The 115,343-nt window shown below is 35.2% G+C and carries 98 protein-coding genes and 1 pseudogene (1 of these 99 running past the window's edge); 13 read left to right on the top strand and 86 right to left on the bottom strand.

The window, feature by feature from the left end; all coding sequences use genetic code 11:
• The 7 genes and pseudogenes from ACLTBU_RS09575 to ACLTBU_RS09545 all read right to left on the bottom strand — a co-directional run.
• Nucleotides 1-978: pseudogene (locus ACLTBU_RS09575) on the bottom strand (diguanylate cyclase domain-containing protein) (its annotated part extends 39 nt beyond the left edge of the window); the annotation flags it as partial.
• A gap of 2,113 nt (nt 979-3,091) precedes the next feature.
• A complete protein-coding gene (locus tag ACLTBU_RS09570) occupies nt 3,092-3,463 on the bottom strand; it encodes a hypothetical protein (RefSeq protein WP_412218691.1) in 372 nt (123 codons plus the stop codon).
• Nucleotides 3,464-4,047: 584 nt separating this feature from the next.
• On the bottom strand, nt 4,048-4,590 hold the full coding sequence (locus ACLTBU_RS09565) for a hypothetical protein (protein WP_412218690.1): 543 nt from the start codon (nt 4,588-4,590) through the stop codon (nt 4,048-4,050).
• A 78-nt stretch (nt 4,591-4,668) separates the two neighbouring features.
• Nucleotides 4,669-5,403 carry a tyrosine-type recombinase/integrase gene (locus ACLTBU_RS09560; RefSeq protein ID WP_412218689.1) on the bottom strand — a complete coding sequence of 245 codons (735 nt, stop codon included), beginning with the start codon at nt 5,401-5,403 and terminating at the stop codon, nt 4,669-4,671.
• Between the two features lie 300 nt (nt 5,404-5,703).
• A complete protein-coding gene (locus tag ACLTBU_RS09555) occupies nt 5,704-8,727 on the bottom strand; it encodes a type I restriction endonuclease subunit R (protein ID WP_412218687.1) in 3,024 nt (1,007 codons plus the stop codon).
• Nucleotides 8,728-8,737: 10 nt separating this feature from the next.
• On the bottom strand, nt 8,738-9,973 hold the full coding sequence (locus ACLTBU_RS09550; protein WP_412218685.1) for a restriction endonuclease subunit S: 1,236 nt from the start codon (nt 9,971-9,973) through the stop codon (nt 8,738-8,740).
• Nucleotides 9,963-11,456 (bottom strand): type I restriction-modification system subunit M, encoded by a 1,494-nt coding sequence (locus ACLTBU_RS09545; protein WP_412218684.1) that lies wholly within the window; start codon nt 11,454-11,456, stop codon nt 9,963-9,965. Before ACLTBU_RS09545 ends, ACLTBU_RS09550 begins: the two co-directional genes overlap by 11 nt.
• A gap of 141 nt (nt 11,457-11,597) precedes the next feature.
• Here ACLTBU_RS09545 and ACLTBU_RS09540 point away from each other — a divergent pair, with 141 nt between their 5' ends.
• Nucleotides 11,598-12,578 (top strand): Abi family protein, encoded by a 981-nt coding sequence (locus tag ACLTBU_RS09540; RefSeq protein WP_412218683.1) that lies wholly within the window; start codon nt 11,598-11,600, stop codon nt 12,576-12,578.
• Between the two features lie 520 nt (nt 12,579-13,098).
• Here the strand turns inward: ACLTBU_RS09540 and ACLTBU_RS09535 are convergent.
• The 11 genes from ACLTBU_RS09535 to ACLTBU_RS09485 all read right to left on the bottom strand — a co-directional run bounded on the left by ACLTBU_RS09535 (nt 13,099) and on the right by ACLTBU_RS09485 (nt 25,007).
• Entirely contained in the window at nt 13,099-13,767 is a 669-nt protein-coding gene (locus ACLTBU_RS09535; protein ID WP_412218681.1) for a M14 family metallopeptidase, read from the bottom strand.
• 20 nt (nt 13,768-13,787) lie between these two features.
• Nucleotides 13,788-13,847, bottom strand: coding sequence for a hypothetical protein (locus ACLTBU_RS09530; RefSeq protein ID WP_249332243.1), 60 nt, complete (start codon nt 13,845-13,847; stop codon nt 13,788-13,790).
• A 169-nt stretch (nt 13,848-14,016) separates the two neighbouring features.
• Nucleotides 14,017-14,490, bottom strand: coding sequence for a hypothetical protein (locus ACLTBU_RS09525; RefSeq protein ID WP_249332143.1), 474 nt, complete (start codon nt 14,488-14,490; stop codon nt 14,017-14,019).
• An 815-nt stretch (nt 14,491-15,305) separates the two neighbouring features.
• Complete coding sequence (locus tag ACLTBU_RS09520) at nt 15,306-16,199, bottom strand: carbohydrate ABC transporter permease (RefSeq protein ID WP_249332144.1); 894 nt, start codon at nt 16,197-16,199, stop codon at nt 15,306-15,308.
• A gap of 11 nt (nt 16,200-16,210) precedes the next feature.
• Nucleotides 16,211-17,176, bottom strand: coding sequence for an ABC transporter permease (locus tag ACLTBU_RS09515; protein ID WP_249332145.1), 966 nt, complete (start codon nt 17,174-17,176; stop codon nt 16,211-16,213).
• A 156-nt stretch (nt 17,177-17,332) separates the two neighbouring features.
• Nucleotides 17,333-19,054 carry a hypothetical protein gene (locus ACLTBU_RS09510; RefSeq protein ID WP_249332146.1) on the bottom strand — a complete coding sequence of 574 codons (1,722 nt, stop codon included), beginning with the start codon at nt 19,052-19,054 and terminating at the stop codon, nt 17,333-17,335.
• A 377-nt stretch (nt 19,055-19,431) separates the two neighbouring features.
• The gene (locus ACLTBU_RS09505) at nt 19,432-21,390 is read right to left on the bottom strand and encodes a heparinase II/III family protein (RefSeq protein ID WP_412218680.1); all 1,959 of its coding nucleotides are present in this window, start codon (nt 21,388-21,390) and stop codon (nt 19,432-19,434) included.
• A gap of 11 nt (nt 21,391-21,401) precedes the next feature.
• Nucleotides 21,402-23,159 carry a KHG/KDPG aldolase/sugar kinase fusion protein gene (locus ACLTBU_RS09500; protein ID WP_412218678.1) on the bottom strand — a complete coding sequence of 586 codons (1,758 nt, stop codon included), beginning with the start codon at nt 23,157-23,159 and terminating at the stop codon, nt 21,402-21,404.
• A 13-nt stretch (nt 23,160-23,172) separates the two neighbouring features.
• On the bottom strand, nt 23,173-24,339 hold the full coding sequence (locus ACLTBU_RS09495; protein WP_412218677.1) for a glycoside hydrolase family 88 protein: 1,167 nt from the start codon (nt 24,337-24,339) through the stop codon (nt 23,173-23,175).
• 199 nt (nt 24,340-24,538) lie between these two features.
• A complete protein-coding gene (locus ACLTBU_RS09490) occupies nt 24,539-24,808 on the bottom strand; it encodes a spore coat protein (RefSeq protein WP_177669077.1) in 270 nt (89 codons plus the stop codon).
• Nucleotides 24,809-24,821: 13 nt separating this feature from the next.
• Nucleotides 24,822-25,007, bottom strand: a complete 186-nt coding sequence (locus tag ACLTBU_RS09485; RefSeq protein ID WP_177669075.1) for a hypothetical protein — start codon at nt 25,005-25,007, stop codon at nt 24,822-24,824.
• Between the two features lie 241 nt (nt 25,008-25,248).
• On the opposite strand from ACLTBU_RS09485, the gene ACLTBU_RS09480 reads away from it, so the two are divergent.
• Nucleotides 25,249-26,742, top strand: a complete 1,494-nt coding sequence (locus ACLTBU_RS09480) for a sulfatase-like hydrolase/transferase (protein ID WP_412218676.1) — start codon at nt 25,249-25,251, stop codon at nt 26,740-26,742.
• A gap of 109 nt (nt 26,743-26,851) precedes the next feature.
• On the opposite strand, the gene ACLTBU_RS09475 is transcribed toward ACLTBU_RS09480, so the two are convergent.
• Together ACLTBU_RS09475 and ACLTBU_RS09470 are read right to left on the bottom strand one after the other, a co-directional pair.
• A complete protein-coding gene (locus tag ACLTBU_RS09475; protein ID WP_412218674.1) occupies nt 26,852-27,808 on the bottom strand; it encodes a hypothetical protein in 957 nt (318 codons plus the stop codon).
• Nucleotides 27,809-27,833: 25 nt separating this feature from the next.
• Nucleotides 27,834-28,157 (bottom strand): hypothetical protein, encoded by a 324-nt coding sequence (locus tag ACLTBU_RS09470; RefSeq protein WP_177669069.1) that lies wholly within the window; start codon nt 28,155-28,157, stop codon nt 27,834-27,836.
• Between the two features lie 327 nt (nt 28,158-28,484).
• Between ACLTBU_RS09470 and ACLTBU_RS09465 the strand changes: the two genes are divergently transcribed.
• Nucleotides 28,485-28,955 carry a hypothetical protein gene (locus ACLTBU_RS09465; RefSeq protein ID WP_320650631.1) on the top strand — a complete coding sequence of 157 codons (471 nt, stop codon included), beginning with the start codon at nt 28,485-28,487 and terminating at the stop codon, nt 28,953-28,955.
• A gap of 55 nt (nt 28,956-29,010) precedes the next feature.
• Here ACLTBU_RS09465 and ACLTBU_RS09460 read toward each other — a convergent pair whose 3' ends face one another.
• The 4 genes from ACLTBU_RS09460 to ACLTBU_RS09445 all read right to left on the bottom strand — a co-directional run bounded on the left by ACLTBU_RS09460 (nt 29,011) and on the right by ACLTBU_RS09445 (nt 30,295).
• Nucleotides 29,011-29,160, bottom strand: coding sequence for a YvrJ family protein (locus ACLTBU_RS09460; RefSeq protein WP_177669065.1), 150 nt, complete (start codon nt 29,158-29,160; stop codon nt 29,011-29,013).
• A 68-nt stretch (nt 29,161-29,228) separates the two neighbouring features.
• Nucleotides 29,229-29,459 carry a DUF2922 domain-containing protein gene (locus tag ACLTBU_RS09455; RefSeq protein ID WP_177669063.1) on the bottom strand — a complete coding sequence of 77 codons (231 nt, stop codon included), beginning with the start codon at nt 29,457-29,459 and terminating at the stop codon, nt 29,229-29,231.
• A gap of 13 nt (nt 29,460-29,472) precedes the next feature.
• Complete coding sequence (locus tag ACLTBU_RS09450) at nt 29,473-29,670, bottom strand: hypothetical protein (protein ID WP_177669061.1); 198 nt, start codon at nt 29,668-29,670, stop codon at nt 29,473-29,475.
• Nucleotides 29,671-29,755: 85 nt separating this feature from the next.
• Nucleotides 29,756-30,295, bottom strand: a complete 540-nt coding sequence (locus tag ACLTBU_RS09445) for a sigma-70 family RNA polymerase sigma factor (RefSeq protein WP_412218673.1) — start codon at nt 30,293-30,295, stop codon at nt 29,756-29,758.
• 269 nt (nt 30,296-30,564) lie between these two features.
• Here ACLTBU_RS09445 and ACLTBU_RS09440 point away from each other — a divergent pair, with 269 nt between their 5' ends.
• The 3 genes from ACLTBU_RS09440 (at nt 30,565) to ACLTBU_RS09430 (ending at nt 32,998) form a co-directional block, all read left to right on the top strand.
• On the top strand, nt 30,565-31,476 hold the full coding sequence (locus tag ACLTBU_RS09440; protein ID WP_177669057.1) for a hypothetical protein: 912 nt from the start codon (nt 30,565-30,567) through the stop codon (nt 31,474-31,476).
• Between the two features lie 562 nt (nt 31,477-32,038).
• On the top strand, nt 32,039-32,533 hold the full coding sequence (locus tag ACLTBU_RS09435) for an N-acetylmuramoyl-L-alanine amidase family protein (protein WP_412218672.1): 495 nt from the start codon (nt 32,039-32,041) through the stop codon (nt 32,531-32,533).
• A 138-nt stretch (nt 32,534-32,671) separates the two neighbouring features.
• A complete protein-coding gene (locus ACLTBU_RS09430; RefSeq protein WP_249332156.1) occupies nt 32,672-32,998 on the top strand; it encodes a hypothetical protein in 327 nt (108 codons plus the stop codon).
• 1,292 nt (nt 32,999-34,290) lie between these two features.
• On the opposite strand, the gene ACLTBU_RS09425 is transcribed toward ACLTBU_RS09430, so the two are convergent.
• From ACLTBU_RS09425 to ACLTBU_RS09350, 16 genes are all read right to left on the bottom strand, one after another.
• Entirely contained in the window at nt 34,291-34,641 is a 351-nt protein-coding gene (locus ACLTBU_RS09425) for an SHOCT domain-containing protein (protein ID WP_412218671.1), read from the bottom strand.
• A gap of 341 nt (nt 34,642-34,982) precedes the next feature.
• Entirely contained in the window at nt 34,983-35,159 is a 177-nt protein-coding gene (locus ACLTBU_RS09420; protein ID WP_412218670.1) for a hypothetical protein, read from the bottom strand.
• Nucleotides 35,160-35,344: 185 nt separating this feature from the next.
• Nucleotides 35,345-35,791 (bottom strand): GNAT family N-acetyltransferase, encoded by a 447-nt coding sequence (locus ACLTBU_RS09415; protein ID WP_177669048.1) that lies wholly within the window; start codon nt 35,789-35,791, stop codon nt 35,345-35,347.
• Nucleotides 35,792-35,831: 40 nt separating this feature from the next.
• Entirely contained in the window at nt 35,832-36,362 is a 531-nt protein-coding gene (locus ACLTBU_RS09410; RefSeq protein ID WP_412181883.1) for a hypothetical protein, read from the bottom strand.
• Nucleotides 36,359-37,180: a hypothetical protein gene (locus ACLTBU_RS09405; protein ID WP_249332162.1), complete on the bottom strand. Its 822-nt coding sequence runs from the start codon at nt 37,178-37,180 to the stop codon at nt 36,359-36,361. The genes ACLTBU_RS09410 and ACLTBU_RS09405 overlap by 4 nt, the downstream gene beginning before the upstream one ends.
• A gap of 92 nt (nt 37,181-37,272) precedes the next feature.
• On the bottom strand, nt 37,273-37,842 hold the full coding sequence (locus ACLTBU_RS09400) for a hypothetical protein (protein ID WP_412218669.1): 570 nt from the start codon (nt 37,840-37,842) through the stop codon (nt 37,273-37,275).
• Nucleotides 37,843-37,989: 147 nt separating this feature from the next.
• Nucleotides 37,990-38,328: a stalk domain-containing protein gene (locus ACLTBU_RS09395; protein ID WP_412218668.1), complete on the bottom strand. Its 339-nt coding sequence runs from the start codon at nt 38,326-38,328 to the stop codon at nt 37,990-37,992.
• Nucleotides 38,329-38,487: 159 nt separating this feature from the next.
• Nucleotides 38,488-40,116 (bottom strand): oligosaccharide flippase family protein, encoded by a 1,629-nt coding sequence (locus ACLTBU_RS09390; protein WP_412218667.1) that lies wholly within the window; start codon nt 40,114-40,116, stop codon nt 38,488-38,490.
• 378 nt (nt 40,117-40,494) lie between these two features.
• Nucleotides 40,495-41,379, bottom strand: coding sequence for a carbohydrate ABC transporter permease (locus ACLTBU_RS09385; protein ID WP_177669038.1), 885 nt, complete (start codon nt 41,377-41,379; stop codon nt 40,495-40,497).
• 12 nt (nt 41,380-41,391) lie between these two features.
• The gene (locus ACLTBU_RS09380) at nt 41,392-42,357 is read right to left on the bottom strand and encodes an ABC transporter permease (protein ID WP_177669036.1); all 966 of its coding nucleotides are present in this window, start codon (nt 42,355-42,357) and stop codon (nt 41,392-41,394) included.
• Nucleotides 42,358-42,414: 57 nt separating this feature from the next.
• Nucleotides 42,415-44,004 carry an extracellular solute-binding protein gene (locus ACLTBU_RS09375; protein ID WP_249332165.1) on the bottom strand — a complete coding sequence of 530 codons (1,590 nt, stop codon included), beginning with the start codon at nt 44,002-44,004 and terminating at the stop codon, nt 42,415-42,417.
• A gap of 265 nt (nt 44,005-44,269) precedes the next feature.
• Complete coding sequence (locus ACLTBU_RS09370; protein ID WP_412218665.1) at nt 44,270-46,519, bottom strand: helix-turn-helix domain-containing protein; 2,250 nt, start codon at nt 46,517-46,519, stop codon at nt 44,270-44,272.
• A 234-nt stretch (nt 46,520-46,753) separates the two neighbouring features.
• Nucleotides 46,754-47,218 (bottom strand): hypothetical protein, encoded by a 465-nt coding sequence (locus ACLTBU_RS09365; RefSeq protein ID WP_412218664.1) that lies wholly within the window; start codon nt 47,216-47,218, stop codon nt 46,754-46,756.
• A gap of 319 nt (nt 47,219-47,537) precedes the next feature.
• Nucleotides 47,538-47,816, bottom strand: a complete 279-nt coding sequence (locus tag ACLTBU_RS09360) for a hypothetical protein (protein WP_412218663.1) — start codon at nt 47,814-47,816, stop codon at nt 47,538-47,540.
• Nucleotides 47,813-48,325, bottom strand: coding sequence for a GNAT family N-acetyltransferase (locus ACLTBU_RS09355; protein WP_412218662.1), 513 nt, complete (start codon nt 48,323-48,325; stop codon nt 47,813-47,815). Before ACLTBU_RS09355 ends, ACLTBU_RS09360 begins: the two co-directional genes overlap by 4 nt.
• Nucleotides 48,326-48,430: 105 nt before the next feature.
• Complete coding sequence (locus ACLTBU_RS09350; RefSeq protein WP_412218661.1) at nt 48,431-48,688, bottom strand: stalk domain-containing protein; 258 nt, start codon at nt 48,686-48,688, stop codon at nt 48,431-48,433.
• A 225-nt stretch (nt 48,689-48,913) separates the two neighbouring features.
• Here ACLTBU_RS09350 and ACLTBU_RS09345 point away from each other — a divergent pair, with 225 nt between their 5' ends.
• Nucleotides 48,914-49,516 (top strand): N-acetylmuramoyl-L-alanine amidase family protein, encoded by a 603-nt coding sequence (locus tag ACLTBU_RS09345; protein WP_412218660.1) that lies wholly within the window; start codon nt 48,914-48,916, stop codon nt 49,514-49,516.
• 56 nt (nt 49,517-49,572) lie between these two features.
• Here ACLTBU_RS09345 and ACLTBU_RS09340 read toward each other — a convergent pair whose 3' ends face one another.
• From ACLTBU_RS09340 to ACLTBU_RS09235, 22 genes are all read right to left on the bottom strand, one after another.
• The gene (locus tag ACLTBU_RS09340; RefSeq protein ID WP_177671384.1) at nt 49,573-49,839 is read right to left on the bottom strand and encodes a hypothetical protein; all 267 of its coding nucleotides are present in this window, start codon (nt 49,837-49,839) and stop codon (nt 49,573-49,575) included.
• A gap of 222 nt (nt 49,840-50,061) precedes the next feature.
• Entirely contained in the window at nt 50,062-50,400 is a 339-nt protein-coding gene (locus ACLTBU_RS09335) for a hypothetical protein (protein ID WP_412218659.1), read from the bottom strand.
• Between the two features lie 221 nt (nt 50,401-50,621).
• Nucleotides 50,622-51,164 (bottom strand): hypothetical protein, encoded by a 543-nt coding sequence (locus ACLTBU_RS09330; RefSeq protein WP_412218658.1) that lies wholly within the window; start codon nt 51,162-51,164, stop codon nt 50,622-50,624.
• Between the two features lie 413 nt (nt 51,165-51,577).
• Entirely contained in the window at nt 51,578-51,904 is a 327-nt protein-coding gene (locus tag ACLTBU_RS09325; protein WP_177671381.1) for a DUF1540 domain-containing protein, read from the bottom strand.
• 76 nt (nt 51,905-51,980) lie between these two features.
• Nucleotides 51,981-52,487 carry a hypothetical protein gene (locus ACLTBU_RS09320; RefSeq protein WP_177671380.1) on the bottom strand — a complete coding sequence of 169 codons (507 nt, stop codon included), beginning with the start codon at nt 52,485-52,487 and terminating at the stop codon, nt 51,981-51,983.
• A 78-nt stretch (nt 52,488-52,565) separates the two neighbouring features.
• Complete coding sequence (locus tag ACLTBU_RS09315) at nt 52,566-56,189, bottom strand: multicopper oxidase domain-containing protein (protein WP_412218657.1); 3,624 nt, start codon at nt 56,187-56,189, stop codon at nt 52,566-52,568.
• 26 nt (nt 56,190-56,215) lie between these two features.
• Nucleotides 56,216-56,452 carry a hypothetical protein gene (locus tag ACLTBU_RS09310; RefSeq protein WP_412218656.1) on the bottom strand — a complete coding sequence of 79 codons (237 nt, stop codon included), beginning with the start codon at nt 56,450-56,452 and terminating at the stop codon, nt 56,216-56,218.
• A gap of 12 nt (nt 56,453-56,464) precedes the next feature.
• Nucleotides 56,465-56,815, bottom strand: a complete 351-nt coding sequence (locus ACLTBU_RS09305) for a hypothetical protein (protein WP_177671377.1) — start codon at nt 56,813-56,815, stop codon at nt 56,465-56,467.
• 141 nt (nt 56,816-56,956) lie between these two features.
• Nucleotides 56,957-58,231 (bottom strand): AAA family ATPase, encoded by a 1,275-nt coding sequence (locus ACLTBU_RS09300; protein WP_412218654.1) that lies wholly within the window; start codon nt 58,229-58,231, stop codon nt 56,957-56,959.
• Nucleotides 58,232-58,467: 236 nt separating this feature from the next.
• Nucleotides 58,468-59,172: an L-ribulose-5-phosphate 4-epimerase gene (locus tag ACLTBU_RS09295; RefSeq protein WP_412218653.1), complete on the bottom strand. Its 705-nt coding sequence runs from the start codon at nt 59,170-59,172 to the stop codon at nt 58,468-58,470.
• Complete coding sequence (locus tag ACLTBU_RS09290; RefSeq protein ID WP_412218652.1) at nt 59,166-60,812, bottom strand: ribulokinase; 1,647 nt, start codon at nt 60,810-60,812, stop codon at nt 59,166-59,168. Before ACLTBU_RS09290 ends, ACLTBU_RS09295 begins: the two co-directional genes overlap by 7 nt.
• Before the next feature lie 11 nt (nt 60,813-60,823).
• Nucleotides 60,824-62,314 carry an L-arabinose isomerase gene (araA, locus tag ACLTBU_RS09285; RefSeq protein WP_412218650.1) on the bottom strand — a complete coding sequence of 497 codons (1,491 nt, stop codon included), beginning with the start codon at nt 62,312-62,314 and terminating at the stop codon, nt 60,824-60,826.
• 51 nt (nt 62,315-62,365) lie between these two features.
• Nucleotides 62,366-63,388 carry an ABC transporter permease subunit gene (locus tag ACLTBU_RS09280; RefSeq protein WP_412218649.1) on the bottom strand — a complete coding sequence of 341 codons (1,023 nt, stop codon included), beginning with the start codon at nt 63,386-63,388 and terminating at the stop codon, nt 62,366-62,368.
• Nucleotides 63,385-64,440, bottom strand: a complete 1,056-nt coding sequence (locus ACLTBU_RS09275; protein WP_412218648.1) for an ABC transporter permease — start codon at nt 64,438-64,440, stop codon at nt 63,385-63,387. Before ACLTBU_RS09275 ends, ACLTBU_RS09280 begins: the two co-directional genes overlap by 4 nt.
• Nucleotides 64,433-65,956: a sugar ABC transporter ATP-binding protein gene (locus ACLTBU_RS09270; protein ID WP_412218647.1), complete on the bottom strand. Its 1,524-nt coding sequence runs from the start codon at nt 65,954-65,956 to the stop codon at nt 64,433-64,435. The genes ACLTBU_RS09275 and ACLTBU_RS09270 overlap by 8 nt, the downstream gene beginning before the upstream one ends.
• Before the next feature lie 190 nt (nt 65,957-66,146).
• Nucleotides 66,147-67,220: an ABC transporter substrate-binding protein gene (locus tag ACLTBU_RS09265; RefSeq protein ID WP_412218645.1), complete on the bottom strand. Its 1,074-nt coding sequence runs from the start codon at nt 67,218-67,220 to the stop codon at nt 66,147-66,149.
• A gap of 190 nt (nt 67,221-67,410) precedes the next feature.
• On the bottom strand, nt 67,411-68,847 hold the full coding sequence (locus tag ACLTBU_RS09260) for a sensor histidine kinase (protein ID WP_412218644.1): 1,437 nt from the start codon (nt 68,845-68,847) through the stop codon (nt 67,411-67,413).
• A gap of 14 nt (nt 68,848-68,861) precedes the next feature.
• Nucleotides 68,862-70,481, bottom strand: a complete 1,620-nt coding sequence (locus tag ACLTBU_RS09255; RefSeq protein ID WP_249332184.1) for a response regulator — start codon at nt 70,479-70,481, stop codon at nt 68,862-68,864.
• Nucleotides 70,482-70,797: 316 nt separating this feature from the next.
• The gene (locus tag ACLTBU_RS09250; RefSeq protein ID WP_412218643.1) at nt 70,798-72,150 is read right to left on the bottom strand and encodes a sulfatase; all 1,353 of its coding nucleotides are present in this window, start codon (nt 72,148-72,150) and stop codon (nt 70,798-70,800) included.
• A gap of 24 nt (nt 72,151-72,174) precedes the next feature.
• Entirely contained in the window at nt 72,175-73,830 is a 1,656-nt protein-coding gene (locus tag ACLTBU_RS09245) for an extracellular solute-binding protein (RefSeq protein WP_249332186.1), read from the bottom strand.
• A gap of 37 nt (nt 73,831-73,867) precedes the next feature.
• Nucleotides 73,868-74,788: a carbohydrate ABC transporter permease gene (locus ACLTBU_RS09240; protein ID WP_249332187.1), complete on the bottom strand. Its 921-nt coding sequence runs from the start codon at nt 74,786-74,788 to the stop codon at nt 73,868-73,870.
• Between the two features lie 15 nt (nt 74,789-74,803).
• Nucleotides 74,804-75,772: an ABC transporter permease gene (locus ACLTBU_RS09235; protein ID WP_249332188.1), complete on the bottom strand. Its 969-nt coding sequence runs from the start codon at nt 75,770-75,772 to the stop codon at nt 74,804-74,806.
• 207 nt (nt 75,773-75,979) lie between these two features.
• Between ACLTBU_RS09235 and ACLTBU_RS09230 the strand changes: the two genes are divergently transcribed.
• On the top strand, nt 75,980-78,166 hold the full coding sequence (locus ACLTBU_RS09230; RefSeq protein ID WP_249332189.1) for a helix-turn-helix transcriptional regulator: 2,187 nt from the start codon (nt 75,980-75,982) through the stop codon (nt 78,164-78,166).
• Here ACLTBU_RS09230 and ACLTBU_RS09225 read toward each other — a convergent pair.
• The 3 genes from ACLTBU_RS09225 to ahpC form a co-directional block, all read right to left on the bottom strand.
• Nucleotides 78,163-78,798 carry a GNAT family N-acetyltransferase gene (locus ACLTBU_RS09225; RefSeq protein WP_249332190.1) on the bottom strand — a complete coding sequence of 212 codons (636 nt, stop codon included), beginning with the start codon at nt 78,796-78,798 and terminating at the stop codon, nt 78,163-78,165. The genes ACLTBU_RS09230 and ACLTBU_RS09225 overlap by 4 nt on opposite strands.
• An 83-nt stretch (nt 78,799-78,881) precedes the next feature.
• Nucleotides 78,882-79,478 carry an NAD(P)H-dependent oxidoreductase gene (locus tag ACLTBU_RS09220; protein ID WP_249332191.1) on the bottom strand — a complete coding sequence of 199 codons (597 nt, stop codon included), beginning with the start codon at nt 79,476-79,478 and terminating at the stop codon, nt 78,882-78,884.
• 254 nt (nt 79,479-79,732) lie between these two features.
• Nucleotides 79,733-80,296, bottom strand: coding sequence for an alkyl hydroperoxide reductase subunit C (gene ahpC, locus ACLTBU_RS09215; protein ID WP_249332192.1), 564 nt, complete (start codon nt 80,294-80,296; stop codon nt 79,733-79,735).
• Between the two features lie 168 nt (nt 80,297-80,464).
• Between ahpC and ACLTBU_RS09210 the strand changes: the two genes are divergently transcribed.
• Nucleotides 80,465-81,265: an SDR family oxidoreductase gene (locus tag ACLTBU_RS09210; RefSeq protein WP_177671360.1), complete on the top strand. Its 801-nt coding sequence runs from the start codon at nt 80,465-80,467 to the stop codon at nt 81,263-81,265.
• Nucleotides 81,266-81,421: 156 nt separating this feature from the next.
• Complete coding sequence (locus ACLTBU_RS09205; protein WP_412218640.1) at nt 81,422-82,822, top strand: MATE family efflux transporter; 1,401 nt, start codon at nt 81,422-81,424, stop codon at nt 82,820-82,822.
• A 47-nt stretch (nt 82,823-82,869) separates the two neighbouring features.
• On the opposite strand, the gene ACLTBU_RS09200 is transcribed toward ACLTBU_RS09205, so the two are convergent.
• The 6 genes from ACLTBU_RS09200 to ACLTBU_RS09175 form a co-directional block, all read right to left on the bottom strand.
• Nucleotides 82,870-83,100: a glutaredoxin domain-containing protein gene (locus ACLTBU_RS09200; protein WP_177671358.1), complete on the bottom strand. Its 231-nt coding sequence runs from the start codon at nt 83,098-83,100 to the stop codon at nt 82,870-82,872.
• Entirely contained in the window at nt 83,097-84,041 is a 945-nt protein-coding gene (locus tag ACLTBU_RS09195) for an NAD(P)/FAD-dependent oxidoreductase (protein ID WP_412218639.1), read from the bottom strand. Before ACLTBU_RS09195 ends, ACLTBU_RS09200 begins: the two co-directional genes overlap by 4 nt.
• 185 nt (nt 84,042-84,226) lie before the next feature.
• Nucleotides 84,227-85,723 carry a sulfatase-like hydrolase/transferase gene (locus ACLTBU_RS09190; protein WP_412218637.1) on the bottom strand — a complete coding sequence of 499 codons (1,497 nt, stop codon included), beginning with the start codon at nt 85,721-85,723 and terminating at the stop codon, nt 84,227-84,229.
• A gap of 100 nt (nt 85,724-85,823) precedes the next feature.
• The gene (locus ACLTBU_RS09185) at nt 85,824-89,021 is read right to left on the bottom strand and encodes an endo-alpha-N-acetylgalactosaminidase family protein (RefSeq protein WP_412218636.1); all 3,198 of its coding nucleotides are present in this window, start codon (nt 89,019-89,021) and stop codon (nt 85,824-85,826) included.
• A gap of 358 nt (nt 89,022-89,379) precedes the next feature.
• Entirely contained in the window at nt 89,380-89,559 is a 180-nt protein-coding gene (locus tag ACLTBU_RS09180; RefSeq protein WP_177671354.1) for a (2Fe-2S)-binding protein, read from the bottom strand.
• A 91-nt stretch (nt 89,560-89,650) separates the two neighbouring features.
• Nucleotides 89,651-90,268, bottom strand: a complete 618-nt coding sequence (locus ACLTBU_RS09175; RefSeq protein ID WP_177671353.1) for a PH domain-containing protein — start codon at nt 90,266-90,268, stop codon at nt 89,651-89,653.
• 399 nt (nt 90,269-90,667) lie between these two features.
• Between ACLTBU_RS09175 and ACLTBU_RS09170 the strand changes: the two genes are divergently transcribed.
• On the top strand, nt 90,668-91,660 hold the full coding sequence (locus ACLTBU_RS09170; protein WP_249332199.1) for a M42 family metallopeptidase: 993 nt from the start codon (nt 90,668-90,670) through the stop codon (nt 91,658-91,660).
• A gap of 135 nt (nt 91,661-91,795) precedes the next feature.
• Here ACLTBU_RS09170 and ACLTBU_RS09165 read toward each other — a convergent pair whose 3' ends face one another.
• The 4 genes from ACLTBU_RS09165 to ACLTBU_RS09150 form a co-directional block, all read right to left on the bottom strand.
• The gene (locus ACLTBU_RS09165) at nt 91,796-93,505 is read right to left on the bottom strand and encodes a DUF2264 domain-containing protein (protein WP_412218635.1); all 1,710 of its coding nucleotides are present in this window, start codon (nt 93,503-93,505) and stop codon (nt 91,796-91,798) included.
• A gap of 79 nt (nt 93,506-93,584) precedes the next feature.
• A complete protein-coding gene (locus ACLTBU_RS09160; protein ID WP_412218634.1) occupies nt 93,585-94,709 on the bottom strand; it encodes a glycoside hydrolase family 88 protein in 1,125 nt (374 codons plus the stop codon).
• Nucleotides 94,710-94,929: 220 nt separating this feature from the next.
• Nucleotides 94,930-96,948 (bottom strand): hypothetical protein, encoded by a 2,019-nt coding sequence (locus ACLTBU_RS09155; protein ID WP_412218633.1) that lies wholly within the window; start codon nt 96,946-96,948, stop codon nt 94,930-94,932.
• 29 nt (nt 96,949-96,977) lie between these two features.
• On the bottom strand, nt 96,978-98,351 hold the full coding sequence (locus tag ACLTBU_RS09150; RefSeq protein WP_412218632.1) for an alpha-L-fucosidase: 1,374 nt from the start codon (nt 98,349-98,351) through the stop codon (nt 96,978-96,980).
• 146 nt (nt 98,352-98,497) lie between these two features.
• On the opposite strand from ACLTBU_RS09150, the gene ACLTBU_RS09145 reads away from it, so the two are divergent.
• Nucleotides 98,498-99,319, top strand: a complete 822-nt coding sequence (locus ACLTBU_RS09145) for an AraC family transcriptional regulator (protein WP_412218630.1) — start codon at nt 98,498-98,500, stop codon at nt 99,317-99,319.
• Between the two features lie 74 nt (nt 99,320-99,393).
• Here ACLTBU_RS09145 and ACLTBU_RS09140 read toward each other — a convergent pair whose 3' ends face one another.
• The 6 genes from ACLTBU_RS09140 to ACLTBU_RS09115 all read right to left on the bottom strand — a co-directional run bounded on the left by ACLTBU_RS09140 (nt 99,394) and on the right by ACLTBU_RS09115 (nt 107,885).
• Nucleotides 99,394-100,284: a carbohydrate ABC transporter permease gene (locus ACLTBU_RS09140; RefSeq protein ID WP_249332205.1), complete on the bottom strand. Its 891-nt coding sequence runs from the start codon at nt 100,282-100,284 to the stop codon at nt 99,394-99,396.
• A 23-nt stretch (nt 100,285-100,307) separates the two neighbouring features.
• Nucleotides 100,308-101,213: an ABC transporter permease gene (locus tag ACLTBU_RS09135; protein ID WP_249332206.1), complete on the bottom strand. Its 906-nt coding sequence runs from the start codon at nt 101,211-101,213 to the stop codon at nt 100,308-100,310.
• A 71-nt stretch (nt 101,214-101,284) separates the two neighbouring features.
• Nucleotides 101,285-103,009, bottom strand: a complete 1,725-nt coding sequence (locus ACLTBU_RS09130; RefSeq protein ID WP_412218629.1) for a hypothetical protein — start codon at nt 103,007-103,009, stop codon at nt 101,285-101,287.
• A gap of 166 nt (nt 103,010-103,175) precedes the next feature.
• Nucleotides 103,176-104,552, bottom strand: a complete 1,377-nt coding sequence (locus ACLTBU_RS09125; RefSeq protein WP_249332208.1) for a response regulator — start codon at nt 104,550-104,552, stop codon at nt 103,176-103,178.
• Nucleotides 104,524-106,227: a histidine kinase gene (locus ACLTBU_RS09120; RefSeq protein WP_412218628.1), complete on the bottom strand. Its 1,704-nt coding sequence runs from the start codon at nt 106,225-106,227 to the stop codon at nt 104,524-104,526. Before ACLTBU_RS09120 ends, ACLTBU_RS09125 begins: the two co-directional genes overlap by 29 nt.
• A gap of 278 nt (nt 106,228-106,505) precedes the next feature.
• Nucleotides 106,506-107,885 (bottom strand): GntP family permease, encoded by a 1,380-nt coding sequence (locus tag ACLTBU_RS09115; protein ID WP_412218627.1) that lies wholly within the window; start codon nt 107,883-107,885, stop codon nt 106,506-106,508.
• A 151-nt stretch (nt 107,886-108,036) separates the two neighbouring features.
• Between ACLTBU_RS09115 and ACLTBU_RS09110 the strand changes: the two genes are divergently transcribed.
• Nucleotides 108,037-109,554, top strand: coding sequence for a hypothetical protein (locus ACLTBU_RS09110; RefSeq protein WP_412218625.1), 1,518 nt, complete (start codon nt 108,037-108,039; stop codon nt 109,552-109,554).
• Nucleotides 109,555-109,652: 98 nt separating this feature from the next.
• Here the strand turns inward: ACLTBU_RS09110 and ACLTBU_RS09105 are convergent, their stop codons facing one another.
• From ACLTBU_RS09105 to ACLTBU_RS09085, 5 genes are all read right to left on the bottom strand, one after another.
• A complete protein-coding gene (locus tag ACLTBU_RS09105; RefSeq protein WP_412218623.1) occupies nt 109,653-111,116 on the bottom strand; it encodes a cytochrome c biogenesis protein in 1,464 nt (487 codons plus the stop codon).
• 89 nt (nt 111,117-111,205) lie between these two features.
• Nucleotides 111,206-112,870 carry an extracellular solute-binding protein gene (locus tag ACLTBU_RS09100; protein ID WP_412218622.1) on the bottom strand — a complete coding sequence of 555 codons (1,665 nt, stop codon included), beginning with the start codon at nt 112,868-112,870 and terminating at the stop codon, nt 111,206-111,208.
• A 38-nt stretch (nt 112,871-112,908) separates the two neighbouring features.
• A complete protein-coding gene (locus tag ACLTBU_RS09095; RefSeq protein ID WP_412218621.1) occupies nt 112,909-113,814 on the bottom strand; it encodes a carbohydrate ABC transporter permease in 906 nt (301 codons plus the stop codon).
• Between the two features lie 12 nt (nt 113,815-113,826).
• The gene (locus ACLTBU_RS09090) at nt 113,827-114,810 is read right to left on the bottom strand and encodes an ABC transporter permease (protein ID WP_412218619.1); all 984 of its coding nucleotides are present in this window, start codon (nt 114,808-114,810) and stop codon (nt 113,827-113,829) included.
• A gap of 81 nt (nt 114,811-114,891) precedes the next feature.
• On the bottom strand, nt 114,892-115,343 hold a 452-nt coding region (locus tag ACLTBU_RS09085; RefSeq protein WP_412218618.1), incomplete at its 5' end, for an alpha-L-fucosidase.

Genomic DNA, 115,343 nt, shown 5'->3' with positions numbered 1-115,343 from the left:
CATTTTCATATTACATTTTTCAATTTGCTTTCTCTTTTCTAATATATGAGTTGAATCAGCTTGTTCATTTTCAAGCAATTCTACAACGACTCGAGTAAAATATATTCCATATTTATCTATAAGCTCATTGAGATCTTCCTCACACAGTACATAGTTAGGCAAAGAATTAATAAATATCTTTGTATCTCCCAACGCTTCCTTTTGACCTTCTACTGCTTCAAATCCTTTAAACCATGTCAGTCTTTCCATTTCATATAACTTTGATTCCGAAGCTGCAATAGCTAATATTTGATACAGACTTCTCAAACTCTCTAGCTTAGAACGCATAAGCATTTCATAAGCATATACTTCTCCATTATGTGCATCTACTATCGGATGAAATACATAATAGATAAGTTCTTCTTCTATCAGCTTATTTAGATCTTCTTTCTTGTTAATTAAAAAGGCTTTGTCATCATATTCTTTTTTATCAAATTCCGCTATACTTCCTTTTATGGTATGCTTTATTTTATACATAGCAAAATCTGCATATTTCACTAAATCATCATACTGATCTGTGTCATCAGGGTACCATGCAATACCTGCAGATGCTCTTATTTTAATCTGATTATAAGAGTAAGGTAAATCAAAAATGGTATTCTTCATCGTATTCTGTATTTCTCTTACCCTATCTATTATTTCAGATTTACTATTATAGTCATACATGAACACTAAAAATTCATCTCCTGATATTCTTGCAACGACTGCATTGGATCCCTCTAGTTTTTTAAGTATACTAGCAGCTTGGCTAATATACTTATCTCCATATTCATGGCCATAGGTGTCATTTACAAATTTAAGGTTATCTAAATCCCACATAATCGCTGCAGCAAGGCCAATATCCTTAGACTTAAGCTTCTCTGTGACTATTCTTCTAAATGCCCTTCTATTTAAAAGTTGGGTAAGACTATCATGGTCCCTATCGTATTCTATTTTCATCTTTTCTAAAATATCTTGAGTTACATCTGTAATAACACCCAATGTGCCAATCTCTTCTTCTTGAATGGTTAACTTAATCCATCTATCTTCCTGATTTTCTTTCTTAATGATATATACATCTTCTTCTTTCTCGTATTTATTTTTCATAACTTCTGCAAGGATTACTTGAAAACTTTCTAGGTCTATATACTCCGCTTTTTCATGTACTCCTCCTATTCCTAATATATGAAAAAATCTACTCGTGCAATATACTTCTTTTTCATTTTTCTTATGCTTAAATGCACCAATAGGCATGTTTAAAGTATTTATAATTTTATCTAACTTTGAGGATTCATAGGCTACATTTTCACTTAAACTTGTAATGGCTAAAGATAAATCATCTATCTCGGATATATTTATTTTTTCTAGTTTCAAGGGTTCCCTTGGATTACTTTGTTTAACTTTTTCTGCTAAACATCTTATTGGCTTTGTTACATTTCTTGCTATGATATAAGCTATTCCTATAGATACTAAACTCGAAATGAATGTAATGAGCAGAAAGCAATTTTTATTTCTATATAGATGCAAGAATAGCTCATCCTCTCCTATTGAGGATACTACATACCATTTTTCATCTGAAACTCTATTATGTCCCTTATAAAGATTAAGTTCTTTTTTAAAAATATAAACTTCCTTCTTTTTTTCTATCTCATTTGTTAACTTATAAATATTATCAGAAACTTTCGTTGCTTTCGTTTCTATATTTTTATATTTATCGAATATTCCTTTATCTCTATTCGTATTGCTTTCATATAATCCACTCTTTTCCACCACTATACTATACGTATTAGGTTGATTATTTTCATCATCCTCAAAAATATTATTAATATAATGGGAGTCAATCCCTATACCTAATACACCATATGGATCTCCTTTATGGTTTAGGAGGGGAATAGAATATGTGATAACTTTATTATTCTCATGAGTGATTATAGAGGGCTTACCCCAGTATCCTAAATCTTCACTTTCTATACCGTTCCCTTTTCTCGCTTCATTCATTGGCTTATAGAAAAAATCATTATTAGAATCCTCTTCAGTAAACTTGTATTGGCTTTCCCACTGGCTATTCGTCTTTATTCCTAAAGTATTAACAATGTTTATGGGGCCTCTTTCTAAATATAAGTCTGAATTGTTTTCTGATTTAACTGTTGGATCAGTATCCTTAATATAAATGCCTTCTTTCTTGGCAAACGTTGAATTTTCTTGCCCTTCTTCTTTTGTATCGAATACGATAAAAGTATCCGTTGTGTAACTTTCTGTGGCTAAATTTAAGATATGTTTTGAAATATATGTTAATATTTCGTTTGATAAATCAACGTTACGATTTAATTCACTTGTGGATAATCCTTTCTCCTCAAGTTTATTTAATATACGCCTATTAATATTTTTTGTTTCCCTATTTATACTACTCCAATTTTGTAACATTTGATCTTGAATATACCTATGTTTATCATTCCCACTCTCTCTAAAACTGTTAATTCGATTCTCCTTCATGGCTGGTATCATTCCTGTACCTAAAATCATTACTATAAACAAAATTACCTGTAGCAAAAGAGGGATTGTTACTGCCACTACTACTTTTTTTATTATTGAATTTTTATTCATATTCTTGCTCCTTCATTAGCTTATATACCTCCGATGAATCAATCTATGTTTTCTTATTCTTCTTTATAATAAAATCAATCTAATAGTGAATATAACCCTTACTGTCACTACATTATATGCTGGTTGAACCCTATCTGCAAACCATTAGCTCCATTGATATCAAATCTTATCTTTATAGGCTTTATTAATTATAGCGTAGGACAATTAGATGTTACAAGTTATCCTCTAATTATTTCTCTTTTCTCAATTCTCGGGCTGTAAATGCTTCAATTTATTTTCAAAATAGCCCATATAGTCATACCAAGAGATCTTGAAAGAAATCCTATTCTCATTCTTTCCTCTCGTTTCAGGTGATGAGCAAGATTTACTTCCCTCCTCTCACTAACGCTCTGTTTCTATCAATGGATATAGCCTTTTTGCTTTTCTTAATTTTTATTCTGAAATCATCCTTCCACCTTTAATAGAGTGCTTATGATTGATCTCTTTGAGCGATTTCTTTTTCGATCAGTGCCTTAGAAATATACATTACACTTATGATTGGTGAAAATCGCTTAAACTGAGTCGTTCCCTCATCATACTTACTCTGAGCTTTTTCCGTTTTATTAATAATTGAAATGACAGGTGGCAATGCCTTTTCTAGCTCATCTTTGGTATATACCTGCATGCTTTCATCCTTTTCTATTAGACATTTAGAAATTTTCAACGCTTTAATTCTATTTCTCAAAAGGGAAAACTGCGATGTACCTTCTTTAAATTTTGGCTGTATCTTTTCACATCTACTGATGGTTGAAGATACAACTTTTAATGCATTTTGTAATTCTTCTTGTGAATAATTTTTCATATAAAACTCCTTCTCAAATCCTAATTTATCTTACAATAGAATTATATAACATGAATGCAGGTTGGATACATAGCAAATTGCCGAAGACGTGCTCCATAAATATCTTTCGTTACAACTAATCATAATGTTTTTCTAGATTTTAATAAATAATTTTCTAATAATACTTCTATCCTATCCTGAAATTTTCTAAAAACCTTAGACACTACTAATAGAGTTCTGCTCCATTGATTCTCTACATTTATTTAGGTGGCCCTTTTGACATTGTAGAGACAACGACTAATAAAAACTCTCTTCATAATTCATCGCAAAACAAAAAGCGTTACAACCCTTGAAAACCAAGTAATTGTAACGCTTTATTCATTGCAACTGATAGGGTTCGAACCTTCGGTGCACTGTTTAGGAAATCTGCTGAATTGTCATATAGATTTTATTTAGCGAAGGCTCTACCCCTGATTATCAATAGCTATAGCTTCTTGATTTTTGACTAAGTAGCTTTATTTTTGGATTTTGACGATAATTTAACGTCGTAGTCGTAGAAACTAATTAAAACTATCTATAACTAACTAAAACACTCTTCTCATGTATTATCTTATTTGCCAAAGAATTAAATCAACCTTTTTTACGTCTGTAATATTAGCGTTAGGGTATTTATCATTGAATAGACTTAGAATTTCTTTTGCTTCTTGTGTATGTAAGAATTCTTCATACCACTTACTAATTTCATCATATAGAATAATTATTTTCTCCATCCTTCTTTTATCATTTGTATAAGGTGCTTTTAAGCCTAAATTTTGTAGTACAAACGAGTCCCAAACTGGTTTATGAGGTGCTACTGTTGCAAATAATTTACTACTAAAAGATGCCTCAAATCTCCCTGTCTCATTATATATCTTTTCAAGAATTTCTCCAAATGAGCAACTTTTACCTTTTGACTCTTCTAATATTAAATAGTATGCTTGATAAAACTCTTGCTTTCTCTGTCTTATGCGATAGAATCCATTAAATAGTTTTTGAAACTCTTGATCTTTAGAGACGTCCGTTGAATTTAACTGTTCCATTATAACTTTATACTTATGTAATCCTGGTTCTAATTTTATTAGTGCTTCATTTACTTGTTGTATATCCATAATTCCCCCTAAACTATTTATATGATTATTTCTTATTATATCATCATCTAGGATTTTAAAAAGCTCTTAACATAAGCATCATCCGATACCTATATCAAGAGCTTCAAAAATACCTTTATCCAATTTGTCAGCAGCTTCTTTTTCAACCTTCTCTGTAACATGTGAGTAAATGTCCATCGTAGTCGAAATAGATGCATGACCTAGCCTTTGTTGAGCTACTTTGATGTATACGCCATATTCAAGCATCAACGTCGCATTGGTATGATGCAAATCATGTAATCTGATCTGCTTTAACCCTATTCTTTCAATCAACCTTCTAAACTTTTGGCTTAATGTATCTGGATTGATACATTTTCCATCATCCCAACATACTACTAAGCCATTATCTTCAAACTGCTCACCCATCTTTAACTTATTAGTAAGATAACGTTTTCTTTCCACTTGTAATAGCTTTAGTAAGGTAAATGGCAATTTAACCTCTCTGTTACTTGTATCTGTTTTTGGGTCTTTAAAGATGATTTCCTTACCTACCTTAACCATGTTCCTTCTAATGCATACTTTACCTTTTTCTAGGTCAACATCTTGCCATCTGAGTACAAGTACTTCACCTCTTCTTAGCCCTAGTCCTACTAATAATGCAATAGGTACTTCCATATCAGTATCAATCACATTTTCAAGTAATATTTGTACTTCTTCTGGTGTGTAAACCTCTGCTTGATACTTCTTTGTCTTTGGCACTTCTACATGCTTTACTGGATTCTTTTTAATCAAGTCCATCTTTACTGCTTGCCCCAATGCCCCTAGTAAGTTCATATGTATATTCTTTATGCTTTTTGCTGATAATAGTTTATCTGATATTTGAAAATAGTTTCTTCTTTGCTTTTCTCAGCCTTTTTACCTACTGGTTATTTATCTCCATTTTTGCTAGTATTTGCCCTAGCCTTCGATTTACATTCATCTTGAATTGTATCTTCACTCCTTTTCCTATTTTTAAGCATAAAAATAATGACTACTTACTGGTAAGTGATGATTATTTCTCACTCTTAGTAAGTAGCCATTTTATTATCCAAAGTTATTATATATACTTAGTTTCCTTTTTATTTCATTTTCAGGTTACCTATGATTCGTACACTGAAGCTTCGCCTGTTCCAGCACATCTTCAATTGCTTTATCACTTTTATTTGGTGGGTAGTCGTATTTTTTAAGAAGTCGTTTAATCTCTCTTCTCATCTTAGCTTGTGCTTGTGCTTTCTCGTACCAAGCATGAGTCATGTTCTCTTTGATAGTCTTTGTAAGTTCCTTAGCTATCTTAATAAGTATTTCACTATCCATCTGTTTAATCACATCTGGGTCTGCTGTCAGTACATCAAAGAATGCTTTTTCTTCATAACTTAACTCCATTTGTGTTCCTTCTTGGATAGCATCCATTAAGGCTTCTTTGAATTTAAGAAGTTCTTCAAGCACTTTGAATACATCTTCTTCATCATTTCTATTATTGTATTTATCAATGATTTTTTGAAGCTTCTCTGAGAATTCCCTACTCTTTACAAGGTTAACCTTTTTAATGGCATTAACCTTGTCTTTCATCACTCGCATAAGGATATTAGCTGCAATATTCTTTTGTGGTAATGCATGGAGCTTACGGATATTTTCCTCTGTCAATAAGTCAAAGCTTTCTTTACTTCCTGCTTCTGTGAGTACAAGTACCTCATCTTCCAAGATAGCTTCCTCTAACATCTTAGAAATACGACTATTTACCTCTTTAAGGTCAGGAACTCCTTGCTTAGTTGTCTTCATGATAAACGACCTGACTGCAACAAAGAATGATACTTCATCTTTTTCCATCTTAGTCAGCAAACTTGCACAAATCTTGAATATATCCTTAAGCTTCTTGGTTTGAGTCATAAATGTATTTTTACGTCCTTCTGTTGCTTGAATATACTCAGCTCCATTACGGATAAGGTCATAACGTTTTTTATCACTATCACCAAAGAAATCTGTATAGTCAAAATAGTAAAATACATCTCTAAGTGTTTCCATCAAGTTAAGAGCAATGTTCTTAGCTTCCTCATTTTCCTGTACCTTATCTTGGTCACGATTGGTATAGGTTTTAAGTGCATCAAAAAGCTCTTTCTTAATACCTATGTAGTCTACAACAAGTCCACCTGTTTTGCCTGGATAAACTCTATTAACTCTTGCTATAGCTTGCATTAAGTTATGTGCTTTCATTGGTTTATCAATGTACATGGTATCTAGTGATGGTACATCAAACCCTGTAAGCCACATATCTACAACAATAACAATTTTGAACTCACTATGGATATCCCTAAACTCTTGCTCGTACTGCTTTTGAGTAGCTTTATTACCAATGAGCTTTGCCATTTCTTCTGGGTCACTATTGTTAGATGTCATAACCATCTTAACTTTATTCATCCATTCTGGTCTTTGAGCAATCATTTCTTGATACATAGCATAAGCTGCTTTTCTTGAATATGCCACCACCATTGCTTTACCTGCTACAAGATTTTCTCTTTCCTCATAGTGTTCAATCATATCTGCAACTACTGCGTGGATTCGGTCATGGTCACAGATGATTTGCTCCATGCGACTGAGTTGCTTTTGACTCTCATTAACCACATAGTCTTCTACACCTTCATGAACCTGCATATGCCAGTATTCTTTATCTATTTCTTCAAGCTTATGTTCATCAAGCTTCACACGAGCAAGTCTTGATTCATAATAAATCTTAACCGTAGCACCATCTTCTACTGCTTGGGTCATGTCGTACACATCTATTAAGTCACCAAACACACCATAGGTTGATTTATCTGTTGTTTCAATAGGTGTTCCTGTAAAGGCAATATAGGTGGCATTTGGTAATGATTCTCTTAGATACTTAGCATAGCCATACTTCATTTCTCCACTTTCAAGGTCAAACTTACCTTCAATACCATATTGGGTTCTATGAGCTTCATCTACAAGGACGATGATATTTTGTCTGTCTGAAAGAAGCCCTGTTTCTTCTACAAACTTTTGGATAGTAGAAAAGACAACTCCACCTGTCTTTCTACCTCCTAAAAACTCTTTCACCTCTGAACGTGATTCCATCTGTACAGGTTCTTGTCTTAGGAAATCTTGTGCACTACAAAACGTAGCAAAGAGCTGACCATCTAGGTCATTTCTATCTGTAATGACCAAAATAGTTGGATTATTAAGTGCTTTACTTTTTACAAGGTTCCCTGCAAGGAAAGTCATAGAAAAACTCTTACCACTACCTTGCGTATGCCATACTACCCCTGCTCGTCCATCATTTTTAACAGCATGAATACAACTTGCTATCGCTTTAGTCATTCCGTAGTATTGATGGTACTGAGCCATAATTTTAGCTTTATTGGTAAATAGAATAAAGTCTTTGATGATGCTTAAGAACCTTTCTTTATCAAACATACCATACATGAGTGTATCAAGATTCATGGTGTCTACATTAGACACTTCATCTTCTGCCTCAATTTTCTTCCAACTCATAAATCTATCGTAAGAAGCTGTAATGGTACCTGCTTTTGTACTTACGCCATCACTAATGACTAAAAAGGCATTGTAATAAAATAATGATGGAATATGAACTTCTTTGTAGTTCATGAGCTGATTGTAAGCATCTTCAATGGTGACTTCTTCACGAGATGTGCTTTTAAGTTCCATCACAACAAGAGGTATACCATTCACATAAACAAACACATCTGGTCGCTTCTTGGTCCCATCTTCTGTCACTTCTAATTGATTGACTACAAGCCAATCATTGTTACTAGGGCTATCAAAGTCTATTAACTTAATGGTATGGTATACTACTTCACTATCTACAAAATCACTTACTTCTACGCCTTCTACTAAGTACTTATGAAAAAGTTTATTGTTCGTAAAAACATCGTTAGTCTCAAAATGACGTATCTTACGAATAGCTTCTTTGATAGCTGATAATTGGACACTTGGGTTAATACACATAAGCGAATCTTCTAGTCTATCAAATAGTAAAACTTCTTTGTCTTCTTTTGTAAGCTGACTTCCATGAATGTAGGTATAGTCTAGTTCTTGTAAGTATTCCATGACTACATTTTCAAAATTCCCCTCTGTAAAAGCCATAACTCCCTCCTTAGTTTTGTAAATCTGTTACTCTTATTTCTCCTGACATAAGTTTAGGTAATAAAATATCTCTCATTTCCTTTAATTTTTCATTCTCTATAGCATTACTCCTATATTGATTAAATACACTAGTCAATAAATCATTAAATTTTTCTATAATTATTGCCTGTGCAATGACAATGTTTACAGACTTAAGATTAGCTTGATTAATTTTGGGTTGTACTGCCCCTGTAACGATAGATCGCATGTTGGTGTTTTTTACAAGGATATATATATGTTCTTCACTATATCCATTTTTCCCTTTTACAATATGTGCATGATTATTTACCCAAAACTTATCCCATACATACTGTACTAACGGATATCCATCGGCATCAACAACATTTGCTCCATCTTCACTAATAAGTACATAAATCCCATCAAAAAGGTAATTTTCTACATAATCCACTAAAGATGCTGCTCCGTAATAAGGATAGTTTTTAGCCATATTAGCTCGTTGTCTAGATGATAAGGGTTTTCTTTTTGCATCATAAATTTCAATTATGTCATCTAGGTATCCAACTTTCCATCCTTTAGGTATCATCCCTAACTCACTATCAACCATTTCTCCACCACTTGATTTGTAAGGTTCTCCATCTTCATTAGGAAATTCAAAATCTACAAACCATCTTTTAAATAAAGCCTGTGCCATTTCTTCTAAGGTCTTATTCATTTGATTATTAAGCTCTATTTTTTCATCTAGGGATGAAAGTATATTAACCAAAAAGTCTTGTTGCTCTCTTGGTGGCAAATTAATCTTCATACTAGCATAGGTCTTGGCATTAATGTTCCCCCTAGTACTTCCAGTAGAGAATGAATTTACCCAGTGATTATACTCTTCAGACAATGTATAGTATCTCATATAACGGGGATTTACTTTTTCGCTATTTAAGCTAAACTTAATCAGGAATCCAGCATATACTAGTTCTCCATCTTTTCCATCATAAAAATAGCTTTTACCTGTACTATTTCCTGTTCTCGCAAATACAATATCATTAGACTTTAATAAATATTTTTCTGCTTCACTATCATCAACTGACTTTAGTCCCTCTCTATTTAAAGTACCATCATCATTAATATCAGTAATTCTCAAATACGTATATAGTTCCTTAGAGTATTCTACAGCCGATGCACCTATTCCATAACTACCTTTACCATCTATAGATATATCCTTTAGTTCTACTTCTATCCATTCACTAGAACTCATATCCAATGCCTCCAAGTTGCTTTCTTATTTCATCTTCAAGCTCTTTGGACTTTTGGAACTGCTTAGCGAGTTCTGTAGTCAGCCTATCCATCTTTTCTTCGAATGGTTCTCCATCATCTTCTACTTCTTCTATGCCTACATAGCGCCCTGGTGTAAGGATATAATCATGTTCCTTGATTTCATCTAGTGTTGCTGCTTTACAGAAGCCTTGTACATCTTCATAACCTGTACCATGTTTATAGTTGATGTAAGTATCAGCTATCTTTCTAATATCTTCATCACTTAGCTCACGAAGTCTACGTGTTACCATCTCCCCTTGCTTACGTGCATCAATGAAGAGTGTTTGTCCTTTATGTTTCTTATCTCTATTGAGGAACCAAATACATACTGGAATACCTGTTGTGTAGAATAACTTATCTGGTAAAGCTACGATACAGTCTACTAAGTCTGCATTAATAAAGTTTTTACGAATTTCTCCTTCATTAGATGTATTACTTGAAAGTGAACCATTAGCTAAAACCACTGCTGCAATACCTGTTTGACTTAATTTATCAACCATGTGTGAAAGCCATGCATAGTTGGCATTACCTGTTGGTGGTACACCCCATTTCCATCTAGGGTCATCTTGAAGTGATGCTCCACCCCAGTCACTATCATTAAATGGTGGGTTTGCGAGCACGAAGTCTGCTTTAAGTGTTTTGTGTAAATCATCATGGAATGTATCTGCATTCTTACTTCCTAAGTTATTTTCAATTCCTCTGATAGCAAGGTTCATCTTAGCAAGTTTCCATGTTGTTGGGTTAGACTCTTGTCCATATACTGAGATATCAAAGGTATTCCCACTATGTTCTTGTAAGAACTTCTGAGATTGTACAAACATGCCACCACTACCACAAGCAGGGTCATACACATAGCCCTTGTATGGCTCCACCATTTCTACCATAAGTTTAACGATACATTTTGGTGTGTAGAATTCTCCACCACCTTTACCTTCATTAGCTGCAAATTTACCTAAGAAGTATTCGTATACTCGTCCTAATACATCTTTTTCTCTGGCTTCTTCGCCACCTACATTAATATTAGTAAAGAGGTCAATGATTTCTCCAAGTATTCTCTTATCAAGTTCTGGTCTTGAATAGTTCTTAGGAAGTACACCTCTTAAACTATCATTTTCCTTTTCAATCGCATCAAGAGCCGTATCTACTACTTGTCCAATTTCTGCTTGCTTTGAATGTTCAGCAATATAATTCCAACGTGCATTTTCTGGAACCCAGAATACACCTTCTGCTAAGTATTCATCCCTATCCTCTGCAAAATCTGGGTCTTCTTTAAGTAATTGGTCATATTTTTCTTTGAAAGTATCTGATACATATTTAAGGAATATAAGTCCCAATATAACATGTTTATATTCTGCTGCATCCATATTATTACGAAGCTTATCAGCAGCTTCCCATAGTTTTTCTTCGAATCCAATAGTTGCCATTTGTTTCTCTCCTTACTTTCTCTTATGATTGCTTTTATTTTACCCCTATTATGCTATCCTGTCCATTTAACACTGTAAAATCTATACACAAACATACATTGATGGTATAATATTTTTATTATTTTTAAAGGTAGGTTAAAGATGGGAAGAAAAGTTAAAAGTATAGATGGATTAATGAAGCATCTACGAGATACACATCACATTAATATAAATGGCAGTTCTCAAAAACAAAAATTAAGAAACATTGGTTATTATCATGGCTACAAGGGATACCGTTATTTTAAATCGCCACAAAACAAATTAGCCTATACAGATTTCAATCAAATCCTAGCAGTAAATGAATTTGATATGTCTCTTAAAGCGATGTTCTATCCTAAAATCATGTTAATTGAAACAGCTCTAAAGAACTATACTTTAGAGGTTATACTTTCTGAAGTAAAAACAGACTCTTTTAATGATGTATTTACAAAAGTTCTTACCCACTATAAATCATTTCCACATGGTTCTGATAAATATAAGAATGCACTGAAGAAGCGATTAGACCTTCGTAATAAAATTTATAGTACCTTATCTCGTGACTATAAAAATAAACTTGTTATTCAACATTTCTATCATCAAGATAAAAATGTTCCTATATGGGCTATATTCGAAGTACTTACCCTTGGGGAATTTGGTAATTTTATTTCATGCCTTGAACAGCCTACCAGAAAACTAATTTCCCAATCACTAGGTATCAACCAAAGCTTCGATACAAACTCTACTTTACCTGGTAGTATCATCTATACCCTCAAAGACCTGCGCAATGCTGTAGCACATAATGACGTTATATTTGATACAAGATTTAATACAAGTAGCATCAATTCTACCCTATGTTCTGCATTATCTAATGACGGTCAAATTAGTGCTATAAATTTTAAAACGATAACTGATTACGTTATTTTAATATGCTTTATTCTCAAACAATTAAATATATCAAAAAAAGATATTATTAGTATGATAAATATGTTTATTGATATTACGGAAACTTTACGTAACAAAGTGCCATTTAGTATGTACTCTAAAATCATTTATACAGATACTTCAACTAAGTTATCTTTATTAAAAAACTACATCAAAGCATAAATTGTTTGCATATTGAACATACTAGATGTATAATATAATTAGTGAATAGCGGTGGATGTCTGCGGACTACACCTAAGGGAGATGGATGCGTCCATCTCCCTTTTTAATTTACCCTTTTCACCTTCTCAACTTCATCTATTATTAATCAACTGAATTATCCTATTCTTATTGAACTACAAAGGATTTTAACTTTACCATGTGACGTCCCTACGTCGCCGTAGAGACGACGACTAACTGAAAAAAGACGACATTATTAACTACTAATTGAAACTTCCCTGATAATTCACCCTAAAACAAAAATCCCTACAACCCTTTAAAAATCAAGTAATTGTAAGGCTTTATTTATTGCACCTGATAGGATTTGCCCCTTCGCCGAACAGTTTAGGAAACCGTAAAAAATATTTTTTATAAGATATGGAAAAGTACTTGTTTTTCTATAAACTTATTATTTACAAGAACCTAATCCACTTTTTTAGATTTCGATTATTTATATTAGCTTTATCTTTTTCTTATCCTCTGATCAGTACGCACCATAAGCAATTAATGGGTCTCCTTTTTTTATTCCAAGTGCTGTCGTATGATATAAAACTTCACCACCAATTTCTAATAAAAGTGCTGGAATACCTTTTTGAGTGGCATAACTATAAAGTCCATTTTTGGCTGTAGAACTTACACGATAAGTCACCGGCAAATAACTTGCTGCCCCCCGTGATATTTCATTTACAAGACTTTTTGCTGCTACTGGAAAGAATACTAAGGGTTCCATTGCTTCATTACAATCTCCACCATGTAAATCAATAAGAAAATCAGCATGAGGATAAATCTCTTTTTCAATGACATAGGCGATTCTCTGTGTCAGCGTTCCATCTGATTTCCCTGGAAATACACGATTCAAATTCTCTCCATCTTCTGGCACAATTTGTTTAGCACCTTCATAAAAACCATACTGATTCACTAGTGGCAATAGGATAACTTGCCCCTTCATTTCCCTAGGGTTAAGGCTTTTCCATAGCTTACGAGCGGTTTGCACGCCTACATATTCACATCCATGGACTCCCGCAGTAATCACTAAAGTTTTCCCTTCCTCCTCTCCACATATCCCATATATCGGTATACTATAATGATCTGTAACCTTTAACTCTCCTTGCCATTTTTGACCTTTTTCTATTAAGGTATTGCCTAATTTCATACTCATATTTCTCCTTTACTTTAAAAATCAATAAGCATAGTTCTAGAAACAATGGCTCTTGCTATGCAGACTCTTTGCATCTGCCCACCTGAAAGTTCATGGGGATGCATTCCATTAAAGAGTCCTCTAATCCAACCTTAATTAATAAATCTTCTATTTCTGCTTTCATATCTAAAGTTTTTCATATTGTCTACTCCAATCTATTGGATAGCCTTTTGACCTATATTCCTTCCTAATAAACTGTATGTATTATATAACAACTGGAATACCACTAGGGTAATCCCCCAGCCATGAACATGGAAAGTATCCTCTCTTGTAAATACTTAATAGCCTAGTAAAAAAGCCCTCTTTATTTAATATCACTTCAATACATGCCCATGCTATATCCCTCTTGACAAAGTCCATAATCTCATTTTCCAATCCACATTCTTCTTTTAAATTATATTTTTCTATAAATATACTGTATCTATCCCAAAGTTTATCCCCAATAGCTCTTGAAATATTTAAAAAAATTTCATCTATTTGTGCATCCCCTAACACTTCTTGAGCTTCTTTTTCCAAAAGACAGACTTGGGGCTCCCATGTCTTAAACATTTGTTGGCTCCAACCATCATAAGCCTCAAAGATAGAATATATCACATGATACTCTTCAGTCGGTGTTCCACTCTTTTCAAACCAATTGATTCGAGAAAGCTGATTTAAAAAATTACTAATATCACTCATATTTATCTCCTGTATCTCCATAAATCCAAATTTATCTGCTTCCTATACTATCTATTTTATCATAATCCTCTATAAACTCTTATGTTTATATCTAATATTTTCCTTAAATCAAACCCTATTTTCCCTGTGTAGTACAGTCCATAGCTCTTTAATATCCTATCCTCATTCTTTTCATAAATAACCTATACATCCTTAAATTTCTTCCAATTCGTCCATCTTCAACAGTTATAAATACATCATCCTCAATTAATCCATCTAAAATGTTAGCTATCCTTATATCCATTTTGCATTAAGATAAATGTAATTGTGCTTACTAGCCCCTTATTTGTTACTCCTTTTCGAGTTTTCGAGTTTTTGAGTATAAAAAGAGTTCATACCTAATGATATGAACTCTTTTTTGTATAGTTACTTGTATTCCATTATTAATTTCCATAATTTTAGACCTGAAAATAGCCAGTGCCTTAAGGCTAAATATAATGGACAGATTCTATCCCCCAAAGACGGACACTGACTAGGAACAATAATATTACTTTATTTGAACAATTTATAGGTCTTGTCGAGTGGAAATTCCTTCAGAAATGTACTATTAAACAGAGTACAGATTTAAACCCTAAGTACTTAACAAATAGGATTTACTTCCCTGCATGTGAACATAATAGCTTAAGGCACCTAAATCAAAGTATTTATCCCAGTCATAGAAAACTTATTAAAACAGTTATTGAAAAGCTTACAAAGGATGAGTACCTTGCAAAGCTTGATACAACATGACATAAGTCTATCCAATCCTATTGGAATGAAACACTAATGATCAAATATTATTCTTTTACTGCACCAATCGTAATTCCTGAAATAAAATATTTCTGGAAAAATGGATAAACAATAAGAATAGGCACCGTAACAGCCATAGTCGTTGCTGCTTTTAGATTCTCCCCTGATATTGCTCTTGCAGCTGCTTCTGCTTGACTTACATTTTGAATTCTTGAAAATGCCTCTGCCTCTAACAATATTCTTCTTAAGTAAACCTGTAAAGTATCCCATGCACCTGATGGATTATAAATCAAAACATCAAACCATGAGTTCCAGTGTCCTACTGCTAAATATACTGCAATAGCGGCAAATACTGGCTTACAGATAGGAAGTACAAGCCTTACATAAATCCCTAGTTCATGACACCCATCAATTCTTGCAGCTTCAAATAAAGACGCTGGGATATTTTGTATGTAAGAAGCAATCAGTAACATATAATAGGCACTACATAATCCTGGTAAGATATAAATCCAAAATGTATTATTTAATTTTAAAGAAATCATTAATAAATAAAATGGAATAAGTCCACCACTAAAATACATAGTGAAAATGTATACACGCCTTAAGAATGTTCTCCCTTTAAATTGCTTAATTGTGGTCACATAGGCAAGTAACCCGGTACAAAATAGTGTAGAAGCTGTTCCTACTACTACTCTTAGTACAGATACACCCAGTCCTCTTAACATCTTTGTATCTGAAAATAACTCTTTATAGGCATCCAGTGTTACTTTTTCTGGCCATAAAAATGCACTTCCAATGGTTTGATAGCTTGTATCTGTTATAGAGATTACAAATTGATCCCACAATGGATACAACATCATAATTGTAAAAGTAATCAAGAAAATATGGTTAACTACATCAAATAACTTTGTGTATTTGGTCTCTTTCCAATATTTTTCCATTCTATGCCTCCCTACATTACGGATATATCCATCTTTTTCTTAGCTAAATGGTTGACTCCAAATACAAGTACAACTGATATAAGTCCCTTCATTAATCCTACAGCTGTTCCATATGCATAACGTCCTTGTTGGATACCATACTTATATGCATATGTATCAATAACCTCATAGTACTCACGTGTTTGTGCTGTACCAATAAGAAGTTGTTGCTCAAATCCTGCATTTAGGATGCCACCTATGCCTAAAATCCATAACAGAATAATTGTTGGCGCAATACATGGTATGGTAATATAACGTATCATACCAAATCTTCCAAGTCCATCAACTGCACCCGCTTCATATAATTCCTTATCTATTCCAGAAATAGCTGATAAGTAAATAATAGAAGACCACCCTATACTCTTCCAAATATTAGCTGATGTCAATATAGCCCAGAAATACTTTCCTTCATTTAAATAATTAATCGGCTCATCTAATAGCCCTAAGCCTACTAATATATTGTTCAACAACCCTTCTGTCCCCAAAATAGAGAAAAGTATACTCGCTACTACCACCCATGAAATAAAGTGTGGAACATAGGAAATTGTTTGGTAGAATTTCTGCGCATGTTTGTTCCTTACTTCATTTAAAAGTATGGCAAGGATAATAGGGGCTGGAAATCCTATTACAATATTTAATCCACTAATTACAAGTGTGTTTCTCATAATCATTCCAAAATCAGGAGATGAAAAAAAGTCTATAAAATTCTTAAACCCTGCCCAATCTACATCCACAAACATAGATTTACCTGGCATATAGTTTTGAAATGAGATAATTAACCCATACATTGGGAAATATGCAAAAATAGCAACCCATATTAATAATATTGCCGTTATAATCCATAACTGCTTTTGTGATTTAAACTCTCTTTTAATCGCTTTTAAATTCCATTTTTGTTTTTGTTGTAAAAAGTCAGCTTGTTCATATTCTTGATTCATCTCATCTCTCCTTTTATAAAATCCCTAACTTCAGATTAATGTACACAGCTCATTTAAATAGAATTTTTTCTATGCTCAAAACTCTTGTTGTGTATATATAACCTAGTGATTATACCTAAATAAATGTAGGTATAATCACTAGGTCTAGCTAGCTTTTTAATTTTCCCACTGCTCTAAGTTCTTCTTATACTCTTGTGAATAGTAAGCTTCAACCTCTTGCATTCCTGCTTTATTTGCTTTTTCTCTTGTCTCCATATAAATAGCTTCACATTCTTCTTCTGTCTTTGCAAAAATTGCTCTAGACCATCCACTGCTTACAATATCAATACATCTTTGTCTTGTATCCGTTAGTGGATCAAAAGGATCAAATACAACTGCGCTAATAGCTGTAGCATCATACATTGTATCTTTTAATCTCTCATCCTTTAATTCTTTCCAAGGGTCTTTATTAGATTGGTTAAACCAACAATTTGTACCATCTGCTAACTTATCACTACCAAATGAAATTTGTAGTGCACACTCTCCTCCTAACTTCATGTACGGTTCGAAATCAAATGTTGGTGTTGCTGATGTAATTTGTTCTACCTTATCCGCTCTAAATGTCGCTTCTCCAGTTTCTTCGTTGAAATCCCAAATAGAATCTGGTTGATTTGGAACCCCATATCCTAAAAGCTTTGTTCCTAAATCACTATTTTCAAAATCGAACCAACGCATATAATCCTCTGGATTCTCACACTTATCTGTTAAAATAACCCGTCCCCATCCTAATGTAGAGTATCCATTATAAGTTGCTTGTTCAATGTCTGGATCCTTTACCAAGTAGTGTACATAACGCATATCTTCTGGATAAGAACCTGGTTTTTCTGCTTCCATTTTCTTCATCCAATTATCTGAAATATAATACCCTGGCTGCCACCATGGTCCAACATAGGCTGCATATCTTTCATCTGTACCTTTTTGTCCCCACTCTTCTACTGTCTGTGTAAGTGAATCTGGGTCAAGCAAACCTGCTCTTGCAAACTGGTTAATATACTTAACCACTTCTAAGCCAATATCACTATTTACCCAATGTTTAAAATCACCATTCTCAGAAATCTCGAATCCATTCTTTAAACCAAATGCTCCCCCAACATTTGTATTTAACATTTGTGAAAGTGCGGGCGCAGTCTTATAAGTTGCAAGACCATATACTTTGTGACCACTAGGTGTCTCTGGATGCTTTTCTACAATCTTCTTAATTGCATCAAAGTAACCCTGTGGTGTAGAAATATCAGGTGAGCCAATTTCCTTATACCAATCTTCTCTAATCATAGGTGCATAGTCTGCACAAGGAATAATATTATTTTGATCAATTCCGTAATATCCAGTAGATAGATTCCATAAGCGACCTTCTTCATCCTCAAATCTAGGTATGTAAGGACCAAACTTTTGCATTAAATTAGGCTGATCTTGAACGAGATCTGTTAGTTCAAGAACTTTTCCTAACTCTTTCCATTGTTCAACAGTCTGTTGACTTAGCCCCATAATAGCTTCTGGATAATCATTTGATGCCAACATTAGGTTAAGACGCTCTGATTGATCTGTATCATAAACAAATTTATTGACGACAACATTAAATTCTTCTTTTAAGTACGCATTTAATGCCTCTGTATCCTCCTTCATACTATCTGGGCTACCTTGTCCAGCATACACATTGATTACTAAAGTCTCATCTGGAACCTCCCATCCATAGGCATTGATTACAGGTTCTTTGCTACTGCTTGTATCTTTTGATGAATTAGATGCTGTCTCTTTTTCCCCTCCTTGATCGCTAGTACACCCAACCATACTCGATGCTACCATTAATGCTACTAACGTACCTGATACTATCTTTTTCATATTGTTGGCCCCCTTTAACTAAATGTACATACTTTTTTAAAATTTTCATTATTATTATATCATTTATGTGCACTTTGTAAAGTAATATTTAAAATATTTTTAATTCATAAATAAAATTAAACATATTTTAAATTATTATAGATATCTTATTGTTACATTTTTTATTCTACTATTCTTATCTCATTTTTCTTTTTAGATTATATCTTAGAAACAGTAAACCCTCTCTATATTTACATTAACGGTTAAAATATTCGTATCCCTATAGACATGATCACCTCATAATTTTTTCAACAAATGCTATACGATATCCTTCTAATAAAAAAATCTTAGTTACCCTCTTCAGAGCAACTAAGATTTCACATTTCTAAACTTTTTATTTAATAAACTATAGGATAAACCTTCTTCTCTCCATCCTTTTCATGGATAAGTGCTACTTTAGCAAAGACATCTTCGCCTTCTACTACCATGAGTCTTCTTAAGGATTCGTCATGTCTCATGACTACGGTGTAAGTCTCCTCTGGCAAAGTAATGTTGAAAGCACTGATACTTTCATTGCTTTCTAATGTCTGTCCTTGTGTACAAATAGGAACACATCTTAGGGTATGTGGCATAGGATTGTTTTGGTCTTCAAGGACGAGTACTGTTATAAGTGTAGTATTGCCTGTATTTTCTTTTTCGGTGGTTAATACGTCTAACTTTTCTAGATGATTGTAGGTTTCAGAGGAAAGCATAGAAGTCTTAGCCATATGTACCTCTGATAAGCTGTATAAAGTAGCTTTTGCCTGTTTGCCTGTAAAGAGAGCCTGTGACTTTTTAACCGTAAGTTCTCCTTTGCCAAAGTGGAAATACTGATTATAAGTATGATTTCCTTTAGCCTTAAAGGTATCTGCTATAACGACAATTTGTGGTTTAATAAAAAGCACTTTACGGCTTACATAGACACTATCCTCTAGATCCATATAGCCAAGGTGTGCCCCTTCTACATAGTCATAAAGTGGATGTGTGATGAAACTGCCTTGTACAGTTTGAGCCACCTTATCATAGCCCCATGTATCAATAAGCTGTGTGAAGGGCTTGCCATCCACCATGGTTGTATTATGGGCATGAGCCTTTTTAAGCTCATAACGCTCTTTCGTATCTGTATAAGTGTAACGGCCTGAGTCCTTTAAAATGTCCTCTCCTAAGTAGGCCACATCTACATGCAGCATATCTAAGTGTCCATGACCGCCGCCTAAAGACCCACATTTAAAATGCACATAAGTACTTGCTTCTTCCCAACCATCACGCATGCAGTAGTTCCCACTAGCTGCTAAAGCATGTGAAGGCTTATTGGGTACCTGAGCTTCTAACTGGTCATAAACCCTTACGCCTTTCATACCTATATCCCATATACTTTCAAAGTCTACCTTTTCGTAAGCTAAAGCTTTAAAGGCTGGTTCCTCATAAAGGTAAGCCCCCCTTACAAGTAAGTCTCTTACATCTATATGATCGCTATCTCCATTAGCCAGCTGGATATGATTCGGCTTTGTCATATAAAGATGTGCATACACCATCTTCTTCACGATTTCATGATAAACGTCCTCTAATACAATACCATTATTCTTTGCTGCAATGGCTACATCTAAAAGAGCACGCAGTACTTCATTATGATAAAGGCTAGACTGCTCCCAGTGGAGACCGTCTTCTAGCACCTGTAATTTAACCGCCTTTGTTAAACGCTCCTTTGCTACATGGATGTAGGTATCCTTTTCTAAGTAAAGCCCTGCTACAAAAAGTCCGTGATTCTCAATAATTCCCCAGTTACTTAATCTTCTAAAATCATCATTATGTCCTATAATATAGTGAGCATGATCCTCCATACTCTGTCTAAACAGCGCTTCTACTTCCTCATCCCAATAAGGGCTTCTATAGACAAGCTCACGTGCCTTAAGCCAGTTTTCACATCTTAAGCCCGCCTCAATGGTACGCCAAGTACTCCCATAATACTTAGGCTCACATGGATTATGGGTAATCCAGTGCTTAATAAGTCTTATGAATGTTTTCACATACTCCTCTTTTCCAGTGAGTACATAGGCCTGGGCTAAAGTAAGGAAATAACGGTTTCGATTCATAGCGTAAGTCCACTCAGGGTCATTAAAAGGTATATAGTCCCACTCTATTTCCCCTTTATTAAAGGTAACAGGCTTGTATGTTCTTTCCATTTCCCATTTACTTTGAAATAAAAAAGTATGCTCCACCACAAAATCCGCCATACAGCATGCTTCCTCTATATCGAGTTCATTATAACACTTGCAATAATCTACAATTTGATCTAAATCATCTATATATTCTCTCATATTATTTTCCCCTATCGCTGAACTAATCCTTTCCCATTTCCATTCATAAGCGCACAAACTTCTGCTACACTTACTTCATTAAAATCGCCTTCTATCGTATGTTTTAAGCACTCTGACGCTAAGGCAAAGGCAACACTTTCTTGCGGATCATACCCTTTTACTGTGGCATAAATAAGTCCTGCCGCAAAGGCATCTCCCCCACCTACTCTATCCACAATCTGCACGTCATAAAAAGGTGCAAAATAACTCTTTCCTTCTGTATATAAAAGTGCTGATAGACTGTTTAAGCTAGCTGATACAGAATGTCTAATCGTAAGTGCCACTTGTTTAAAGCCATATTTACGTGTCATGGCATAAGCTATGGCACTTAGCCTTGTCTTTTCATCTGCTATTTGGTCTATACGGCCTACTTCCGCCTGACCTTCTACTTCTTCTACTACTAAGTCTAAATCCAGCATGCTTATAGCATGGTGCTCATTCGTCAGGCAGCAATCCACATACTGCATCATTTCTTGTAAAGTACGACTTGCCTCTTCTTTGGTCCAAAGCTTTTCTCTATAATTAAGGTCACACCAAACGGTAATGCCTTTTTCTTGGCATTTTTTACACACTTTAAGCGCTACTCTTGCCACTTCCTCTCCCAGAGCAGGTGTAATACCTGTTATGAAGAAGTGTTTAACACCTTCTAGTGCCTTATCCCAATCCAATTCCTCACTCCTTATGGCACTCATGGCAGAATGGGCTCTATCATAGACGACTTTAGAAGCTCTTTGGGAAGCACCCTTTTCTAAGAAGTAAAGCCCCATACGCTCCCCACCTCTTAAAATAAAGTGAGTATCCACACCATATTTTCTAAGTTCATTCACAGCACTTTGTCCTAAATCATTTTCAGGAAGTTTGGTCATAAAACGGGTATTGAGTCCAAACTGAGCAAGAGATACAACCACATTCGCTTCTGCACCACCGTAGTGCATCTTTAATTGGTGCGCCTGACTAAGCCTTAAATGGTCAGGTGCAGATAAACGAAGGAGCATTTCTCCAAAACCAGCTACAACACCTTCTCCTAAGCCTTCTAGAGTAAGCTGACTTGCCGCACATTCCTCTTTTGTTAAGTGCTGCTGAGCCTCCTGCCCTTGCTTCCCTTTTTGAATGCGTTTAACAGCTTCGGCTGTAAGTTTCGTAATGGCTTTAAAGTCTTTTTGTCGGATTAAATCCTCTTTAACCATCCAGCTCCCACCACATGCAACAATACGTTCATAGCCTAAGTATTCCATCATGGTATCAGGTGTAATACCCCCCGTAGGCATAAAGCTTATTTGCCCATAAGGCGCTGCAAGAGCTTTAATGGTGGCAAGACCTCCTAGCTCTTTAGCTGGGAAGAATTTTACCACCTTTAACCCATGTTCAATGGCCCTTTCAATATCTGAAGCATGAGAACAACCTGGGAAAATAGGTACACCCTTTTGCATGCAATAATTTACAACTTTTTCATTAAACCCTGGGGCAACAATAAAAGCTGCACCACTTGCTAGCGCCTCATCTACTTGTTGTGTATTTAGCACAGTACCTGCGCCTATAAGCATTTGCGGGCATGCCTCTTTCATTCTTCTAATGGCTTCTTCTGCACATACAGTACGGAAAGTCACCTCTGCTAGGTAGAGTCCCCCCTCACATAAAGCTTTCGCAACGGGCACTGCATCTTCTATATGCTCGATTTTAACAACAGGCACCAATTTCGCTTCCTTAATTCTTTCTATTACCTTATGCATGACTCTATCCCCCTTACCAGTAAAGTTCCCAATCTTTAAGACATCTTACGATGGCTTCAAGGTAGTAATAATCACCCCATACTGTACATTCATCTACCCCATTATCACGAACTGTGTTATAAGGTGACTTTTTCGCATAAGTGCCATGTAAAAGCTGCCCATTCGAAGCATCCTCTTCCTTCACTGCATAATGATCGACTAAAGCTTTTAAAATCTTTTTAGCTACACTTGTATAATACGTAGCTTCTTCTTCCCCTAAATATTTACTCATTTCGAGCATACCGCATACAGCAATAGCTGCCGCTGAAGAGTCTTTAGGTTCACTGCTACCATCTGTAAAGTCAAAGTCCCAATAAGGCACTAAATCCTCTGGAAGATGATTAATGAAGAAATCTGTGACATCTTTAAAAAGCCCAATGTAACTTTCCTCTTTTGTATACTTATAACTTAAAGCTAAACCATAAATTCCCCACGCTTGCCCTCTTGCCCAAGCTGAATCATTACGATAGCCCTGTGCTGTTACGCCCTTTACAGGAAGCCCTGTCTCTGGATCAAAGTAATAAGTATGGTAAGTGGAATGATCCTCTCTTACAATATATTTTAAGCAAGTATGAATATGCTTCTTAGCAATGGTCTCATACTTGTGATCACCTGTTACCTCACTTGCCCAGTACAGAAGTGGCAAATTAAGAAGGCAATCTATAATAAGCCTATAATTTTCTTTTGCGCCAAATGGTCCCCATGCCTGAATAAACTCACCCTTTTCTTGGAATCTCCCAATCAGGTTATCTGCTGCCATAAGCGCTGCCTCATACCCTTCCTTAGAACCGACTAATTTGTAAGCGGCTACGCAGGATAAAGAGTAAAGAAAGCCCATATCGTGATGGTCCACTGCTATACGTTTTTCAATACGTTCATGAAAACTATGTACATGCTTAAGTGCAAGCTCTTTAAAACTTTCCTCTCCTGTCATTTCATACATAAGCCAAAGCTCACCTGTATAAAAACCTTCTGTCCAGTCACACTGGCCTGTGCCATGGTACATACCTTTCTGACTTACACAGCTTTTAAACTGCTCGCCTAAGCTCCTTACTGCTTTATATGTTTGATTTTTCCCTCTTACAAGAGCTTCTTGAAGTTCTTTCGTTGTAATCTCTTTATAACACGCTAATCTATTCACTATTTTCCCCTCTTATCTTCATTATGATTAAAATATAAAATAATCCTTCTTTTTTTAAGTCTAGCATACTATAATCTCAATTTCTTGGTATTTACGATTAGAAACATGGCAAATTTTGAACTCTTTTCTGCTCTCTCAATGCCTATACAAAAAAACTGCAAAACCTAAGCTTTGCAGTTTTTTATTCATCTTATTTATTCTAGATATTTTTTACACACTGAGCAAATTTTTGTTTTGCATCATCAATTTTTTGTTGTTCAGCTGTTGGAGTTGGATAAAGACCACGTGCATGCATCATATTGAACACATCTACTTGAATGCTATGTTCTTGTTCAAGACAATGTAAAATAGCATTTCTTACGTTATCATGAACACATTCATTGGCAAAAGTATTATAGTTACCTGTTGCTGCTTTTTCTGCTGAAAGTGCATCTGTTAATATTTCTTTATCAGTATATATTTCTTGCATAATCGAACCTCCATTAATTTAATTGTGCGTATAATGAGTTAAAATGACCTTGATGTTTAGCTGCGATTTCAGTAAATTGTTGTTTAATTTCTGGATCTTGAGTATGCTCTGCTAACATCTGGAACTTTTTAATGAGAAGTTCTTCCTCAGTTAATAAATCTTGAAGTGCTGATAATTCTTTTGCAGATATATGTTCCATAATGAACCTCCTTATCTAAATATCATAATGAGTTTAGTATGTACCTCAACTTAGATAAGATGTATGACTTTGTCTTTTTACAAAAAATGTATTTTTAAAATATATATAATCTTAATATTTCATATATAATATTTTTATACTAAATTATATATATTTTAATTTACTTTCATTAAATTTATACTATAATATTACTAAAAGCATCACTCTTTTTACCTTAATATACATTAAAGGAGATACTTTTATGCCTAAACAATTTATTATGATTATGACAGACACCCAACGCACAGATATGCTAGGCTGCTACGGCAACTCTGGTATGGTAAGCCCTTGTATTGATAGTTTATGTGAAAATGGTATTCGTTTTGATAAAGCTTATACCGCTCAACCTGTATGTGGTCCTGCACGTTCCACACTGTTTACAGGTCTTTATCCTCACAGTAATGGAAGTTGGTCTAACTGTGTAGCACTTGAGTCTACTGTTAAAACCATAGGTCAGCGTCTCACACATGAAAATATTGCTACAGGTTATATTGGTAAATGGCATTTAGATGGCGGAGATTACTTTGGCACAGGTAGATGTCCAGAAGGTTGGAACCCTAAGTACTGGTATGATATGCGTAACTTCTTAGATGAGCTTTCTACCGAAGACCGCATGCGTTCAAGAGATGCAGGAACGATTTGGGAAGGCGATGGCTATGAAGCAGAATTTACTTTTGCGCATAAGTGCTCAAATCGTGCCATTGAATTTATTAAAGAACATCAAGATAAAGACTTCTTCCTTGTTGTTTCTTATGATGAACCACATGGGCCTTTTATCGCTCCTAAAAAATACCCTGAAATGTATAAAGACTATGAATTCCCTGTAAGTGAAAATATCCATGATACACTTGAAAACAAACCTGAACATCATAAAGTATGGGCTGGTGACCGTATCCATCATGACCGCAGTAACCACAAAGTCAAATATCCACTCCTCTTTGGTGCTAACAGCTTTGTTGACTCTGAGATAGGTCGTGTATTAGAGGCTTATAGAACTTATACAAAGGATGCACTTATCCTTTATACCTCTGACCATGGTGATCATTTAGATGCTCACCGCATAGATAGTAAAGGGGCTAGTATGTACGAAGAAATTATACATATTCCTTTTATTTTAAGTGGCACACCTGTTAAAGGAAACAAGGTCGTCAATGAACATGTTGTATCGCATGCTGATGTAGTCCCAACTATTTTAGACTACTTTAATGCAACACCTTATAGTATGTTACAAGGTCATTCTCTCATTAAAGTACTTGATGAACCTACAGCTAAAATTAATGATGCCATTTTCAGTGAATTTGGTCGCTACGAAATCGCTCATGACTCTTTTGGAGGCTTCCAACCTATTCGCTGCATTCGTACAGACCGTTATAAACTCGTGCTTAATCTCCTTTGCACAGATGAGCTTTATGACCTCAAAAAAGACCCTCATGAAATGCACAACTTAATTGACGAACCAGCTACTTCTAAAATCCGTGATGCCCTTCATGACCAGCTCCTTAACTGGATGAATGAAACACGTGACCCCTTTAGAGGTTATTACTGGTCAAGACGTCCTTGGAGAACCGATGCACCACCTGCTACTTGGTACGATTCTTGTATGACAAGACAAAAAGAGCCTGATTATGATGAAGTCAGAGAGTGTGACTATGCTACAGGACTTCCTATTACCAAGGCAACTTATCGTAAATTCTAATCACTTGCAAACTTAAATACTCTAATAAAAAAGTCACTCCCTTTATGAAAGCTTCATAAAGGGAGTGACTTTTTTATTACTCTATACTTACTTTTCTAGGTTCGAAAGCCTAAGCTTCCTCTCCCTCTTCTTCACACTCAGGGCAGCCCCCATTGGTACATGGGCAAGCAAGCATATCTTGATTTGATACATAATTTGCTTTTGTCTTTACTCTGAATTTTCTTGTTTCACATGCTGTACTCTCATCGTCCGCAATTTCAAAGTCTACACAGTTGCAACTTCTCGTATCACAACCACATTGGCAGCTTCCTCCATTTGCACATTCACAATCTCCTGGTGGTAATTGTACAACTTTATAAGCATAAGGACTCTCATATTCATTACCAGCATCATCATATGTTACTTCATATAAAAATACACCTACATTAACGGCTTTATCATGACAAGCCATTTCAAGGTCAAGTTGTACAGAAAGTCTTCTGCCTCTTGATTGAATCGCAACAGCAATAGGATCTTCTGCAATTTTGTGCTCACAAGGCTCAACTGTATATTCATTACAAGTCGGACATTCTTCACAGCAAGCATGTTCTACTGGGGGCTCCCCGCCACAATCTCCTACATTAAGCCTTTTATCCCCTATTGTTTTCCATGTTACCCTTTGCCCATCATATTTATATTTATACTTCATGTCATAAAGTGCAAGTATATCGCCTGTATCTTGGCCTACATAGTCTGCTTCAAAAGACACTGTCTTGTCTTCTCTTGGATTAAGTGTTCCAAATGTCCACATCTTCTCAGTCCCATTTAACTTAAGGTCATCATCATTAGGGTCAAAATCTCCAAATTTTGCAAAAGTATTAGGTGGCATTCTAAAGAAGAATTTACCTAATCTTGCTGTGTTTTGAGCATCATAGTTTTTGGCTGTAAAAGTAAATTTAAAGCGGCAATTTTCTCCTTCTACTGGCTCAATCCCAACGGTCACCACTACGCCTGTTGTTAGCACTTCCTCTACTTCTGGTAAGTCTAGCCTTTCATCCTCTAAGCTTATAACTTTTAATTCTTCCATTCTTCATTCCTCCCCTTTTAAACTTTTAATAAAGATAGTGAGCGAGCATCTTAATGCGAATCTTTTCATCACAAAGTTCGGTAAACAAGAAGTAAAAGTCATCCACATACTTTTCATGAATTTTTCTACAGTATCGGCAACCACCCGTATAGACTTTTTGCGTCTTCATGGCGTATAACCTTCCATCTACATACACTTGTACCCCTACTATAACCTCTCTACAAGGGCATACATCATAAAGATAAACAGGAACGGTGAGCATATGTCCTTCATCATCAATATGAACGCCTGCTTCAACACACTTAATCTCTTCACATGCAGTAAAACTTATATCCTCTACACACCTCACCTTAATCCCCCCACTCGATTAAGTTCACCTTCTCTATACTATATGATTAACACCCAAAATTTGTTCATTTTTCGACATTTTAATATTCCAGATGTTATTTTACTTTTCTATTTCTTATTACTTAGCTCATCAATTCATACTTTATAACAAAAGTTCTTGCTGTATAATTATTCCATATAAAGACTTATTTTACGTGAATATATTGTTAATATTGTATAAATTTTTATATTTTAATTAAATAATATTTTAATTTTTTGTAAAATACTGTATAATAACTTTACAAATATGAAATTCGTTTCATAAATACTAACATTAGGGGGAGTTATTATGAAAAAGAGCACATATTGTGCATTTTTACCTTATTATGACGAGGTAGGGACTAATGCAACGTATTATATTTTAGAAGATGGTTCAAAAGGGGTACACCCTTTTCCGATTAAGCATTTTATTACTGACAAGCTTCATACCTTATGGCTAGATCCACTCATACTTAGACGCCTAAGCCAACAAATTTTACAGATGAGAACTCATGTACCAATCATCCTAAATGCCGATCAGCTCTTTATTCCTATTAAAATCAGGACAAATGTTCCTATGCATGATGGATGCTTAGGCTATGTCCTAACGAGTGCTATCGCCCATTATGACAACTATACCATTACTTTATATAATGGCGCGATCATAAAGACGCTTTCTTCTGCCCCCTATATTACTAAGAAACTCCGTGAAGCTGAACTATTGAACTATCGTTATAAGGAACTTATATTGCAGCATATCTCCCCTAAATCTTATGTCTGACTTATAAAAGCCCATCTGTATAACTCCACGACATGGAATCTTACAGATGGGCCTCTTAACGTTCACGGTTACTTTCTAATACATTGCTAAGATGGGTAATTGTTCCGGCTAGTGTCTCAATCTTTCCCTCAATTCTTATAAGTAAATACATGGATAAGATAATGGGAAAGCCAAAATTACCAATCTGCGTTAATACTTCATTCATTGTTTTATTCCTCCTTTTTTAATAAAGAGCAAGGAAAAAGCTCCCTTGCTCTTTGCCTACTTTAATCTTTACTCCTCACTAAAATCGACTGCATCTACTTGTTGGATCACATATTTTGCACCAACAATAGCATCTACTGCTACCTTCTCTCCAATAGCACCACTTTCTAATGCCTTGTCCATGACTGCTTTAATTTGAGCGCCTGTAATAGACTCTCCTGGGTTGTTAATCGTAATATTTTCTTCTGTCTTGTTAGGTGTACTAAAAGTAAGTACTAGACTTTTCTTTACAATTTCCATTTTTTATTCCTCCTTAGTTTGTTCCTACTAATAGGGTTTCTTGTACTTTGATAATCTCTTCTAGACTTTCAGCATTAAGGCTTCCAATGGCTTCACCTAAGTTATAAAGCCCTTCATCTGTTGCTTGTTGATTACAATGGGAGATGGTTTGTGAACCTTTCATAAATTTTAAGACTACTTTTACTTCTTCAAGTTTACTTGTTACTGCCATTCTCATTTCCTCCTTTGTGGATTTTAATTTTTTCTAAGCACCGGTTGCTTATACTCTATATATACGGACGAGCCCTCAAATTGCGTCATCCTTTCTCGAAGTTTTTTAGTATTCTTCTTTTACGTGATTCTAAAGCCTTATAATTCATGTGATGAGAACTTGCTATATCACCTATCTTAAGTTCTCTTATATAAAAATCTACAAGGAGGTTGTATTCAAACTCTGACAAGCTCTCTAATCCCTTTATAAGATAAGTAGCCCTCTCTTTTCCAATAATACTTTCTTCTACTTGCTGCCCTTCGTCCACTTGGCTTTCCCAAAAATATGCCTCACTACTCTCCTTCATGAGTTCAGGTCTTTTTCTGCACTTATAATCTCTTCCCCATCTATAAAGAACCATCTTAAAATAAGCCTCAAAGCTCATGTTTTGGCACACCTCATAGCACCTAAGCGCTCTTATGAGTAATATGTAACTTTCTTGATATAAATCCTCTCTATCTCCTTCTATGTGTCCAAGTTTATGCGCCCATTTTAGGCATAAGGGCTTCATCTTCTCCCATAGGTATAGCGTATAAGACTGGTCTTCTAAACTCCGTTTAACTAATTCCTCTATCTCACTTTGCATCTGTAACCTTTCCGGCTGCAACCTTTTTGTTTTGCGCTCCTTTACTGTACCGTTTTTTAAGATAGATTAAAAATAGGCAGCTCTAACTACATCCCAAGCACTAAGCTATCTTAAGCGGCTCCACTCTTCCCTGCTTATGCAGTAATATTTAAAGCCTCGTCACTCTTTCTTTTTTGCATTTTTGAAAAAAAGATGACGCCTTTTCATCACCTATCCGTATATAACAGATATAAGCCAAATTAAGAAAAGTGATTTAGGAGGAGATACAAATGCAAATTCTTAGATATTGTCCAGAACTTAATGCCCTTACCGGAAGTGTAACCTCAAGTTTACTCATGTGCCAACTTGAATACTGGTTTGATAAAACAGATCACAAACCTTTTTATAAGTTTCTAAGTCCATGCCAAGATGAGCATTACCACGAGGGCGATAGCTGGACGGAGGAATTAGGCTTTACAAAATCTGAGTTTCGTACAGCTTTTAGCAAAATTGGTAAGGTCTATACGACGAAAACTGCCTACAAAAAGAGCCCCGATAAATTTGAAGGTAAACTTTATCTTTCATACTATGACCGTATTAGAAAACTGACTTATTACATGCGTAACGATGCGCTTATTACCAAACTTCTAAGAGATCACCATTTCGCATTTCCATATTCAAAAGACTATCCTTCTTCACAAACTACTCAACCTTATAATTCTAATCTAAAAGAGTCAGCTTCCCCTAACCAAGTTCCTTATGAAGACATTCTAGAACTTTTTCATACATGTTGCCCTAGCCTTAACCCTATTCGTAAATTGACACCTGGCTGTAAATCCAATTTAGATGCCCTCTATCATAAACTCACCAGCAAAGGGGAAGATGTGCTTGGCTGCCTTAAGAAAGCCTTCACCTTAGTAGAACAGTCTGACTTTCTATGTGGTAGACAAGAAGCAAGTAATTGGAAGGCTGCCTTTGGTTGGATTATACGTCTTGATAAATTCTTTAACATCCTCAGCGGACACTATACGTCTTTCTTGCCTAAACCTACAGCCTCAAGGCTCTCCCCTACTTCCTCCTCTTCCTGTACCTATCCTTCTAGCGTCCCTAAATTTCTTCGCACTTATACACATAACTTTGACATTAAAGAATTAGAAGCAAGAGAACAAGCTTATATAGAGGCTCGGTATGGGCTTTCTTAACATTTTTTAAATTTTTTTATAAATCCGTGACGCATTTTCATGACTTATCCGTATATAGAGTTATGTAAGGGCATGAAACACATCCTAGGCAAAGTGAATCCCCTTACCTCTTGTAAGTTTAAATCTTAGAGTTTATCCCCCCTCTAAACGTTGAGATTTAACTTACCTAACCTTGAGGCTGGAGCTGTGGCAACTCCTACTTCAAGGGGCATCACCCATACATAAGTCTTAAAAAGTTTATCCCTAACTTTGAAATAAATAAGGGCTATCTACCACCTACCTATAGTTTCTCTATGCTACCCCAGCGTCTTAATGTGATAAATGAATGGTCATCCCTTTCACTAAAAGCCTCTGGCAATACCCATTTAGTACTTATAGTCTGGTCTAAGAAATACCTCTAACCTTTCCTATAAGGTATAAACTTTCAATAGGCTTTCATGCTGCCACACACAAAGCTGGTGCATTGCCATTTTTATGAGGGGGAATGGCTTTGCGCCAGCTTTTGCTGCTTTTATATTTTTATCCATCCCTAAATTGAATGAATCCTAAAGGAGATTTCTCTATGCTTATACAACCCCATTATCTTACTTCTAATCCCTACAGCCGCCCACGTCTACCTCTTTACAAGGTTACAAAACTTGTCATCCACTGGGTAGGTAATCCTAAAAGTTCTGCCCTTAGCAACCGTAACTACTTTGAAAATCTTAAGCTAGGTAGGACTAAAACTTATGCTAGTAGCCACTATATTGTGGGGCTAGACGGTGAAGTCATCCAGTGTATCCCTGACAATGAACGTGCTTATCACGCCAAAAGTGCCAATAGCTATAGCTTAGGTATCGAAACTTGCCATCCTGACTGGGAAGGCAAATTTAGTAGCTGCACATACAATGCACTTATAGCCCTTTGTGCTATGCTCTGCCAAAAGTATGGACTTGACCCACGCGAAGACCTTTTAAGACATTATGACATAACAGGTAAATGCTGCCCTAAGTATTATGTAGTTCACCCCGAGGCTTGGACTCAACTTAAAGAGGATGTTCATAAACAAATGTGCTAAAAATAAAACTGGGATTGTTTCTAGACATTCTCAGTTTTATTTTTTATGCCATTCTACATATTTCGACTCTTTTTTGTCACCCTTTTTCTTATTTGTCATATGATATAATTGTAAATAACTTTTTAGGGGGTATTAAATATGAGTTGTAGAAGATGTTGTGGATGTAATAATTGTGGATGTAATGGTTGTGGATGTAATGGTTGTGGCAATAACTCTCGCCGTGGCTGCAGATGTTTAGCTAATGATGTTCAAAAAATTATTAATGACCTTATCGAAGATGTTAAAGATTTAGACGATGCTTTTGATGAACTTCGTGATGAAGGCTGTATTAGAAACGATAACGATAACAATGGCGGATGTAATGGTTGTGGTTGTGGATGCCATTGTGGATGCGGATGCCATCGTGGATGTGGATGCCATCGTGGATGTGGATGCCATCGTGGATGCGGATGCCATCGCTGCTAGATGCTTCTAATTTTTAGCTTCATTTAAATACTTTCTTTCATTTGCCCTATAGGTCCTTATGCACCTATAGGGCCTTTTTTATCTCTAATAATCCTTTGTATACTCTCCCTATCTCTACTCGTTATGCTTATAACTTTATGCATTCTCCTCATCAGTATATTTTTTTTACTTTTTATAACTATATTTTTCATAATTAGACAAATTTTTTATTGTTCTACATCTCTATTATTTTATTATGTATACACTTACCCCTTATATAGGCTTAGTATTCTGTATATTTCGTATATTATTCGAAAATTTTTCTATATCTTTTTCAGCTATTATAGCCTAATAACTCTTATCTTCTAAAGAAAATCAAAAGTTGACTATCTCTTACTTCTATGTTAGCCTTATTTCCGGCCGAAGTAGATAGTAGCGTTAAATTCTAATTCTACTCCATCATATGATCGAGTTACTAATCTTTACTTGCTTTGTTACTAATCTTTACTTGCTTTGTTACTAATCCTTACTTACTTGGTTACTAACCCTTACTTACTTGGTTACTAACCCTTACTTACTTGGTTACTAATCTTTACTTACTCTGTTACTCATCTTTACTTGCTTTGTTACTCATCTTTACTTGCTTTGTTACTCATCTTTACTTGCTTTGTTACTCATCTTTACTTGCTTTGTTACTCATCTTTACTTGCTTTGTTACTCATCTTTACTTGCTTTGTTACTCATCTTTACTTGCTTTGTTACTCATCTTTACTTGCTTTGTTACTCATCTTTACTTGCTTTGTTACTCATCTTTACTTGCTTTGTTACTCATCTTTACTTGCTTTGTTACTCATCTTTACTTGCTTTGTTACTCATCTTTACTTGCTTTGTTACTAGAAGTTTATCTTTTTAATTCTAAATATCAAAATGTCTTTATAAGACAAATATCTCTTAAACTATCCTTATTTTATAGATCATTGTATCTTAATACTTTATTTTATTGAACCCACAATATGCTATAGAGCAGTAAAAGCCTTATAAACTTAATGTTTACAAGGCTTTTATCAACTTTACTTTTCAATCTTCAAGAATGCATCCTCTAAAGCTTGTTTAATAGAGGCTTTACAGGAAAAATACTCTTCCCTAGTATACTTCAGGTCCCCTCCCCTAGAACTTTTAATACAATGAAGCTTTCTCATATTCTCCTTTAAATCTATCATAATGGAGGTCGTATCCACTTGCGGATTATACAATAAATCTTCCATATTCAAAAGGAAAGATTGCCTTGCTTAAATCTATATAATAAAGTTCTACTAGAGTTCTTGAAGTAATTCTTTTTTCTTCTTCTCATACTCTTCTTCTGTGATGAGATTTTTCTCATAAAGACCTTTTAGTTTTTCTAACCTTGATTCCATACTTTCTTTCTCTTGACTGAACTTGTCTATATCTTCTATTTCAATGCTATGTGTAGCAATCCCCTTATCTGAAAAGGCATTAATACCATTCGTCACTGTAATAATAAGTGCCATAACACTCCAAAGCACTCCAAAAGCTCCGAAGGTAGGAATGACAACAAATAATCCTATGGCACAAAATATAATGCCTATAAAAAATCCTACCATAGATTGACTTTTCCCTGGTTTTACTTTAATCTTTTTACTCATGAAAATCCCTCTTTCTATTCTTTTAATTTTATATAATACCTGCGTATGCTCCTTGACTAAATAGGCCTTATCCTTCTCAAATTCATCCTGAATTTTGGGTATAAAAATGCCCCAGAAGTGGCTTAAACATATTCCAGGGGAGTTATACATATTTCATATTTATACTCTATCACTTGTCAAAATATTATTCAATAGTTTAAATCTTATACTTCAATCAGAAACATCTATGACGCCTATCTTGTTGTAGTGGGAATAACTTTAAAGCCTAATAGCCCGGCTACCTTTCCATCTTAAAAATTGCATGGAAAAATAATTCTCCATGCAATTTTTAACCCTCTTAATTATCTACAACAACATCTTGTTGAACAGGATACTTCTCTACAGGGAATTCTCCCTAACTCTCCAATTGCGCGTTCAACTGCTCTGTCTCTCTGACTTCTACATTCTCTTCTAACTTCTCTCCTAACTTCTCTTTCACATTCTCTTCTACAACACTGTTGGTTACATCTACAACACATAGGCTATTCCTCCTCGTTTCATATCGGTAGCACCAAAAGTACCTTCCCCTAATAACCTATGCTATTATCCTAATAAATGACACCATTTGCATGTTATTTATTTAATATTCGACAATTCCATCCATCTTTTCCATTGCATAAGTACTAATGATTCCGTCTGATAAGCTAGACCCGTTAAATGAAAATTAGAGTCTTAAAAGATAGATGCAATAGTCCTCAATGCCCTCATGCCAAAAGAAGCAGTCTCTAGGTATCTTAGCAACTTCTTGAAGTGTAGCATGCGTTCTTTCAATGATCTTTCTTGACGCTACATTTGAAACTTTACAAGTTAAATAAAGTGATTTCATCTGATGGGCCCTTGCCACAGCAACCACCAGCCTAATCCCATGATAGGAATAGCTATTTCCCCGATAAGGTTCATCAATTTCATATCCAATGTGACCATTATAATAAGAATGATAATTGTGACCAATACGTATACTTATCTTACCTATACGCTCTCCAGTACCATTATCATAAATATCATAGTAATAAAACGGCAACAATACATCATTTCCTTGAAACTTTTCACAAACCTTTAGAGTTATTTTTTCATCCGAAAGTATGTCAAAATCATAAAAAAAAGTAAACATATATCTCCCCCTATAAATTATCTCATCTACTCATCTTTTCTTATGGAGCTCTCTTAACTTTTTGCTTTAGCTGAGCAAGCATACTTAGCCAGTAAATCTCATAGCTTATAGCTACTACTATAAGCACCGCTGAGATAGCAGAGGCATTCATCCTAAAACTTAGGCCTATTAAAGATAAGGTATGAAGTACCAAATAAATATTTTGCTTTTTCTGCCATACCTTCTGTTCTACTTCCAACTCCATACTCACTTTTTCTGCTTCTATAATGAGGTATCTCATTGCTAAACTCATACTTCCTAACACAATCATAATACCTTCTGACCATCCTACTAGCCTCAAATCCCCCCTGAATAAAAGCCAAGTTACACCTTCTACTATAACTATAGCCCAGCTTAAGTGTCTCGCTCCCCTTAATGCCTTATGGTTATGTTCTTGTAGGAGCATACCTATCCCTACAGCAATGACTATATAGCCTACAATATCTGGAAAGATAACTACACTACCTATTTGAATATTAACGAGCACAAGTAATGTTCCTAAAAATATCCTTCTATAACCTTCATATTTCATCTAATCCCCCCCTCTTCTCTAAGATATTTATAGCTATCTATCCTGCTAAAATAGGGGGTGTATCTCAAATTTAAAACCTGGTCTATAATCTCTTCGCCCTTAAGGTCTTCAAAATAGATTCTACTTTGAATCTCATAATAATTAAATCTCCTAGAATCCTTTGAATCTATCTCCATCTTACCTTCTAATTTCCATGCCATTCCCTGTTTAAAAGACTGTGGTTCAGGTGGCATGCCATTAATTCGAATTTCTATAAAATCTTTCACCAAAGGATCTAGCGTACTTTTTATACCATCAAAACGAACATCTTCAGTAAAAATTCCACTAAAAGAAGTCTCTCCTGAACTCGATGCCTGACTCATACCATTCTCTAGTATAGCTCTTTCATGTTCTACAGGATAAAAGATGATTTGCCCAATAGGTATATCCATTTCCTCACCATTATTGAACATCACTTTTGCTCTCGTTAGGCTTATCTCTTCTTCTATAGGCATGCCTTCCCCCTTATAATGATACTCGATCCAGTACTCTCTTTGGTCATGATGTGCATTAAGATTAAACTGATTACCTAAGCTTACTCTAAAGAAATGTCCTTCTCCTGTAAGTTCCGGAAATTCTATTTGAACAAGCTCCCTTGTATCATTTTTATTCATCAAACATCCTATAGTAAAAATTGTGTATTCCTCTAAACCTAACTCATAGTAATGTTTTAGAAATACAGGTTGCTTAAGCTGCTCAGCCTGAAATAAGAGTAGGTTGAAGATCAAACAAACACCTATTAACCCTATACAGAAAGTAAGCTTTATGTAGCACCTCATATATCTCCCCCTTCAAAAAGCTTTCTCTTAATGGTCTTATTAAGCTTTATAATTCCTTGTGAATTTTAGGCATAAAAATCCCCTAAAGTAGCTTATTTATACTCCTCTAACATAGCAGCTAAACTTACTTCATCTACCTTTGAAAGAATATGTCTATCCCCATATGGACTAAAGATAGGGTATTGTAAAGCTATATTCTCTGGTACACCATACATATCTTCTACTCCAAGTAAACCTACTTTCTCCCTTATATCTACATACTCATAATACACACTCATATCATCTTCTGGTGATGGGTCTCTCATCGAACTGGTATGAAAGACTATAAAAATACTTTCTTCTAATTCTGGTAAAGTCCCTACTTCCTGTGTCACATTGCCTTCCCCTAAGTAACGATCAAATACAGTCTCTTGTGTATGAGGCCTACCTTCTTCATCTCCTCTTACTTCTTTAAACCATTTACAATACGCCACGCCATTTTCTATTTCATAGTAAGCTATTGTTTGAATAGGCATATCGAATGAAGGGTCTCCTATTAATAAGAAATAGTTTGATTTTGTGTTAAGTGGGAAGATATAAGATTCTCCATAGCCTCCACCAGGGTATACATCTTCTCCATTTACTCTTGGTAAGGCTAATTGTGCAAAACGATAAGCTGTCAAATCATCACTTTTTAAGCCTTCTAAGGCCTTATACGCAGTGTGATTAGGGTTATAAGCATTGATGAATCTATCGTCCTCATTATAGTCTACTATTCCCCCTAGTATTTCAAAGATATTTCTAAGTGGTATATAGGTAAGACTTTCTCCTCACTCATTGGTATGCATAAACATAGGACCTATAAGTTCTACCTCTTCACCATTTAAAGCTCCCTGCTTACTGCCTATAGGCACTTCTAACTTCTCTTTATCTTTAACAATTGTTACTTTTTTACTCATTGCATCATACTCAACCTGAGCATCTAATTCTTCCCCTACAAGTCTTAGGGGTACATAAGTCACATCATTTTTCACTACAACTTCAACATCATCTCTTTCTTCGCCATTTAGAAAAAATGTTGTTTTTACTGGTTTTGCCCATGCTGTTGTCTGGATACCTACTAATATACTTATTCCTAAAATAATTCTACTTAGCTTCTTCCTATTCATCTCCTTGCCCTCCATAGATACCTCTTATGAAATTATTTCATACTTCATCCTGAATTTTTGGTATAAAAATACCCCAGAAGTCGCTCAGACATATTTCAGGGTGAGTTATACACTTTTCATATTTATACTCTATCATTTGCAAAAACATTACGCAATAGTTTAAATTTTTTTACCAAAGTGAGGTAAATCTTCTACTTTTAACATACCACTTAAGAATCCACTAAGACCATAGATAAGAATACAGAGGGCTATACTTAAAATGAGATTAATATTTGGGAAATTAAAGAGGTTATTAAGAATATAAAAACTAGATAATCCAAGAATACTCATGATAATGGAACAAAGTAGCGGGTATAGATAAAGTGAACCAAGATGAAGATTTAAGCCAACTTTATATTTTAGATAGTATACACAAAGTAGTGCAAAAACCATATACGCAATCAATGTACTATAAATAACACTATAGATATGCAAAGTAGGTATACAAAGTAAAATGCTATTTAAGATGAATTTAACACTTAACGCAATAATAGCAAATAAGGTAGGCACATATTGTTTGCCCATACCTTGTAAGATACTAGAAGAAAGCTGAGCAGTGGTAATAAAGATAATTGTTAAGGCACCATGCATGACAAGTTCACCACCATCAGGATGTGTCGTAAACATAAAATACATAATAGGCTTTGCAAAAATCATAAGTCCGAATGATGCTGGGATAGAAAGCAAAAGACCTATACGAAGAATTTGAGAGATTTTGTCTGTAAGTCCATTCCTATCTCCCAAAGCGTAAGACTTTGAGATCGATGGAATAGCCGATACAGATACAATGAGTATGAGTGAAATAGGAATATTAATCAGTGTAAAGTACTTCGTTGTGTATTGACCAATCAAACTTGTAGCAATTTCCATCGTAGAAAGTGCTGCTGCACCAGATACAGGAATTGTCTCTACAAGCCCAGAGGCTCTAAGATAGTCGACAGCTGAAGGAAGCTTATTTGAAAGCATTGAAGCATCTATTACCGAAAATATTGAGAAGATAGATGTGGTAATAACCATTGGGATAATAATTGAAAGAAGCTTGTAAATAATTTCCCTGCGACTTTTGAATAGAGGTTTGGTAGATGTAATTGGTATTTGGTTTGTAGGGTCATTTTTCTTATAAAGAAGAATAAGGATAATGAAGCCACATAGAGCACCAATACCTGTTCCTATAGTACTACCAGCAGCTGCAATAGCTACACCGTATTGTATAAAGTAAGTAGCAAGAACTACACTAAATAGAGCATTAAATAATTGCTCGACTACCTGAGAGATAGCTGTAGGAAGCATCGTATTCATTCCTTGGAAATATCCCCTTACAACAGCCATTAAACTGGCTATAAAAATAGTAGGGGACAATATACGAAGTGGAAGAATAAGTTCCTCCATCCCATTTAGTTGAACAGCAATAAACTCAGCCCCTACAAATAAGCCAAGACTAAGTAGCCCACTTACAGCACCTGTATAGAACAGAGCAACTCTGAAGACCTTCTTAGCATCCTGCATGGTACCTTTAGCGAGACATTCGGCAACCAGTTTAGAAATCCCACCTGGGATACCAATGGCAGATACACCAAGAAGTACCACATAGATATTAAAAGCAACCCCATAGATTGCATTACCTGTATCACCTAAAATGCTCGTCATAGGAATACGATATAAAAATCCAATTATTTTACTTAAAAACATAGCAATACCTAGGATTAAAGCACCTTTGATAATGCCAGTACTTTTAATTGAAGTTGTCATGTAATAACCATCCTTTATTTGAGCTGTTTCTTATGTTTATTTAGAACATTTCCTCATACTTCCTGTTTCATACAGTGTAAATTATAAAAATTCAAATCGCTTCATCTGCTTCTCTATAACAATTACTGCTTTGCTTCCTCGAGTATATCACAACTTCATATGTTTGTAGATATATTTCTGATGATTTGCTTATGTTCAAGGTTATGTTCTTTAGCGAACCACGGTTAGGAGTGCCTACACCAAGATACTCGTGTAAGTAGTCTCCTATGGAGCTAATAATCTGCATTCGAAAGATTGGATGCATTGTCTACCTTACATATGTGTAAGTACATAAAAAAGAGAGACTTCTTTTAAATAAAAGTCTCTCTTCCTACCCTATTAACCTTTTACTGCCCCTATCATGACCCCTTTTGTAAAATACTTTTGTACAAATGGGTACACACATAAAATAGGTACGGTTGATACAACAATGGTTGCATACTTAATACTTTCACCTATGGCTTCTATATCTCCACCTGCTCCACTAGCAATCATGCTATCTGTAGAATTTGATATTAAAATTTCCCTTAATATAATTTGCAGTGGATATAAATCTCTCGATCTAATAAATAACATAGCATCAAACCATGCATTCCAATGTCCAACTCCATACATAAGTACCATAACCGCTATAATGGCTTTAGACAATGGCAAAATAATTTTGAAGAAAATTGTAATATCATTAGCGCCATCTATTTTAGCGGATTCCTCTAAACTATCTGGTATAGATTGAAAATTGGTTCTCATAATAATAAGATTATATGTAGAAATAAGTCCTGGAAGCATAAGCGCCCATATGCTATTTCCCATTCCTAAAGTATCATTAATAAATAAATATCTAGGGATCATTCCCCCGCCAAAGTACATAGTAAATACGATAAATACTAAGAGCACTTTATTAAGCGGGAACTGCTTACGTGTTAATACAAATGCTGAAATAGCTGTAACAAATACATTCAAAAAAGTTCCTACTATCACTACAAAGAGCGTAACACAATAACCTGTTACAATATTAGGATTATTTATAACTGCCTTATAAGCATCTACATTAAGACCTAGTGGTTTAAAGAGTAATCCTGTATGTGCAAGTAATGCATTGGAATCACTTAAGGAGGCAAATAATACATAGATAACAGGATACAATGTAATAATCATTATGAATGTAAGCAAGACTATATTAAACTTATCAAATATTCTTTCACCTAAACTCCCTTTACCTACCATCTTTATCCCCCTTTACCACAAACTTGTCTCTGAAACTTTTTTACTAAACTGATTAGCTAAGATAACTAAAATAAAATTAATTAAAGATGAGAATAGACCAATAGCTGTTGTATAGCCATAGTCAAAACTTCCTCCCAGTCCATAACGGTAAATATACGTTGATAGTACATCTGCTGTTTCATACGTCTGTGGATTGTACAACAAAATGACTTTTTCAAATCCTACACTCATAACCTGACCTACTCGAAGGATGAACAGCATAATGATTGTTGGTGCAATGGATGGCAAGGTGACATGAATAAGACGTTTAAATCGATTAGCACCATCTATTGCAGCAGCCTCATAAAGTTGTTCATCTACACCTGATAGAGCTGCTAAATAAATAATCGTTCCCCATCCAATCTCCTGCCAAATACCACTAGCTACATAAATTGTTCTAAAATATTCCTTTATCGCCAATAAGTTAGTCTGTTCTACTAATCCCAAACTTGATAAGAGACTGGTAATGAACCCATCTCTCGCTAAAAATTGATTGAGCATACCACATACAACAACAAGGGAAATAAAATGTGGTAAGTAAGTAATCGTTTGAACAGCTTTTTTAAATTTTTTATGTTTTACCTCATTTAACAATAAGGCCAAAATAAGGGGTGCTGGAAATCCCCACAGGATATTTTGGATACTAAGTGCCAGTGTATTTCTAATTAAGCGCCAAAAGTAATGACTTTCAAAGAATTTGATAAAGTTATCAAGTCCAATAAATGGACTACCACTTATTCCGTCTACAATACTATAATCTTGAAAAGCCATTACAATGCCATACATAGGGCCATAATGAAAGATTGCATAATAAGCGATAAGTGGAATAGCTAATGCATACACATACTTATTACGATTCCATTCTTTCTTCATTTTTGTTCCTAAAGATACCTTTGGCTTCTTAACTTCTTCCCCCTGCACTAATGCTACTTTTGCCATTTTTTCTCCCCTTTCTTTAAAAGGGAACCTGGTTTGGTCCCCTTCGTCTACAGTTAATTACCTTGCCTCATATCTCTTAATACCAGCTTCTTTAATCTCAATTGCACGATCAATGCCAAATTTATTAATTTGCTCTACATATTGATCGAAATTATCTAGCGATTCTGCACCTGTTACAAAAGCAATAAACATTTCATCTCTGTATGTATTTATTTCAGTCATAATCGTTGCTAGATCTTTAGATTCATCGGATGTCGCTGTAAGCGGTGGGATAACATGTTTTGCTGCATTATCTACATATTTATTAAATGCTGCCGCAGCTTCTTTTTGAGCATCTAATTGATAGTACTGTTCTTGGTACTCTGGTATTTCACAAAGTCCTGGTGCACCATAGTTAGCTTGAATATATTTACCCATTGCATGCCCAATGGATAAACCATCTGGATTATTTAAGATAAGGTCTGTATAAACAGGTTTACCATCTTCCATATTATAAGTAAGCCCTTCTACCCCAAAGTTCTTAAGAAGTGCTCCTTCTTCTGTATAAAGATAGTCAAACATTTTCACAATCTCTTCTACATTTTCAGCTGTTGCTGTAATAGCTGCTGCTGGCCCTGCAATACTATTTGTATACCCAGATAAAAATTTCCCTTCATCCCCCTTATTCAGTACAGGGTTTGGCACACCTACAAGTTCATACCCTTCCTCAGTTGCTGCCTTATACCAAGTTCCTATACTACTTCCAACCCATGCAAAAGTAGCACCTGTTTTACCATTAATAATATTTGCATCTATAATCTTACTATCGATAGAAGCAAAATCTGGGTCTAATAATCCTTCCTTATACCATCTATTTAATGTGGTTAAATACTCTTTATAGCCTGGCTGTATTGGACCATATTGTACCTTACCATTATCATCTAAATAGAAATCAATACCTATTTCATAAGCTGCATTAAATAAGTTAAGTCCATTTCCTGATAAATCTAAAGCTTTAATACTTAGTGGAACTTCTACACCCTTTTCCTCTTTAAAAGCTCTAAGAACTGTTTCCCATTCTTCAATAGTTTCTGGTGCTTCAAGCCCTAAATCCTCTAACCAGTCCTCTCTTAATACAAGACCTGAGAAAGCTTTTACATCTCCTTGGTTAAGTCCTTGGAAAGCATAAATGGTCCCCTCATCTGTTTTACATTGTTTAAACATTTCTGGATTAGCTTCCATCGCTGCTTTATAGTTTGGTGCTAAATCTAAATAATCATTTAAAGGAATAATAATGCCATCTTTGACTGCTTTTTCTGGCCCACCTGGATACTCACTTAACCATTGTGCTTGAATAACATCGGGTAAATCTTTTCTTGAAGCAATTAAGAGTTTAAATTGTTCTGCCTCTTGACCTACTGGTGGATGTAAGAATTCTATAGCAACACCTGTTTTTTCTTTTAGCTGTTTATAGTATTCTACTTCTCCGTAGTTTTGGACGACTGGACTAACATTTCCATTCATAGCTGCCCAATAGGTGATTGACTTATCTGCTGATCCTTTAGATGTATCTGTAGAAGATGTACCTGCTTCCTTCTGTCCACATCCTGTTGCCCCCACTGCTAGCATCACACACATACATGCTACTGCAAATTTTCTAAAACTCATTTTTATTCCCCCTCAGTTTTTTCTCACTGTTTATTACAAGGTCACTCTACCACATTTTTCATTTTCTAAAATATCCCATATTGTTTTATGACCTTTATTTTTTTACTTTTTGACCCCTTCATTTTTTTACCTCCTATATATTTTCTTACTTTTCTTTAGTAATTTTAGCCTTTACAAAGGCTTTTAGGCTTATAAAATAGGAAAAGGTAGCTATCCGTTTCTTAATCTTATCAGATAACAAAAGGATAACTACCTTATTTATAAATTATTTCTTATTCCCATAGATTTCTTTATACTGTCCCGGCGTAACCCCTTCGTATTTCTTAAAAGCTCTCGTTAAAGCTGCTGTATTAAGGAAACCTGTCTCTTCAGCTACCTTAATCAGCGTCTTGGTAGTACCTTGAAGTAATTTCTTAGCCTGTTCTACTCTATATTTATTAATATAGCTTAATAGATTTTCTCCTGTTTGCTCTTTAAATAAGCGTGAGAGATAAGACGCATTCAGTTCAAACTGGTCAGCGACTGTAGCTACATTGAGATTCATATCCTTATAATGCTCTTTAATATATTGAATAATTCTTTCTTCCCTCTCCTTAGCATTTTCTTTGACTTGATCTGTTATTTTACAGATCTCTTCTATAAGATCATCTATTTTGTCTCTTATATCATAAACCGTATAGGATTTTTTAAATACATCCTTTGTATCTATTTCTAGACTAATGTTTAATTCTTTTGCTACCTGTTTGATTGTCTCTAGACAGTCAAGCAATAAAAGTCTTCCACATTCGGCTGAAATCTGCTTTTCCTTAAAATTAATTTGATAAATTTCCTCAATCATTTTATGAGCCTTCTCACTATCACCCAATTTCAGAGAATTTATCCACTGCTTATGTTTTGTTTGATCAAATTCATATTGATTATGATGCTCTTCTATATTTCCATAATAAATCATTTGCTTCGTACCTATAATCTGCTTTTCCTCTAGCGCCTCTAATGCCTCTTTATACCCGGCGCCAAAGTTACTGATCCCTATGATAGGGCTTGAAACCCCTATAGTGTACTCGATTTTAAGCTGCTCAGCTAAAAATTTCCTTGTCCTTTCAACGCCTTCTAAAATATAGTCTAATTCATTTTCATCTTCTTCCTGCCCATTCAGTATAATAACATACCAATCATTAAGAGGAATGACCCAGCTCATGATATTCCCATTAAAAATTTCTTTAATAATATTCTCTATCATAAAAATACTAAGCTTTAAATCTTTAGCCTTTTTTCTCTCTATATCCATATCCTCAAAAAGAGTGATAACACTTCCTTGGGTGCAAAGGGTCTTTTGATTTTTTAAGATGTAGGCATAATTTTCGTCTGTCTCTTCTATTAGGCCATAAAGCGCTTTACGTAGAATACTTTCTATCATAATCTTTTCTTGACTCTTTAATTTTTTCTCTATATTATTCAAAATGCTATTGATATAAGTGACCTCCGAATACTTATGATCTTCTATAGATAAATTACTTTTGCTTAATCGATTTATTATATGCTCTATTTTCTTATAATTTTTTTTAACACCCTTGATTCCTAAAATCAGTAACAGGACAAATGCTACCCCCATACCTGTAAAAGCAACTAAAATAAAGCTTGATTTAGCTCTTAATTGATACTCTTCTATCATCCATATGTAGTGTAAATCTGAACTATTTTCTTCAATATAAAATACCCTGTACTTTTGACTATTTAGAGTAATACTCCCTATTTCTTGATTGCTTAATGTACTTGTTACTGCTCTTAAATTCTCTATATCTTTTTCAAAACTGCTAGACCCATCAGCATCATTTGACGCTAAAAGCTCAAAATCTCGATCTAAAATATAGAATTTGCCCTCATTAAGATTATTATAGCTTCCAATCAATGCATTAAACTGCTCCGTATTGACTTTAACAATAACATTGGAATACTCTACTGTTTCATTCGTAGGAATTGTAACAATATAAAATATCTCATCTAATATTTTAATCAGCTTCCCTATTGGATAATTTTCCTTAAGTTTTTGATTCCATTCTTCTTGATTCTTATTCTCCCCTAACAAATAATCTGTGTATAATAAGTCTGCATCCCTTATACCTAATGCATTTATAAAAAAATCACCCTTATGGTAATATAAAATAAGATCTTCAATAAGGTAATTATATTTCTTTATTTTTTTTAGTTCATTAATTCCCATAGCAAGTTTATAGTTATCTGAGCCTGTCCTATTTTTATCTAAGTTTAAAATCCTTGCAAACCTCGGATTAGAATCTACTTCTATCACTAATCTTTCAATATCACTTACTAAATAATCGATTTCCCTTACGATTTTATTGAGTATAGAATAGTTACCTCGAATAACTTCATTATTCACATTTTTTATAGATGTCGTATACATATATCTAAAAGATATTAATCCGACAATACCTAATAAAACATAAGGTATCAGTAATGAATAAAACATCTCTTTCTTTATAATAACCTTTTTCACCGAACTCCCCCCATATCAATAAGTTCTCCGTTACTTGCCTATATATAGTTTGATTATAATATAATTTTATAATAAATATCAAACATTCAAAAAATATTTTGCATCTATAGGCGCAATACTTATGGATACAAGATGCTGGATTTACTGCAAATACTGTACTGAATCACTTTTGCACCAATAGAACATCATAAAAAAAGCCATAGACCTTATTATTAAGACCTATAGCTTCTCATTCTATTTAATTTTGATAACCACTGGTGCAGGAAGCTCTACTCGCCTGGTAAAATTAGGTGACATATAGACTGTATCATAGGGGTAATCTATAAGTGGTATTTCTACATGGAAGGTACCTGGCGACTCCACATATTTATCTGTTTCTTCATCCCACTTCCTACTATAGGTTGACCAACTGTTGAAATGATATTTTTGACCTTGTTCATCATAATAATCGCTTTGCCATATTTGATGGGAGCTCTCTTCTTCGTATTGCTTCCCTATAAAGGTTAAAAGCCAACCTTTTTCTTTCTTCTCTGCTCTCTCAAACAAGCAGTTTTGTGGTAACTTGTCTGCCTGAACATTTTTGAGATCTAATCTAAGCCTTTGCATATCTTTATCTAGCCACTCTACCCCTGTAATATACATGGTGAGTTCCTTGCTTTCGGAAAAGAAAGAACTCTCTAAACGATGGGAGTTCATCATGGGTGAATCCTTCTTGCCCGTTGCTGTAATACCATTTGTTATCTTTTCAAACTTCTTCCCTTTTTCATTTTCTATATAGAAATCTAGTCCTCTTATCCATGCTGTATTACTTTCTACATCATCAAAACACTATTGCATTACATAGGATACGGCCTCATAGGCATAACCTATTTCATAAGCCCAAACAGCACGGTTATTCACCTGGAATAAGTGAATTACTCTAACAACTTTATGCTCCCGTTTTAATTCTATAACAAATCTCTCCTTATCCTTAGAGAACTTTTGCATAAATTGATTATAAGCCTCCCGATTTTTTGTCTTACCTTCTTCCGAACTTTGTCTTACAATGTTTACACTCATATGTATAAATTTGATATCGGTCAAATAGATGTCCACATTTTGGACATCTATAGACTACCAACCTAAACCATAGCATATAGACGATTATAGGTAGCATTCCTATTAAGGCAATGATTTGAGAATGCATTGCTACCCCTACTATCATTGCAATAGCAAGCAGAGGCACTAAAAATATCTGCATACTTGATTGCTTCATAATTTGTGAATAACGTTTTTGGATTTCTTCTGGCGTTTTCATAAGCTCTCCCATTCCTCTTTGGTCATGGAGTATCTCACGCTATCTTCTAAGTTTCGGCTGTACCCCCGTAATGTCCCTTCATAAGTGAAGCCACATTTTTCAATCACACGTTTGGATTTTATATTAGACGGATAATGACAAACTGCTACGACCATTAAATCAAGTTCACTAAAAGCATGTGTTAGTACACGCTTTACAGCTTCTGTGGCATAGCCTTTATTCTGATAATCATCTGATAAAATATAGGCTATCTCTTTATATCTATCATATCTATTACTATCAGAAAGTTCAACTGTTCCAATAACCTTATGGCTCTCTTTTAATACAATGGCCCAAGATTCTTGATACTTAATAGATGCACGGATATATTGAAGGCTTTCATCCCTATTCTGATGGGTTCTCCAACCCGCCTGCATAACACTTGGACTTTTACTAAATGCAAATAGGTCAGTAGCATCACTTTCCTGCCACTCCCTAAGTATTAAACGTTCAGTTTCTAGCATTTTCATTATAGACTTCTCCTTTATGAAATTTTCTTCCACTTTTTACTCATCTTTTATTCTCCCAGTAGACATGTAACTGTTTTGTCTATCCCTTCAGTAATACTATAATATTTAAATACTAGTGCATCTTCTGTTTCCCATACTAGTTTCAATTTGTCTTGTTTCCTGATCCCAATTAACGCTATAACCTAATTGCTGCGATAATGCTCTAAGCGGCAGCAATACGGTATCATCAATGAGCTTAGGTTCTTGCTCTAAGTATACTTCTTGTTCATTATAATAAATATTTATTAAGCCTCTTGCCTGACATGGCATGACCATTATAACGGCTACACCTACTATAAGTAATTTCTTAAATATCTTTTTCACTTTATCTGCCTCCTATATTGGTTACCACTCACATCCTAAAAGATAACCTGTACTCCCAATATTTATTTTAAATTCATTGTTTTATACCGTAAACAAAATAATCTCAATCTTCAACCTATTCTTCTGTCTGGATTAAGCTCACAAATCTGATTAACTTTAAGGTATCGTTATGCCGCTACATCTTCATATATTATAATGCAACAATTTTATAGGAGATGATTAAGGGTGAGAAACCTTATTATTTTAGATGCTGTCCACGGTATGGACACCGCAGGGAAAAGGACACCACTCTTTGAAGATGGCAGTTTTATGCATGAACGCTCATTTAACCAAGCCGTTGTTAAAGAAATGATTAAACAACTCCAAAAATATGACTGTCTAGTTAAATGGGTATCAAAGGAAGAGAAAGATATTCCCTTAAGCGTTAGATGTAGCAGAGCAAATACTTATTTACAAAATTTCATTTGGCTCCATGGTAAGACTAATATTAATAGTATTTTTATCTCTATACATGCTAATGCTATGAGTGAAAATTGGGGAACAGCCAATGGAATCGAAACCTATTATCTATCCACTGGTAGTTCATGTAGTTTCAAACTTGCCCAAATTGTTCAGAAGCAACTTATTATCCATACTAAACGCCGCAACCGTGGTGTTAAAACTGCTAACTTTTTTGTCTTAAGAGAAACACATATGCCTGCTATTTTATGTGAATGTGGTTTTATGGATTATAAACCTGAAGCACGGCTACTACGCTCAGATGCCTATCGAATACAATGTGCTACAGCAATCGTAAAAGGCATAGTAGACTATATGAAACTTAATTAAATAAATCAAAAATGCCCTCTACACTTAAATGTGTAAAGGGCATTTTATTTAGACTTCTATAAACAAAGTTTATTTTGTAAACAATGTAAAATATCACTTCTTGTTAAAAGCTGAATCATTTTTTCTGTATCTTCATTAAAGAGCTTATAAAGTCTTGCTGTAATTTCTAATAGTTCATCATAGCACTCAAAGCAAAGTACTGGATTTTGTCCATCTGAAGTTACAAGCATTTGAAATCTTTCATCATCATGTAATTCATTATTGTATAAAGTATGCTCTTTATCTACTTTGCCACAAGCTATACAGCTTACTACTTTTTCCATTTTTATCGCCCCCATTTCATTGATATAGATTTATTATACCACTAGGGCTCATAGTGCAAAAATAACAAATGTTAACCTTTCCCAGTTTTTCTTAAAAACAAGAAGAAAAAAGCTTGAGAGCATCTCTACTCTCAAGCTCTTAAAATAATTTTTGATATCTTATTTTTATAAAATATCAACTTATCCTTTACTATAAAGAATTAAATCATTAAACCAATAGTATTATACACATGGATAATTATGATCTCTATCTTTACATTTACATAAAGCATTAAGTTTGCCAGCAGATTGTTGTTCAAAGGTAGCAGTATTTCCAATAATAGCAGCAAGAGCATTAAGTTCTCCAACATTATTAGTTAAAGCTGCACTTACTAGTACCCCTGCAATCCCAAATTCAACTGCTGCAATAGAAATAGCAACTGGCCAAAGGATAGGGCAAAAACCACAATCAAGCCATCCAAAACGTGCTTCAAGGCTTTCTGTACTACCTTCTGTCCCTTCTGGGAATACCTCTTTCATAAATTGAGTCATAGCATCTTGCCCAAATACTTCTTTAATCATTTAAAACTCCTCCTTTTATATAATATTTAGTAAGGTAATTTTAAACTGCATTTTAGTGCTTAATGCCGTACCTTGTTCCTTATTGCTTTTAATAATCTTTTATTTATGTCTCTAATATACTATGTCCTTTACCTTAAAGTGTGCCTTATGATTACATAATTCATTAAAATATATCAATTTTCTATCTTTTATCCTTTAGTATTTCTGCATTAATCGCAATGTCAAAAATCATAAGTCCTATCACAATACCTATAAAAGAAAGGTTCATACTCTCTACCATAATAACTATAGTTCGTAAGAGGCCTCTTTTTGTTACAGTAATGGTTAACTCTCTTACAACTTCTTGAATTTATATTTTCAGTAGGTATCTTCTTATGTCGCTTTATTTTCTTACGAACACTAACCTCTTCATTCCCTGAAATACGCTTATGATCAATGTGTTCCTTATCTAATACTTCCACTTCAATATCTTGCTTCTCCAAATATTTACTCTCTATAGCATTCATTTCATCTAATACTGTAATTTTCTTATCTATGCTTATTTGATACAATTTAACAGCTTCATAAAAGGCTTCTAAAGATTGTTCTATCTCTTCAAACTTATCTTGAGATTCATTTTTCCTGTTCTTTTCTATTATTTCCTTACTTGTATTCTTTAGATTTTCAATAGCCTCATTCTGAAGAGAGCGTACAATCGCTAAATAATTTTTTAAACATTTCATTGACCTTTCACTCGCAATAAGTAAATTTTCGGAATCCCCCATCTGTCTACCCCCATTGCTCTCTCAAAAACTTCACATTCCCTATAATATAAATGTTCCATTTTGCACATTAATAATCTATATTGTCAATATTTATTCTTTATTTTATATCTTATGTCGCAAAATTATTAAAGGTGCTTAAGTTAAACCTAAAATACGGGTATAGACATTCACATTTAAAAACCAAAAGACCACCAGAGAGGGATTTTCTGGTGGTCTTTTCTATTAACGATGGAGGTTGTTAATAGTTTGAAATATATGTAATTGCTTTTGTCTGTGGTAAGATTATATTACCATAGTTGAGAATGTTTTTCAATACTTTTTTGAAAAAAATTCTCAAAAACTTTCAAAAGACACTTAATGATAAAAAAGAAGCAGTAAACTGCTTCTTTTTTGTATTTTATATTTCTAATTCTTTAATCTCTTCCACAACGGAATGTTCCACATTGTGTATCATGGCTACAAGTACACGTAGAAGCACCTGCAATACCGATTTCTTCTGCATTACAAACTGTATGGTGGTTAAAAATGCAATTATCCGCAGTACATTTTACATCTACGACAGCTTGAACTACATGTTCTTTATTACTTAAAGTATATTCTGTTGCATCAAAGCTGGCACAGCATGTATCTTCTACATTCGTTGCACCTTCTCCATTTCCATCCACATTAATAGCGTTAAGGGTACAATATTGTTCTTTATTATAAGAGCAGTTATCTACTGTACATCTTAATTTTGGCATAAGTCATTCCTCCTTTTTAGAAATTAGTATGCCAAATACACTATCTTTTTATAAGTCTCAACGCTTTTCTTTAGTCTTAAATCTTTGTATTCTTTAAAGTTTTAATTGTGATTTCGAGTTCATACATACGTTCATCTAAAATATGATAAATACTTTCATCTAGTAGAAGGGTAAACTTATAATGATTAAACTGCTCAATAAAAGCCCCCGCTAAATAAGTAGTCGCATTTTCATCATCTTCACATACGTAAAAAAGTTCATTGGCATTAGTATAAATCACTTCCCTTTCATCTGAAGCAATAAATCTGTATCCCCCTACACTAACACCATATTTGAGAAAACGTTTATTCAAATCCTTAATAGATTTTATGACTTCCTTAGCACTTTTAAGATGCATACCATCAAGCTCTTTAATCTCAGCCTTAATCTCTTCAAGACCTCTTTTACTTTCTTCATAGCTTACAATAAGCAGTGCCACTGTATTTTTAAGCTGCATCTCCTCTTCAGAACGAATCGGATTTGGATTTGCTTTAACTTTTTGTGTATTTTTCCCGTTACCTGGGAACTGATAAACTTTTGCCATGGTATTTCTCTCTTTCTACTTCATTTCACTTTTACTGTTAGTATATCATAGCTTTTACTTTTTTAGTAAAACTAAAATTTAAACCACATTTAATGGAATAATCTTTTCATTATCTTGACGTAATACTCTCATAATGCCCCACATACCTTGTTCTATATCCCACGTAATATTAGCTGAACGGTACATATAATCCCCTGGCTCACCTGTTCCGCCTGAAGCACCTTCTAATAATTCTCTCTTGTAATCGCCGCCAATAGTGATTGCGCCTTGTACACCTATAATCTCAGAGTATTTATCTTCACTTTCTGCATAACTTGCATGACCATGTAAGTCAAACGTGGTGGCTCTTGGTTTATCTGCTGGCATTAAGACTTTAACCGTTACAGGGTCATTTACTCTAGCATACAGAATTGGTGTACTTGGATCACCCACGCCTTGCGAAGCAAACACTTCACTAATCTCTCCCCCAGCTTCTAATCTATTAAGGAATGGCTCACTTCTAAGGTTATACCCCTTCATACCTTGGTCTTCATCATCAAATTCTTCCTCCGCACCTGGTGGCAGAATTTCTCCCCCTTTATTTTCAAGATAAATACCATTGTGTGGCATAACAATAAATTGTCTATAATTTGGAATGAATGGATTCGTGATGGTCAACTGCTCACCTAAATCCTTTAGTTCACCACTAAAGGAATCATAATGCTTTGAGCCTGCTTCTACTACACCAATAGCCCCAAATAATCCATGTTTTCTATGATTCATCACATCTGCTAAATCTACAACTAAAGCTTCATTAACCATCTCTTCATAGTACCACCTATAAGTAATGCTCTCGCCTACACCTATAGTCTGATCTGGATTAAAACCTACTGTAGCACCATCAGAACCTAGTACATCATAAATGGCATATTGACTATGCATAGAAACTCTTGGACTATATGGCCACTCTGCTTGAACAGGCACCTCTGGGAATTGTGGCACCTCTACCTCTTCTTTCATAAGATTGGTTAGCGTCAATTCAATGCCTTCTCCTCCATTAATAGTAAAAATAAAAGGTTTCGGATTCATTTTGCCTTCTAATACATCCTCTGCCTGGTCAAAAGGTACAAAAACCATACCAAATGGATCCCGATCTCCAAATTTGTTATATTCAATAGGCACCTGAACAGCTGCTACATGAATGTAATTCACTTTAGCACCTTCTGGATAAGGATTACCTGGGTGTACTGCCTTTTGAGGTGGCATACCTGTTCGACGAGGTAATGGCTGTGTCCTTGCTGGCAATTTAGGCCTATCGTGTAGTTTCTTAAGAAATGGTACAGAAGTACCTCTTACTCTAGTAATCCCCCATGTTCCTAACCACAAATCATCTATTGCTCCTGAATAGTACAGTGTATCAAAATCTTGATTATAATCATTGGATGGAAGCTCAAATTCAAAAGTAAAAGCCTCTGAAATACCAATATGCTGTTGCTGAGTAAGTGGTGAATCTACATCCATTCGGTCTCTGTGCCAGATGAATCGATTAAAGTTAATAGAATGAGATTCTTCATGCGCACCATCTAAAAGCCTTACTCTGACAGGGTCACCCGCATAACCTTGGAAAACTGGCGTCCATGGATCACCATGTAAATAAGAACTTAGTACATACGCAGGTTCTCCACCTCTAACTTGGAATGGTGCATTGGTATAGTTGAAAGCCATAACACCCATATCTCCAATCATACCTAGTACCTCTGGTGGATTAAGTGGCTCATTCTTAGTATTGTAAAGAGGTACAAAATCGTGCACAGCTAGGCAGAACTCCCTAAAGTCTGGGATAAATGGATTTTCAATAATAGCTTGCGTTCCTGCACGCATTGGTTTACCTGTAAAACTATCTCTAAAAGTAGAACCTTCTGGTTCTATAATCAATCCACCAAATAAGCCATGGAATTGATGGGAGTTAGCAAATAAGTGGTCATGGAAGAAACAAGTTTTAAGATCTACATCTGCAAACCATCTGAAGATAACTTCCTGTTCATGCCTTGCACCTGTGAGATAGTTCCATCCTGTGTTAGCTCCATCAGAAGATAAAACATCAAATTTTACAAAGTGTACGTGTGTAGAAGCAAAGATAGTATTTGTTAAAAGTTGAAAGCCATTAGGTCCAAGCTGTTCAGGTAATTTATTGGTAAAGTGAATCTCTATACATTCCCCTGCCCTCGCCCTAATATAAAGAGGTTCTGGTTTCTTACGGCCTGCCCTTATATCAGCTTCATCTTCTTTGAGTACATAAAACCTACCTTCCGGATCATGCCATCCTGCCTCATTATAAGTTAGCTCCATCTGTATAGCTACAATATCATAACGTCTGATTTTAGTACATCTTGGGCATGGATTAACAAAGAGTGCCCCGGGCTGCCAATTTGGTGCAAGTGCGTTACACTCCTTCTCTGTAATTGGAAAATCATCTCCATTTGGATGGGTTCTATCCCATCCAATAGGTGGAACGGGAGCCCTCCTGCCTACTGTACCTGGGATAAAAAGTGGAAATCCAGGTCTCTTAGGTGTAGGTTTTCGTGGACATGGCCTATCTGGTAAAGGCTGAAGCTTTGTAATAGGTGTACCATCTGGGTAAAATCTGGTGCCATTCTCAAACACATCATGAATTCTAAAAATCCCCCACATACCTTCAGTAAAGTGAGGATATAAGTGACAGTGATAAATAACATCCCCATAAGCTTTCTGCAAGCTACCTGCTCCATATAAAATATCGAAAGTAAAAGACTGCCCTGGACTTAATGCTCTTGAGTCATTAAGGAAAGACTCTTGATCCATTTTCTCTGAAAGCCATTGATGAAGGTGAAGATGGAAAATATGCGTTTCCTGTACACCACCATGCACCACATGCCATCTTACAGGGTCTCCTACATAAGCTCTTGGCAAAACATTATCTGGTGGATCCCCAAATACCCATGAGTCATGATGAACTTCTTCTCCTTCACATTCAGGACACAATGACTCATGCATAATAAGATGCATTTTATTACGCATAGGCTCTGCCCTGTAGTTAATGGAATGTGTCATTTCGGGTGCGTTGGTCATAGGATCTATTGGCACATTACCATTTTTATCCTTAACAGGTGCCTCATCATGGAAAATAGTGACATATTCCCTCCAGTCGGGTACAAATGGATGATGAATATCTGCGAAAACACCACTTTTAAGATACTCCCCTGTCTGTGGATGAGTCCATTTACTACCTGGCATCTCCACTACAATAGCCCCAAATAGTCCATGAATATTGCTACCTTCCTCTGTACTTTTGGCATTGCCTAAATCACTAAAATGAAAAGTCCCCTGAATAGTTGCTTCCCACGTGTAAATCAGCGTTTCATTTGGCTGCGCTACTGTATTCTCATTATCTCCTACAAATGCTCCATCTGATTGCTGTATTTTATAGGGTAAGCCTTTTATATTAATCGATGCAGGAAAGTTTAATCTGTTTGTAAAGGCTATTTCTACTGTGTCTCCTTGATGTGCTCTTATAACAAGTGGCTGTACAAGCTCTACCATTCCTAGCGGATTTGCCTTAATTGCTTGTCTTATAGTTTCTATATTGTCATTTAAAACATACATTAGCCCATTCGGGTCATTGTCTCCATATTTATTATATACAATAGGCACCTGAATGGCCGATACATCAAAATGTCTAATCATCTACATCTCTCCCTTTCGCCATATCCCTATTGCATTCGCAGGATTTCCCCCTCATTTTCTTCTACATATAAAGCTGCTATATTAGCAATATTTAAGTTGAAGTCTTTTCCTTGGAATTGCAGTGGTACCCCAAATTCTGCAATAATATTAATATGGTCCCCCTGCACATCATCTAATGTTCCCACTATAAAGAATGGAAAAACTTCTATCATCACAAGTGCTCTTCTTCCTATGCCCTGGCTTAACTTTTCAGATAATGTCATTTCCTACCCCTCCTAATATAATGGAAATCTTGTATTACAATCAAAAGGCATATACCAAATCAACTGTATAAGTGGAATAATTAATTTTGTTGGAAAAATAAACTCTGGTGCATTGCTCATTTTAATATTAACAATTTCTAGTTCAATATACTGATCACTTACTTCTATTAACCTCCCACACATAATAGGTCTAAAAACTTGGTTGAGTATATTTAATTGATTGGGTGCTAGAGTAACTAGTATACATTGGCCCAAAAGTTCTTTTAACTCATTAGCAACTTGCGGTCTTGACAAAATACTTTCCCCTGTCGTCTCTGTTCCTCCATTACAGCAATGATCATGATTATAACTCTCTTTACTCATCTTAACCCTCCTTTAACCTATTTATTTTGTACTAATAGGTTCTTTTTAATATAATACGCAGACTTGCCCTACTGGGTGTCCCTTTTAAAATAAAAAAATAGAATCTAAGGAAATCCCTTAAATTCTATTTCGGATATGTATTTATTTTATAACTTCACGCATTTTTCCCGCATTTCTTAAACTTTCTCGGAGCGTATCATTATCTGAGCTTGCATAAAGCCTTTCTTTTTGGACTTTTAAATGTAACTCTTTTAAATAATTTTCCCTCATATTCTTCTTGCGAGGCATCTTTTCTAAATAAATATATTTGTTGTCCTTATTTAAAGTTGTAAAAATAACATGGTTCTTATCGAGTTTTTCTAAGGTGCTTAGACTTTGAGCTGTAAAAATAAGTTGCCCTTCCATTTCACTCGCGAACACTTCCATAAGCTGATTAAGTAAGGGTTCAAAAATTCTATTATCTAAATCATCCACAATCATACAAATATTTCGCTTATTATACACAGCAATAAGTACACCTAAAAGAGTAATCAACTTCTTTATTCCTTCTGATTCATATTTTAAAGGTATCTTTCTTCCCTCTCTTATAGAAACAACTTGAGTCTTCCCATCTTCTTGATGCTCTACCTCTAAGTTTAAGCCTGGTATAAGAATCCCTATCACCTTATCCATCTGCTCCACACGCCTAACAAAAACTTCATATTGATTTCCCATTATTAAGGAAGTATCCATTAGGCGCTCCATAATCCCAATATGGCCTGTTGCCATAACAAACAGTTGAAAATACCCAAATTGATGGAAGGTACGCAAGATTTCCACTAAAAGATTCCCAAGTCCTAGTTTCTCTCTAAAAATCTGCTTATTTTGTTTATTGAAAATAAAAGAACGCTGTAAGTCCCTTACGAGAAGCTTTCTATCTTCTCCAAGAACTTTTTTATAACGAGGCGCTATTTTAAAGTACTCCTCCTCATTCGCCCTATATTCTATGAGTATAGGTTGTACTTTCCATTTACCCTCTTTTAAAGTACTACAGACTAGTTTTTCTCCTAGTACATTTAAATGTCCACCTGTTTCATCTCGTCCTAGTTCTACCTCATATGCTACTGTATATTTGTCCTCCCCAACTTGAACAAAAAATTCAAACTCTAATACTGCAGTAGGTTCATCTATTGAAATCACATATGCCATCTTGTCTGGCAAAGCCTCTCCTAAAATAAGTGCCTGTAAAATAATACACGCATCTATAACGGTACTCTTTCCAGATCCATTGGGGCCATAAATCCCAAGCATATCTCCCTTTTCTAAATTCATATTTTTTCTGAGCTTGGAATAATTTTCAAACTTTATCTCCCCTTGTTTTACATTCTTTAAGTTTCTAATCTTTATCTCTGTAATTCTTACCATACAATTCGGCATACTTTCCTCCTTACGTCCTTATTACATATAGCATACTTTACATAAAAAGACAATTAGAAAACGTTTACCCTAGTCTATTAATTTCCTATATAATATCCATATTCTTGTTAATTTTTTCCTAGATGATACGATCTATATACTCATAGCGATAAGCTTTCTTGAACTCTAGGTATATCCTAGAGTGCCTGTTTATACAACAAAAAAGGAGTTAGACTTTATGTCTAGCTCCTTTTAGCTTAGCCTATCTTCTCCTGCCCATAATAAGCATTTTTACCATGCTTTCTTAAAAAATGCTTATCTAGCAGTTCCTGCTGCATGTTTAATGTCATGCCTCCTTCTCTTAAAAGCGCTGTATGAAAAGCCATCTTGCTCACTTCTTCTAGTACCACAGAGTGGTATACAGCTTCCTTAGGTGTGCGCCCCCAGGTAAAAGGTCCATGTTCTCTTACCAGCACTCCAGGTACTGCTAGTGGATGAATGTCTTTAAAGGTTTCAACAATGACTTTGCCCGTTTCTTTCTCATATTCACCTTCTATCTCTGCCTTCGTCATAGCCCTAGTACAAGGAATGGGACCATAAAAATAATCTGCATGAGTAGTGCCTAGGGCTGTTACACTTTGACCAGCTTGTGCAAAGCTTACTGCCATAGAAGAGTGGGTATGCACGATCCCCCCTATTTGAGGGAATGCCTTGTAAAGTTCTAGGTGAGTTGGTGTATCAGAAGAAGGTCTGTAGCTCCCTTCTACTACATTGCCTTCTAAATCTACAACAACCATATCACTAGGCTTAAGTTCATCATACTCTACCCCACTTGGTTTAATGACTACCAAACCTTTTTCTCTGTCAATGCCGCTTACATTCCCCCATGTATAAACGACTAATCCATGTTTAGGAAGTTCTAAGTTTGCTTCATAAACCTCTTGTTTTAATGCTTCTAACAAAGTTTACTCCCCCTCTCTATAAAGCCGCCTATTTCTGCATATTCCTGATACAGCTTGTTATATAGCTTTACCATTTTAGGTTCTGGCAAATAGACTCTCTCTGTTGGACTCGCCATGTGAGCTTGTGCCTCTTCTACAGTTTCATACACCCCACCTACTACAGATGCAAAGATTGCTGCCCCTAAGGCTACAGCCTGCTCCGCCTGGGCTACATTGATAGGCATCCCGAGTACGTTAGCTACAATCTGCATATTGAGTGGAGACTTTTTAGCAACACCTCCGATGGCAATCACCTCATTAATTTCAGCACCACATTTTCTAAACTGTTCTACAATAGCACGTGCGCCATAAGCTGTGGCTTCAATTAAGGCCCTGTAAATTTTAGCTGCATCCGTTCCTAGGCTAATCCCCAGTATAGCACCTTTTAAGTTTTGATTAGCATAAGGTGTTCTTCTACCATTCATCCAGTCTATTGCAATGACTCCACTTTCTACAGGGTCTACTTCACTTGCTTCTTTTTCAAGTTCATAAAGCATTTTCTTTTCAATCTCTGCTCTTTGCACTTCGGGCACATGCTTAAGCGGCCATGCTAAAAGCTTCTTATACCAAGCATATACATCCCCAAAAGCAGATTGACCGGCTTCCATCCCTAGCATACCTTTAATAACGGACCCATCTACCTGCCCACATATGCCTTCTACTAAAATATCTTTCATAATCTCCATATCTTCCATTAAAATATCACAAGTAGACGTTCCCATAACTTTCACTAACGCTTTAGGCCTAATATTGCCACCTACAGCACCCATATGGCAGTCAAAGGCGCCACATCCTACTTTTACACCTTCAGGTAGTCCTAGTGTCTTGGCCCATTCTTTTGTTAGTATACCTGCTACTTCATCAGCAGTATAAGTCTCTTCAAACATTCTATCTCTCATACCTTCAAGCAGAGGGTCTATACCTTTGAAAAATTCCTCACTTGGTAGTCCATTATAGGCTTCATGCCACATAACTTTATGTCCCGCAGCACATCTTCCTCTTTTAATAGCTTTAGCATCTTTTACACCTGTAAGCAGTGCTGGAATCCAGTCACAGTGTTCTACCCAGCTATAAGCCGCTTCTCTTACAGCTTCATCATCTCTTATAACCTTTAAGAGCTTTGCCCATAACCATTCTGAAGAATATACGCCTCCTATATACTGAGTATAGTCGGTGCCCCCCCAAGTCTTAGCATAGTTTGTAATTTCTGTTGCCTCCCTTACTGCTGTATGGTCTTTCCATAAAATAAACATGGCATTAGGATTTTCTGCAAACTCTGGAAGAAGTGCAAGAGGAGTTCCTTCCTTATTGATAGCACAAGGTGTAGAACCTGTTGTATCTACGCTAATACCTACAATATTTTTTGTAACTTCAGGTCCTACTTTTTCTACAGTATTTACAATAACAGCCTTTAATCCTTCTATGTAGTCTAATGGATGTTGTCTAAATTGGAATTTATCTGCATTGCAATACAAACCTTTCTGCCATCTTGGGTAGTAAAACACATGACTTGCAAGTTCAGTGCCGTTAGTGGTATCTACAATAACGCCCCTACAGGAATCACTGCCATAATCAATACCAATGACATATTTTTTATCCATATTTCTTCCCCCTACCTGAACTTCCAAATAAGTTCATTCGTTTTAAGCATTTGTTTAAGCTCTAAAATATCTGTCTTTTCATTAATCACTACATATTCAATATCCATCATTTCTGCCCAGTCTACTAAATCCTCACACGTTACCTCATAAGAAAAGACTGTGTGATGAGCGCCTCCTGCCAAGATCCATGCTGTAGCACCTATCTCCATGGAAGGTTTAAGCTTCCATAAAGTTCTTGCTACTGGTAAGTTTGGCATATCCTTTTCAAGTTTTATGCCTTCTACCTGTGCAATGACTAATCTAAATCTGCCACCCATATCAATAAGAGATGCACAGACTGCTTCACCTTCATCTCCATTAAAGACAAGCCTTGCAGGGTCTTCCTTATCCCCTATACTTAATGGATGCACTTCAATACGTGGCTTTGTACTTGCAATAGTTGGGCATACCTCCAGCATATGTGCACCTAATACACATTCATACTCTGATGCCATGTTATACGTATAGTCTTCCATAAAAGATGTTCCTTTGTTATCTGCAATAATCTTCATCACTCTTGTTAAAGCAGCCACTTTCCAGTCCCCTTCACCACCATAGCCATAACCTTTTTCCATTAATCTTTGGGTTGCAAGTCCTGGAAGCTGTTTCATGCCATGTAGGTCTTCAAAGGTGTTAGTAAAAGCACTGCAGCCCCTAGCTTCTAAAAATCTCTCTAAGGCCATTTCCATTTTTGCCTGCTCCCTTACACTTTCATAGAACTTCTCACCAGCTATACAATCTGGTGCAAAGTCATAATGCTCTTCATAAATTTCTATAAGTTCATCAATTTCTTTTTCTGTGACCTTTTGCATTTCTTCTACTAAATCACCTACACCATAGCCATTAATAGACCATCCAAATTTCACCTGAGCTTCTACTTTATCCCCTTCTGTCACAGCTACTTCACGCATGTTCTCTCCAAATCTTGCTACCTTTAAAGAGTGTCCCATACTTGCTGCAAGGGCTACACGTACCCACTTACCAATACGTTTTTGTACCTTTTCATCTTCAAAGTAACCTACTACTACTTTGCGATTAATACCCATACGTGTATAAATAAAGCCATGCTCTCGATCGCCATGAGCAGATTGATTCAGATTCATGAAGTCCATATCAATGGTATCCCAAGGAATCTCCCTATTTCTTTGTGTATGAAGATGTAGGACAGGCTTCGTTAAAACCTTCAAACCGTTAATCCACATTCTAGAAGGTGAGAAGGTGTGCATCCAAGTAATGACACCTATACAATCTTCATCCCTGCTTGCTTCCATACATAAAGTGTGTACTTCTTCTGGTGTCTTTACTGTAGGTTTCCATACAATGCCTAGTGAAATATGAGGAGATTGATTAAATGTATCGACTATATATTTAGCATCTTCTGCTACATGCCTTAAACACTCTTCTCCATAAAGATGTTGACTCCCTGTAATAAACCAAACTTTTTGTTTACTCACCTTGATCACTCCTTTGTTTGTATTTGCCCTATTCTTATTTTTATTACTTATTATTTTTCCTTATTTTTTCTTATCCTTAAGCTTTGCAAAAATACTTTGCAGAATAATAAAGAAGCAAAGTAGTGCTGCAATAACAATCTTAGTCCACCATGAAGATAAGGTGCCTTGGAATGTAATAAGTGATTCAATAGTTCCTTTAATGAGTACACCAAATAAGCTACCTACTACACTTCCTACACCACCCGTTAGAAGAGTTCCCCCTATAACCGATGAAGCAATGGCTTCCATCTCAAAACCACGTGCCTGTTCTACGAAACCACCGCATGAGTTGAGGCAAAATACAAAGCCTGCTAGACCTGCTAGGAAACCATTGAGTACGTAAACTTTCAGCTTAGTGCGCCTTACATTTAGCCCCATAAGAAGAGCGGACTGTTCGTTGCCCCCTACTGCATAGATAGAGCGCCCAAAGGCTGTGTATCTAAGTACGATGAAGGCAATGATTAAAATCACTACTGCAATGACTACACTAGGGTAAATATACGGATAAACTAGATTCCCCTTTTTATTCACTGTAGCTAGAAAAGGTAAGTAGATTTTAGAGTTAGCCATTTTTAAGAATGTCTCATTAGTAATACTAATCATATCTGAACTAATAACAGCCGTCATACCTCTCGCAAAGAACATGCCCGCTAGAGTTACAATAAACGGTTGTATTTTAAGATAAGCCACAAAAAAGCCTTGTACTAGACCAAATACGCCTCCTACAATAAGGACAAGGACAATACTCACAACAGGATTCATCGCCTGTTTTTCCATCATCCAAGCTAGCATCATACAACTCATACCAATAACTGAACCAATGGAAATATCAATACCTCCTGTAATGAGTACCATGGTCATACCTACTGCTGCTACAATCAAACTAGCATTATTAATAAAGAGGTTAAAAAATACTTGTGGTTTACCAAAGTTTTTATCACTAAAAATAAGTACCCCTGCAATATAAAGGGCTATGAATAGCAAAATAGTAATCATAAGAAGAAAACTGTTCCCATCTAATCGCTCTCTTACTTTCTTAATCATTGTTCCACCACCCTTTCTACATTTTGGGTGCTGTTTTTAACACGCATATGTTTCATCCATTTTTTAAGTTCTGGTGACTGTAAAGCTACAATAATAATAACCACAATAGCTTTATAAACAGGTAACTGGTCAGCCGTTACCTTCATAGCATATAAAGAAGTGGTAAGTGCCTGAATGGTAATAGCACCAATAACACTACCTGCTATGGAGAATTTACCGCCACCTAGACTGTTGCCTCCTAATGCTACTGCCAAAATAGCATCTAGCTCAATATTCAGTCCTGCATTATTAGCATCAATAGAATAAATACGAGATGTAATAATAAGCCCCGCTATCCCTGCACATAATCCGCAAAATACATAAGATAAGAACTGAATAACTGTTGCATTAAGACCTACTAACTTAGCTGCCTTAGCGTTAATTCCTACAGACTGAATGTAAAGGCCAAGTGCTGTCTTCTTTAAAATCAGACTGGTTACAATGACTACAATAACAGCTACAAAAATAGGAGTTGGAATAGGTATCCCAGGTAAAAAGGCACCTAATCTTTTAAAAGAGTCTACTTTTACATAAAGGATATTTCCCCCTGTAATAAGCTGAGCAATGCCTCTACCTGCTGTAAATAAAATAAGGGTGGCTACCATAGGCTGTATTTTCATCTTAGCTACTAAAAAGCCGTTCCATGCGCCGCACAGTGCACCTGTTAAAACGGCAAGGAGTACACCAAAGATATAAGGAATCTGATAAGTCTCCCCTGTACCTAATGCCAAAATACATACAGCACCTGCAAAAGCACTGACCGCTCCTACAGAAATGTCTGTTCCACCTGATGCCGCTACAACAAGTGTCATCCCTACTGCTAGAATAATGAGTTCACTTGAACGGTTCAGTACATCTATCAAATAGCCATAAAGTACACCGTTTTGAATGGTAATATCAAAAAATGTAGGTGTTTTAATCAAGTTAAATAAGAGTACAATCACTAAACAAAAAAGTGGCCAAAATAAATGATAACCTGTAATCTTTTTCACAATTTCCTGCGTTTTACTCATTTGCCCCACCTCCCGCAATGGCTTTCATAATGTTTTCTTCGGAAAGTTCATGCTCCTCTAATTCCCCAACCTTTTGCCCATCTCTTAAAATAGCCATTCGATTGCAAGTACGAAGCATCTCTTCTATTTCAGATGAAATAAACATAACGGACATCCCTTCTGAGGCTAACTTCACTACCAGCTTTTGAATCTCTGTCTTCGTTCCAATGTCAATGCCTCTCGTCGGTTCATCTAGAATAAGGAAATCCGGTTGAGTGAGTAACCATCTACCTAATATGACTTTTTGCTGATTCCCACCACTTAACTGTTTAATAGGCACGTCTCTATGGGCTGTCTTAATTTGCAGAAGGTCAATATAACGGTCTGTAAACGCTTCTTGTTCCTTCTTGCTTAAAAGTTTAAAGACACCCTTTTTAGCCTGAAGGGCAATAATAATATTTTCTCTTACAGATAGATCTGCAATAATCCCTTCATCTTTTCTATTTTCAGGACAAAATGCCATTCCTACTTTCATAGCCTGAAGGGGCATACTCATATGAAGCTTATTGGCTTTAACTTCTAAGTTCCCTGCATCTGCCTTATCTGCACCATACAAGGTTCTAGCAAGTTCTGACCGGCCTGAACCTAAAAGACCTGAAAGTCCTATGACTTCTCCTTTATGAATAGTCAGGTCAAAAGGTTTAATTTTTCCCATACAGCCTAACTGTTTAGCCTTTACAATCACCTCTTTAGCCTCTTCTTTATCTAAAGCCTTTTCCTTTTTAATAGTCACTAGGTCATCAAAGTCTTTCCCCATCATTTTTGCCACAAGCTGAACACGTGGCAGCTCCTCTACTCTGTACTCACCTACTAAAGCACCATTACGTAATACCGTAATACAATCACACACTTCATAAACCTGTTCTAAGAAATGTGTAACAAAAATAATACCTACTCCCTGGCTCTTAAGCTGTCTCATAACACCAAAGAGTTTTTGTACTTCCTGCTCATCTAAACTGGCTGTGGGTTCATCTAAAATCAGTACTTTGGCAGATACATCTACAGCCCTTGCTATAGCTACCATCTGCTGAATAGCTACAGAGTAATTTTCTAGCGCCTTTGTTACATCAATTTGGATATTTAAGCCCCCTAACATTTCTCTTGCTTTTTGATTCATCCTCTTCCAGTCAATATGACCTCTTTTTCTAGGTGCCCTACCTACAAAAATATTTTCTGCAACAGACAAGTTAGGACATAAGTTAACCTCTTGATAGACTGTACTAATCCCATTCAGTTGTGCTTCCTGTGGTGATTTATTAACAATAGGTCTACTTATACCTGCAATTCTAATCTCCCCTGTCTCAAACTCCTCTACCCCTGTCAGTACTTTTATAAGTGTCGATTTTCCTGCACCATTCTCACCCATAAGGGCATGGATTTCACCACTTCTTAGCGTGAAATCTACATGAGAAAGTGCTTTAACGCCTGGAAAATTCTTACTAATATTTCTCATACTCAATAGTTCTTGCTCTCCCATAAAGCTTCACCCCTCTATATTGGATATAAAAAAGGTGTGAATGAGAACCCATTATTTTGGTCCTTGGTTCACACCTTTTGCATTTATTCTTTTGATCTTTTACTTAAATTTTAATTTCAACCTTTAGCCTTAATACCTTACTTTAATGCCATACAAATCCAAATCTAAATATCAATTTTTATCCCTACTCTTAGTAAACACGTGTTGGAAGAATTTCTGCTGCTGTATCAGCTGGGAATACCCCCTCTTCTACATATTGAATTTTTTCAACTTCTTCGCCATTCATAATAGCTTTTGCAAGCTCTGCAACACGTGGTCCATGAAGTGGGTTACATTCTACAGATACATTCATTTCCCCTGCAATCATAGATTCAAAAGCAGCTTTAACAGCATCAAAAGATACAATAACTACATCTTCTGCTGGTTTTTTACCAACTGCTTTAAGAGCATCAATAGCACCAAAGGCCATATTATCATTTTGAGCAATTAAGATATCAATTTGTTCACCTGATTTAAGGAAAGACTCCATAACTTCTTGGCCTTTTGCCTGTGTGAATTCGCCTGTTTGTTCTAATACGATAGAGTAGTTGCTATGTTCTTGAAGACCATCACGCACGCCTTTTGTACGACCAATTTCAGCTGATGAACCAATTGTACCTTGAAGTACAGCTACATTAAGCTGATCCTGACCGCGTCCAAGACCATCCATATATTCTGTCAGCCAATCTACAGCATCAAGTCCTTCTTGATAGAAGTCAGAACCCACCCAGCATGTATAAAGAGAATCATCAGATACATCAATCATTCTATCTACAATAATAACTGGAATCTCAGCATCTTTTGCTTCACCAAGTACGGTCTCCCATCCTGTTTCTGTTACAGGTGCAATAACTATAACATCTACTTCCTGGGAAATAAAATCCCTTACTGCTTTAATCTGATTTTCTTGTTTTTGTTGAGCATCTGCAAAGATTAAGTTAAAGCCATTTTCCTCTGTCAGGGTACCCTTCATAGATTCTGTATTGGCAACACGCCAGTCAGATTCTGCACCTACTTGGGAAAATCCAATTGTAATAAGTTCATCTGTCTTTTCTTCTGCCTCTTCTGCTGGAGTCTCTGTTTTTGTTTCTTCTTTAGCCGGAGCTTCTGTCTTCGTTTCAGTTTCTTTTGGCGTACTATTTTCTGCCGGTGCGCTACTACAACCAACAAGCGCTGTACCTACCATCGTTAAACCTAATAACATACTGACTAATTTTTTCTTCATAACTCTGCCCCCCCTGTTATTTTCAATAAACGTAATCACTTTCTATACTGCTATTATAAAAATAAACCTAAATTTTTAATACGGAATATATTTTTATTTCATTTCATTTTTTTATCTTGCTTTTATAGAAGTTAATTTTTTTATGAAAAAGGTATGTTTTTTCATTCTTAAAAAACATACCTTTTTCTTATTAGCTATTCATAATTTCTCTAGGTAAGCGTACTGTTACACTCGTACCTTGTTCATATGTACTTTCTATGATTAAACCATAAGCTCTGCCGTAGTTAAGCCGTATTCTTTCATTTACATTAGCAAGTCCAAAGCCTTTATCAGATGTATCTAACCTCCCCTTTTCCACACTTCTTCTAAGCCTTTCTAATTCATCCTCTTTCATGCCTCTCCCATTATCATGAACCGTTAGGAAAATATACTGCTCCTCATGACGTCCTTCTATATAAATTTTCCCTTTACCCCTTCTTTGTTTAATACCGTGATAAAGAGCATTTTCTACTAAAGGCTGCAAAGTCAATTTTAGTATTCTAAACTCCCCAATCTCTAAAGGGATACGAATCTCATATTCTAAAATATCAGCATATCTAAATTGCTGAATCTGCAAGTAGCTACGTATATGGCTTTCCTCTTCTCTCAAGGTAATGTAATCCCGACCTTTACTAAGTCCTGTCCTAAAAAACTCTGATAAAGCAGATACCATTTCCACTACCTCCTCATTTTGACCATCTTCTGCCATCCATATAATGGTATCTAAAGTATTGTATAAAAAGTGGGGATTAATCTGTTCCTGAAGCAACTTAAGTTCCATAACCCTTAAATTGATCTGTTCTTCTTTTACATTTTTAACCAGTTCTTCTATCTCTCCAATCATGGTATTAAAGCTCTCCTCTAGAGTAACTACTTCATCGCCTCTACTCCTAATTTGCTGCATGGTAAAATCTCCAGCACCTACCTTTTTCGTACGCTCACATAAATACTGCAACGGTTTTGTAATGCTATCTGAAATAGTAATAATCAAAATCCATGTAACAATGAGTACAACACCTAAAATTACCATACTGACTCTTAGCATATTATTGATATCTTCTTCAATAGCCTTCTTAACCTTTTCAAGCTCCAGTGCTTCGTAATACACATATTCCTGAATTTCATCTGTAATGAGCTCAGTGAAAACATAAATATCATTTTCTAGCATAAACATGTTTTCATCGTAATGCCCTGTCTCTTCACAGTTTTCTTTAATATGGCTAATTTTCTTTTCTAAAAGTTTCAGATTCCTTTGGGCCGCTCTTACCAACTTTTTATTAGAAACAAGACTTGTCCCTTCTTCTAACTGCTTAAAATAGACTTTACTCTCTTTTAATATATTTTCTACATTAGTATTTTCAAAGGCCTCAGAGCCTATTGCCACTCGGTACATGGCATAATCTACTTCCTGTTTAAAGTGCATATCAAACTCATTGGCAATATTAATATCCTTAATAATAGGTACGTAACGATCCGTATAGTTGCTGAATCTGACAATGAGATAAATAACAAGGCATACCATCGGCGTTAGCATAATCAACATAAAAAGTTTCAGCTTACTTCTTAAAGACATATTAGGGCATTTCATGTTAAGAGCCCTTTCTAAGATAAAGTTGACTTACGGTATTCTTTAGGTGTACAATTCTGTGTCTTTTTAAATAAATGGCTAAAATAATGTGGATCCTTATATCCTACTTCATAGCCAACCTCTAATGTTTTCATTGAAGAACACCTTAAGAGTTCCTTAGCCTTTTCCATACGAATCTGTGTCAAATAAGAAATAAAAGTCTGTCCTGTCTCCTGGCTAAAAATGGCACTAAAATGACTAGAACTCATATTCACATAATCAGCCACTTGATTAAGAGAAATACTTTCCTTATTATAATATTTTTTAATATAGTATTTAGCATCTTCTACTAAAGCCTTGTACCTTCTGCCACTCATAGCGTCTCTTAAGGATAATGCACCTGTCAGCAAAATCTCCAAGTAATGGCTTGCATCCTCTTTAGTCTGAATCACTGTATAGATCTCTTTTATATCACCACAGGCTTTGATCACCTCATCTTTTTCGTAGCCTAGTTGCTCCCCAAAAGCTATGACATTAAAATAAATATCCATCATAATATACTGTCTAAAAAGAAAAGACTCCATACCACCTTGTATACTTTTAATATAATTCACAATAAAATCTTGAAGCTGCTGCTTTGTACCGCTTCTTAAAAAGTCTTCAATTGTCTTTTTGTCCATATGCGTGAGATCCATTTCCCTTATACTAATGGCTTTGTCTCTTTGATTAAGTTTATACTGCTTTAAAGTATCATAATAAATGACTTTTTCATTCTGAAGCATATAACGATACGCTAGTGCCTGATTAGCCGTTTCAAAAGCATAGGCAATTTCACTTAATCTGCTAGCTCTGTGTCCTATCCCTATACAGTAAGAAGGCATAGAGTAATCCTTCATTTCCTCCTGAATAAGCGTAATGATTTCTTTTTCAAGTTCTTCTATATGAATGTTTGTCCCTTTTAAAATAAGAGCCCAACCTTCTGTTTCCCTATCGAATCCGATTACATCTACGCGTTCTTGCAGCCATGCCTGCAATCTATCTGTTATCCGACCCATAGGAAGGTTCTCCTCCTTAGCTTTTAAGTCAACACTTCCTTTAATAAGCACTACACTATACATCTTAGCCGTTAAATCAATAGCTAAAGACTTGGCCTGAGCAATAAGCTCTGTTGCCGAAAGCTTACCTGTTACCATATTATAAAAGAATTTTTTACTTGCTAGTTGCATACTCTCAAGACGTTCTAACTGACACCTCTCATAGTAAGCCTGCTTTTCCTGCTCTTTTCTAATAGCCTGTGCCACTTGATTCAAAGATTCCATAAGTTTCTTAGATGTAATAGGCTTTAGAAGATAGTCTGTTACACCTATATTAATAGCCTCTTTAGCATACTCAAATTCATCATATCCACTTAAAATAATAATCTTAACTTGGGGTAAATCCTTTTTAACCAGCTTACTAAGTTCTAGTCCATCCATAAAAGGCATTTTAATATCTGTGATAATAATGTCAGGCTTTACTTCTTGAATAAGGGGATAAGCCAATTCTCCATCGCCTGCTTCTCCTACTAGGCAAAAACCATTCTCTTCCCAATTAATGTTTTTCTTCATTCTTTCTCTTACTGCAAACTCATCTTCTACCAAGAATACCTTTAGCATCATTTTCCCCCACTTCTTCTCCCAATTTATACATTTAAGTCCTAGTGATTCTTTATAGTCATTATACCAAATTTTTAGAATTCATTGAACAACAAGTAAAAAATAAAACTACAACTATAGGTACACTTAACCCTATTACTTTTTTATCTCTATTTTTCCACTTCATTAGTATTTCCCCTAACTTATTGAATATCAAACTTTTACTGTATAGTCCTCATACAAACTCTAACCTATTTATAACTCAAATTTCATTTAATATAAGTAGAAACAGCCCCTTCCTATTTTAGGATGAGGCTGTTTCTACTTATACTAACTTTTATAACTGTATCTTGATTTCAAATGGGTCTTCAATTTCTTGTAACCAAATCTTTAACTTTTCAAGATAAGTTCTAGCGAGTTCTTTATTATCTTCTATAATATTGTTCATTTGGTAAGGGTCTTCTTGTCTATCATATAAGATGCATTGTTGCTTGCCGCCTGCTGCCGATAGGATAAAGGTGTATCTTTTATCCCTTATACCTCTTCCATAACCTTTCCCCTTTGGACCATCTACAAAATATAATGAGCTGTCTGGTGAATCTATATAATTACCACTGCACATATTCGGTGTAAAGTTATGCCCTACACATTCTTGAGGAATTTTATTATCAAGACCTACTGCTCCTAATAGGGTAGGCATAATATCTATAGTAGATAGCTGAGCATCCACATCTTGATGTTTAAATTGCTCTGGCCATCTCACAATAAAAGGTACACTAACTGCTTCTTCATACCATATATTTTTATGCATTAGTCCTTGACTACCCATCAGCTCTCCATGGTCCGATGTAAAAATAACAATGGTATTATCTTCTATCCCTTTAGCCTTAAGTGCCTGCATGATCTTACCAAAGTTCTCATCTATCCCTGTAATAGCAGCAAAATAATTTTTAACATGCTCCAGAGCTTCAGGGCAGTCTTTTACATTAGGTCTGACTAATAAATCTTCTGCCTCTTTTCCCTTGTAATAATCCAAATATTTTTGTGGAAATAAGTTAAAATCTGTATGAGGCGGATTGAATGAAACAAAAAGTGCAAAAGGCTTATCTTGTTTCTCAATATAATCTATAGCTACTTGGGTTTCATGTGCAACAGACCACTCCTCTACATCTATACGCTCCTCTACCTTAGCATCATTCACCCAATAATGAGGCTTCATATGATTATCCGCACATCCATAAGAATACCAAAAGTTAAAACCATGTCTTCCCTTTCCTGGTGGCGTGTAGGCATCCCATATGAGCCCATCTCCGCGCCTACCTTCTGTATAGTCGCTATGCTCCTCCTTTGGTGCATCTAAATGCCACTTACCTATGTAGCCTAATTCATAGCCATTCTCAGATAAAATATCGGATAGGCAAAGCTGATCCTCACGTAGATAACAACCTTTAGGCGCACTTCTTGAATTACAATTGGTAAAGATATGATTTTTATGCGGATACAGCCCTGTCAGTAAAATGCCTCTATAAGGGCTACATACTGGATAATTACTTACGGCTTGATTAAATACTACGCTCTCTCTAGCAAACTGGTCTAGATGTGGTGTAATAACTGGGTCTTCCCCCATATAACCTATGGCTTGCCTTCTAAATTGGTCACAAAAGATATAAACAAGATTGGGTTTAGCCATACACTGACCTCCTCTTCTTTTATTTTATTGTTTTATTTTATCGTATGTTGCTTGCTGCATTTCTACATAACGTGCTACATTTAATTTTTCTAATTTATTAAGGTGTTCTTGCCATTTTGCATCATCTATGCCAGATAATACGGATTGTGCTACGAAGTTCTTAATATAGTTATCAATTTCTACTGATAAGTTCGCCTTTTCTTCTGTAACTTCTAAACTCTCAAAAACAGGTAAAAGTACTTCTTCTGGGTAATAAGGCTCTACGATATCAATACAAGCCTCTCTTTGCTTACCTAATGGATCATCTTTCATAACAAAGTGTTCTAAATCACCTAATGTAATAAACATAGGTGCATGAGGTCCTGCTGCTTTTGAATACCTGTACTCCTCTTTACCTACACCTTCTGGTAAGTTCGTAACGTACCAGTATTCTCTTGTTTCATCATTCATCTCCCAAAGTACACCACGTTCTCCAAAATTCCAAAGCATCTTTGTCTCAAAATCACTATTTATATAATCAAACCATCTTACTAAGGCTTCTGGATTTTTACATGCTTTTGTAATAACAAATCCACCACTCCATCCTGCAAATTTATTCTTTGCACCATCCCAAATCGGCTCAGCTACTGAAGATTTTAATGGTGGAAGTGGAATGTATTGACTATCGTTTGCATCTCCTACTACTGCATTAGGTAAGAAAGCTAAAAATGAGCCTACTACCATTTGTTGTCCTTTAGAATTATATTGTTGCTGTGTCTGGCTAAAGCCTTCTAAGTCCAGTAAACCTTCATTCGCTAACTTACTATAATAACGAAGTGCCTCATAGTATTCTGGCTTTTCAGGTGCAAATTCAACCTTACCCTCTTCAATCATAATATGCGTTCCATCGTCTTTTATGCCAAATGCACCCAAAAGCATCCTAAATTGTGAAGCATAGAATTGCTGACAAAATGATAGCGGAATTTCATCTTCAATACCATTTCCATTAGGGTCTTTTTCTTTAAATGCTTTAAGCACTTCATAATATTCTTCTACTGTAGTTGGTACTTCTAATCCTAAGTTATCCAGCCACTGTTTATTAATAAATAATACGCCTGAAGTACTATCATTACGTGAGCTATGTGTATTGGTCATAAAGGAATAAATCTTACCATCTTCTTGCTCTAACATTGTTTTAATCTCAGGATATTGATTATAAACCTCTGCTACTGATGGTGCATATTTATCTATGTAATCCCCTACTGGTACGAGTTGCGGAAGATTTTTTACAATAGAAGATGTGTCAATTCCTGTTGCAATGGCATCTGGCAACTCCCCTGAAGCAAACATAATATTGATTTTTTCTTGCCAACCTGTTGAAGGAATCTCCATCCATTTAATTTTGATGTTTGTATCTTCTTCTGCTTTAATAACCGCTGGTTTATTTTCATAGGTATCTTTAGCAAGTGGATGGCCTATAACAGCAATAGTGAAAGTTTCTTTTTCTTTCACAATAGGAAGCCCTTCTACATACAGATTCCCTTCCATTTCACGTGTTGTACCATCTTCTGCCGTTTCTACTGTCACTTCTTTTGAGCTACTACTTTCCTTATTTCCTCCACCTGTACTTGTACATCCTACCAGCATTACACCTACCATCATAATTGTAGTCATTTTAGATAACATACGTTTAAGCTTCATAACTCTTCCCCTCTCTTTTATTTAAATTAAAATCCTATCATCCCTTAACTGCTCCAATCATTACCCCTTTAACAAAGTATTTTTGTATAAACGGATAAATGATAAGCACTGGCACTGTTGCAACAACGATAACGCCATACTTTACAACTTCTACTAATGTATTCATTTCTGCTAATGTCTCTGCATCTACCACTCCTCCCCCATTTGCCGCTTGCTGCTGCATCATTTGGAAGGATAAAAGGATTTCTCTTAAAACCAGTTGCAGTGGATACTTATCTGTATCATTAAGATAAATCATGGCATTAAAGAAAGAATTCCAATAGGCAATAGCACAATATAAAGTAATAACTGCAATAATAGGTTTAGATATAGGTACTACAATCTCAAAGAAAAATCTCTGATTTGTACAGCCATCTACAAAGGCAGCCTCTTGAAGCTCCTTAGGTATACTCGATACAAAGAAAGACCTGGCAATAATAATATTGTAAACAGAGACACTGCCTAATAAGATAATAATAGTCCTTGTATTAATCAGATTAAGCTGTTTAACAACTAAGTATAAAGGCACCAGCCCACCTGAGAAATACATAGTAAAGACAAATATACCCATCAAAAGATTACGCCCTGGTAAATCTGATCTTGAAAAAGCATAGCCTGCTAAAATCGTAATACTTACCCCAACTAAAGTTCCCATTACTGTATAAAATAGAGTATTCGCATAGCCTGCCCATAACTTCGTGTTTCCCAAAATATTATTATACCCTATGAGTGAAAAGCCTTTTGGATATAGTAACAAGTCCCCTGAGTTAACAACTGCTGGACTAGAAACAGAAGCAACCAATACAAAATAGAGTGGATAAGCTACAATAATGATAATGGCCATAATCAAGATTAAAGTAATCATACTAAAGATACGGTCTTGTGTTGTTTCCTTTATTTTAGTACTTCCTGCTTTCATTTTCTCTCCTCCCCTCTACCATAAACTTGTTCCGGATATTTTCTTAGCAAATCGATTAACTCCTATTAAAATACAGAAGTTAATAATATTATTAAATAAACCTATCGCTGTGGAATAACTATACTGGGCATTCACTAACCCCATCTTATATGTATAAGTCGAAATAACTTCAGACATTTCTAAGTTCAAATCATTTTGCATAAGTAATACTTTTTCAAAACCTACATTCATAACTTGCCCCATATTTAGAATAAGCAAAATCGTAATAGTCGGTAAAATAGCTGGAAAATCAATATGTCTAATACGCTGTAATTTACTTGCACCATCTATAATAGCTGCTTCATGAAGTTCTGGGCTTACCCCTGATAAAGCCGCAATATAAATAATAGATGCCCATCCTGTTCCTTGCCATATACCAGACCATACATAAACATGTCTAAACCATTCCTTTTGTCCTAGGAAGAAAATAGGATCTCCTCCAAAGAATTCAATAACGGTATTAATAAACCCTGTTCTTGGTGATAAAAAGATAGACAACATACCTACTAATACAACTGTAGAAATAAAATGAGGTGCATAAGTAATGGTTTGTGTTAACTTTTTTAATTTTTCATTTTTAGTGTAGTTAATCATAAAGGCTAATAAAATCGGAATTGGAAAAGAAGCTACTAAAGAATATAGACTAATAGAAAGGGTATTTTTTAGTAAATCCCAGAACATAATTGAATCAAAAAATTTCGTAAAATGCTTAAACCCTACCCAAGGGCTACCTGTTATCCCTTCATATGGTAAATAGTCTTTAAAAGCTATTTGAATCCCATACATAGGCCAATAGTTAAAGATAATGATATAAAGTAAAGCTGGTAATAAGAAAAAATAGAGGATATAATTTCTTTTCATTAATATCCACATATGTTTTAGACGTGCTTTTTTCGCTTCTTTAGCACTTATCTGTGTGTCAAATGCCACTTCTCCCTTTGTCATGGCTTTCATTCCCCCCTTTTTGTTTTGTACTTTTATCTAATCACGAAATATTTTTCTAGTAAATATTCAATATTTTTATCATAATCTTTTTTTGAATAGTTTGTTTTTTGTGCAAATCCACCAGTTTTTAACTTGAATACATAGTCTTTATATGTTACTTTATATTTAATCGAACTCATACTATTTTTTGAAAGGAGTTGGCAGTTTTTGAATACTAATATTTTGAAAGAATTTAGTAGACATGTAAGCTCTTACTTTTTCATTATCTTTATTCCTATTGTTTTACTTAATATTTATTATCAAAATTATTTTCTCGATTTATATAAGGGGGAAATCATTTCTCAGAGCAGTAACAACTTAAATAAACTACAGCTAAATTTTGACTATAAAATAGATTTAATTCATAAAGTATCCCTTGAACTTATGAGCAATGCATGCTTTTCTAATGCCTATATTTCCAATAATGTAACAGCTTTTTATCATATCTTTAATGAGCTTAATGCAGCCAAAAGGTTAGATCCTGCATTTTTAGATATCTATTACTACAACAAAGTTACCCCTCATACACTCTACTCTTGCAGTGGGACCTATAATCCAGAAACCTACTCTAAAATTAATCCTCAATTTTTGGGGCAATATACAAATTTTCAAGATAAATTAAATACTATTGAAACACCTCAGTTTTACGCACATTCTTTTAACATCTTTTTATCAGACAAGCCTGCTATTGAATACATTATTCCTATACATAATCAAGCTGCTTTTTTCATCTTTAGAATTGACCCTAACTTTTTTGAGGATACACTAAACAATATGTCTACACCAAATGCCACTTTCTATACTTATATTTTGGCGGATAATATAATGCTTTATAGTAATGCACCTTCTGCTCATCCATTATCTCTTGAAGCATTACCTCCTTTAGACTCTTTTTCACTACAAACAACTTATCAAAACGAGTACTACATAAGTCAAATTGCTTCTCCTTCAACACATTTAACTTATGTGAGCATTATTGATGAAGATTTATTGCTTGGTAAAGTAAAAATGCTGTCTCAGAAATTTATTTTACTTAATGCTTTTATTCTTTTAATAGGTTTTATGATTACTTTCCTTTTAACCCACAGATACTATAAACCTATTAGGAAGCTCCTTTACTCTTTGGACCAGTTTAACTTTAATCTTCCTAATCACCTTCATACTTTAGATAAAATAGCTATGGGCATGAATCTTTTAGAACACGATAATAAGCGTCTTCATTATGAAAAGTGCCTTTTAAAATTATTAGGTGGAACTTATAAAGATATTTATACTTTTAATATTAGTGCACAGCCTTATGGTATTACGCTCCATCACGAAACCTTTAAAGTCATTACCTTAAGTGCACTTCCTACTTATACCTTTAACGAAAAAGATATCCTTTTTCTACAGGAAACTAAGGTACTTCCTATGGACTTTGTGGATTTCCATTATCTCCATCATGTTTCACATAATATGTATGTTTTTATTGCTTTTTATGAAAGTACTGATGCAAGGACTTTAAAAGAAGGCTTAATAACTTTGCAAGGTACACTATCTGCTACTTTATCCATTCCTTTCGCACTCTGCATAAGCAGTGCGTATAAAGATTTAAGTGCAGTACCTTATGCTCTGTTAGAATGTAGTAAGCTTACTCAAGATACCTCTTCTCTTCATACAAACGCACCTGCCTTCTATGAAGAAACTTGCTTAGGACATTCGTCTCATCTCTACTATCCAGAAAATGAATTATCAGGTCTTCAAGATGCTATTACAAGCTATAACTTGGAAAAAGTAGAATTTTTTATTCATACCCTTATAGATTACATTCAGCAATTGCATGATTATCATCCTCTACTTTTACCACTTGTTTATAGTGTAAGTCATACACTAAAAAAAGGGGCTAAAGCACTTAATATTACACTTAACCCTTCTTTAGACATACCGTTAAGCCCTGCTCATTCTCTATCAAAGACATACTTTATTGACTATATCCATACCCTAACTAAAGAAATTACAGCTGTTATCCAGCTTCATACAGCACCTTCTAGCTCTTTATCTATTCAAACGATTATAGCTTATATCGATCAACATTATTGCGAGTATGATTTATCTGTTTCATCTTTAGCTGACCATTTTAATTTATCTGTCTCTAACTTAAGTCATCAATTTAAAACAGCTACAGGCGTTAACTTATCTACTTACATTAACTCGCTTCGTATAGAACAAGCCAAAACTCTTCTATGTACAACTTCTATGACTGTCTCGGAGATTTCTACAACTATTGGTTATACGCAGTCCTCTAGTTTTATAAGAAGATTTAAGCAATTCACAGACCTTACACCTGGTGAATTTAGAACACAAAAAGGAAACTAGAAATGCTCTATGTCTTTATCATACAAATAGATTTCTATTTCTTTTAGTTCATTGACCAAATTTACTTTTTGCTTTCCTATTTTTCTAAACCCTTGACGATCATAAAAAGTATACTGACACATTGTATCCGTTAACAAATAAAAGTTTTTTGCCTTGGTCTGTTTCATATATTCCAAAAACTGATGGATAAGTGTTTTGCCTATGCCTACTCTTCTATACTGTTTATCTACTATAAGTAGAGTAAGCTCTCCATCGAACTGTTGCTCCTTATCTCCCATAAGCTCTTTATAGTTTTGCGAGAAGTCCCGATGAGCTTTAAGCGTCTTCCTACCCTCTTTTAGAAGATGCAGATAGATAAGTCTGCTTAAAATGCCAGCTGTGTAGGGCGTCCACGCTACTTTTTTAGAATGTTTATTATTTCTACCACATACAATGCCTATGACTTGCCCTTGATGCTCTACAACCTTTGTAAAGGTACTGTCCTCTAGGCAGCTTCTTAAATACACTTGAAGTACAATCTGCCTTACCTTATTGTTTGGTGTAATCTTTTTAAAATATCCTGTCATATCTAGTAATTTTTTCAGTGCCTCATAATCTTTTTCTTGAATGTCCCTATAAATAAATTTCTGCATCCTATCCCTCTTTTATTTTATGTATAAGTCTAGTATAAAACATAAAGGGCCTGTAGCAAATCTTTTGCATCAGACCCTTATTTCTAAAATGTTTCTGCCATTTTAGCTGCTCTTTTAAGTGCTTCTTCCATTCTCTTTTCAATATCTGTACCTGAACGATTCATATTATCAAGTTCAATAGTTTCAAATGCTTGAACACCAAAGAAACCGAGTAAAGTTCTTAAATATCTTACCCCCATTTCATAAGGTGAATCCGTATAAGCACCTCCTCTTGTTACAATGTAAACAGCCTTTTGATGTTCTAAAAGTCCTACTGCACCTTCATGCGTATATTTAAAGGTAATACCTGTTACACTTATATAATCTAAATAAGCTTTTAAGATAGCTGGAAAGCTTAAGTTCCACATAGGTGCTGCAATAATATATTTATCTGCCTCTGCAAATTGGTACGCATATTTTAGTACCCTATGATTTCTATTTACGCCATCCTTGGGGCCATATAAAGCCTCTAAATCTTCTGGTCTTAAAAAACCAATGGCCTCTTTATAAAGGTCTAGTGTAATAACCTCATCTTGTGGATGAGATTTTTTATAGACTTCTACAAAATGGTCCGATATTCTAAAGGTTTTAGATTCCCCTTCTTTCTTTATATTGGCCTTGATATATAGTATTTTACTCATATTAAACTCCTTTACCTTTAAACAATTTATTCCTGTCAGCTTACATCATACTTATTCATCCGTTTACCTGCTATAGGTAACTAAATCAGCATGAAAAGAGGAGATATACTCTATGCTTAAGTTCTAAAGAACTTTTCTCTATAAAAAAATAAGATAAAAGAGGAGGAATCATCCTCTTAACTCTTTTATCTTATTTCGCTGTCTATGCTTTAAACTATTTGCTATCTGGTTTTAGATATTTTAAAGACTACCTCTTAAAGTTTCCCTACAAGATCAAGACTTGGTGAAAGTGTTTCTGAACCTGGTTTCCATTTAGCTGGGCATACTTGGTCACCATGAGCTGCTACAAATTGTGCAGCTTGAACTTTTCTTAGAAGTTCGTCAGCATCTCTACCAATACCTAGATCATGTACTTCATAGGCTTTAATTATGCCTTCAGGGTTTACAATGAAAGTTCCTCTTAAAGCAAGCCCTTCTTCTTCAATAAGCACTTCAAATTGTCTTGCAAGTGCACCTGTTGGGTCTGCAAGCATTGGAAATTTAATTTTACCAATTGTTTCTGATGCATCTGCCCATGCTTTATGCACGTAATGAGTATCTGTAGATACAGAATAGACTTCACAGCCTATACCTTTAAAAGCTTCATAATTATCAGCGAGATCACTAAGCTCTGTAGGACATACGAAAGTAAAATCTGCTGGATAGAAGAAAAATACTGTCCAGTGTCCTTCAAGACAACTGTTTGTGATTTCTTTAAATTGTCCTTCATGATAAGCTTGTACTTTAAATTCTTGAACTTTTTTTCCGACTAATGACATAGCTAGCCTCCTTTTTTTATAACTCCTTATTTAGTATTTATCTTCCTTATAAAACTATTCTTTATCTCCCTAAAGATCTTTATCAATTATTTCCTTATAGATACTGTGTGTTAAAAATACTTCTACTGCTTATACTAAAGATTATTTAAAACTTAAAGGAGCCTAATTATGAAAAAATTAGAAAATCAAGTTGCACTTGTTACCGCGGCTACAAAAGGTATTGGGCTTGCTTGTGCCCTAAAGCTTGCCCAAAATGGCGCTACCATCTATATGGGAGTTAGAAGAATCGAGGCGACTCAGGAAATTTGTGACCAGTATAAATCTCAAGGCTTTAAAATGTTCCCTATTTATTTTGATGCTTATAAAAGCGAAACTTATAAGGCTATAGTAGAAGAAATTATTGCTAAAGAAGGTAGACTTGATATATTGGTTAACAACTTTGGTGTTGGCAAACCTGAAACAGATTTAGATTTAGTGAAAGGGAGTGAAGAAGCTTTTTTAGAGCTCTTTAAACTTAACGTAGGTACTGTTTATGGCATTAGTAAAGCTGCCGTTCCACACATGATGAAACAAGGAAAAGGTAGTATTATTAATATCTCCTCTATCGGTGGTGCTATCCCTGATGTAACACGCATTGGCTATGGCGTTTCTAAGGCAGCTGTTAATAATATTACACAGCAAATTGCTATGCAGTATGCAAGAGCGAATATTCGCTGCAATGCTGTACTACCGGGTCTTACTGCTACGGATGCTGCGCTTAATAATATGCCTCAATCTTTTATTGATTCCTTCCTAAGTCATGTTCCACTTAACCGAATGGGTAAACCAGAAGACATTGCCAATGCTGTTTTATTCTTTGCTAGTGACGATTCTTCTTATATTACAGGAAATATTATGGAAGTAGCAGGTGGTTATGGTCTTGGTACACCACAATATGGAGATATTATGAGGCACTTACACAAACAGTAACAAGAATTCTAAATAAAAAGTGGGAATTTATATCTATCACTCTGTTAAATTCCCGCTTTTTATTATGTTCTTTTATTGAGTTCATAACTTAGGCACACTAAAGAAAAGAATCATGCTATACTTGTACTGTAGATTTATTTGAACTGGAGGTTAAACATGACAAAAACTCAATCTATATCACGTAGTCAGCTTCTAGCTACGGAAAAAACAGAAAAATTGATTTTCAAATTTGCTATACCGAGTATTATTAGTGGCCTTGTTAGTGCACTCTATAATATAGTGGACCAAATTTTCATTGGACAAAGTATTGGTATTGTAGGTAATGCTGCTACTAATGTAGCCTTTCCTCTTTCTATTTTATGTACTTCTCTTGCCTTACTTCTAGGTGTAGGTGGAGCTGCTAACTTCAATCTCTGTCTTGGAGCTGGCAATAAAGAAGAAGCTGGTAAGTTTGCCGCTAATAGTGTATCCCTTATGGGTATTATTGGGATTATCTTAGCTATTCTAGTGAATCTTTTTCTAAACCCTTTAATGATTGCCTTTGGTGCTTCTGGTGAAGTACTGCCTTATGCACTGACTTATACAGGTATTACTTCTTTAGGCATACCTTTTCTTATTTTTTCTATTGGTTGCAGCAACATTATAAGAGCTGACGGTAGTCCAACTTACTCTATGCTCTGTACTTTAGTGGGTGCCTTACTCAATACCATTCTTGATCCTATCTTTATGTTTGGTCTAGATATGGGCATTGCCGGGGCAGCTCTCGCAACTGTTATTTCTCAAATTATATCCAGTATCATGGCACTTGCTTACCTCTTACGTTTTAAAACGGTGCCACTAAAGCTCGCTTATTTTAAACCTAAAGCGCATATTGGCCTTAAAATTACTACTTTAGGAGCATCTCCTTGCTTTAATCAGCTTGCTATGATGCTTGTCCAAATTATCATGAATAATACTTTAACTTACTACGGCTCACTTTCTCCTTATGGTAGTGATATTCCACTTGCCTGCGTAGGTGTTATTTCGAAAGTAAATATTATTTATATGGCTTTTGTATTAGGGATTGCTCAAGGCTGTCAGCCTATTATGGGCTTTAACTATGGGGCTAAAAATTATAAAAGAGTTAAACGTGCCTGCCTGCAGGCTCTAGGAGCAGTATGTGTTGTATCCCTTATTGCTTTTGCAAGTTTTCAACTGTTCCCGAGACAAATTATTAGTTTATTTGGTCAGGGCGAAGAACTTTATTTCCATTTTGCGGAGCGCTACTTTAGAATTTTCATGTTCTTTACTTTCTTAAATGGACTTCAGCCTATGTCTTCCTTCTTCTTTACTTCTATAGGAAAGGCTCAAAAAGGTATTGTACTTTCGCTTACAAGACAAATTGTTTTCCTTATTCCACTTATCCTGATTCTACCACGTATCATGGGTATTGATGGTGTGATGTATGCAGGTCCAGTTGCTGATGGCGCTGCTGCTCTTTTAGCTACCTTCCTTTTAACGAGACAGTTTAAAACTTTAGATAAGCTTCAGTTACAAAAAGAAACAGCCATCTCCTAAGTGGGAACATGGCTGTTTCTTTTTGTCTACTCTAGTTTCTCTAAATATTATAAGTTTTTTAATGCTTCATCAATTTGTTGTTTGTCAAATCCAATAATTACAGATTCTCCAATTGTTGTAACAGGTACAGTTCTTTGGCCTGAAACTTCAAGAACGATTTCACGGTCTGCTTGAGCATCTGCTACCGTTACAACTTCATAAGCTACACCTTTTGTATCTAAATATTTTTTAACTTTTTGACATGGTCCACACCATTCTACTGAATAAACTTTAATCATTTTGCATTCTCCTTATTTTCTGTAATATATTTTTCAGCTTTTAGCGCTGCAATAGTGCCGTCTGCTACAGCTGTTGCAATTTGTCTAAATTCTTTTTGTCTAACATCTCCAGCTACATATACACCTTTTACATTCGTCTGCATACTTTCATCAGCTTTAATATAGCCATCTTCTCCAACCTGAATGAAAGGCTTAAATAAATCTGTCTTAGGCTCTGTACCAATATAGCCAAAGATAGCCTTAAGTGGTATTTCTATTACTTCATCTGTCTTTGTATGTTTCACAAGGGCCTTTTCTACAAAGTTATCCCCCACTACATCTATAAGATCATGGTCGTAAAGAATTTCAATATTAGGCACTGCTTCTACCTCTTTTAAAGTTTTAGCTTCTGCATGGAAAGTATCATATCTTCTAATGATAATAACCTTTTTAGCGATCCTTGCTAAGTACATAGCTTCCTCAAGGGCTGCGCTACCACCACCTACTACACCAATGACCTCTCCTTCATAACTTGAGCCATCACATACCGCGCAGTAATGGATACCTTTTCCTAAATAGGCTCTTTCATTTGGAATCGGTAAAGACCTAGGCTTAGCCCCTGTTGCAATAATAACTGCACGTGGCTTATAAATAAAGTCACCTGTTTCAATAATCTTTTCATCATCTGTTAGTGTAACTTTTTCTATAAAGTCAAACTCATCAATAACCGCGCCTTCGCCTGTGGCTTGAGCTTCCATTTTTTCTGCAAGTTCTACGCCTGTGATCTTTGCAAAACCTGGATAGTTTTCAATGGTATAACTCGACCTTACCTGTCCGCCAATAATATCATTTTCAAGAATAAGTGTTTCTAAATTAGCACGTGAAGCATAAATACCAGCTGTAAGCCCTGCTGGGCCCGCCCCTATAATGATTAAATCTATTTCTTTTTCCTGTTTATTCATAGTTCTCTCCTTCACATGGATGCTAAGCATAATGCGATTCTTCCATATTATTATATGCTAATTATTATTATTTAGGAAGTATTTTAGCACAAAAAATAAGAAGTACTACAAAATATGTCTTTATAGCACTTCTTATACTTTATTTGCTTATTTATTAAAATTTTAATTTTATCTAAAGGAAATGTTTATGCTTTAAAAGCAGGTTTACCTTCTGCCCTTGCCCCACATAAACCAATTTGGCCATTTCCTGTTACAGCCTCACCTTTACCATCACGTGTTGGATCGACATATTCAAGATACCATGCTTCTAATTTCTGTTTCATCATAGCCTTCACTTCTTGATAGCTTACTTCATCTACTACATTATGCTTCTCATCTGGATCATTTTTTAAATCGTAAAGTTCGTGAGGCCCATAAGGATAGCGATGAATATACTTCCACTCTTTTGTACGAATCATACGGTTAGGGCCGTATTCATCAAAGATTACAATATCCCTGTCTACCACTTTTCCTTCACTACCTTCTAAAACAGAAGCAAAACTGCTACCTGGTAGATGATCTGGAATTTCATTTTCTAAGCCTAAATAAGTCATTATAGTTGGGAATAAATCGTAATGACTTAGTAAAGTTTCTTCCACTTTCCCACTTACTGTAGCACCTGGAACACGCATAATCATTGGTACTTTTACAGCCGTATCATAGAGATTAAGTGGGAAAGTTCCATTACCTTTTCCAAAAATCCCATGATGCCCCATACTCATACCATTATCTCCTGTAAAGATAATGAGCGTATTATCCATTAAACCATCTTGCTCTAACTTCTCTAGTATTCTTCCTACATTTTCATCCATAGCTGTAGTCGCTGCTGCATAACCTTGAATCCATCTTCTCCACTGCTCTTTACCTTGTTCATCTTGTCCATACTTCATACCTGCCCATGGATGTGCTGGTTCAAATGGAATGGAAGTAAACTGACAATCTTCATATAAATCATAGAAACGTTCTGGGTGTTGATGCTTATCCCATGGTGCATGAGGCGCTGTATAATGTATACTTAAATAAAACGGCTCCTCTTTACCTTTTTGCTCCTCTAAGAAAGTTAATGCATTGTCTGTAATATAATCTGTTACATAAACTTTTTCCTTCATAACAAACTTACCATTTTCTAGTACAACAGGATAGTAATAATTATCTCCACCCATAGCAAGTGTTTTCCAATATGTAAATCCTGCCTGTGGTATAGCACTGTTACCTAAATGCCATTTACCACTTAAACCACATGTATAGCCATGTTTATTTAAAACCTGTGTAAAACAAGTTTGTCCTTCTAAATAATTAAGCGCTACATCACCTTGAAGTTGGTCTTTTGGCCAATTATAAGCCCAGTGTCTCTCCTCATTTTTAAATTCACTTTGAAGCTTCTCACTTAAATCGCTTTCACTGGCATGTCCTTTACTAATCCAATCATGAATACCATGTTGTGAAGGAATTTTACCTGTAAAAATAGAACCTCTTGCTGCAGAGCATACAGGTGACGCACAGAAAAATTCATTAAAACGTATTCCTTCATTGGCTAAACGATCCAGGTTAGGTGTAAGAATATCTTTATTGCCACTACACCCCATCCCCCAGTGACCTTGATCGTCAGTTATAATCATTACAATATTTGGTTTCTGATTCATAGCTAGCCTCCTAGATTTAAAATTCTCCGAATATCACATTAAATTATACTTAATTTTATAATTTAATACAAGTTTATTTTAAAACTAGAAGCTTATTTTTCTATGCTTTAAAAACAGGGTAATCTGGTAAAACTGCTTCTCTTTCTTCATACCCCTCACTATAAATGGCAACATTATCAACCATAAGAATATTAAGAGCTGTAGAAGTCGTTTCCCCTGCACCATTTGGCATACCATTTGGTGTAGAAATCGTAATATAAGTACCTTCTTCAGGTGCTGCTGTAAATGTAAGACTTACCCTTTCTACACTTGGATCATGGTTACTATTACCACCGTACTCCCCTGTACCTAGTGTACTTGCTTTAAGGGTTTCTTCTGCAAGGACATTGCCCTCTTTATCTTTAGCAGCAAAAGTGTAAGGGTATGCTTCATCAGCAGGTAAGGTTGCACCTTTTGTTTCTGCAAAAAGTGTATAGTCAAAAGTTACAGTATAGTCTACACCTGGTTGGAATTTCACAAGAGAAGGATAAGTGCTAACGACCTCACCTGTTTTATTATCTGAAATTTTAAGAGACCATTCGCCGTCAAAAGCATAACTCTTAACTTGTCTGCCTTGAGGATCTTTTCTTGCTAAGTGAACTTTGGATTCTCCTCCGTTTAAAGCGTACTCAAAGATTCCCCATCCTTCATCTACATTTTCAAAGTCCTCAAAGTAGATGGCACCGCCTTTATGCCTATCTGTTTTACCTGGTTGTCTAAAGATACGTACATCATCTATGCACGCCTTAGTTTCCTGATCCGTCTGTGGAACATGAATAAATAACTTACCACTGTTTTCACCTTCTGGTACTGTTATATCAAAACGGATACGTTGATAAGCCGTCTTACTATATTTATGGTCTACTACCGTTCCTATAATATCATTTCCATGAATAAAGGTATTTTGAACCTGTTCACCTATAACCATCCCAAGCTCTACTAACCTTTCTGCACTTACCCATGCAGATACAGTATAAGTTGCACCTGCTTCAAGACCTTCTATCTCCTGCACTACTAAAGCATCTTCTTTCCCTGTAATACAAAGTTTATGGTCATAGCCTTCTTCGACTGCTACATGAACCATTTGAATATGGTCAGTTGCACCGGATTTAGAAAGCTTCATCCAATTCCCTTTACCCGCTCCAAAGTTTAAGCTATCAAAACCTGGATCTTTCACAAGGCTACCTTCTCCCCATACCGTTTCTTGTGGTAAGCCGCTCGTATCTTCTTTATGGTCTTCAATTACATAAGGTGTCTGTGCTTTATAGGCTAAAGTAACTGTATGATGGGTTACAGGAAGGGTTTCTATAAACTTTCTACCATGGGCTGTTAATTCATACACATAAACTTCTGTCTGCTCATGCCATTTTTTAGGCAATTGCCATGTAGTAGCACCCTCCTCATTATTCCAATAATAAATCTTATCTTCCTCAGTCATACTCCATGGAATAAAGAGTGTACTCTTACATCTCATTGCTTCTTCGCTCATGATGGCAATAAGCTGTTTATCTTTACTATAAAGTTTGACTTTCTCACCTTCTCTTGCTACATAACTACCATTTTCAAAGTCAATCCTATTCTCTGTTAATTTCATAATAGGTGAAGCTTGCATATATTTAGTAGGGAGATTTTGATTATAGAATAACTCTATACCCTCAAAGAGATTTGTTTGACTCTGCCATGTGCCTACCCCTGGCATTTGAAGGCCTTTTAACAGTGGATCTGGGTTAAAGCTATCTTTAAATCCATTGTATAAAAATCTATAAATCGTAGACTTAGCCCCCAGACTACTTGGGTAATAAGGGTCTATGCCCCAGTGATTAAAGATCTGATTCCCTTCAAATGGTCCTGAAAATTCTGTCGCCACATCCCAATGCCTATTCATAAATTGTGCAAATTTATAAGAGTGGTAATCTGATCGGTAATAGACATCTACATAAATGAAACTTAAGGTTGGTACAACCTGATATAAGTCTTCAAGACGTCTTTCAAGCTCTCCTGACTCTAAATCTTTCATCTGGTCTACAAGGTAAGCTGAATCAAGCCATGCCCAGCCATGCTCTAACTCACCCAGTTTACCCCCTTTAAGGTTCTCAAGTTTTGTATTGACTGCATCGAGCATATATTCAATAGCATTAATATGGATACCTGTCTTCACATGATAAGCAGCTCCTGCCTCACCTAATAAATTAAGGTCATGGGCTCCCCCTTGTCTTATACCTACTTCTGTATAATCAGGATGTGAATCATCATGCCCTTCTACTTGATAGCCCTTATTGAGTACCATCTGTGTAAAGCCATCATAGTAATGGCTTAATATTTTACTATTATCTAAGACTCTTAAAAATGGATTAGAAGTGGAGCTTGTAAAGTTCATAGCAATCCATACCACTTGGTCTTTTACATTTTCTGACCCTCTTGGGATAGGCATAATTTCTCTAAAGAGGATTGCTGCATCTTGCCAATCCACTAGGCCATCTCCATTTTCATCGCCGCCTATAATAATCTGTGCATAAGGCAAGGGTTCTGTTTCTGTATGTCCTTCAAATGGCTCTACGCAATAACGATAAGTAAAAGTTCCATTGGCGAAAGTAAATGCTTTCTTAGCTACATCTTCTCTTACTACAATTCTTTCAATAGGTGTTATGACATTATTGCTGATTGCTGCCGCATACCTTTCATTATAAAGAAGAGGATAAGTCACTTCATACTGATTTTCTTCTCCTTCTACAATCTCAGCTGTTGTTTTAAATACATCTGAAATCCCCTTTTGTCCACTTCCAGCTTTGACTGCCCCATAACCAGCCTTTTCACCGCTTAAAGTAATAAGCGCCTGGTTAGTAAAAGCTATCGTTTCTACCTGCTCATTTGCATCAAATTCCTGAATATCTGTTACCCTATAAGTTACAATATGACGGTCTGTAGGTTTCATATTCTGAGCATACTTAGCTTCTTTAGAATGTCCATCTGTTGTTAAAGCAATCTCTATCCCTAGTGTTACAAAAGGTAAACTTTGCCCCTCCTGGTTTTCCTTTTCTAGATGTAAAGTATAATGAATAGCTTGTCCAGTTTCATCTACTCTAGTGTCTACCTTCACTGGATGATAGCCATTTTGATTAATCTTGACCTCATCTGCAAAATCCTTCTGCCCCCAGAAAGCTTCTTCTCCATCTAGCTTGTATAGAATGATACGCGGAAAAGCTTTATCTACAACAACCTCAGCCTTACCTAATGACAAAGTTATTTGTTCTAAGTTCATTTTCATCCCCTTAAATTCAATATTTTTTATACTATTTTAAATATATTTTAAATGTGTTTTTAGAAAGGTTCAAGCATTATTCTAAAATTTCACAAAATATAAATTAAGAAGTAAATAAAAAGAAAACCACAGGACCTAAATCCTGTGGCAATTCTTTCAATCCCCTTTAGAACAGGCAAGCCTGCATCCCCTATAATCCGAGTCTCTATATACTGTTGATTAGTGAATACCCTTGCAAGTTGTGGGTGTCAAACTCCTCATTTTAACATCTTTAGAGATTTTATGCAAAGTACTCCCAATAAAAAAAGTCCATATAACGTACTAGCCGTTCTATGGACTCCTTATCATTTATTACGCCTTATTGAGCTTTATGTTCTTCGATTAATTTTTCAATAGTAGCTTTACATCTTCCACCATGGCAGAAACCTGTACCTGCTCCAGTTTTTTCACTTACTTCTTCAAAAGTTACTGCACCGTTTTTGATTGCTTCTACGATAGTTTCTTCTGAAATACCTTTACATAAACATACATTAGCCATTAATATATCCTCCTATAGCTCATATTGTTATCTTTTATCATTTCTATTTTATACCAAAACTACGGTAATTACAAATAATAATTTCTATCTATTAGTTATTAATATAAAGCTTAAAGATATCCGCATAATCTTCTCTAATATATTTTTCTTTCGAACTCATAAGCCAATCAAAAGCTTTTTCGTTCACCTGAGCAAACTCATCCACAAGTTTTACTTCACCCATATTTTTTGTACCTGTAAGTACTTTTGCAGCCATCTCTAAACTCTGCTGTGCATCCCTTAAATGAGATTGATTCTTTTTCATAATCATAGACATTTTATGAAGCGCTTTATAAAGGTCTTTAAGCGCCTCAATTTGTTTTTTGTCTACATCAATAGAGAAAGCTACTTCTCCAATTATAAATTTAATTTCTGCATCTAAGTCTACTGTACCGGCTGTTTCTAAACGTACATTCGAAATCATATGATCACGGTAGTCATAACGGTGAAGTTGTCTTTTTGAACTGACTGCTGATGTACCATCTAAATGAAGCATAGCTAAGTTGGTAAAACAATATTCATCTGTCTTAGATTTGATTAGGAAAAAAATCTGTTCCCCATCTTCATGGAAAATATAATCATCTGAACTTACCTTATCAAAGTCCTTTGGGTCAATAATAGAACCAATATCACTTAATCCAAGTGCATCTGCTGCTAAACGTTTAAGCATAAATGACTTCCTCCCTTATTACAAAAGATCTATTTCTTCTAATATAACATATTGAAACCTATATTTATACTCGTAAATTCGCCCAACTGTTCATAATGACTTTTTAGCACCAAGGACATCCCTCAGCCTATTCCCTTGTTTCATCTCTTTTCTAACTCCCTAAAATAGAACAATATTACCCTAAACGAACCTTTCAAAAAGGGATTATCATTTATTAGTAAAAATCATCACATTATTATAAACAAATATATGCTTTTTAAATATAATCAACAAACTATTTTTTATAAAGTGAAGATAACCAACTATACACTAAATATTTTGTTGATTTTTAGTTATTTAATAGTTTAATTTTTACTTTATAATAAGTTTATAAATCTATTATAGAGGGGTATATAAATAATGTTTTTACAAAATTTAACTCAAGCTTTTGGTGTAAGTGGTTATGAAAAACAAATTAGAGAAGTTATTTTAGAAGAAGTTAAAGGTTATGCCGATGAAGTAACTGTAGATGCGCTTGGCAATCTTATTCTCTTCAAAAAAGGAACAGGCTCTAATAAAAAGAAAATTATGATGTCTGCACATATGGATGAGATTGGATTCCAGGTTATGAAAATTGACGATAAAGGATTTATTACAGCAAGAGCTTTAGGCGGTATTCCAGTTCAAGCATCTGTTATGAGCCGTGTACAATTTAGAAACGGCACACAAGGTATCGTGGCTAATACTTGTGACTTTGATGGTCTTAAAAATATCAAAAAACTTTATATTGATATTGGTGCAGCTTCAAAAGAAGAAGCTGAAAAGCACGTTAAAATTGGTGATGTAGGCTGTTATGTAGGGGAATACTTAGAACTTAAAGGCAATAATATTTGTGCTAAAGCCATTGATGACCGTATTGGCTGTTACATACTTGCTGAAGCGCTCAAAAAAGTAACGGATTCTTATAATGATCTTTACTTCGTATTCTCTACTCAAGAAGAAGTTGGCTTACGTGGGGCTACAGTAGCTGCAAATCGTATCCAACCAGATCTTGGCATCGCTTTAGATGTTACCATTTCAAATGACTACCCTAACTCAGGTGAAGGCGCTAACAAAATCGGTGGTGGTACAGCGGTTAAAATTTCTGACGGTAGCGTTATCTGTGATGAATACCTTGTAGAGGAAATGATTAAATGTTGTGAGGATCATGAAATCCAATACCAACGCGACGTTATCGATGGTGGTGGTACAGATGCTGGTGCCATCAACCGCTCTAACTTTGGTGTAAGATGTGCTGGTATTTCTGTTGCTACACGCTATGTACACGGCCCAAATGCTGTTGTCAATATGGACGATGTCAAAGCTTCTATTGATTTACTTAGTAAGTATGTCAATGTGGAATTTACTTTTTAAATAATAGTAGAACTAAAAAGGTAGGATAAGTTATATGACTTATCCTACCTTTTGTATTATAAAGCTTTTGTGTTATAAAGCTTTTTTAGTTCAGCTATCATTCTATCTATTCTAGACTTTATCTCTTTGCAGCCCTTAAATAAGGTCGCCTTCTATATATGTTTCTATCTTGGTAGTGCCTTGCTTAATATTAAACTTCACAAACGGCAAACTTACCTTTGGATGAAGAATGTTCGTACTTGTTTCACACTGCACACTATCTAATACCCCTTCTCCCTCTCGTAGCGTTATACTACTATAAGCTTTTTCATGGAACAACTTAATACTCTTTCCTTCATATACTTTATTGAGTTCCCCTCTATCTAACACAGGTATTGCAAACCCTGATTCATAGACTTCATACTCCCCATTAGAGTGAATCACATGACGGCGTATATGCCCTTTGCCCCAAGGGATAAGTGTTGTTTCTACCTCCACACCTGATAGAGGTGACCATTTAGAATAGATACTCTCTTCTACTTTAACTTTTTCACAACGTCTACGCACAAAGCACATATGGTCTTTTACAAAAGTAAGCATATTATCTGGTGCCGCTTGGCTAAAGGTATAATAAGATTTGGGTACATTAAAACCAAAGTACGTAGAGTAAGCAAATTTCTCATATTTTTCAGCTGTATGTAAAGGCTCCCATGCTGCATACTGACCTGAAGTAAGTGCTACTGTATGTTTGGGTGATAGACGCTGAAAGATCATCTTAGCATGTCTTTCTACCTTTAGGCTTTCTAATGATGGCAGGGGCTCTTCTTTAGCTTTCCAGAATGGATGCTCCTTATCTAACGCAAGGATGATGAGACTTTTAAATGCCCAATAAGGTGAACCTGGGCTATTATACCCTTCCGCCATTTGAATATTAGGATAGCCATAACCTATGGTCAGCTTACCTTCACCATCTAAAATAGGTCTATTAAACCAACTTCTAAAATGACGATTTACAATTCCCTTTATAACTCCCCATGAAAAGACTTCTACATCCGCAAAAGCTAATGCACTCCAAAAACTACACTGCGCAAAGCGGTAAGTTAAAGAACGTCCATAAGGTAAAGACTCCCCACCTTCTACAAACCAATAAATATAGTCTTGTGCAAATAATTTGGCTCTTTCGATAAACTTGCTACATGTTTCAGGGTCTCTATCCTTCATCGTTTTGGCATAGATTAAACTATAAAAATGCATAGCAAACGCAATATAATAATCACGCTGATTCGTTTTACCATCTGAATACCAGCCATCCCCCAGATAGAAAGTTTCTATTGTCTCAAGAGACTCTTTAATCGCTTCTTCACTGTATCTTCCACCTACATTTCTTAGTCCAATATTTACAAGTACTCTAAAAAATAACCAGTTATTTGCCGGAATTTGAGTAGGGTTAATTTGTAAGAGCCAATCGTTAAGGTTATTGCGCTCCTTCCCACTAAGAGGTTCCCAAATTTTCTCTGGAGCGATAAGAAGCCCTAAACCTATAGCTGCCATCTCCACAAAGGCTTGATGACATCCATAGCATGTTCCCCAGTATTCAGGATGCTCAGGGTCTGTTCCATGACTAAGCCCTTCCTTATAATATGTTTCTAAATCACTGCTTCCTCCACCTTTAAAGAAAGGTACAAGTCCCCATAGAAGTCTTGAAAAAGTTTCAAGCCCCGCTATTTTATCCTCATAGTGTGCTTGTTTTGGTCCAATTTTCAAGTATGCTCTTCCCTCCGAGAAATAGGATTTTAAAGGCTCACATAAGGCTAAAAGTGCCTGCTCATAGTCATCTTTCGTACTAAATTTTGTATTTAGTTCCATATTAGCTCCCTCTTTCTTTATTCAATGCATTCTCTTATTTTTAATTCTTCTTATTTTTAATTCTTCTTCTCTTTTTTCTTTACCAAAATAGCTCTTTGCCGCCTCGTAACTTATAAAGCGCTTCTATAAAGAAGTAATCTCCATAAATAATAGGCATATGTCTACCTGTTTCAGTATGATACCTTTCTGTACCCATTTGTAAAATGCTATCTTCATCTTCATCCCAGTTACAGAACTGCTTTTCCATTGCCTCTAGCATATGTAATGCTGGCATTAAGTAAAGCTTTTGTTCATATTCAGGTACTAAGCGGGCTAGTTCTATAAGGCCACAAGCCGCAATGGCCCCTGCTGTGCTGTCATACACTATAGGTTCCTGTGGTGCTCTAAAGTCACATCTTGGTAAATAATCTTCAGCAACACTTGCAATAAAATAGTGTGCGACTTTTTTAGCGGTATCAAGATACTCTTGTTTATGCGTATGTATATAGCTTAAAGTAAAACCATAAAGGGCCCAAGCCTGTCCCCTACTCCATGAAGAACCTGCTCCATAGCCTTGACCACCTTTTTCTTCTAACATTTCCCCTGTTAAAGGATCATACACTACAATATGTTTGACGCTACCATCGGCTCTTACATGATGATGCATGGTTGTATCTGCATGACTTTCAGCGACGAAACGAAATCTTGGATCTCCTGTATAATCTGATGCCCAGTACAGTAAAGGAATATTCATCATTGAGTCAATAATAGACCATCCCTCATTTCCCTTTCCATTCCAAGCCCTAATAAATTTGCCGTTTAAATTATAGCGGCCTGCCAATATATTCGCTGTATATAAAGCACGTTTTTTAGCCTGTTCATCCCCGCACAGACGATAATGCACACCGCTTGTAATGTGCCACATAAAGCCTACATCATGATGTAGCCCTTCATAGTTTTCAAGTGCCTTATCTAGAAGTTTTTCTCCCTGCATGGCTGTTTCTTTATAAAGTGCTTTTCCTGTTGCTGCATACATAATCCACATCATCCCTGGCCAAAAGCCATTGGTCCACCAACATACATTATTTTTAGACTGATCATCAAATCTACCATTTTTGCTCGTATAAGGAAGATTGTTGCCATTTCTAGGTACTACCTGACTTAATTTCTTCTCAATTTTTTCCCAAGTTTCATCTACCCACTCTTTATTTCTATACTGTTCCATAAAGTTAGCTCCTTCTCTTATTACTCTTATCACTCTTCTTATTCCCTTAATAGGTCCTTCCTTTTCTTCTATAGCTTTTATTTTGTTTTTTATCCTGTAAAATTTTTATTTACTTTTAACCTTTTATTATTCTTTTCCTATCCACTCGCTTTCTATATTAGCTTCAAAGCGATAACAAAAGGAAGTGCTCCCCTACGGCAACACTTCCTTCTCCCCAAATTTATTCCCCTTTTACAACTTCTACTTCAATAGTGATAGAAGCTTTATTATTGGCATAGTCTGTCACTGTTAACGGTACATTGTATGTACCAGCAGTTGTTGTATCCAGTTCTGAAAGGTCAGCTTCTACTCTACTGTTAAGTACAATACCGTCTTTATCTACTGCACTTTCTATAAAGTCATTTGCCCAGTTAATCTTATTGGCATCTTCTTCTAATTTAATGGTGCGATACTCTGCTTTAGCTGCTAGAGTTGGAGGTGTTGTATTTTTATCATCAAAGATAACCACATCATTTTTAGAAACGGCTTCATTACCATTTTTGTCTTTGATTTTTACTTGAATACCACTTGTATAAGTAGCTGCTACTGTCGTATCGACATCTACTATTTCTACTGTAGCAGTTGCCATATCAAGATTACCATCTATGTTATCTGTTGCAGTAAAGTCTTTTGTAAAGTCAATCTGAGATAGATCTGTCCCTACTGGATAATGGTAAGTACCTGTTACAAGTTTTTCAAACTTAGGTACAACATTATCCTGTGCCTTACCAGAATTTAAAGCTTTCTCTTTAATCGCAATGGCATCATCAAAAATACCTCTTTGTTGCTCAATCGCTACTGAATATTTTGGTGTATTATTTCGACCATAAATAGAATCCCCTACTAATCCAATAAATTTACCACTAATACTAAATACATCTGCAAGCTCATTTACCACTGTTTCTTCACTACGTTTATGATAAATATCTACCATATCTTGGCCAATCTCTGGATGGAACATATCCATACCTATAAAGACACTCTTTTCGCCTTCTTCTTTAGGCTCACCTGTTTCCCCATTTAAATACATATAGGTAGCCTGAATAGCCAGTGGGATTTTCTCTTCATCTGTTCCCTTTAAGATAGCATAGCTTTCACCTGGAATACGACAATCACGGTAGTTAGGATCATCAAGTTCCATATGATCTGGTCTTGGGAACGGTACATAACCCATAGACTGACCTCTTTCTGCTAACTTCTGTGAATGAGATCGAGTCTTCCAGTCTTCAATAAGAGAAAAGACTGTTTCACCTCTACCGATAGATTCACGTCCATCTACAATATCTTGATTACCTTCTGCCTGATTTTGTACGTATACTAAACCCGATTCAATAAGTTCTTGCGTAAAAGCCACTGCTTCTTTTGTAGCATCTGATTCTATTTCTAATCCATTACGTCCATAGATACTACCACCAGCTGCGTGCACAGCTTGAAGCACAATGTCATAGTGGCTTGACCAGAAAGCTTCAATACGTCTTTCAGGACGCTCTGGTGCTTGACTATTGGTATAATGTCTATCAATTTTTTCTAAGTAGTCTTTAAATGTACTCCATGTCCAGTCTCCAGATAAATATAAATCTGTTGGATAAACTGTTTTGCCATCTACTTTAAGAGCATCTACTGCTTCAATATAGTTAATGTTGTACATAAGTGGTAAGAAGGTAATGTTATGGTCACCACCTAATCTTAAGAAGTAGTATTTGTCAAATACTTTAGGAGGGTCTTCTTCTTTAAGGAGTTCTTCCCATTCATCTAATGGCTGCAAAATATTCTGTCCTAAAATCCCCCCTGCCCCATAGGTATAAATACGTGCTACATCACATATTGGGTCTCCAGCTAATACACTTTGGAGGAGTACTTCCCCTGTATCTCCTGGAAATTGTACAAACTGGAAATCGACATTTAAAGTTTCTCTAATATGCTCAAGTACTTTTAGTTTTTCTGCTCTTGCCTCCTCATTCATGACATATTCCCCTGTCACAGGGTCTTTGTAATTAGGGTCTTCCTCACTTGCAGCATGAGAACCATATCGAATGACAATCGGTTCTGCTTCGTCCTTGTTACTTTCTTCCTTAGCTACCCCTGTTGTGGTAGATGTTTCCCCTGATGCAACCTCTTGACTTGCTGCACTGCAACCTGTTAATAAGAGCGTACTTGCTAAAGCCATAGAAATCACTTGTTTGTACTTTTTAAAAAACATAAAACCCCTCCCTTATCTCTTTATTTTTCTTAAACTTCTAATTTAAACCCAACAGCAATCGCGCCTTCTTCTACAAACTCACTTGGCACCCTTACCTGGATGCCTTCTTCTGTCTGTCTAAATACTACTGATGTAGCAGTTCCTAATACAGTTACCTCTTTTACAGCTTGCTCTGTATAGGGAATATTAAAGACTTCTCCTACCTTTTCCCCTTCCTCGCAAAGCTTAAAGGCATAAACTGTATGTTCTTTTGCTTTTTGAGTAAAGGCAAAGCCATCTTTTAAATAAGGGCTACATACTCTCGTTCCGTAAATACCTTCCCCATTTTTATCTAACCATTTCCCCATTTCTTTAATACGCTTAATCGCTGTTCGAGGGAGTCTACCATCAGGTTGTGGGCCCACATTCAGTGCTAGATTACCACCCTTTGCTACAATATTCAGAAGCATATGGATAAGCTCTCTTGTGGATTTATAATCATCTTCGTATGCAAAAGAGAAAGACGTTCCCATGGTAATACAACTTTCCCAAGGAACTGGAATAGGTTGAGATGGGATGCACTGCTCTGGTGTAATATAGTTTTCATAAGGTCCACCAATAGTTCGATCAGCAGATATAATCCATGGCTGAATCTTACGAACCTTATCCACTGCCTCACCTAGTCGAATATCTTGCCCACTTTGTTCGCATACCCAGCCTGCGTCAAACCATAGCACATCAATCTTGCCATAACGTGTACAAAGCTCTAAAAGCTGATTATGGTTAAACTGTACAAATTCTTCCCAAAGGTCTTTATGCTCTTCCGGCTTATAAGAAGGTCCCCTCCAAGTGAAATCCCCTCGTTCCATATGAGGTGCCCAGTAAGATGGCACATGCCAGTCTGCTTTTGAAAAGTAAGCGACAATACCTATCCCCTGTCTTCTAAAAGCTTCAAATAAATGTCCACAAATATCTGCATAATGGTGTGTATGGAATGGACAATCCTCCCCTGTAATTTTATAGTCTGAATACTGCGTATCCCACATACAAAAACCATCATGATGCTTCGTTGTAAAAATTAAATATTTAAATCCACCCTCTTTAGCTAACTTCGCCCATTCATCGGGTTGAAAACGAATAGGATTAAAGGTTTTATTTAAATTTTTATACTGCTCCTTAAACTCTTTGTTGGTTACGCCCCAATCCACACCATGTCTAGACCACTCTGCATCTTGGTCACTTAATGCCCAAGATTCTACTAATCCTAACTGTGAGTAAGGCCCCCAATGCATCATCAGTGCTAACTTTTGATCTTGAAACCACTCTAAATGCTGTACAACTTTAGGTTCTACAGGTGGGACATAGTGATCAACTTTACTATAAGTATGTACACCTTGTTCTACTACTTGTTCATCTTGTGCCATTCCTCATCCTCCTACATGATTTCATCGCATAAATTTCGATAAAATATTTTTGTTATTGATATAAATATTGTATAATATTATAAAAAATATTATAATATAATATATTTTCTTTTCGCTATCTTATCTTGCTCTAGGAGGTTTCATATATGTCCTATTCTATTTACGAAAAGTTTACTTACAGCACATCTCATCTACACACTATTTTTCATGATCTTTGGCTCACATCAGAGTTATCTTCTAAAGCTAAGATGCATTGGCATGAAAGTCTAGAGCTTATTTATGTCCTTGAAGGCATCTGTTCTATTGACTCGGATACAAGCTGTATCTACGTTCACCCTGGTGAATTAGCCATTATTCCTTGTAATGAAAATCATAGAGTACAGTCCCAAACTTCTTTAAGTCATTATTACTGTCTCATTATTAATCCATTAGATTGTGCTCATCTTCCTTTTTCACTAGAAAATACTTCCTTTGAACCCATTACTAAAAATTCATTTGCTCTTGAACTTTTCCTTAAAATTACTGATGAACTCTCTAGTCATCCTATGTACTATCAATTTACAGTAAAATCACTTATTACTCACCTCATCATTGAACTTTACCGTCTGCATACTGCTACGCCTCAGACTTTCCTTACACCCTCTACTCATAAGGACCCCAAAATGCTTTTAGTTCAAAAAGCTATCTTCTATATACGTACACACTTTACTGAAAACCTTTCTCTTGAAGAACTCTGTCTACATATTGGTGTAAGCAAATATTACCTCTGCCGTATTTTTAAAGAAGTAACTGGCAAAACCATTGTCCAATTTATGAATGAACTAAAATGTCAGTATGCCCAAAAGCTTATCTATGAAGGCAACTACACGGTTAATCAAATATCTGAAATGAGCGGCTTTAACAGCCTCCCCTATTTCTATCGCATTTATAAAAAGTATATAGGCACGACACCCTCTGCTTCTAAATAGGTAGAAAATAAAAAGTTCAACACCTTAAAGATGTTGAACTTTTTCTCTTAGATAAAATATAAAAAAAGCAAATGCTATTCTTTTACGCTGCCTACTACTATACCTTTTATAAAGAACCTTTGTAGAAATGGATATACAATCAAAATAGGAATAATAGATAAAAACAGTTGAGAGCTTCTAATAGATTTATCACTCAATGCATTCATAGCTGCAAGTTGCTCTGGAGTCATATTAGTGATGTTTTTATTATTATTAATAATCTGGGTTGCCAAAAAAGTAGCCATTGGATATTTTTCAGGACTATTCATATAGAACATTCCATCAAACCAACTATTCCAATGTCCAATCATTGTAAATAAGAGCAGTGACGCTAGCGCAGGTAATGACATGGGCAAAAATACTTGGAATAAAATTTGCCAATGAGATGCTCCATCTATAGCAGCAGCTTCTTCCATCGCATGTGGAATACCTCTAAAGAAATTCATCATAATGATTACATTCCATATGCTTACTGCTCCAGGTAAAATCAGCACCCAAAAACTATTTAGCAGGTTTAATGATTTTATAACCATATAGGTTGGAATAAGCCCTCCCCCTATAAACATAGTTATAGCAAAGAAAATCATATATTTATTCCTGTGTTTAAAATTCACCGAAGATTTAGAGAGTGGATAAGCTGTTAATACAATTAAGAACATATTAATAACTGAACCTATGACTACCCTTAAAACAGATATTCCTACAGAGTTAAAAAAGTCCTTTTTCTCTATAAGATACTTATAAGCTTCTAATGAAAAATTAATAGGATAAAAACTTACTTTTCCAGCTGCTGCCGCTGTACTATCACTTAACGATAATGCTAGTATATGCAAAATAGGTAGGACACAGCTTAGCGTCACTAATGATAATACAACAATATTAAAAACATTAAAGACTTTTCTACTCATACTATCCTTTATCTTCATTTTATTCCCCTCCCTCTTATAAATTAAAATACTCTATAATCTGTTGTTTTATAAGCAATCCAATAAGAAACGCCAACGAATACCATAGACACTATTGACTTAAATAACCCAGCTGCTGCTGCCGCAGAGTATTGAGTTGAAATAATACCTAGCCTATATACAAAAGTATCAATAATATCTACTGTTTGTTCTACAATTGGATTATATAAAATAAAGATTTGTTCAAATCCTGCATTTAATATACCTCCTAGACCTAAAATAGTAAGAAGTATAACCATTCCACTTATACACGGTATTGTAATCTTAAGAAGCTGTTTCCACCTTCCTGCTCCATCAACCATAGCTGCTTCATATAGGGTAGGGTCTACATTAGTAATAGCAGCTAAAAATAATACTGTATTATAACCCATTCCTTTCCATACATCAGTTCCTATAATAATTTCTCTAAACCAATCATTACTTACAAGAAAAGGAATAGATTCTCCTCCTAATAAGTTAATAAAATGGTTAATAGCTCCGTCATAGGCAAAAATTTCTATTATCATTCCACCAAGTATGGCCCATGAGAAAAAATAAGGTATAAATATAGTAGTTTGAACCAACCTCTTAAATTTCTGGCCTATAAGTTCATTAAGTAATAAGGCTAAGACTAAAGGTACTAAAATACTAAGTGTAATCTTAAAGAACGCTATAATAAAAGTATTTCTTAAGGCATTCCAAAAGCTCGGCATAGAAAATATATAAGCAAATTGTTCGAACCCTACCCATTTAGAATCTATAAATCCCATTAAAGGTTTAAATTCTTGGAAAGCCATTACAATACCACCTAGAGGTAGATAAGCAAAAATGAGTGTCAGAATTACTGCTGGTAACAACATAATATGTAAAGCTTTTGCTTGGTATAAATCATTTTTCGTCTTTGCTTTCATCCTTATTCCCCTTATCTATATATTTTTAAATTAGGGAGAAATCCCTTTGATCCCTCCCTAATTTAAAAGTCCTATTTATTTTTATACCATTCATTTACTTCTGCTTGAATTTCACTTCCACCTAATTGTTTCCATTGGGCTACAAATTTATCAAAATCACTAATTGGTGTTTCACCCATAACCATACTTAAGAAAGTTGTAGTCTCATATTTATCTAATTCACCCTGCTTCTTAATCATTGTTGGTGTTGTTACATATACCTCATTTATCCATTTCTCAGATTTACTATAGAGTTCATACATTTGTGCTACTCCACCATTTGGTGATACCCTACTTGTATATAATCCCCATACAACAGGATCTGTTGAACCATTCTTCATTTGTAAATAAGCATTCCAAGCTCCCCAAAACTCTGAATTAGCTGGAGCTTCTTCTGCTGTTATTTCTGTTTTTCCAACCTTATCTGCCTCGCTTATAAAATTATAATTATCTATAAGTGACATAGGTGCATATACTCTATAAGGCAACCATGTATAAACATAGCTATCTGCCTCCAATTTTTGTTCTGGAGTCATATTTTCTTTATACTCAGGGTTAGCAATTTTAGCTTCATAGTTAAGTGACCAATTCATCATCTTAAAAAGAGCTTCTGGATTTTTAAAATCCTTACTTACTGCCACAATTGTACCACTTGATATTCTAGGTACTAATATAGTTGGAGCTGCTCCATCTACAGTCAAAGTTGGTCCTACTACCCAGTCAGCATCTGGGTCATTTTTCTTATTATCATTTAATGGCCAGTTTGGTATCCACCAAGAACCTGGTATAATAGCATATTTCCCAGCTACTATATCTGAAACAATAGGTGCATTAGCTGCATATACATCTTGTGCTGCAAAATCTTTTGCAAAATAACCCTTATCATACCATTCATTTAATTTAGTAAGTGCTTTTTTCATGTTCTCTTGCGTATGACTTGATATTAGATTTCCATTTCCATCATCGTACCATCCACCTAACGCTGTTTCATATGCTTGGAAGAATGCCCCAAAATCTGCTAATCCACTATTCATTCCTTTTGCAGCAGGGAGTACTGGATCTCCTACTTTACCATTTCCATCTAAATCTAATGCCATTAACTTGTCACAAAGAGCCTCAAATTCAGCAATAGTTGTTGGTAAATCTGAGACTTCTTCTATCCCTAATTCCTTTAGTTTATTCATGTCATAATAAATTTGGCTTGTCACTTGTCCCTGATATGTACCATTATAAAGTCCATATAATTTTCCATCTTTTCTACACGTATCAAGTACCTGCCCATCATAGTTAATAATTGCATCAATGTCATCCGTACGATACTGCTCGTAGGCCTCTGTTAAATCTCCAAGTCCCCCCTGAGATTGCAAATCTTCAAATTGTTCCATGCTAAGCATCATAATATCTGGCAGATTACCTGCTGCTAATTCTGCGCCAAACTTTTGAGAATATTGATCTGAGTTTACAATCCAACTGTATTCTAGTTCAATATTCAATTCTTCCTTTAAGAGTTTTACCGCTGTTTGTGTCTCAGGTGTCACACTGTCTGGTGTATCTGGATTCTCAGGATCTCTATACCCTAAAACAACTTTAACTTTTACAGGCTCTTCATATTTCTCAACTAGTAGTTCTTCTGCTGTTTTACCGCTGTTTGTAGTAGATTGATTTGTATTTGTTGTAGCCACATCTTTACTGGCACACCCTACTACTCCTACACTAAACAATACTCCTATTAACAGTATAGCAATATGCTTCCTCATACCTCTCCCCCTTTACACCTTATACAAAGTGCACTATTTATATATTAATTTTAAGAAAAATAAGTGCATTTTATAAGGTCTATTTGTCCATAAAAAAAGTACAATTGTATCTATCCTCAATAACTTAAATACAATTGTACCCTTTTATAATACTTTCTTTCCATTTCTAAAGTTTTATATGACCTATCTTACTTTTATAACGTCTTCTATATTCCGTAGGCTTCATCCCAACTTTTTCTATAAATACTTTTCTAAAATACCTTTCACTTGTAAACCCTGCATATTCCGCAACCATACAATGGGTGTAATTCGTTTCTTTTAATAATACTTTAGCCTTCTCTATTCTATATTGATTTAAATAATGAACAAAAGTGTCTCCTGTAGCATTTTTAAAGACCTTACTAAAATGACTTTTACTCATTCCCACTTCTTTTAATATATCCTCTAAAGAGATCTCTTCCCGATAATGTTGTTCCACATATTGTAGGACTTTTTGTATCATAGAGTTACTTAACATTTCATTTGATCCATCGTAAAATTGTGATTGAAGTATTTCTCTATTTTTCTTAAACCACTCTTTCCACTCATACCACCAATGAATCTTACTAATACTATCAAAATATCTAATCGTATCACTTCCTGTATACTTAGCCCATTCAATATATAACTGATAAGCAAATACAGTAAGTTCTTCTTGAGATAATTGAAGATTGGCTAACTCTATTAGAGATTGATGATAAAACTTACTATCTGTTATCCATTCACTTCGATAAAATTGTTTAAATATCTTTTCCCACTCTATATCTTCTGTCCTTTCCTCCTTTTCTTCACCTAACTCATATATTCTAATATGTGGTTCATAGAGATAGAACAACTTTGTCTGCCTAAAATACTCCATCTCTTTTCGTATTCTCTTATATGCTTTCCCCTGCAAATCTTTTACCAATACTCCATAAATTTCTTTTTTTGAATTTTTTATGTAGCTTATTGCTTCTTCACTAAAAGGTATTAAATAACTTTTTTGGTCTAAATATAAACCTGTTTCTATAAAAAACTTATCCTCTCCTAATAAGTCTTCTAATTCCTCTTCTTTTAAAGAAATAAGCACTATCCCTCTATTCCATGAGCAAAATACCTCTTTCATCTTTTTCTTCTCTATTTTTTCTACCTTTATCTTATACAATATGCGGACCAAATTCTCTTCAAAATCCTCATTTTCAATCTGGTCTTTAGTCATATAATCTGCTATATCTAACCTTAAAGCTTTTTGTATCATATCGAATTCTCTGTGCATTGTTAATACAATAATATATAGATTTGGAAAATTAGCTTTTAGTTGTTCTAAATACTCTATTCCACATACTCCTGGCATTGTTAAGTCTGTGAGCAAAATATCTACCTCATGGCACATTAAAAATTCCAGAACTGCTTTACTAGTCCCAACCTCCCCTATTATCTTTGAGTCATATTGATTCCAATCTATAAGCCCTATAATGCCTTTTCTGATTAATTTCTCATCCTCTGCTACCAATATCTTTAACATATAACTCTCCCCTACTATATGGTATGACAATCTCTACCTGATTTTTCTCTCCATCAACTCTACTTACATTAAATGCTGTCTCTAATCCAAATTTATCTTTTAGTATTCGCACTACATATTGTAATCCTATCCCATTTCTAGAGATATCTTCTGATGAAGTTAAAATTTTCTTTATCTTTTCTTCATCTAACGGATTTCCCTTATTCATAACCTTTATAGAGATTTTTCCACTATCTTGTAATGCTACAATAAGCTTAATAATGGATTTTTCTTCTTCCCCATAAAAGATTGCATTTTCAATAAGTGGCTGTAATATAAACCTGGGTATAGTAGATTTTAAGACCATTTCAGGCACATTAAGTACCATTTCAAAATCGATATTGTACCTTATTCTTTGTAAAGTAATGTAAGCTTTAACTGAATCTAATTCTTGTTGTATAGTCGTTTCTTTATCTTTTTCCATATTATACATTAATAATTTATTAAGAGCTGATATGAAACATACTATATCCTGATAATTTCTACTCTCTGCATACCATCTTAAACTAAGTAGTGTATTATGAATAAAATGAGGATTAATTTTATAAAAAAGCTGTTTGATTTGTAATTCTGTTTTCTCACTTTCTTCTTTTTCTTTATATTTAATTAAGTTCAAGATATTTTCTCTCATCTTATTAAAACATTGAAGATTTTCATCTAATTCTTCTATATGTAGCATTTCTAATTGTTCTTTTACTTGTCCAGCATCAATATCCTTTAATTCCTTATTAAATTGATTAAAAGGCTTATAAATTGATTGCCAAATTCCACAAGCTATCCCAATACTCCCTATTACCGAAATAGCAATAATAATACAATACTTAAATGCTAATGCATTTAATTTCTTATAGTAATTTACTTTAGGGACTAAAATACTTATTTTCCATCCCCCCTGAGCCTCTACAGAGAATGAAGCATAGTCCTGCAATACTTTTAATTCTTCTTCGCTACTCCTGTAAATAACTTGTCCATTATCTGATGTTATGAGATAAATTGCATCTAAATCTTCTAAGGTGTTCTCTAAAATCTCTTCCATTTGCTTATAACCAGATTCTATATAAATCAAGACATCTTGATATCCACCTACTCTTACTTTGCGCACTAGAGAAATAACATCATATATACTTGCTACAGAAGCTGTTTGATGTGGCCCATAAAAAACCATTTCTCCCTGCTTAGAAAGCTGCTCTTGTTCTAGAGGCAATGCTTCTTTTGCTAACGATGAGTTAATCTTTTTTAATTGATTCTTATCGCCTATATAAAAATATGTTATATTTGCAATCTTTGGATTAGCTAATTCGTATATTGCAATCTGCTCATTCAAGTACTTCAACATGTTTACTTTTTCTATACCCTCTTCTTCATCTAAATATAAATAGAGTTTTTTCCCTATTTGCCCATCATAAACAAGTTGTTGAGACATATTAATCATAGTTTCCATTATTACTTCAATATTTTCTTTCATTTGATTCAGTTCATTATGAATGAGTTGTGATAGATTTTCTTGATAAAGATCATATACCTTGTATAAAGTAAGTCCCCCTATTAAAAAGATAGGAATAATTGAACTGCATACTAAAAATATTTTTAATCTATTTTTTAGTGATTTAAAATAAATTATATTTTTTAGTTTCATTTTCATTACTTATCCCCCCTTTATTGTATCGTCTATATTCTACAGCAAATTTTAAATTTTTAAAATAATTTTCTTACAGAATAACTTACTTCATCATTTTTCTCCGTTATATCACATAAAATATACCTAAAACACTCATAACAAACACAGCATTTTAGGTATATCTTTCAACATATATACTCTTCTCTACTCCTTCCTATTGAAATTCATACTTTCTTTGGAGGAATTAGATATTACAGTCACTTTTTTAACTTCTCTATATTCTTAATAGAGCTACCCTAAATCATAACTAAAGATAAAACAAAGATAAAGATGATTGAAACGATCCCCATGATTAAAGTGGTCATTGTATGTGTCCTATAACCTTCTTGTGGTTTCATGCCACCGAAGTTAGTGACTACCCAAAAGTAACTATCATTGGCATGCGAAACAGTCATAGCGCCTGCTCCAATTGCCATAACTGTAAGGGCTGCTGCTACTGGTGTTGTAAGATCTAATGCTGCCATCATTGTACCAGACTCTGCAAAAGAACCCATAATAGCTGCTGTTGTGGTAATAGCTACAGTAGAAGAACCTTGTGCAGTTTTTAAAATAGCTGCTATTAAAAATGGGAAGAAAATACCTACTGAAGATAAGAAGGCTGCGTTTTCTGTAATGTATTCTACAAAACCTGCTGTCGTAATAACTTTACCTAATACACCACCTGCTGCAGTGACAAAAAGGATTGGCCCTACAACTTTAAGGGTTTCATTGGTTAAACCATTGAATTCACTCATTTGCTTACGGCTTACTAATAAACCAATAGCAAATAATAAGCCTACTGTTAAGGCAATCATAGGATTACCAAAGAAGGTGCAAAGACTCATAGCCATTCCTTCAAAATGAAGTACAGATGCAATTGAACCTAAAGTCATAAGTAAAATAGGCATAAGAATAGGTGACAGAGCCATAAATCCATTTGGCAACTTACCATATTCTGCTACAAGCTCTTCATAAGTCTTCACAACTTGCTTATTCTCTTCTCGGTCTTCTGAGGATTGAACCTTCTTACCAATAAACTTAGCATAGAAATAAGCTGCAATAAGTGCTGGTATAGATACAAGTGCCCCAAGTCCAATAACAAGTAGTAAGTTATCTCCTACCCCTACTGAACCAGCTGCCGCAATAGGCCCTGGTGTAGGTGGAATAAATACGTGAGAAACATATAACCCTGCTGCAAGCGCTACAGTCATGGCTACACTAGATGCCTGTGTACGCTTTCTCATTGCTTTACGTATAGGGTCTAGGATAACAAATCCACTATCACAAAATACAGGAATAGATACTACCCAGCCCATAATGAGAATAGCAAGTTCGGGACGCTTCTTACCTACCAATTTAACAACCATATCAGCAAGTTTTACAGCTGCCCCCGTCTTCTCCAAAACAATACCAATAAGTGCCCCAAGAATAATAACGATACCAATGCTTGTAAAGATACCACTAAATCCTGCTCCAATGGTCTTTGGTAGTTCTTCAAGCGGAATTCCTACTGCCATCCCTAGTGCGAGTGCTACACCCATAATTGCTAAGAAAGGATGTACCTTAAACTTAGAAATGGCCAAAATCATAACGATAACTGCAACAACAAATGTAATAATCAGTCCTATACCTGACATATTACTTCCCCCTTTATTTATGTATTGTGTTGTCACTACTATATTATGCCTTTCCCTATACCTATATGTCCTAATGCATTTTAGACTGGATTTCTCTCCTTAAACCTTGTATAAATAAAGTATATGATATCCCAAGAGAGCGAGAATTAATATGTATACTTTAAACTATAAAATAAGCCACTATGATCAGGCTAAACAAATACTAAAAGTTGATGCTACTCTTCCTTCTAATTCTGAAGATGTGCTTAAACTTTTTAAAGGCAAGGTTAAACTTCTAAGTTTTGAATGTGACCATCCTTTTACAGAATCTAACCCTTATATCCTTATTGAGGGTAGCAACTCCCCTATTCATATATCCTACACTGTACAAGTTAGCACACCTGGTAAGCATGGCTTCTATGGCACAGTATCCGAGCAACTCACTATCTTTGCCGGTGAGCAAGTCTTCCTATTCCCAACCTCTTTAATGCTTTCAGGTAACTTCACTCCTTCAACTACTATTAAGTCTATTGAGGTGGTATATGATTTCCCTGCTTATACTTCATGTATTGTCCCTTTTAAACATACGGAGACTTCTTCTTTATGCCAGTCACCTAGGTGGTGTGACGTTTACGAACTTCTAAAGAGTGCCTATACATTTGGTAATCTGCAAGCTTTATGTATGCCTTCAGAAAGGAACTCACTTCATATTCATCTAGACGCTCAATTAGACCTGATAGATGCTCCTATTGTGCAAAATATAGAAAGCCTTTTTCAATATTACGTAGACCTTTTTAATATGCCTCAGCACACTTTAAGTCTTATACTTCTAGCCTCTACGCCTGAACCTATTTTAGGTGGATGTGGTCGCCATGTGATTTGTTCGAGTTTTAATCCATACGAAGTAAGAGACTGGCAATTACTTGCCCATAGAATGTTCCACAGCTTTATGGATACAGCCCTTCCACTTAGTGACTTTCATATGCCACCTAATCTCTGGCTTACAGAGGGACTTGCAACTTATTATGAAAATGTAGCCTTAAATGTTTTAAGTGATAATCTAAAAGGAGAACTAGGCATTCATGTCGATAAGGAATTTAATAGGCTCTACACCAGATACCTATATGCCAAACTAAAAGATTCAACTCATTTTGCTTTCCCACCTATGGCTGAAAAATATATACGTAGCGCAGGCAAATTAGAATTCCTTCATTATACCCATGCTCCTCTTATTGTGAAGTATATTGAAGATACCTTTGCCATACCACCGCAGCAGCCCCATAGGATGTTACGTACTTTATTAAACTTAGGTAGTCATGAACCTTTTTCTATGCAAAAGTTTTTCACACTTATTTTAGGACCACAAGTAGAGGTCTTCGCCCAGAACTTCCTCTTTGAAGACGGCTTACTTCCTCTATGGTATTTAAGTGATGGTAGCTTCTTTACACCCGAAGAACTTATAGATGATCTTAATTATTTTGAATACCTGCTCTATAGCTGGTTTGTTTTAGAAGACCCAACCTACAAAATGGCTGAGTTACCTCTTCCGCATTTAGAATCCTGCTTTACACCTAGCAAGCAAAACCAGCTCAGCTTTGCTCACCCTAGTATAGAAGATCAGGTTAAAACCTACTCAGCTTCTCTGTATCAAGCATTAAAGAATCAATATGCTAAATTTCCTCCTCAATAAGATGACATCCAAAAGAGGCTTGCACCTTTTCACTCTGTGCAAGCCTCTTTTTTCATAGCCTATTCATTTTACACTTACTCTTCCTCTTAAACATCCTACTATTGTAACCCAATCATTAAGATAGCTAATACTATTAAAATAATTGCATTTACTAATTTTACCTTAGGCATATTTCTTCTAAATCCTTCTGAAAGCATCATCACTTTTTGCCCCTTGCTTACAGCAATAACGATAACTGTCAAAGGAATAACCATTGCTAAAACATAAATGAATAAGGCTAAGAAAGCAATACTATTTATTGTTGCACTTCTTTTTACTAAATATAGAATAGTCGCAAGATAAATTTGCCCCGTACATAAAAATTCTCCTGCTGATACAATCATACTTGCTATAAATATAGCTCCTACCGCATATTTTGTATCTATAAACTTGCTAAAATCCTTAATAATCTTATGATTAAACTTTCTCATACCTACTGGCAATTGTAATTTAATCTTGTCATATTGCTCACGCCTACTCGCCCAGTAATCTAAAAGGTTCACACCTGCTAATATAAAAAGAATCACAATAATAGTGATATTAACACTTGCTGTTAAACTTCTAAACCACCCTTGTTCTAAAACACCCATTACAGAATAAAAAATCGTCCCTAAAGCAAAGTAGGTTGTGACTTTTCCTATAATATAAGTTATTCCTAATTTTAAAATAGGCTTTCCTATACTCATAAGAGAAAGTAAAAAGAATAACATGGATAAAGAACATGGATTAAATCCATTCACTAATCCTACTAATAAAACTTTAGGTAAATCCTTATAGGTAAGTGCTTCCACTTCTTCACCTTGCTCTATATCAATTTTTGAATCCAAGTTCCCTTGCTCAATAAGCTCTGGTAAGTGTTGCTTAATGTCTTCATACCCTGATAAATAACCACCATCATAAAATACAATAGGTACTTGCTGATCTTTTTCTCCTACTTTATAGGCTTTAAAATAAGCTTTTAACTGTTCAAGTACATTACTATCTCCTATATCTAAGGCCATAAGCTGAACTGTATTATTTTGAATTGCTTCATTATGGTTAAAGATATCTTTTGCTCTTTCACAGTCCTTACAAGATTGTGTATAAAAATAAATCAGATGAGCTTCTTTATTTTCTCTAAAAGTACTTTCTTTTTCCTCTCGAAGAAATGTACCTCTCATTTCTTCCTCAATTGCCTCATCACCTACTAATACTTGATCACCAACAATCACCATAGGCACTACACGTTCTCTTTCATTAATCTGTAACTCTTCGCATGTTTTCTCAAACACATTAAGAGCACTTTCTTGAAAAATGTTATAAGTCGTAATATGATAATTAACTTGTTCTTTTAAATCTCCTACTTCTTGATTAAAAATTTCATAAAATGTTTCTTCCCCATTACAAGAACCACAAGGGTTATTATAAAAATACTGAATTTCTAAAGGCTCTTCTATTTTCTTCATACTGCTTATGCCTACCATAACCAAAATCCCTATAAGTCCTAGTAAAATTATGATCCCCACACTTTGCTTTTTTTTCATCTGGTTTATCTTCTCCTACATACTTGATAGACTTTTATATTCTTTATTATAAAGAGGCTAGTAGATTTACTAGCCTCCTTCCTATCTTATTATTTAGTACGATCAAATGCAGCTTGGTGTACTTCTAAGTAACGTGCTACATTTAATGCTTCTAATTCTTTTTTGTATTTTTCCCATTCTGCATCATCGTTAATATCTCTTGTACCTGTTGCAAATGCACCCATTGATTCTTTTACATAGTCTAAAATTTGTGTTTGAAGTTGTGCAAATCCATCTAACTCTTCTGGTAACATATACATACTACTTGGAAGATATTCTTCTTGTGCATAAGGTTCATAGTAATCTCTTGTTGCAGAAAAGAGCATTGCTTCTCCTTTGTATGGAGCCATTTCATCATTTGGATCAATTGCTTCCCCTGCTCTTACATCTGCGGTTAAGTTAACTAATGCAACGTTTGGCATTGCAGTATTTTTCTCACCTGTTGTTTCTGGTTTTAGAATTTTAGCCCATTTAGCTGGGTTTCCATCTAGTCCAACATAACCTTCTGGTGCTACTTCCCACTCTTGCCCTTCAATACCATAATTAGAGCACATTGTAACTTCTGGATTATAAAGAGAATCTACCCATTTAAAGATTAATTCTGGATTTTTTGCCGCACTTGTAATAACAAAGTGACCTGAATAAATGCCTCCTGGTGAGGTAATTGTTGTTCTTACACCATTTGGTCCTTCAAGTGGGCTAAGTGGTTGATACATTTTAAATCTTCCTAATGCTTCACTCCCTATTGTATCATTAGGTGTGGCACCTATCCCTACACCAATTACTGGGTCTTCACTATTCGCTAAAGCTGTCATTTCTTGCATAGGTTGTGTTAAAGATGTAGCTTCAATTAAACCTTCTTCCATAAGTTCATTAACAAACTTTAATCCTTCTCTCCATTCATCTGTTAATGGTGAAAAATAAATTTTCCCGTCTTTTACCCCTAGTCTTTTGCCATAGTCATTATATACAAATGAATTCATAAGAAAATCAATAGGATTTGCATTCCATCCATCTGTACTTCCAATAATCCCCACTTCATCTTGTTTATCATTTCCATTTGGATCTTGTGTTTTAAAAGCTCTTAACACTTCCACTAATTCATCTGTTGTTTCTGGGTATTTTAATCCTAACTTATCTAACCAATCTTGGTTAATCCAAGCTTTTCCAGAGTACATACAGTGATAACATTCATTAATACGTGGTAAAGAATAGATATTACCATCTGGTGCTGTAACTGCTGCTGGAAGCTGTTCTTGTTGCTCAAAAACTTGTTTTGTATAATAACCATATTTTTCAATAAGGTCATTTAACGGAATAATAATGCCTTGTTGACCATAGTTTACTTCATCTTCTTTACTAAATCCACCCATCATAAAGGCATCCGGAAGATTGCCTGTTGCAAGCATAAGATTTTTCTTTTCTTTAAAAGATTCTTCTGGAATTTGCTCATAGTTTACTTTAATATTTGTTTTTTCTTCAAACCATTTGGTAAAATCATTTGTATTTAAATCAAGTATATAGGCCGTATCTGGTGCTACAATTGAAATTTCTTGTTTTTCTTTAACAATAGGGAAGGTTCCTGGTTCATTGTATTCAATTGGCGTTGTACTTTGAGTAGTCTCCTTCTGATTGTTTTTGTTAGAGCATCCTGTAGCTGCCATAGATGTTAAAATAGTTAGTGCAATGAAAGTTGATACAAGCTTTTTATTCATAATTTTATCCCCCTATAAATTATTATTTTAATTTAGTTTTAACCCTTAATTGCTCCAATCATTACACCTTTAACAAAGTGCTTTTGAATAAATGGATAAAGGATTAACATCGGTAAACTCGATATAACAATAACAGCATACTTAATAAGTTCTGCTAACCCTTTTTGTTGTTCCATACTTGCAACGTCCATCATCATTTGTGAGTCAAATTGGTTTTGTACTAAAATATTTCTTAGTACAATTTGTAATGGGTATAATTGTTTATCTGCTAAATAGATCATTGGGCCAAAGTAGGAATTCCAATGTCCAACTGCATAGAACATAACCAATACTGCGATAATTGGTTTGGAAAGTGGCAGAACAACACTCATTAAAAATCTAAAATCTGAACAACCATCTAACTGACCTGCTTCAAACAAGTCTTCCGGAATGGTTGTTTGGAAGAATGTTCTTGCAACAATAACGTTGTACACACCTACTGCACCCGGCAAAATTAATGCCCAGTACGTATTATAAAGCCCTAAGTTATTAATTAAGATAAAGGTTGGAATAAGTCCTCCCCCAAAGAACATAGTAAAAGTAAAGAATAAAGTAATAACGCCTTTTCCATATAATGTTTTTCTTGATAACGGATAAGCGGCCATAATTGTAATAATAACTTGTACAACAGTCCCTAATACTGTGATATAAATCGCATTAAAGAACCCTCTTACAATATCTGGATGTTGAAATACAACTTCATATCCACGTAACGTAAAATCTACAGGCCATAACCATACTTTTCCACTACTTACTGCTTGTGGATTGCTAAATGATGCACTTAATACATAGATAAGGGGATAGGCAACTAAGATAAGCACAAGCCAAAGTATAGCTGTATTAATTGCATTAAAAACCTTATCTTGCCTTGTTTCATTTATTTTACTTCCTTTAGTTTTTTTCATATACACTCCCCCTTACCACAAGCTGGTTTCGCCTAATTTTTTAGCCACCATATTTACAATAGCCAATAATATAAAGTTAATAACAGCATTAAATAAACCGACTGCTGCTGAAAAACTATATTGTGCACTCTCAAGACCCATTCGATATACAAATGTTGAAATAACATCAGATTTTGCCATATTTAAGCTATTTTGCATAAGCAAGATTTTCTCATATCCAACGCTCATAATACTACCAAAATTCATAATAAGCAGGATGGTTACTGTTGGTAAAATTCCTGGAATATTAACATGCCAAATACGTTGCCATCTACTTGCACCATCCACAATCGCCGCTTCATGTAATGTAGGGTCTATACCGGCTAAAGCTGCAATATAGATAATGGAACTATAGCCCATCCCCTGCCACACTCCAGACCATACATAAATAGACTTAAACCATTCTGGTTTCGCCATGAAATCTATAGGTTTGCCCCCAAATAATTGAATAAATTGATTAATAATACCTGAACTTGGAGATAAAATCAATAAAATAATACCTACCATAACTACTGTTGAAATAAAATGTGGTGCATATGTAATCATTTGAACTGCTTTTTTAAACTTGGTGCTCGTACACTCATTAAGCGCTAAGGCTAATATAATAGGAATGGGAAATCCTGCAATTAATGAATATAAACTAATTGTAATCGTATTACCTATCAATCTTGAAAATTGATGAGAATTTATAAAATTTATAAAGTGCTTGAATCCAACCCATTTACTACCCTCTATCCCATAGCTTGGGATATAATCCTTAAAGGCAATTTGCAGACCATACATTGGACCATATGAGAATATAGCGACTAATACAACCGGTATCAGTAAAATAATATAAAGCTGCCAATGCCTCATAATTCTTTTTTTGGCTTTAGATAACTTTTCTTTAAAACTTAATTGGTTACTTTTTTCTAAAGCAAGTGCGGTATTTTTATCTAAAACATTCTCTTTTACCATCATATTCCCCCTATAATAATTTTGAGTATAGTTATTTTATTTTTGTCCTTTCCCAATTCAGTAAGTAAAAGTAATATTCTATTACACCTCTAATTTAAACCCAACAGCAATTGCGCCTTCTTCTATAAGCTCACTTGGCACTCTTACCTGAATGCCTTCTTCTGTCTGTTTAAATACTACGGATGTAGCAGTTCCTAATACAGTTACCTCTTTTACAGCTTGCTCTGTATAGGGAATATTAAAGACTTCTTCTACCTTTTCCCCTTCCTCACAAAGCTTAAAGGCATAAACTGTATGTTCTTTTGCTTTTTGAGTAAAGGCAAAACCATCTTGTAAATAAGGGCTACATACTCGCGTTCCGTAAATACCTTCCCCATTTTTATCTAACCATTTCCCCATCTCTTTAATACGCTTAATGGCTGTGCGAGGAAGTCTACCATCAGGTTGTGGGCCCACATTCAGTGCTAGATTACCACCTTTTGCTACAATATTCAGAAGCATATGGATAAGCTCTCTTGTGGATTTATAATCAT

This window comes from Zhenhengia sp., from assembly GCF_046966505.1.
GTDB lineage: Bacteria > Bacillota > Clostridia > Lachnospirales > Cellulosilyticaceae > Zhenhengia > Zhenhengia yiwuensis.
Note: the sequence above shows the minus strand (reverse complement) of the source record. Positions and strands in the feature narration are given on the sequence as shown.

What these genes read in the sequence shown, in the direction of transcription:
- ACLTBU_RS09570 (WP_412218691.1), bottom strand. Translation starts at nt 3,463, where the DNA reads ATGAAAAATTATTCACAAGAAGAATTACAAAATGCATTAAAAGTTGTA.
- ACLTBU_RS09565 (WP_412218690.1), bottom strand. Translation starts at nt 4,590, where the DNA reads ATGGATATACAACAAGTAAATGAAGCACTAATAAAATTAGAACCAGGA.
- ACLTBU_RS09560 (WP_412218689.1), bottom strand. Translation starts at nt 5,403, where the DNA reads ATGAACTTACTAGGGGCATTGGGGCAAGCAGTAAAGATGGACTTGATT.
- ACLTBU_RS09555 (WP_412218687.1), bottom strand. Translation starts at nt 8,727, where the DNA reads ATGGCTTTTACAGAGGGGAATTTTGAAAATGTAGTCATGGAATACTTA.
- ACLTBU_RS09550 (WP_412218685.1), bottom strand. Translation starts at nt 9,973, where the DNA reads ATGAGTTCTAGTGAATGGATAGAAGTAGAACTAAAGGATATATCTATA.
- ACLTBU_RS09545 (WP_412218684.1), bottom strand. Translation starts at nt 11,456, where the DNA reads ATGGCAACTATTGGATTCGAAGAAAAACTATGGGAAGCTGCTGATAAG.
- ACLTBU_RS09540 (WP_412218683.1), top strand. Translation starts at nt 11,598, where the DNA reads ATGGGAAGAAAAGTTAAAAGTATAGATGGATTAATGAAGCATCTACGA.
- ACLTBU_RS09535 (WP_412218681.1), bottom strand. Translation starts at nt 13,767, where the DNA reads ATGAAATTAGGCAATACCTTAATAGAAAAAGGTCAAAAATGGCAAGGA.
- ACLTBU_RS09525 (WP_249332143.1), bottom strand. Translation starts at nt 14,490, where the DNA reads ATGAGTGATATTAGTAATTTTTTAAATCAGCTTTCTCGAATCAATTGG.
- ACLTBU_RS09520 (WP_249332144.1), bottom strand. Translation starts at nt 16,199, where the DNA reads ATGGAAAAATATTGGAAAGAGACCAAATACACAAAGTTATTTGATGTA.
- ACLTBU_RS09515 (WP_249332145.1), bottom strand. Translation starts at nt 17,176, where the DNA reads ATGAATCAAGAATATGAACAAGCTGACTTTTTACAACAAAAACAAAAA.
- ACLTBU_RS09510 (WP_249332146.1), bottom strand. Translation starts at nt 19,054, where the DNA reads ATGAAAAAGATAGTATCAGGTACGTTAGTAGCATTAATGGTAGCATCG.
- ACLTBU_RS09505 (WP_412218680.1), bottom strand. Translation starts at nt 21,390, where the DNA reads ATGAGAGAATATATAGATGATTTAGATCAAATTGTAGATTATTGCAAG.
- ACLTBU_RS09500 (WP_412218678.1), bottom strand. Translation starts at nt 23,159, where the DNA reads ATGCATAAGGTAATAGAAAGAATTAAGGAAGCGAAATTGGTGCCTGTT.
- ACLTBU_RS09490 (WP_177669077.1), bottom strand. Translation starts at nt 24,808, where the DNA reads ATGCAAGAAATATATACTGATAAAGAAATATTAACAGATGCACTTTCA.
- ACLTBU_RS09485 (WP_177669075.1), bottom strand. Translation starts at nt 25,007, where the DNA reads ATGGAACATATATCTGCAAAAGAATTATCAGCACTTCAAGATTTATTA.
- ACLTBU_RS09480 (WP_412218676.1), top strand. Translation starts at nt 25,249, where the DNA reads ATGCCTAAACAATTTATTATGATTATGACAGACACCCAACGCACAGAT.
- ACLTBU_RS09475 (WP_412218674.1), bottom strand. Translation starts at nt 27,808, where the DNA reads ATGGAAGAATTAAAAGTTATAAGCTTAGAGGATGAAAGGCTAGACTTA.
- ACLTBU_RS09465 (WP_320650631.1), top strand. Translation starts at nt 28,485, where the DNA reads ATGAAAAAGAGCACATATTGTGCATTTTTACCTTATTATGACGAGGTA.
- ACLTBU_RS09460 (WP_177669065.1), bottom strand. Translation starts at nt 29,160, where the DNA reads ATGAATGAAGTATTAACGCAGATTGGTAATTTTGGCTTTCCCATTATC.
- ACLTBU_RS09455 (WP_177669063.1), bottom strand. Translation starts at nt 29,459, where the DNA reads ATGGAAATTGTAAAGAAAAGTCTAGTACTTACTTTTAGTACACCTAAC.
- ACLTBU_RS09450 (WP_177669061.1), bottom strand. Translation starts at nt 29,670, where the DNA reads ATGGCAGTAACAAGTAAACTTGAAGAAGTAAAAGTAGTCTTAAAATTT.
- ACLTBU_RS09445 (WP_412218673.1), bottom strand. Translation starts at nt 30,295, where the DNA reads ATGCAAAGTGAGATAGAGGAATTAGTTAAACGGAGTTTAGAAGACCAG.
- ACLTBU_RS09440 (WP_177669057.1), top strand. Translation starts at nt 30,565, where the DNA reads ATGCAAATTCTTAGATATTGTCCAGAACTTAATGCCCTTACCGGAAGT.
- ACLTBU_RS09435 (WP_412218672.1), top strand. Translation starts at nt 32,039, where the DNA reads ATGCTTATACAACCCCATTATCTTACTTCTAATCCCTACAGCCGCCCA.
- ACLTBU_RS09430 (WP_249332156.1), top strand. Translation starts at nt 32,672, where the DNA reads ATGAGTTGTAGAAGATGTTGTGGATGTAATAATTGTGGATGTAATGGT.
- ACLTBU_RS09425 (WP_412218671.1), bottom strand. Translation starts at nt 34,641, where the DNA reads ATGAGTAAAAAGATTAAAGTAAAACCAGGGAAAAGTCAATCTATGGTA.
- ACLTBU_RS09420 (WP_412218670.1), bottom strand. Translation starts at nt 35,159, where the DNA reads ATGTGTTGTAGATGTAACCAACAGTGTTGTAGAAGAGAATGTGAAAGA.
- ACLTBU_RS09415 (WP_177669048.1), bottom strand. Translation starts at nt 35,791, where the DNA reads ATGTTTACTTTTTTTTATGATTTTGACATACTTTCGGATGAAAAAATA.
- ACLTBU_RS09410 (WP_412181883.1), bottom strand. Translation starts at nt 36,362, where the DNA reads ATGAAATATGAAGGTTATAGAAGGATATTTTTAGGAACATTACTTGTG.
- ACLTBU_RS09405 (WP_249332162.1), bottom strand. Translation starts at nt 37,180, where the DNA reads ATGAGGTGCTACATAAAGCTTACTTTCTGTATAGGGTTAATAGGTGTT.
- ACLTBU_RS09395 (WP_412218668.1), bottom strand. Translation starts at nt 38,328, where the DNA reads ATGAATAGGAAGAAGCTAAGTAGAATTATTTTAGGAATAAGTATATTA.
- ACLTBU_RS09390 (WP_412218667.1), bottom strand. Translation starts at nt 40,116, where the DNA reads ATGACAACTTCAATTAAAAGTACTGGCATTATCAAAGGTGCTTTAATC.
- ACLTBU_RS09385 (WP_177669038.1), bottom strand. Translation starts at nt 41,379, where the DNA reads ATGGTAGGTAAAGGGAGTTTAGGTGAAAGAATATTTGATAAGTTTAAT.
- ACLTBU_RS09380 (WP_177669036.1), bottom strand. Translation starts at nt 42,357, where the DNA reads ATGGCAAAAGTAGCATTAGTGCAGGGGGAAGAAGTTAAGAAGCCAAAG.
- ACLTBU_RS09375 (WP_249332165.1), bottom strand. Translation starts at nt 44,004, where the DNA reads ATGAGTTTTAGAAAATTTGCAGTAGCATGTATGTGTGTGATGCTAGCA.
- ACLTBU_RS09365 (WP_412218664.1), bottom strand. Translation starts at nt 47,218, where the DNA reads ATGATGAACTCCCATCGTTTAGAGAGTTCTTTCTTTTCCGAAAGCAAG.
- ACLTBU_RS09360 (WP_412218663.1), bottom strand. Translation starts at nt 47,816, where the DNA reads ATGAAAACGCCAGAAGAAATCCAAAAACGTTATTCACAAATTATGAAG.
- ACLTBU_RS09355 (WP_412218662.1), bottom strand. Translation starts at nt 48,325, where the DNA reads ATGAAAATGCTAGAAACTGAACGTTTAATACTTAGGGAGTGGCAGGAA.
- ACLTBU_RS09340 (WP_177671384.1), bottom strand. Translation starts at nt 49,839, where the DNA reads ATGGAAAAAGTAGTAAGCTGTATAGCTTGTGGCAAAGTAGATAAAGAG.
- ACLTBU_RS09335 (WP_412218659.1), bottom strand. Translation starts at nt 50,400, where the DNA reads ATGATTAAAGAAGTATTTGGGCAAGATGCTATGACTCAATTTATGAAA.
- ACLTBU_RS09330 (WP_412218658.1), bottom strand. Translation starts at nt 51,164, where the DNA reads ATGGGGGATTCCGAAAATTTACTTATTGCGAGTGAAAGGTCAATGAAA.
- ACLTBU_RS09325 (WP_177671381.1), bottom strand. Translation starts at nt 51,904, where the DNA reads ATGCCAAAATTAAGATGTACAGTAGATAACTGCTCTTATAATAAAGAA.
- ACLTBU_RS09320 (WP_177671380.1), bottom strand. Translation starts at nt 52,487, where the DNA reads ATGGCAAAAGTTTATCAGTTCCCAGGTAACGGGAAAAATACACAAAAA.
- ACLTBU_RS09315 (WP_412218657.1), bottom strand. Translation starts at nt 56,189, where the DNA reads ATGATTAGACATTTTGATGTATCGGCCATTCAGGTGCCTATTGTATAT.
- ACLTBU_RS09310 (WP_412218656.1), bottom strand. Translation starts at nt 56,452, where the DNA reads ATGACATTATCTGAAAAGTTAAGCCAGGGCATAGGAAGAAGAGCACTT.
- ACLTBU_RS09305 (WP_177671377.1), bottom strand. Translation starts at nt 56,815, where the DNA reads ATGAGTAAAGAGAGTTATAATCATGATCATTGCTGTAATGGAGGAACA.
- ACLTBU_RS09300 (WP_412218654.1), bottom strand. Translation starts at nt 58,231, where the DNA reads ATGCCGAATTGTATGGTAAGAATTACAGAGATAAAGATTAGAAACTTA.
- ACLTBU_RS09290 (WP_412218652.1), bottom strand. Translation starts at nt 60,812, where the DNA reads ATGGATAAAAAATATGTCATTGGTATTGATTATGGCAGTGATTCCTGT.
- ACLTBU_RS09280 (WP_412218649.1), bottom strand. Translation starts at nt 63,388, where the DNA reads ATGATTAAGAAAGTAAGAGAGCGATTAGATGGGAACAGTTTTCTTCTT.
- ACLTBU_RS09275 (WP_412218648.1), bottom strand. Translation starts at nt 64,440, where the DNA reads ATGAGTAAAACGCAGGAAATTGTGAAAAAGATTACAGGTTATCATTTA.
- ACLTBU_RS09270 (WP_412218647.1), bottom strand. Translation starts at nt 65,956, where the DNA reads ATGGGAGAGCAAGAACTATTGAGTATGAGAAATATTAGTAAGAATTTT.
- ACLTBU_RS09265 (WP_412218645.1), bottom strand. Translation starts at nt 67,220, where the DNA reads ATGAAGAAAAAATTAGTCAGTATGTTATTAGGTTTAACGATGGTAGGT.
- ACLTBU_RS09260 (WP_412218644.1), bottom strand. Translation starts at nt 68,847, where the DNA reads ATGAAATGCCCTAATATGTCTTTAAGAAGTAAGCTGAAACTTTTTATG.
- ACLTBU_RS09255 (WP_249332184.1), bottom strand. Translation starts at nt 70,481, where the DNA reads ATGCTAAAGGTATTCTTGGTAGAAGATGAGTTTGCAGTAAGAGAAAGA.
- ACLTBU_RS09250 (WP_412218643.1), bottom strand. Translation starts at nt 72,150, where the DNA reads ATGGCTAAACCCAATCTTGTTTATATCTTTTGTGACCAATTTAGAAGG.
- ACLTBU_RS09245 (WP_249332186.1), bottom strand. Translation starts at nt 73,830, where the DNA reads ATGAAGCTTAAACGTATGTTATCTAAAATGACTACAATTATGATGGTA.
- ACLTBU_RS09240 (WP_249332187.1), bottom strand. Translation starts at nt 74,788, where the DNA reads ATGAAAGCAGGAAGTACTAAAATAAAGGAAACAACACAAGACCGTATC.
- ACLTBU_RS09235 (WP_249332188.1), bottom strand. Translation starts at nt 75,772, where the DNA reads ATGACAAAGGGAGAAGTGGCATTTGACACACAGATAAGTGCTAAAGAA.
- ACLTBU_RS09225 (WP_249332190.1), bottom strand. Translation starts at nt 78,798, where the DNA reads ATGCAGAAATTTATTTATAGGGACATTCAAGAAAAAGATTATGAGGCA.
- ACLTBU_RS09220 (WP_249332191.1), bottom strand. Translation starts at nt 79,478, where the DNA reads ATGAGTAAAATACTATATATCAAGGCCAATATAAAGAAAGAAGGGGAA.
- ahpC (WP_249332192.1), bottom strand. Translation starts at nt 80,296, where the DNA reads ATGTCATTAGTCGGAAAAAAAGTTCAAGAATTTAAAGTACAAGCTTAT.
- ACLTBU_RS09210 (WP_177671360.1), top strand. Translation starts at nt 80,465, where the DNA reads ATGAAAAAATTAGAAAATCAAGTTGCACTTGTTACCGCGGCTACAAAA.
- ACLTBU_RS09205 (WP_412218640.1), top strand. Translation starts at nt 81,422, where the DNA reads ATGACAAAAACTCAATCTATATCACGTAGTCAGCTTCTAGCTACGGAA.
- ACLTBU_RS09200 (WP_177671358.1), bottom strand. Translation starts at nt 83,100, where the DNA reads ATGATTAAAGTTTATTCAGTAGAATGGTGTGGACCATGTCAAAAAGTT.
- ACLTBU_RS09195 (WP_412218639.1), bottom strand. Translation starts at nt 84,041, where the DNA reads ATGAATAAACAGGAAAAAGAAATAGATTTAATCATTATAGGGGCGGGC.
- ACLTBU_RS09190 (WP_412218637.1), bottom strand. Translation starts at nt 85,723, where the DNA reads ATGAATCAGAAACCAAATATTGTAATGATTATAACTGACGATCAAGGT.
- ACLTBU_RS09185 (WP_412218636.1), bottom strand. Translation starts at nt 89,021, where the DNA reads ATGAACTTAGAACAAATAACTTTGTCATTAGGTAAGGCTGAGGTTGTT.
- ACLTBU_RS09180 (WP_177671354.1), bottom strand. Translation starts at nt 89,559, where the DNA reads ATGGCTAATGTATGTTTATGTAAAGGTATTTCAGAAGAAACTATCGTA.
- ACLTBU_RS09175 (WP_177671353.1), bottom strand. Translation starts at nt 90,268, where the DNA reads ATGCTTAAACGTTTAGCAGCAGATGCACTTGGATTAAGTGATATTGGT.
- ACLTBU_RS09170 (WP_249332199.1), top strand. Translation starts at nt 90,668, where the DNA reads ATGTTTTTACAAAATTTAACTCAAGCTTTTGGTGTAAGTGGTTATGAA.
- ACLTBU_RS09165 (WP_412218635.1), bottom strand. Translation starts at nt 93,505, where the DNA reads ATGGAACTAAATACAAAATTTAGTACGAAAGATGACTATGAGCAGGCA.
- ACLTBU_RS09160 (WP_412218634.1), bottom strand. Translation starts at nt 94,709, where the DNA reads ATGGAACAGTATAGAAATAAAGAGTGGGTAGATGAAACTTGGGAAAAA.
- ACLTBU_RS09155 (WP_412218633.1), bottom strand. Translation starts at nt 96,948, where the DNA reads ATGTTTTTTAAAAAGTACAAACAAGTGATTTCTATGGCTTTAGCAAGT.
- ACLTBU_RS09150 (WP_412218632.1), bottom strand. Translation starts at nt 98,351, where the DNA reads ATGGCACAAGATGAACAAGTAGTAGAACAAGGTGTACATACTTATAGT.
- ACLTBU_RS09145 (WP_412218630.1), top strand. Translation starts at nt 98,498, where the DNA reads ATGTCCTATTCTATTTACGAAAAGTTTACTTACAGCACATCTCATCTA.
- ACLTBU_RS09140 (WP_249332205.1), bottom strand. Translation starts at nt 100,284, where the DNA reads ATGAAGATAAAGGATAGTATGAGTAGAAAAGTCTTTAATGTTTTTAAT.
- ACLTBU_RS09135 (WP_249332206.1), bottom strand. Translation starts at nt 101,213, where the DNA reads ATGAAAGCAAAGACGAAAAATGATTTATACCAAGCAAAAGCTTTACAT.
- ACLTBU_RS09130 (WP_412218629.1), bottom strand. Translation starts at nt 103,009, where the DNA reads ATGAGGAAGCATATTGCTATACTGTTAATAGGAGTATTGTTTAGTGTA.
- ACLTBU_RS09125 (WP_249332208.1), bottom strand. Translation starts at nt 104,552, where the DNA reads ATGTTAAAGATATTGGTAGCAGAGGATGAGAAATTAATCAGAAAAGGC.
- ACLTBU_RS09120 (WP_412218628.1), bottom strand. Translation starts at nt 106,227, where the DNA reads ATGAAACTAAAAAATATAATTTATTTTAAATCACTAAAAAATAGATTA.
- ACLTBU_RS09115 (WP_412218627.1), bottom strand. Translation starts at nt 107,885, where the DNA reads ATGTCAGGTATAGGACTGATTATTACATTTGTTGTTGCAGTTATCGTT.
- ACLTBU_RS09110 (WP_412218625.1), top strand. Translation starts at nt 108,037, where the DNA reads ATGTATACTTTAAACTATAAAATAAGCCACTATGATCAGGCTAAACAA.
- ACLTBU_RS09105 (WP_412218623.1), bottom strand. Translation starts at nt 111,116, where the DNA reads ATGAAAAAAAAGCAAAGTGTGGGGATCATAATTTTACTAGGACTTATA.
- ACLTBU_RS09100 (WP_412218622.1), bottom strand. Translation starts at nt 112,870, where the DNA reads ATGAATAAAAAGCTTGTATCAACTTTCATTGCACTAACTATTTTAACA.
- ACLTBU_RS09095 (WP_412218621.1), bottom strand. Translation starts at nt 113,814, where the DNA reads ATGAAAAAAACTAAAGGAAGTAAAATAAATGAAACAAGGCAAGATAAG.
- ACLTBU_RS09090 (WP_412218619.1), bottom strand. Translation starts at nt 114,810, where the DNA reads ATGGTAAAAGAGAATGTTTTAGATAAAAATACCGCACTTGCTTTAGAA.